The 115,343-nt window shown below is 68.9% G+C and carries 94 protein-coding genes (1 of these 94 cut by a window edge); 56 read left to right on the forward strand and 38 right to left on the reverse strand.

Annotated features, from left to right (window positions below; translation table 11 throughout):
- Window positions 1-137 precede the first annotated feature (137 nt).
- On the reverse strand, window positions 138-1,208 hold the full coding sequence (locus tag ABNF93_RS16105) for an ROK family transcriptional regulator (RefSeq protein ID WP_349328879.1): 1,071 nt from the start codon (window positions 1,206-1,208) through the stop codon (window positions 138-140).
- 184 nt (window positions 1,209-1,392) lie between these two features.
- Here ABNF93_RS16105 and ABNF93_RS16110 point away from each other — a divergent pair, with 184 nt between their 5' ends.
- Window positions 1,393-2,655 (forward strand): YbiU family protein, encoded by a 1,263-nt coding sequence (locus tag ABNF93_RS16110; RefSeq protein WP_349328880.1) that lies wholly within the window; start codon window positions 1,393-1,395, stop codon window positions 2,653-2,655.
- A gap of 61 nt (window positions 2,656-2,716) precedes the next feature.
- Here the strand turns inward: ABNF93_RS16110 and ABNF93_RS16115 are convergent, their stop codons facing one another.
- Genes ABNF93_RS16115 through ABNF93_RS16125 form a run of 3 tightly spaced genes read right to left on the reverse strand, consistent with a single transcriptional unit; the run spans window position 2,717 to window position 6,724 of the window.
- Complete coding sequence (locus ABNF93_RS16115) at window positions 2,717-4,513, reverse strand: ABC transporter ATP-binding protein (RefSeq protein WP_349328881.1); 1,797 nt, start codon at window positions 4,511-4,513, stop codon at window positions 2,717-2,719.
- Window positions 4,510-6,348, reverse strand: coding sequence for an ABC transporter ATP-binding protein (locus ABNF93_RS16120; RefSeq protein WP_349328882.1), 1,839 nt, complete (start codon window positions 6,346-6,348; stop codon window positions 4,510-4,512). Before ABNF93_RS16120 ends, ABNF93_RS16115 begins: the two co-directional genes overlap by 4 nt.
- A 1-nt stretch (window position 6,349) precedes the next feature.
- The gene (locus ABNF93_RS16125; protein WP_349328883.1) at window positions 6,350-6,724 is read right to left on the reverse strand and encodes a VOC family protein; all 375 of its coding nucleotides are present in this window, start codon (window positions 6,722-6,724) and stop codon (window positions 6,350-6,352) included.
- A gap of 69 nt (window positions 6,725-6,793) precedes the next feature.
- Between ABNF93_RS16125 and ABNF93_RS16130 the strand changes: the two genes are divergently transcribed.
- From ABNF93_RS16130 to ABNF93_RS16150, 5 genes are all read left to right on the forward strand, one after another.
- Window positions 6,794-7,972 (forward strand): ArsR/SmtB family transcription factor, encoded by a 1,179-nt coding sequence (locus tag ABNF93_RS16130; RefSeq protein ID WP_349328884.1) that lies wholly within the window; start codon window positions 6,794-6,796, stop codon window positions 7,970-7,972.
- A gap of 199 nt (window positions 7,973-8,171) precedes the next feature.
- The gene (locus ABNF93_RS16135; protein WP_349328885.1) at window positions 8,172-9,746 is read left to right on the forward strand and encodes an ABC transporter substrate-binding protein; all 1,575 of its coding nucleotides are present in this window, start codon (window positions 8,172-8,174) and stop codon (window positions 9,744-9,746) included.
- A 48-nt stretch (window positions 9,747-9,794) separates the two neighbouring features.
- Entirely contained in the window at window positions 9,795-10,781 is a 987-nt protein-coding gene (locus ABNF93_RS16140; protein ID WP_349328886.1) for a carbohydrate ABC transporter permease, read from the forward strand.
- 11 nt (window positions 10,782-10,792) lie between these two features.
- Window positions 10,793-11,689, forward strand: a complete 897-nt coding sequence (locus tag ABNF93_RS16145) for a carbohydrate ABC transporter permease (RefSeq protein WP_349328887.1) — start codon at window positions 10,793-10,795, stop codon at window positions 11,687-11,689.
- A 71-nt stretch (window positions 11,690-11,760) separates the two neighbouring features.
- Window positions 11,761-13,146 carry a sulfatase family protein gene (locus ABNF93_RS16150; protein ID WP_349328888.1) on the forward strand — a complete coding sequence of 462 codons (1,386 nt, stop codon included), beginning with the start codon at window positions 11,761-11,763 and terminating at the stop codon, window positions 13,144-13,146.
- 75 nt (window positions 13,147-13,221) lie between these two features.
- Here the strand turns inward: ABNF93_RS16150 and dgoD are convergent, their stop codons facing one another.
- Entirely contained in the window at window positions 13,222-14,370 is a 1,149-nt protein-coding gene (gene dgoD / locus ABNF93_RS16155; RefSeq protein ID WP_349328889.1) for a galactonate dehydratase, read from the reverse strand.
- Window positions 14,371-14,528: 158 nt separating this feature from the next.
- On the opposite strand from dgoD, the gene ABNF93_RS16160 reads away from it, so the two are divergent.
- Window positions 14,529-15,635 carry a glycoside hydrolase family 172 protein gene (locus ABNF93_RS16160; protein ID WP_349328890.1) on the forward strand — a complete coding sequence of 369 codons (1,107 nt, stop codon included), beginning with the start codon at window positions 14,529-14,531 and terminating at the stop codon, window positions 15,633-15,635.
- The gene (locus ABNF93_RS16165; protein WP_349328891.1) at window positions 15,632-16,618 is read left to right on the forward strand and encodes a carbon-nitrogen hydrolase family protein; all 987 of its coding nucleotides are present in this window, start codon (window positions 15,632-15,634) and stop codon (window positions 16,616-16,618) included. The genes ABNF93_RS16160 and ABNF93_RS16165 overlap by 4 nt, the downstream gene beginning before the upstream one ends.
- 13 nt (window positions 16,619-16,631) lie before the next feature.
- On the opposite strand, the gene ABNF93_RS16170 is transcribed toward ABNF93_RS16165, so the two are convergent.
- Complete coding sequence (locus ABNF93_RS16170) at window positions 16,632-17,567, reverse strand: tyrosine-type recombinase/integrase (RefSeq protein WP_349328892.1); 936 nt, start codon at window positions 17,565-17,567, stop codon at window positions 16,632-16,634.
- Between the two features lie 203 nt (window positions 17,568-17,770).
- Here ABNF93_RS16170 and ABNF93_RS16175 point away from each other — a divergent pair, with 203 nt between their 5' ends.
- Entirely contained in the window at window positions 17,771-18,976 is a 1,206-nt protein-coding gene (locus ABNF93_RS16175) for an MFS transporter (RefSeq protein ID WP_349328893.1), read from the forward strand.
- Between the two features lie 34 nt (window positions 18,977-19,010).
- Here ABNF93_RS16175 and ABNF93_RS16180 read toward each other — a convergent pair whose 3' ends face one another.
- Complete coding sequence (locus ABNF93_RS16180) at window positions 19,011-20,432, reverse strand: N,N-dimethylformamidase beta subunit family domain-containing protein (protein ID WP_349329021.1); 1,422 nt, start codon at window positions 20,430-20,432, stop codon at window positions 19,011-19,013.
- A 180-nt stretch (window positions 20,433-20,612) separates the two neighbouring features.
- Entirely contained in the window at window positions 20,613-22,598 is a 1,986-nt protein-coding gene (locus ABNF93_RS16185; protein WP_349328894.1) for an ABC transporter substrate-binding protein, read from the reverse strand.
- 283 nt (window positions 22,599-22,881) lie between these two features.
- On the opposite strand from ABNF93_RS16185, the gene ABNF93_RS16190 reads away from it, so the two are divergent.
- The gene (locus ABNF93_RS16190; RefSeq protein WP_349328895.1) at window positions 22,882-25,647 is read left to right on the forward strand and encodes a helix-turn-helix transcriptional regulator; all 2,766 of its coding nucleotides are present in this window, start codon (window positions 22,882-22,884) and stop codon (window positions 25,645-25,647) included.
- Between the two features lie 249 nt (window positions 25,648-25,896).
- On the forward strand, window positions 25,897-26,484 hold the full coding sequence (locus tag ABNF93_RS16195; protein WP_349328896.1) for a SemiSWEET family sugar transporter: 588 nt from the start codon (window positions 25,897-25,899) through the stop codon (window positions 26,482-26,484).
- A 26-nt stretch (window positions 26,485-26,510) separates the two neighbouring features.
- Here ABNF93_RS16195 and ABNF93_RS16200 read toward each other — a convergent pair whose 3' ends face one another.
- The 4 genes from ABNF93_RS16200 to ABNF93_RS16215 are packed head-to-tail and all read right to left on the reverse strand — an operon-like array spanning window position 26,511 to window position 30,262.
- Window positions 26,511-27,503, reverse strand: coding sequence for a GNAT family N-acetyltransferase (locus tag ABNF93_RS16200; protein WP_349328897.1), 993 nt, complete (start codon window positions 27,501-27,503; stop codon window positions 26,511-26,513).
- A 35-nt stretch (window positions 27,504-27,538) separates the two neighbouring features.
- Window positions 27,539-28,798, reverse strand: a complete 1,260-nt coding sequence (locus ABNF93_RS16205) for an erythromycin esterase family protein (protein WP_349328898.1) — start codon at window positions 28,796-28,798, stop codon at window positions 27,539-27,541.
- A gap of 1 nt (window position 28,799) precedes the next feature.
- Window positions 28,800-29,552 (reverse strand): hypothetical protein, encoded by a 753-nt coding sequence (locus ABNF93_RS16210; RefSeq protein WP_349328899.1) that lies wholly within the window; start codon window positions 29,550-29,552, stop codon window positions 28,800-28,802.
- Window positions 29,549-30,262 (reverse strand): ABC transporter ATP-binding protein, encoded by a 714-nt coding sequence (locus ABNF93_RS16215; protein WP_349328900.1) that lies wholly within the window; start codon window positions 30,260-30,262, stop codon window positions 29,549-29,551. The genes ABNF93_RS16210 and ABNF93_RS16215 overlap by 4 nt, the downstream gene beginning before the upstream one ends.
- A gap of 161 nt (window positions 30,263-30,423) precedes the next feature.
- On the opposite strand from ABNF93_RS16215, the gene ABNF93_RS16220 reads away from it, so the two are divergent.
- Both ABNF93_RS16220 and ABNF93_RS16225 read left to right on the forward strand, forming a co-directional pair.
- Window positions 30,424-31,578, forward strand: a complete 1,155-nt coding sequence (locus tag ABNF93_RS16220) for a sensor histidine kinase (RefSeq protein ID WP_349328901.1) — start codon at window positions 30,424-30,426, stop codon at window positions 31,576-31,578.
- A complete protein-coding gene (locus ABNF93_RS16225) occupies window positions 31,575-32,222 on the forward strand; it encodes a response regulator (protein ID WP_349328902.1) in 648 nt (215 codons plus the stop codon). The genes ABNF93_RS16220 and ABNF93_RS16225 overlap by 4 nt, the downstream gene beginning before the upstream one ends.
- Before the next feature lie 79 nt (window positions 32,223-32,301).
- Here the strand turns inward: ABNF93_RS16225 and ABNF93_RS16230 are convergent, their stop codons facing one another.
- The 3 genes from ABNF93_RS16230 to ABNF93_RS16240 all read right to left on the reverse strand — a co-directional run bounded on the left by ABNF93_RS16230 (window position 32,302) and on the right by ABNF93_RS16240 (window position 36,354).
- On the reverse strand, window positions 32,302-33,093 hold the full coding sequence (locus tag ABNF93_RS16230; RefSeq protein ID WP_349328903.1) for an HAD family hydrolase: 792 nt from the start codon (window positions 33,091-33,093) through the stop codon (window positions 32,302-32,304).
- Between the two features lie 32 nt (window positions 33,094-33,125).
- Window positions 33,126-35,552 carry a glycoside hydrolase family 65 protein gene (locus ABNF93_RS16235; RefSeq protein ID WP_349328904.1) on the reverse strand — a complete coding sequence of 809 codons (2,427 nt, stop codon included), beginning with the start codon at window positions 35,550-35,552 and terminating at the stop codon, window positions 33,126-33,128.
- Window positions 35,553-35,724: 172 nt separating this feature from the next.
- Window positions 35,725-36,354, reverse strand: coding sequence for a TetR/AcrR family transcriptional regulator (locus tag ABNF93_RS16240; RefSeq protein WP_349328905.1), 630 nt, complete (start codon window positions 36,352-36,354; stop codon window positions 35,725-35,727).
- Between the two features lie 159 nt (window positions 36,355-36,513).
- On the opposite strand from ABNF93_RS16240, the gene ABNF93_RS16245 reads away from it, so the two are divergent.
- A complete protein-coding gene (locus ABNF93_RS16245) occupies window positions 36,514-37,569 on the forward strand; it encodes a glycoside hydrolase family 113 protein (RefSeq protein ID WP_349328906.1) in 1,056 nt (351 codons plus the stop codon).
- Window positions 37,570-37,743: 174 nt separating this feature from the next.
- Here ABNF93_RS16245 and ABNF93_RS16250 read toward each other — a convergent pair whose 3' ends face one another.
- From ABNF93_RS16250 to ABNF93_RS16260, 3 genes are all read right to left on the reverse strand, one after another.
- Window positions 37,744-38,037, reverse strand: a complete 294-nt coding sequence (locus ABNF93_RS16250) for an acyl-CoA-binding protein (RefSeq protein ID WP_349328907.1) — start codon at window positions 38,035-38,037, stop codon at window positions 37,744-37,746.
- A 190-nt stretch (window positions 38,038-38,227) separates the two neighbouring features.
- Window positions 38,228-39,139 (reverse strand): aminoglycoside phosphotransferase family protein, encoded by a 912-nt coding sequence (locus ABNF93_RS16255; RefSeq protein WP_349328908.1) that lies wholly within the window; start codon window positions 39,137-39,139, stop codon window positions 38,228-38,230.
- Between the two features lie 43 nt (window positions 39,140-39,182).
- Window positions 39,183-39,830, reverse strand: coding sequence for a GNAT family N-acetyltransferase (locus ABNF93_RS16260; protein WP_349328909.1), 648 nt, complete (start codon window positions 39,828-39,830; stop codon window positions 39,183-39,185).
- A 92-nt stretch (window positions 39,831-39,922) separates the two neighbouring features.
- Here ABNF93_RS16260 and ABNF93_RS16265 point away from each other — a divergent pair, with 92 nt between their 5' ends.
- Window positions 39,923-41,995, forward strand: coding sequence for a glycosyltransferase (locus ABNF93_RS16265; RefSeq protein ID WP_349328910.1), 2,073 nt, complete (start codon window positions 39,923-39,925; stop codon window positions 41,993-41,995).
- 9 nt (window positions 41,996-42,004) lie between these two features.
- Here ABNF93_RS16265 and ABNF93_RS16270 read toward each other — a convergent pair whose 3' ends face one another.
- Together ABNF93_RS16270 and ABNF93_RS16275 are read right to left on the reverse strand one after the other, a co-directional pair.
- Window positions 42,005-42,280: a hypothetical protein gene (locus ABNF93_RS16270; protein ID WP_349328911.1), complete on the reverse strand. Its 276-nt coding sequence runs from the start codon at window positions 42,278-42,280 to the stop codon at window positions 42,005-42,007.
- 157 nt (window positions 42,281-42,437) lie between these two features.
- Window positions 42,438-43,226: an EI24 domain-containing protein gene (locus tag ABNF93_RS16275; RefSeq protein ID WP_349328912.1), complete on the reverse strand. Its 789-nt coding sequence runs from the start codon at window positions 43,224-43,226 to the stop codon at window positions 42,438-42,440.
- 142 nt (window positions 43,227-43,368) lie between these two features.
- On the opposite strand from ABNF93_RS16275, the gene ABNF93_RS16280 reads away from it, so the two are divergent.
- Both ABNF93_RS16280 and ABNF93_RS16285 read left to right on the forward strand, forming a co-directional pair.
- The gene (locus tag ABNF93_RS16280; RefSeq protein ID WP_349328913.1) at window positions 43,369-44,412 is read left to right on the forward strand and encodes an ATP-binding cassette domain-containing protein; all 1,044 of its coding nucleotides are present in this window, start codon (window positions 43,369-43,371) and stop codon (window positions 44,410-44,412) included.
- A complete protein-coding gene (locus ABNF93_RS16285) occupies window positions 44,409-45,212 on the forward strand; it encodes an ABC transporter permease (RefSeq protein ID WP_349328914.1) in 804 nt (267 codons plus the stop codon). Before ABNF93_RS16280 ends, ABNF93_RS16285 begins: the two co-directional genes overlap by 4 nt.
- Window positions 45,213-45,235: 23 nt before the next feature.
- Here the strand turns inward: ABNF93_RS16285 and ABNF93_RS16290 are convergent, their stop codons facing one another.
- Window positions 45,236-48,427: an ATP-binding protein gene (locus ABNF93_RS16290; protein ID WP_349328915.1), complete on the reverse strand. Its 3,192-nt coding sequence runs from the start codon at window positions 48,425-48,427 to the stop codon at window positions 45,236-45,238.
- A gap of 166 nt (window positions 48,428-48,593) precedes the next feature.
- On the opposite strand from ABNF93_RS16290, the gene ABNF93_RS16295 reads away from it, so the two are divergent.
- From ABNF93_RS16295 to ABNF93_RS16325, 7 genes are all read left to right on the forward strand, one after another.
- Entirely contained in the window at window positions 48,594-48,716 is a 123-nt protein-coding gene (locus tag ABNF93_RS16295) for a hypothetical protein (RefSeq protein ID WP_349328916.1), read from the forward strand.
- Window positions 48,713-48,802 carry a K(+)-transporting ATPase subunit F gene (gene kdpF, locus ABNF93_RS16300; RefSeq protein WP_349328917.1) on the forward strand — a complete coding sequence of 30 codons (90 nt, stop codon included), beginning with the start codon at window positions 48,713-48,715 and terminating at the stop codon, window positions 48,800-48,802. Before ABNF93_RS16295 ends, kdpF begins: the two co-directional genes overlap by 4 nt.
- A complete protein-coding gene (kdpA, locus tag ABNF93_RS16305; protein WP_349328918.1) occupies window positions 48,803-50,464 on the forward strand; it encodes a potassium-transporting ATPase subunit KdpA in 1,662 nt (553 codons plus the stop codon). It begins immediately after the preceding gene.
- A complete protein-coding gene (gene kdpB, locus ABNF93_RS16310; RefSeq protein WP_349328919.1) occupies window positions 50,461-52,599 on the forward strand; it encodes a potassium-transporting ATPase subunit KdpB in 2,139 nt (712 codons plus the stop codon). The genes kdpA and kdpB overlap by 4 nt, the downstream gene beginning before the upstream one ends.
- Before the next feature lie 5 nt (window positions 52,600-52,604).
- The gene (kdpC, locus tag ABNF93_RS16315) at window positions 52,605-53,201 is read left to right on the forward strand and encodes a potassium-transporting ATPase subunit KdpC (RefSeq protein ID WP_349328920.1); all 597 of its coding nucleotides are present in this window, start codon (window positions 52,605-52,607) and stop codon (window positions 53,199-53,201) included.
- A 40-nt stretch (window positions 53,202-53,241) separates the two neighbouring features.
- A complete protein-coding gene (locus tag ABNF93_RS16320; protein WP_349328921.1) occupies window positions 53,242-55,788 on the forward strand; it encodes an ATP-binding protein in 2,547 nt (848 codons plus the stop codon).
- A 77-nt stretch (window positions 55,789-55,865) separates the two neighbouring features.
- Window positions 55,866-56,540 (forward strand): response regulator, encoded by a 675-nt coding sequence (locus ABNF93_RS16325; protein ID WP_349329022.1) that lies wholly within the window; start codon window positions 55,866-55,868, stop codon window positions 56,538-56,540.
- On the opposite strand, the gene ABNF93_RS16330 is transcribed toward ABNF93_RS16325, so the two are convergent.
- The 3 genes from ABNF93_RS16330 to ABNF93_RS16340 are packed head-to-tail and all read right to left on the reverse strand — an operon-like array spanning window position 56,503 to window position 59,214.
- A complete protein-coding gene (locus tag ABNF93_RS16330; RefSeq protein WP_349328922.1) occupies window positions 56,503-57,252 on the reverse strand; it encodes a WbqC family protein in 750 nt (249 codons plus the stop codon). The two genes, ABNF93_RS16325 and ABNF93_RS16330, sit on opposite strands and share 38 nt — an antisense overlap.
- 7 nt (window positions 57,253-57,259) lie before the next feature.
- Window positions 57,260-57,928 carry a YdcF family protein gene (locus ABNF93_RS16335; RefSeq protein ID WP_349328923.1) on the reverse strand — a complete coding sequence of 223 codons (669 nt, stop codon included), beginning with the start codon at window positions 57,926-57,928 and terminating at the stop codon, window positions 57,260-57,262.
- Window positions 57,925-59,214 (reverse strand): hypothetical protein, encoded by a 1,290-nt coding sequence (locus ABNF93_RS16340; RefSeq protein ID WP_349328924.1) that lies wholly within the window; start codon window positions 59,212-59,214, stop codon window positions 57,925-57,927. The genes ABNF93_RS16335 and ABNF93_RS16340 overlap by 4 nt, the downstream gene beginning before the upstream one ends.
- A 327-nt stretch (window positions 59,215-59,541) precedes the next feature.
- Between ABNF93_RS16340 and ABNF93_RS34935 the strand changes: the two genes are divergently transcribed.
- The gene (locus ABNF93_RS34935; protein ID WP_502877588.1) at window positions 59,542-59,787 is read left to right on the forward strand and encodes a zinc finger domain-containing protein; all 246 of its coding nucleotides are present in this window, start codon (window positions 59,542-59,544) and stop codon (window positions 59,785-59,787) included.
- 90 nt (window positions 59,788-59,877) lie between these two features.
- On the opposite strand, the gene ABNF93_RS16345 is transcribed toward ABNF93_RS34935, so the two are convergent.
- Entirely contained in the window at window positions 59,878-60,522 is a 645-nt protein-coding gene (locus ABNF93_RS16345) for a ribulose-phosphate 3-epimerase (protein WP_349328925.1), read from the reverse strand.
- Window positions 60,523-60,602: 80 nt separating this feature from the next.
- On the opposite strand from ABNF93_RS16345, the gene ABNF93_RS16350 reads away from it, so the two are divergent.
- The 3 genes from ABNF93_RS16350 to ABNF93_RS16360 are packed head-to-tail and all read left to right on the forward strand — an operon-like array spanning window position 60,603 to window position 63,387.
- Window positions 60,603-61,643, forward strand: coding sequence for a Gfo/Idh/MocA family protein (locus ABNF93_RS16350; protein WP_349328926.1), 1,041 nt, complete (start codon window positions 60,603-60,605; stop codon window positions 61,641-61,643).
- The gene (locus ABNF93_RS16355) at window positions 61,640-62,551 is read left to right on the forward strand and encodes a sugar phosphate isomerase/epimerase family protein (RefSeq protein ID WP_349328927.1); all 912 of its coding nucleotides are present in this window, start codon (window positions 61,640-61,642) and stop codon (window positions 62,549-62,551) included. Before ABNF93_RS16350 ends, ABNF93_RS16355 begins: the two co-directional genes overlap by 4 nt.
- Window positions 62,548-63,387, forward strand: a complete 840-nt coding sequence (locus ABNF93_RS16360; RefSeq protein ID WP_349328928.1) for a DeoR/GlpR family DNA-binding transcription regulator — start codon at window positions 62,548-62,550, stop codon at window positions 63,385-63,387. The genes ABNF93_RS16355 and ABNF93_RS16360 overlap by 4 nt, the downstream gene beginning before the upstream one ends.
- Before the next feature lie 39 nt (window positions 63,388-63,426).
- Here ABNF93_RS16360 and ABNF93_RS16365 read toward each other — a convergent pair whose 3' ends face one another.
- Complete coding sequence (locus ABNF93_RS16365) at window positions 63,427-64,605, reverse strand: zinc-dependent alcohol dehydrogenase (RefSeq protein ID WP_349328929.1); 1,179 nt, start codon at window positions 64,603-64,605, stop codon at window positions 63,427-63,429.
- A 134-nt stretch (window positions 64,606-64,739) separates the two neighbouring features.
- Here ABNF93_RS16365 and ABNF93_RS16370 point away from each other — a divergent pair, with 134 nt between their 5' ends.
- Window positions 64,740-66,332 (forward strand): phytoene desaturase family protein, encoded by a 1,593-nt coding sequence (locus tag ABNF93_RS16370; RefSeq protein WP_349328930.1) that lies wholly within the window; start codon window positions 64,740-64,742, stop codon window positions 66,330-66,332.
- Window positions 66,333-66,360: 28 nt separating this feature from the next.
- Here ABNF93_RS16370 and ABNF93_RS16375 read toward each other — a convergent pair whose 3' ends face one another.
- Window positions 66,361-66,819 carry an SRPBCC family protein gene (locus tag ABNF93_RS16375; RefSeq protein WP_349328931.1) on the reverse strand — a complete coding sequence of 153 codons (459 nt, stop codon included), beginning with the start codon at window positions 66,817-66,819 and terminating at the stop codon, window positions 66,361-66,363.
- A 336-nt stretch (window positions 66,820-67,155) separates the two neighbouring features.
- On the opposite strand from ABNF93_RS16375, the gene ABNF93_RS16380 reads away from it, so the two are divergent.
- The gene (locus ABNF93_RS16380; RefSeq protein ID WP_349328932.1) at window positions 67,156-68,541 is read left to right on the forward strand and encodes a class I SAM-dependent methyltransferase; all 1,386 of its coding nucleotides are present in this window, start codon (window positions 67,156-67,158) and stop codon (window positions 68,539-68,541) included.
- Window positions 68,542-68,662: 121 nt separating this feature from the next.
- Here ABNF93_RS16380 and ABNF93_RS16385 read toward each other — a convergent pair whose 3' ends face one another.
- Entirely contained in the window at window positions 68,663-69,538 is an 876-nt protein-coding gene (locus tag ABNF93_RS16385; protein WP_349328933.1) for a sulfotransferase family protein, read from the reverse strand.
- Between the two features lie 254 nt (window positions 69,539-69,792).
- Between ABNF93_RS16385 and pepN the strand changes: the two genes are divergently transcribed.
- From pepN to ABNF93_RS16400, 3 genes are all read left to right on the forward strand, one after another.
- Complete coding sequence (gene pepN, locus ABNF93_RS16390; protein WP_349328934.1) at window positions 69,793-72,396, forward strand: aminopeptidase N; 2,604 nt, start codon at window positions 69,793-69,795, stop codon at window positions 72,394-72,396.
- Between the two features lie 82 nt (window positions 72,397-72,478).
- The gene (locus tag ABNF93_RS16395) at window positions 72,479-73,330 is read left to right on the forward strand and encodes an alpha/beta hydrolase-fold protein (RefSeq protein WP_349328935.1); all 852 of its coding nucleotides are present in this window, start codon (window positions 72,479-72,481) and stop codon (window positions 73,328-73,330) included.
- Window positions 73,281-74,531 carry an MFS transporter gene (locus ABNF93_RS16400; protein WP_349328936.1) on the forward strand — a complete coding sequence of 417 codons (1,251 nt, stop codon included), beginning with the start codon at window positions 73,281-73,283 and terminating at the stop codon, window positions 74,529-74,531. The genes ABNF93_RS16395 and ABNF93_RS16400 overlap by 50 nt, the downstream gene beginning before the upstream one ends.
- A 21-nt stretch (window positions 74,532-74,552) precedes the next feature.
- Here the strand turns inward: ABNF93_RS16400 and ABNF93_RS16405 are convergent, their stop codons facing one another.
- The 3 genes from ABNF93_RS16405 to hutI all read right to left on the reverse strand — a co-directional run bounded on the left by ABNF93_RS16405 (window position 74,553) and on the right by hutI (window position 77,697).
- Complete coding sequence (locus ABNF93_RS16405) at window positions 74,553-75,227, reverse strand: hypothetical protein (protein WP_349328937.1); 675 nt, start codon at window positions 75,225-75,227, stop codon at window positions 74,553-74,555.
- A gap of 166 nt (window positions 75,228-75,393) precedes the next feature.
- Window positions 75,394-76,437, reverse strand: a complete 1,044-nt coding sequence (locus ABNF93_RS16410; RefSeq protein ID WP_349328938.1) for an ArsR/SmtB family transcription factor — start codon at window positions 76,435-76,437, stop codon at window positions 75,394-75,396.
- 60 nt (window positions 76,438-76,497) lie between these two features.
- Window positions 76,498-77,697, reverse strand: a complete 1,200-nt coding sequence (hutI, locus tag ABNF93_RS16415) for an imidazolonepropionase (protein ID WP_349328939.1) — start codon at window positions 77,695-77,697, stop codon at window positions 76,498-76,500.
- A gap of 63 nt (window positions 77,698-77,760) precedes the next feature.
- On the opposite strand from hutI, the gene hutH reads away from it, so the two are divergent.
- From hutH to ABNF93_RS16430, 3 genes are all read left to right on the forward strand, one after another.
- The gene (hutH, locus tag ABNF93_RS16420) at window positions 77,761-79,323 is read left to right on the forward strand and encodes a histidine ammonia-lyase (RefSeq protein ID WP_349328940.1); all 1,563 of its coding nucleotides are present in this window, start codon (window positions 77,761-77,763) and stop codon (window positions 79,321-79,323) included.
- A gap of 126 nt (window positions 79,324-79,449) precedes the next feature.
- Window positions 79,450-81,177 carry a urocanate hydratase gene (gene hutU, locus ABNF93_RS16425; protein ID WP_349328941.1) on the forward strand — a complete coding sequence of 576 codons (1,728 nt, stop codon included), beginning with the start codon at window positions 79,450-79,452 and terminating at the stop codon, window positions 81,175-81,177.
- Complete coding sequence (locus ABNF93_RS16430) at window positions 81,174-82,412, forward strand: allantoate amidohydrolase (protein ID WP_349328942.1); 1,239 nt, start codon at window positions 81,174-81,176, stop codon at window positions 82,410-82,412. The genes hutU and ABNF93_RS16430 overlap by 4 nt, the downstream gene beginning before the upstream one ends.
- A gap of 19 nt (window positions 82,413-82,431) precedes the next feature.
- Here the strand turns inward: ABNF93_RS16430 and ABNF93_RS16435 are convergent, their stop codons facing one another.
- Window positions 82,432-83,469, reverse strand: coding sequence for a LacI family DNA-binding transcriptional regulator (locus ABNF93_RS16435; RefSeq protein WP_349328943.1), 1,038 nt, complete (start codon window positions 83,467-83,469; stop codon window positions 82,432-82,434).
- A gap of 136 nt (window positions 83,470-83,605) precedes the next feature.
- Here ABNF93_RS16435 and ABNF93_RS16440 point away from each other — a divergent pair, with 136 nt between their 5' ends.
- The 4 genes from ABNF93_RS16440 (at window position 83,606) to ABNF93_RS16455 (ending at window position 92,343) form a co-directional block, all read left to right on the forward strand.
- Entirely contained in the window at window positions 83,606-85,597 is a 1,992-nt protein-coding gene (locus tag ABNF93_RS16440) for an ABC transporter substrate-binding protein (protein ID WP_349328944.1), read from the forward strand.
- Window positions 85,598-85,604: 7 nt separating this feature from the next.
- Entirely contained in the window at window positions 85,605-87,050 is a 1,446-nt protein-coding gene (locus ABNF93_RS16445) for a sulfatase-like hydrolase/transferase (protein WP_349328945.1), read from the forward strand.
- A gap of 85 nt (window positions 87,051-87,135) precedes the next feature.
- Window positions 87,136-88,611 carry a sulfatase-like hydrolase/transferase gene (locus tag ABNF93_RS16450; protein ID WP_349328946.1) on the forward strand — a complete coding sequence of 492 codons (1,476 nt, stop codon included), beginning with the start codon at window positions 87,136-87,138 and terminating at the stop codon, window positions 88,609-88,611.
- Between the two features lie 108 nt (window positions 88,612-88,719).
- Entirely contained in the window at window positions 88,720-92,343 is a 3,624-nt protein-coding gene (locus tag ABNF93_RS16455) for an alpha-glucuronidase family glycosyl hydrolase (protein WP_349328947.1), read from the forward strand.
- A 77-nt stretch (window positions 92,344-92,420) separates the two neighbouring features.
- Here the strand turns inward: ABNF93_RS16455 and ligD are convergent, their stop codons facing one another.
- Window positions 92,421-93,377 carry a non-homologous end-joining DNA ligase gene (ligD, locus tag ABNF93_RS16460; protein WP_349328948.1) on the reverse strand — a complete coding sequence of 319 codons (957 nt, stop codon included), beginning with the start codon at window positions 93,375-93,377 and terminating at the stop codon, window positions 92,421-92,423.
- A 403-nt stretch (window positions 93,378-93,780) separates the two neighbouring features.
- On the opposite strand from ligD, the gene ABNF93_RS16465 reads away from it, so the two are divergent.
- Together ABNF93_RS16465 and ABNF93_RS16470 are read left to right on the forward strand one after the other, a co-directional pair.
- Window positions 93,781-94,518: a DUF899 domain-containing protein gene (locus tag ABNF93_RS16465; protein ID WP_349328949.1), complete on the forward strand. Its 738-nt coding sequence runs from the start codon at window positions 93,781-93,783 to the stop codon at window positions 94,516-94,518.
- 89 nt (window positions 94,519-94,607) lie between these two features.
- Entirely contained in the window at window positions 94,608-94,973 is a 366-nt protein-coding gene (locus tag ABNF93_RS16470) for a YciI family protein (RefSeq protein ID WP_349328950.1), read from the forward strand.
- A gap of 84 nt (window positions 94,974-95,057) precedes the next feature.
- Here the strand turns inward: ABNF93_RS16470 and ABNF93_RS16475 are convergent, their stop codons facing one another.
- Window positions 95,058-95,885 (reverse strand): IclR family transcriptional regulator, encoded by an 828-nt coding sequence (locus ABNF93_RS16475; RefSeq protein ID WP_349328951.1) that lies wholly within the window; start codon window positions 95,883-95,885, stop codon window positions 95,058-95,060.
- 208 nt (window positions 95,886-96,093) lie between these two features.
- Between ABNF93_RS16475 and ABNF93_RS16480 the strand changes: the two genes are divergently transcribed.
- The 4 genes from ABNF93_RS16480 to ABNF93_RS16495 all read left to right on the forward strand — a co-directional run bounded on the left by ABNF93_RS16480 (window position 96,094) and on the right by ABNF93_RS16495 (window position 101,609).
- Window positions 96,094-97,464 carry an aspartate aminotransferase family protein gene (locus tag ABNF93_RS16480; protein ID WP_349328952.1) on the forward strand — a complete coding sequence of 457 codons (1,371 nt, stop codon included), beginning with the start codon at window positions 96,094-96,096 and terminating at the stop codon, window positions 97,462-97,464.
- 105 nt (window positions 97,465-97,569) lie between these two features.
- The gene (locus ABNF93_RS16485) at window positions 97,570-98,952 is read left to right on the forward strand and encodes a hypothetical protein (RefSeq protein WP_349328953.1); all 1,383 of its coding nucleotides are present in this window, start codon (window positions 97,570-97,572) and stop codon (window positions 98,950-98,952) included.
- 102 nt (window positions 98,953-99,054) lie between these two features.
- Window positions 99,055-100,845 carry a thiamine pyrophosphate-requiring protein gene (locus ABNF93_RS16490; protein WP_349328954.1) on the forward strand — a complete coding sequence of 597 codons (1,791 nt, stop codon included), beginning with the start codon at window positions 99,055-99,057 and terminating at the stop codon, window positions 100,843-100,845.
- Between the two features lie 80 nt (window positions 100,846-100,925).
- On the forward strand, window positions 100,926-101,609 hold the full coding sequence (locus tag ABNF93_RS16495; RefSeq protein ID WP_349328955.1) for a hypothetical protein: 684 nt from the start codon (window positions 100,926-100,928) through the stop codon (window positions 101,607-101,609).
- Here ABNF93_RS16495 and ABNF93_RS16500 read toward each other — a convergent pair.
- Window positions 101,597-102,595: an NAD-dependent epimerase/dehydratase family protein gene (locus tag ABNF93_RS16500; RefSeq protein ID WP_349328956.1), complete on the reverse strand. Its 999-nt coding sequence runs from the start codon at window positions 102,593-102,595 to the stop codon at window positions 101,597-101,599. The two genes, ABNF93_RS16495 and ABNF93_RS16500, sit on opposite strands and share 13 nt — an antisense overlap.
- A gap of 47 nt (window positions 102,596-102,642) precedes the next feature.
- Entirely contained in the window at window positions 102,643-103,143 is a 501-nt protein-coding gene (locus ABNF93_RS16505; RefSeq protein WP_349328957.1) for a MarR family winged helix-turn-helix transcriptional regulator, read from the reverse strand.
- A 95-nt stretch (window positions 103,144-103,238) separates the two neighbouring features.
- On the opposite strand from ABNF93_RS16505, the gene ABNF93_RS16510 reads away from it, so the two are divergent.
- From ABNF93_RS16510 to ABNF93_RS16540, 7 genes are read left to right on the forward strand one after another with little or no spacing between them, the layout of a single operon-like run.
- Window positions 103,239-104,189, forward strand: a complete 951-nt coding sequence (locus ABNF93_RS16510) for a nitroreductase/quinone reductase family protein (protein WP_349328958.1) — start codon at window positions 103,239-103,241, stop codon at window positions 104,187-104,189.
- Between the two features lie 50 nt (window positions 104,190-104,239).
- Entirely contained in the window at window positions 104,240-105,421 is a 1,182-nt protein-coding gene (locus ABNF93_RS16515) for an NAD(P)/FAD-dependent oxidoreductase (RefSeq protein WP_349328959.1), read from the forward strand.
- Entirely contained in the window at window positions 105,418-105,681 is a 264-nt protein-coding gene (locus ABNF93_RS16520) for a (2Fe-2S)-binding protein (RefSeq protein WP_349328960.1), read from the forward strand. Before ABNF93_RS16515 ends, ABNF93_RS16520 begins: the two co-directional genes overlap by 4 nt.
- The gene (locus ABNF93_RS16525; RefSeq protein WP_349328961.1) at window positions 105,674-107,122 is read left to right on the forward strand and encodes an FAD-dependent oxidoreductase; all 1,449 of its coding nucleotides are present in this window, start codon (window positions 105,674-105,676) and stop codon (window positions 107,120-107,122) included. The genes ABNF93_RS16520 and ABNF93_RS16525 overlap by 8 nt, the downstream gene beginning before the upstream one ends.
- An 18-nt stretch (window positions 107,123-107,140) precedes the next feature.
- Complete coding sequence (locus ABNF93_RS16530) at window positions 107,141-108,067, forward strand: dihydrodipicolinate synthase family protein (RefSeq protein WP_349328962.1); 927 nt, start codon at window positions 107,141-107,143, stop codon at window positions 108,065-108,067.
- Window positions 108,064-109,065, forward strand: a complete 1,002-nt coding sequence (locus tag ABNF93_RS16535; protein WP_349328963.1) for a proline racemase family protein — start codon at window positions 108,064-108,066, stop codon at window positions 109,063-109,065. The genes ABNF93_RS16530 and ABNF93_RS16535 overlap by 4 nt, the downstream gene beginning before the upstream one ends.
- Window positions 109,066-109,103: 38 nt before the next feature.
- A complete protein-coding gene (locus ABNF93_RS16540) occupies window positions 109,104-109,805 on the forward strand; it encodes a GntR family transcriptional regulator (protein WP_349328964.1) in 702 nt (233 codons plus the stop codon).
- 22 nt (window positions 109,806-109,827) lie between these two features.
- Here ABNF93_RS16540 and ABNF93_RS16545 read toward each other — a convergent pair whose 3' ends face one another.
- Entirely contained in the window at window positions 109,828-111,243 is a 1,416-nt protein-coding gene (locus ABNF93_RS16545) for an extracellular solute-binding protein (protein WP_349328965.1), read from the reverse strand.
- A gap of 222 nt (window positions 111,244-111,465) precedes the next feature.
- Between ABNF93_RS16545 and ABNF93_RS16550 the strand changes: the two genes are divergently transcribed.
- The 3 genes from ABNF93_RS16550 to ABNF93_RS16560 all read left to right on the forward strand — a co-directional run bounded on the left by ABNF93_RS16550 (window position 111,466) and on the right by ABNF93_RS16560 (window position 114,943).
- Window positions 111,466-113,022, forward strand: a complete 1,557-nt coding sequence (locus tag ABNF93_RS16550) for an HNH endonuclease signature motif containing protein (RefSeq protein ID WP_349328966.1) — start codon at window positions 111,466-111,468, stop codon at window positions 113,020-113,022.
- A gap of 211 nt (window positions 113,023-113,233) precedes the next feature.
- Complete coding sequence (locus ABNF93_RS16555) at window positions 113,234-114,025, forward strand: phytanoyl-CoA dioxygenase family protein (RefSeq protein ID WP_349328967.1); 792 nt, start codon at window positions 113,234-113,236, stop codon at window positions 114,023-114,025.
- Between the two features lie 87 nt (window positions 114,026-114,112).
- Window positions 114,113-114,943 carry a PP2C family protein-serine/threonine phosphatase gene (locus ABNF93_RS16560; RefSeq protein ID WP_349328968.1) on the forward strand — a complete coding sequence of 277 codons (831 nt, stop codon included), beginning with the start codon at window positions 114,113-114,115 and terminating at the stop codon, window positions 114,941-114,943.
- Between the two features lie 20 nt (window positions 114,944-114,963).
- Here ABNF93_RS16560 and ABNF93_RS16565 read toward each other — a convergent pair whose 3' ends face one another.
- Window positions 114,964-115,343: the 3' portion of a metal-dependent hydrolase family protein gene (locus tag ABNF93_RS16565; protein WP_349328969.1), read on the reverse strand. The gene runs 874 nt beyond the window's last position; 380 of the gene's 1,254 nt are visible here — the last part of the coding sequence; the start codon falls outside the window, past its right edge — the gene reads right to left on this strand; its stop codon occupies window positions 114,964-114,966.

The raw sequence follows: 115,343 nt of genomic DNA on the forward strand, positions 1-115,343 counted from the left end.
CGAACTCCTTATATGCAAGTAATATCTGCCCAGTTCGAGCCGTCGTCACAACGGGACCTACGGACCCCGCCACAGCTGGCGCTCATCTCCCCTCTACGACCGAGCCGGCTGACGCGCCGACCCTTGCCCGCGTGCTCTCAGGCGTTCTGGAACAGCAGTTCTCGGGCGTGGTCGAGCGCGCGGTGGACGGCACCGGCAAGCGGGGCCTGGCCGGCCACCGCAGGACGTTCGATACGTACCGGCGTCGGCGTGTAACCGGCGACGGCTGCGCGGACGGGCCCGATCAGGCCGGGATGGCTGCCGATCGGTCCGCCGAGGAGGACGAGCTCCGGATTGACCACCGCACAGATGACCGCGACGACCCGGGCAACCGCATCGTGTACCCGACCCGCATCCTTGGTGCCGGCGTCGAGGGTGGCCAGAATCCGGTCGACGTCGAGCGTTGTTGCCGGACGTTGCGTGAAGCCGAGCCGGTCGAACACACCGACGAGGGTCTGCCCGGACGGGCTGATGTCGGGCAGGTAGCCGATCTCACCGGCGAGACCGTTCGCGCCGCGGACCAGGTTGTCGCCGACGTACAGGCTCATGCCGAGACCGGCCCCGAGATAGACGTACGCAACACTCTCGGCCGCACCGGCGTCGCCGTCCCGACGCTCGGCCAGGACCGCCAGGTTGACGTCGTTGTCGACAAGGAGGGGCGCGTCCGTCAGCTTGTCGAACACCTGACGCGGGTCGAGCAGGCCTTCCGGGAACGGCGACCCCGAGAGGGCGATGATCTCGTGATTCGCGGGGTCGACCGGATTGGCGACGGACATGGCGATCGCGCGGAGCGGCCCGGGTGTGGCAAGAGCGTCCTTGGTGGCCTTGCGGAGGCGCCGGACGAGGCCGCGGACGTCACCGCCCGGCACCGGGGGGTAACTGCGGTCGGCGATCGTGCCTCCCGCAAGGTCCGCGCACCGGGCCAGGACGCCTTCCTGGCTGACCTGCAGGCCGAGAACCCATCCTGCGGTAGGCGACAGCTCGTAATAGGTCGCGACCCGGCCCGGCCGGCCGGTCTGCACGCCGGTCTCCTCCAGGAGATCCGCTGCCTCCAGACGGCGTACGGACTCAGAGATCGTCGGCTTCGAGATGCCGGTGAGCCGGGAAAGCTCGACGCGGGTGACCCGTCCGCCGGTGAACACGTGGTCCATGACAGTGCGGTCTGTCACCTGGCGCAGCATCGCCAGGCGGGGCAGATCGCGCTCTCCTCGCCGCCCTGGCGTCGGTGGGCTCGTCATCTCACCTCTTGCGGGAGCCGATCCGTCACGGTTAACCTCAGCAGAGTTAGTAAACCAACCTTACCAACCTCACCAACTCGGCAAGACCAACTCGGCAAGGAGGTGGGAGCCGACCATGACCACCACGAAGACGACCCCCGGGACCACGCACGTGCCGGCCGACATACCTGCCGCGATCGCGCGTACGAAAGCGGACCTGCGGCGCAGGATCGGCGACTACGCAAGGGTTTTCCGCGAGGTCGAGGACGCCATGCGGACGGAGGTGGCAGCCGTGGCCGCCGCGCGCGATGTCGGCGAGGAGGTGTGGCCGGTCGTTCAATTCGCCGACATCGCCCACCAGTCCGTCCCCGCCGACACCATCACAGCCGTACGCAGACGAGGCTGCGCGGTGGTGCGCGGGACGTTCGAACGGGAGCGTGCCGAGGCGTGGGACCAGCAGCTGGTCGACTACGTCGAGGCCAACAACTTCGCCGAGACCTACCGCTGGATCGACGACGGCGTGTTCGGCGGCCTGGCCGCGGGAGTGCCGCCGATCTTTCCGATCTACTGGTCCAGGCCGCAGATGGAGGCGCGCGAGGACCCGCACATGGTCGCCACCCGGAGTTTCCTCAACGGCTTCTGGAAGCACGAGTCCGAAGGACGCGTGTGGTTCGATCCCCACCTGGACACGGCCTACCCCGACCGGGTGCGTCGCCGACCACCCGGCACCACGTCCGATGGGCTCTCACCCCACACCGACTCCGGTTCCGTCGAACGCTGGTTGCTCCCCGCCTACCAGAACGTCTTCCGGCACGTCTTCGACGGCGACTGGCGCTCCTATGATCCCTGGGACGGCGCCTATCGCACCGAGGTGAACGAGTTTCCCTCCACCGTCATGTGCTCGGCCTTCCGTACCTTCCAGGGTTGGACCGCCCTGGCCGACATGGAGCCCAGCGAAGGCGTGCTGCACGTCGTTCCGATCCCCCACGCGATGGTCTACCTCCTCCTCCGCGCGCTCCAGGACGACATCGCCGACGACGACCTCTGCGGCGCTGTCAACGGGCAGGCACTGCCGATCACCGAGCAGTACCACGCGGTTCTCCTGCCAGCCTTGACGCCCATCCCGGCCGTGCGGCCGGGCGACACCGTCTGGTGGCACGGTGACATGATCCACGCCGTCGGTCCCGTCCAGGACCAGAAGGGGTGGGGAAACGTCATGTACGTCCCCGCCTCGCCGTGGTGCCGGAAGAACCTGGAGTACGCCACCCGGTGCGGCCAGGACTTCCTTGCCGGTAAGAGTCCGTCCGACTTCGCCGCCGAGGACTACGAGGTCAGCTGGACCGGACGTCCGACTGTCGACGACCTGAGCGCTGTGGGGCGCAGGCAGCTCGGCCTCTGACCGACAACGCCGGACGCACCTCTCGGTCGGGCGAAGGGTCGTGCGGGCGTTGGCGCAAGCGTCAGCGGTACGCCTTGGCCTGGATGCCGTAGAGCTCGGCGTACGTACCGCCAGCGGCCATCAGGTCCTCGTGAGATCCGACCTCGACGAGTCGGGATCCCTGCAGGACAAGGATGAGGTCGGCCATCCGTACGGTCGAGAACCGGTGCGAGACCAGGATCGTGATCCGGCCGGCGCCAGCTCCGCCGCGCGCCTGCTGGGAGAAGCTCTCGAAGAGCGCGTGCTCGGTCTCCGCGTCGAGCGCGGCCGTGGGCTCGTCGAGCACCTGGAGCAGGGTGCCGTCCCGCATGAAGCCGCGCGCCAGCGCGACCTTCTGCCACTGCCCGAACGAAAGGTCGACGCCGTCGTCCCAGGTGGGTCCGAGCTGGGTGTCGAGACCGTCCCGTAGGCGGGCAACGACGTCGTCCGCTCCGGCACGGTGTACGGCGTCCTTCACCGCCGGACGGTCGTCCACGCGGGGGAGATCACCCACACCGATCGAGTGGCTGGCAGGAAACTCGAAGGTGAAGAAGTCCTGGTAGGCGCCGGCCATCCGCGCTCGCCATTCCGAGGCGGGCAGCCGCGCCAGGTCGACACCGTCGACGGTGATACGACCGCTCGCGGGTTCGTAGAACCGCGACAGTAGCTTCATCAGCGTCGACTTGCCCGCTCCGTTGTCGCCCACGACAGCGATCACCGAACCCGCCGGCAACGTGACGCTGACGTCCTCCAACGCCCACCGGTCCGTGCCGGGATAGCGGAAAGACACGTGGTCGAGGACGATGCCGTCGGAAAGCCGATCCGGTACCACGCCGTCCGCGGTGTCGCGATGCTCGTTCGCATAGGACTCGAGCCAGACCAGTCGCTGCGACGCGTCCAGCCACATGCGTACGAAGTCGGCTTGGCCGGCCGTCATCGCGACGTACTGGGAGAGCCGGCTCCCCGCGGTCACCACCAGCAGGACCTCCCCGGCGGTTCCGGACAGGACGGTCGCGGTCGCCACCACGGCACCGACGAGCGCGGCGGCGAAGAGGCACCAACTGGCGGCCTGCCACCACGCGGTGTGCCAACGGGTGCGGGCAAGCGGGGCGTACCACGACTCCCACGCCTCGCGACGCCGGCGCACCAGGTCGGGGCCGATCCGGGATAGGCGGACCTCCTTGCCTGGCGCCTGGGTCGTGCCGAGTGTGAAGAGATGCCGGTGCCGGCGTTCGTACGGCGCCACGTCTTCGTACACCCGCTGGGACACCGCGGATCGGCGGGCGGACACCCACACCGTCGGGAGGGCGAACGCCAGCAGCACCACCATGGCCGGATGGACCGACATCACCAGGCCCAGCGTGATCGCGAGGCGTAAGGCGGCACCGAGCATGCTGAACAGCGCGAGGAACATGTGGTCGAGCTGCCAGGCCTGCTCCTTCAACACCGAGAGCCGGTCGAGATAGTCCGGCCGCTCCTGGTGCTCGATGGTCGGGACCTGCGCCTGCAGCTTCGCGACGTGGCCCTCGAGTGTCGCGCCGACCCTCATCCGGAACGTCCGTTGGATGCGGCCCGCCAGCGTCTGCAACGCCCACGACCCGACGCCCGATGCGGCCAAGCCGACGCAGCCGGCAAGGATCTTGCCCTGGCTACCCTGCGAGAATCCATCGGCGAGCAACAGCAGCCAGACCGCGAACAGGCTGTCCGGTACCGCTTCCAGCAGCGCCATCCCGAACGACAGTGCGATCAGCTTCGGTTCGGCTTCGTACGCCAGACGCATCGAACGCCACAGCGTCGGCAGCGTGCGCGGGAGCGCCTGCGGCTCGGTGGTGGCGGTCACGCGTCCTCCCCCTCGGCGAAGCGGGCCGCCTGCAGGTCGAACATCGTCCGGTACCGCCCGCCGGCGGCCATCAGCTCCTCATGTGAGCCCAACTCGACGACGCGACCGCCTTCGAGCACGCAGATGCGGTCGGCGTGGCGCACGGTCGAGAACCGGTGGGAGACGAGGATCGTCGTCAGTCCTCGGGTGGCCACCAGGATGCGGTCGAAGACCTCCGCCTCACCGCGTACGTCGAGCTGCGCGGTCGGCTCGTCCAGGATCACCACCTGGGCTCCCTGCGCCACGGCGGCGAGCGCGCGGGCGAGTGCGACCCGCTGCCACTGACCGCCGGAGAGGTCGGTGCCTTCGGCGAACTGCTTCGACAGGACGGTGTCGAGCTCGGCCAGGTCCGCCGCGCCAGCCTGCGCCAAGGCCGTGCGTACGACCTCATCCGGGGCGCCAGATGGTGCGACGTTCTCGCGCAGCGTGAGCTGGTAGCGCACGAAGTCCTGGAACGCCGCGGCGATCTGGGCCCGCCACGAGTCGGGCGCGAACGTCCGCAGGTCGATGCCGTCGGCGCTCACCGTTCCTGACGTCGGGTCGTAGAGGCGGGCGAGCAACTTCACGAGCGTGGTCTTGCCCGCACCGTTCTGGCCGACGATCGCGAGCGACGTCCCGGCCTCGATCGTCAGGTCGAGACCGTCGAGGATCGGCCGGGAGTCCGCCCGGTAGGCGAACGACACGTCGTCGAACCGGATCTGTCGGGCCGGCAGCCCTTGTGCGGAAGCGGTTCCGGCCGGCAGGTCGCCAACCTCACGCATGGCCGGCTCCAGCCCGGCGACGACCGGCACCGGGCGTGACCCGTCCGCGAGCCACCAGTCGAACTCCAGCGTGGCCAGGGCGCTGACCCCGATCGCCGTTCCCGCGTACGCAATAAGCCGCGACAGGCTGAGGTCACCGCTCGACGCGGCCCGCGCCAGCGCCCACGCGACGATGCCGTTGCCGATCATGAGAACGAGCAGTGTGAGGCTGACCGAACGCTCCTTGAGGCGCGTGGCCTGCAGCGAGATCTCGAGCAGTGCCTTGCGCCGGTCGGTGAACCGGGTCGCCGTCCATTCGGCCAGCCCGAACAGCCTTATTTCCTTGGCCGCCGGGGAGTCCACCGCCATCCGGTACGCGTAGTCGGCGTGCCGCTGGTGCTCCCTCACCTCGTCGGAGCGCCAGTCGTTCCACGCCAAACTGTCGCGCAGCAGGATGTGCGGTGAAAGCCAGACGACGAGCAAAACCAGGCCGGCCCACCAGCGGAACCCACACAGGACGAGCGCCGAGACGATGCCGGCGCCGAAGCTGACGAATCCTGACCCGATGTAACCCATGCAGACGCGCAGCGCGGGCGAGGTGATTCCCAGGTCGAAGTCACGGGCGAGGCTGAAGTCACTCGCCAGGTCGGGGTCCTCCAGGTGCGCGATGCCGACCGGACTCACCGCCGCGGTCGCCAGGCGGTCCTGGAGTGCGGCGGCGGTCCGGTCCCCCAGGTTGGTCGCGAGTTCGGTGTGCAACGGACCGAGAACCTGCAGCAGCGCGAAGAGCGCGCCCACCGCCGCCAGCGGCAGCCCCAGTGAGCTGCTTCCCTCGATCGATCGGGCGCCGGCGACCGATCCGACCAGCCAGCCGATGGAGACCGCCAGCGCCGGGGGCAGTGCCGCGCGGACGACGATCAGCGCCCACCACGCGGCGGCCAGCCGGCGGTCCGCCTGCCAGATGGCGCGGAAGAGCAGCTGACACTCGGCCGAGTCACGGAGCCGAGCCCACCACGAGGCCGGGACCGCGCCGGTCGGCTGAGCCGCGACCGCCACCTCAGGAACCCGACGGTGGCAGCGGCGCGCTCAGCGTCAGGCCGTAACCGTCGGGGTCGAGAACCCCGGCCTCCCGGACGCCCCACGGCTGGTCGTTCGGCTCGGTGCTGATCCGGTACCCGGCCGACCTCAGACGCTCGACGATGCCGTCCACGTCGTCGACAGCGAAGTAGCCAAGGTAGTGCGGCGGCGACAGGTCGTGGCGCTGGTGCAGGAGCAGCCACGCACCCTCGGGATCGCCCTTGGTGGGCAGGTGCAGGGCGATGTCGCCTTCGGAGGACTGCCGCTTCAGCCCGAGCGCGTCTTCGTAGAACTGCGCCGATCTCTCCAGGTCGGCGCAGAAGATCACCAGTCCGTCGAACGCCAGAGTGCCCACTGCGGCCTCCTTTCGCCGTACGCCGACGCCACCGTGGCGTGCGAGTTGCGCAATGCGCATAATAGGCACATGAGCGGACCGGTGCCAGACCTCGCCGATGCGCGGCCAGCTCCACTACTGCGGGTCGCGGAACCGACCCTCGCCGCGACCATGCCGACCGCGATGCTGCTGGTCGACTACGCGCTGGCCTGGAAAGCCATGCCCACGCCGGAGTTGCAGGCCCTGGCGGAGCAGGTGCCGGCCGACACCGTCGAGGAGAGCTGGCCGGTCCGGGCGGCGCTGGCGCACGGCGCCGTCCTGCGCGCGGTTCTCCTCCACCACCTTCCTGCCGAGCACGCCGGGCACACAGACTGGCCGTCGCTGCGACGCTGGATCGCCGATTGGCCGGACGAGTTCGTGCTCGGCCTGATCGACTGGGGCGTGGACTCGGTGATGCACTACGGCAAACCACCGCGCGATCCGGCGCCGACGGCGGCGAGAATCACCTTCCTGTCTGCGCCCTCGCCGGCGATGCGCCGGGACGCTGCCGAGGTCCTTCGCGCGTGGAATGTTCCGAACGCCGCCGAGCGAGCGAACGAGTTGCTCGACGCCACGACGTTTCGATCTGCTCTGCTCAACCTGCTCGACGTCATCTGGGACGGCTGGCTCGACCGGGTCTGGCGCGAGTCACTCGACGCCATGCGTACGGCGGTCGCGTCGACACCCTCCCCGCCGCCGGGCTGCGGCGGCGCGCAGTGGATCAGCATGGTCACCGGACTGCGGCCCGACGAGCAGTACGCCGCCGCCGCCGAGGCCGCGACCGAGCTGGTCGTGATGCCCTCACCCGGCCTGGGCCGGAGCCTGTCGCTCTTCGCCGACCAGACCACGTGGGTGCTCTTCACCCCACACCGCGAACCGCCCTGGTCGGCGACCACCACATCGTCGGGTCGATCCGCTGGTACGACCGTGCGTACGAACGGAGGCGAACGGACCGGCATCTCCGTCGGCCGGCTGGCCGCGTTGGCGCCGACCATGCATGCACTCGGCGACCGGACCCGGCTGGCCATCACCCTGCACCTGCTCGACAACGGGCCACTCACCATGCAGCAGCTCGCCGACACGCTGGAGGTGCACCAGAGCACGATCTCGCGACAGGTCACCGCACTGCGGCGGGCCGGAATGGTCACCGTCCAGGACGACCGGCGCATCGCCGTCGACCGCGACGCGATCCGCCAAACGTGCCAGACCCTGCTCACGGCCCTGGACTGAGCGGCCGGGCGCCTGTCCAGGTGTGGTCACGCGACGGCCCGGCGATGGTCCGGTCGAGGCCTTGACAGGTCCCACGGATCGGAGCAACCTACCCAGCGAAACGTGAAGTTAATCGTATAACCATGCGATGTCAGACTCGCCGGATATCTCGATCGTTCCAGCCGCCGGGCACGGTGGCTCGTAGGACCAGGAGTGGGCGATGGGCAGGAACGGACTACCGATCGGTGGCAGACTCTCGCGGCGGGACGTGCTCGTCGCCCTGGGTGGTGCAGGCCTGGGAATCGGCCTGATGGGGTGCGAGGTCGTCACCGATCCGAATGCCGGCGGCGGCCCGCAACGCAAGAAGCCGGCGCGAAGGTACAACATCCCCGACAGCGGTGCGAAGCTGCCGACCGGCGAGGTCACGTTCCAGTGGATGGACAGCGGTGACCTGAAGGCGATGTTCGAAGAGCCGCTGTTCCGGGCGTACGAGAAGAAGCACACCAACATCACGATCGACTACCAGGACTCACCCTGGGAGCGGATCAACGAGGTGGTGCCACTCGGCGTCCGCAACGGCACCGCACCCGACGTGTTCGCGCAGCCGAACAACGTTCCCGTGCAGGTGATGGTGAACGAAGGATGGGTCGCCCCCATCGACGACCTCATCCCGGACTTCGAGACCTGGAAGAAGGGATTCCCGGACAACGCCTTCATCTCGGGCGTGCACATCTTCAACGACCGCACCTACGCCTGGCCGGTAACCTCGAGCAAGCGCTGGGGACACCTGCTGATGTACGACCGGGAGTATCTCGACCAGGCCGGCTACGACCCGGAGAGCCAGCCACTCAGCTGGGACGACTTCCGCGCGGCGGCGAAGAAGGTCACCCAGCAGGGCGGAGGCGACTACTACGGTCTGATGCTCGCCGGTACGGCGATCAGCGGTGTCGCGACCCGCCTGGCCGAGTTGGCCGGGCTCCGCGGCGATGCGGGTTCGGGGATCGACTGGAAGACCGGCGAGTTCACCTTCACGGCACCGGAGTTGCTCGACGCCTTCGAACTCCTCTTGGCGATCAAGTCCGACGGCAGCATCTTCCCCGGCTTCCTCAGCCTGGCCGACGCCGACTCACGCGCGCGGATGCCCCAGCGGGTCGCGGGCATGATCTTCGACGGTCCGTGGGACATCCCGGAGTGGCCGGCGATCAACCCTGACTACGACTTCGGTGTCGCGATGCCGCCGAGCCCCACCGCGGGCGAGTGGGCGCCGGCGTCGTATCAGGAGGTCGGCTCCAACCAGGCGTTCGTGTTCGCCGACGGCAAGCACAAGGAGATCGCGGGCGACCTGTTCTCCTACATGGGCAGCCTCGAGGGTCAGACGAACATCGTCACCGCGTCCGAGGGCAACCTGAGCTCGTTGATGCCGGAGGCCAACGAGCGGGCCCGGCAGACCAACCTGCTCACCGGCCGCGCCAAGGCAGGTTGGGATGTCGCCAACCGGCTGCTCCACGCCGCCCCGATGGTGGCGGTACGCAACCCCGACACCGTCCAGGTGATCCTGGAACAGAAGCCGGTGCAACCAGCGTTGGTCGACATCGCCCAGGGCATCTTCAGCGGCCAGGTCGATGACGTCAAGGCGGCCTTGCGCGACCTGTACGACCGCAGCAACCAGGCACTCGACGACGCGATCGAGGCCGCGCAGGCCAAGGGTGCGGAAGTCTCCCGCGACGACTGGGTGTTCCCCAACTGGGACCCCACGAAGGACTACACCCCCGAGATGTACGACGAGTTGGCGTGAGCGACGTGCGGCGTGCGCGACCCGCCAGCTCCTGCCCGGAGGTCAGCGATGGCGGTCACACGCGACACCCGTGAGCTCGCCCGCGCGGGACGCGGCAGCTCGAGCGGGACCTGGCAGCAGATCCTCAAGTCCCGTTGGTGTTATCTGTTCATGGTCCCGTCGCTGGTGCTGGCGGGGATGTTCACGTTCTATCCGATGGTGATGTCGTGGTACTTCTCGTTCCTGAACTGGACCGGGTTCACCGCGGACAAGACCTTCGTCGGACTCGACAACTACCGCGAACTGGTCGACGACCCGCTGTTCTGGGACGCGTTCGGCCGTTCGTTCCTCTTCGTCCTGGTCGCGGTTCCGGTCCGGCTGGTGTTGTCGCTTCTCGTCGCCATCCTGCTCAACAACCAGATGCTCAGGCTCGCTCCGGTCTTTCGTACGTTCTTCTTCCTGCCCGTCATCACCACGGCAGCGATCGTCGGCATCGTGATGACGTTCGTGCTGAGCCCCTTCCAGGGTCCGATGAACCAGGCGCTGACCGGACTCGGGATCGTGCCAGCACCCGTCGACTTCCTCGGCAACCCCGACACCGCGTTGTGGTCGGTCATGGCCGTGGAGGTCTGGAAGAACTTCGGTATCACGATGATCTACTGGCTGGCCGCGCTGCAGACCGTGCCGAAGATCTACTACGAGGCGGCGAAGGTCGACGGTGCCAGCAGGTTCCAACTGGTGCGTTACATCACCGTTCCGGTGCTGCTGCCCTTCGCCGCGATCATCACCCTGCTCACCGCCAACGCCACGTTGCATGTCTTCGCGATCGTGCAGGCGATGACCAAGGGCGGGCCGTACTTCTCGACGCAGGTGATCGAGGTCTACATCTACCAGACCGCCTTCGCCGCCGACCAGGCCGGCGGCGTGCCCCGGTTGGGTTACGCCTCAGCAGCCGGCTGTCTCTTCGGCGTCGTCGTCATGCTGATCGCAATCCTCCAGGTCTACGTCGCCCGCAGGGCCGCGCAGGCCAGATCCCAACTGGTGGGCGGCGGGTGAGAGGAGGACACATGGTGACCCTCGACAGCCAGGCCGGCCAGCGTGCGCCGACCACGCCGCGCCCGAGGCGGACCCGCGGGCGCATGACCACCTGGCTTCGCACGACCCTCATCTCCGCGGTGCTGTTCGCGGTCTGCTTCGTCTGGATCTATCCGTTCCTGTGGATGGTTTCCTCGTCGATCAAGACCAACGCCGAGATCTTCGCCGGACTGAGCCTGTTTCCCAAGGCGATCCGGCTCGACAACTATGTCCGTGCGTGGAATGACGCCCACATCGGGGACTACTTCTTCAACACGGTCTTCGTGACGGTCATGTCCATCATCATCTCCGTGCTTGCCGTCTCGATGATGGGCTATGTGCTGGGGCGCTACCGCTTTCCTGGCAAGAAAGTCGTCATCGGCCTGCTCGCGGCCGCCATCTTCCTGCCAGAGGGTTACACGATCATTCCGGTCTTCGACCTGATCAACAAACTAGGTTTGCAGGACTCGCTCTGGGGCATCACGCTGGCCGAAGCGGGCGGGGCACACGTGGTCGCGACGCTGCTCTTCGCCGGCTTCTTCAGTCAGCTGCCGAAAGAGCTCGAGGAGGCCGCGATGATGGACGGCGCCGGTTTCTTCCGGATCTTCTGGCAGGTCTACCTTCCACTGGCCAAGCCGGTGGTCGCGACCGCGGTCATCCTGCAGTTCATGCACTCGTGGAACGACTTCCTGCTCCCCCTGGTGCTCACCCTCAACCAGCCGGAGCTGCGTACCTTGTCGGTGGGAATCTACTCCTTCCAGGGTGAGTACTTCACCGACTGGAGCGGCATGGCCGCCGCCGCCACGATCAGCCTGCTGCCTATCATCGTGCTGTTCCTCTTCCTGCAGCGCTACTTCGTCGAGGGCGTCGCGGGAGCCGTCAAACAGTGAGCCCATCCCACAGTGAGCTCATCCCACAGTGGGCCCATCCCACAGTGGGCACAGCGGAGGTGCCTGACCACATGACGGGAACGAACGTGCTCATCCTCAAGGACGACGAGCACGGTCCCAGAATCGCTTCCACCGCGGGGCATCCGTTCGTCCAGACGCCGAACCTGGACCGGTTGGCGGCGCGTGGGGTGGTCTTCGAGAACGCCTACTGCCCGTCTCCGCTGTGCTGTCCGTCGCGGTCGTCGTTCATCTCGGGTCGGCCGGTGCACGAGATCCAGGCCTACAACAACTCGATGGTCATCGACCGACCCAACTACCCGTCCTACGGGCGGCTGCTCGACGAAGCCGGCGTGCACACCGTCCACGCCGGCAAGGTCGACGCCTACCGCCCGCCGCACGAGCTCGGGTTCAGCGAGATGCTCGGCGCCGACTACCGTGCCGACGGCGACGGTGAGATCAGCCGCGAACCCCTTGCCCTGCGGGGCGATGCACGCCAGCGCGCGCGTGGCGTCGGCGTCGTCGACGACCCGTTCCGCGCCGACAACCGACGGATGGCAGACGCGCTCGACTTCCTCGACCGGTCCACCGACCTCGGCAAGCCGTGGACGATGGAGGTCAACCTGATCGCGCCGCACTTCCCGCACCGCGTCACCCAGGAGCTGTGGGATCTCTACGCTGGTCATGACGACCTGCCGGAGTACGACGTGACGGCCACGCCCGCCCAGCATCCGTACGCCGAAGACCTGCGGAAGCACTTCGGCACGGACGTGTTCACCGAGGAGGCGACGCGGGCGCACCGCCGCGCCTACTACGGACGGGTCACCTGGGTCGACCGGCAGCTGGGGATTCTCCTCGACACACTCGAACGCACCGGCCAGCTCGACCGCACCGTCGTGGCGTTCACCTCCGACCACGGCGAGATGCTCGGGTTGTTCGGCATGTGGTGGAAGTGCAGCATGTACGACGACTCAGTACGCGTGCCACTGGTCGTCGCCGGACCCGGTTTCCCGTCGGGCGTACGCGTGCGCACTCCCGTGTCCCAGCTGGACCTCAACGCCGCCGCCTTCGCCGCGGTCGGGGCATCGCGACCGCCGGACCTCTCGGGAACCCCCTTGCAGCAGGTGCATCCGGACGATCCGGACCGGGCGGTCTTCGCCGAGTACCACGGGCACGGCACCCGGGGCAGCTCCTTCATGATCCGTCAGGGGCGTTGGAAGTTCCTCCACAACGCCAGGGCACCGCACCAGTTGTTCGACCTCGACGACGATCCGTTCGAGTTGCGGAACCTCGCCACGGACGCGCCGGATGTGGTGCGTACGTTGACCGAACGCCTGCGCGAGGAGTTCTGCGACCCGGATCTCGAGCAGGATCGGGCGGAGGCGTTCATCCAGCGTCAGCTCGCGGCGTTGGGAAGCAGCGGTTCCACCCCGCGTAGCCGGGTTCCCACCGGATCCTGATCGCCGCCCGACCCAGCGCTCGGCCAACGAGACCCAGCGCTCAGCCAACGAGACCCAGAGCGCGGCAAACGAGACTCAGAGCTCGGCGAACGAACCGTCCGGGTGGCGCCAGGGAGTGATCCGGTACCTGTGGCCCTCCCTGTCCGCGCGGCGCACGGCTTCCTCGTCCACCTCGATGCCCAGTCCAGGAGCGGTCGGCCTGGGGATGTGCCCGTCGACCAGCCGGAAGACCTCGCAGTCGACGAAGTCCGCCAGGAGTTCACTTCCGCCGTCGTGTTCGATCCCGAGGGCCTGCTCCTGGATCAGGAAGTTCGGCGTCGCGAAGTCGACCTGGAGTGAGGACGCCAGGGCGATCGGTCCGAGCGGACAGTGCGGGGCAAGGGTGGCGCCGAAGATCTCCGCGAGACTGGCGATGCGGCGTACCTCCGAGATGCCGCCCGCGTGCGAGAGATCGGGCTGCACCACGGTGATGCCGGCCTCGAGCACCGGCAGGAACTCCGCGCGGGAAAACAGCCGTTCGCCGGTCGCGAGGGGAATGACCGTGCCCGCCACGATCCGTGGCAACACCTGACCGTGCTCGGGCAGCACCGGTTCCTCGACGAACAACGGGTCGTAGGGCTCCAGACGGGTGAGGACCCTGCGCGCCATTGCCGGGGAGAACCGGCCGTGGAAGTCGACAGCCAGGTCGCGGTCGTCCCCGAGCGCCTCGCGAACCGCCGCGACCCGCGCCACGATGAGACGGGTCTGGCGCGGGGTGTCCACCGCACCGAGAGTGTGTGGTGCGCCGAGCATCTTGACGGCCGTGAGGCCCGCCTCGGCAGCGGCCGCTGCACGTTCGGCGATCGCTTCGGGGTCTGCACCGGCGATCCAGCCGTACACGCGTACGCGGTCGCGGACCGGCCCACCGAGCAGCTCGTGCACCGGCGCGCCACGCACCTTGCCGGCGATGTCCCACAGCGCCTGATCGACACCCGCGAGCGCACTCGACAGGACCGGGCCACCGCGATAGAAGCCACCTTTCGACAACACCTGCCAGTGGTCTTCCGTACGTAGCGGATCGGCACCGACCAGGAGTTCCGCCAGCTGGTGCACGGCCGTGCGTACGGTCTCGGCCCGACCTTCGAGGACGGGCTCGCCCCATCCGACGACGCCGTCGTCGGTCTCCACCCGCAGGAACAACCAGCGCGGAGGTACGAGGAACGTCTCGACCCTGGTGATCTTCATGAGGGGTGAACCGCCTTGTCTGAGGGGGGTTTCGGATGGACCCGGTGAGGACCTGGAACTCGACACTACGGCGACAAGACTCGCGCGGAACCGCAGCAGGATCTCGCGTAGCGTTCATCTGCGGGAAGTCTCGGCCACGAAGGGACATGGAACCGTCCATGCTGTACGAACTGAAGGATCTGCGGAGCCGGGCGGCGACGGCGGAGAACCGGACCGCCGCTCCGGGCGCCGGCGGCCAGGCGGGCGGCGGGCGGAAGGGGTCACCCTGCCTGTCCCCGCTGGCGCGGGGAGCGACGGCGACCCTGCTCGACCACACCGGGCCGGGCGTCGTCCGCCACATCTGGTGCACGATCCCACCCGGCAACGTCGACCACCTGCGCAACACCATCCTGCGGATGTACTGGGACGGGCAGGCACACCCCAGTGTCGAGGTGCCGCTCGGCGACTTCTTCGGGGTGGCACACGGCCGGCAGGTCGAAATGGGTTCGACCCTGCTGTCCATGCAGGGCGGCAAGGGCTTCAACTGCTGGATCCCGATGCCGTTCCGCGAGCACGCGCGCATCACGGTGGAGAACGAGTCCGGCTCCGACGTCCCGATGTTCTTCTACCAGGTCGACTTCACCGTCGGCGACGACCTGGACGAGACCGCGGGGGCGTTCCACGCGCAGTTCAGGCGGAGCAACCCGTGCCCGCTGCACCAGGACTTCGTGATCCTCGACGGCGTGGAGGGGCGCGGCGTCTACCTCGGCACGGTTCTCGGCGTCCGCAGCATCTACCGGGACTGCTGGTGGGGCGAGGGCGAGGTGAAGTTCTTCCTCGACGACGACCGCGAGCACCCCACGATCTGCGGCACCGGCGCCGAGGACTACATGGGCTCGGCGTGGGGCCTCGGGAGGGTCTCCACGCCGTACCAAGGTGCACCCCTGGTCGACGGCGACACCGGTCTCTACTCGATCTACCGCCTGCACGTCGCCGACCCGATCCACTTCCGGCAGCGCCTCGCGGTGACGATCCAACAGATCGGGTACGGAGACTACGAGAAGGCAAGGGAACACTTCGGGGACGACTTCACCGGCTACCGGGCGGCGGGGGCGCCCGACGGTGACCCGCGCGGCATGTTCGACCTCTCCGACGACTACTGCAGCGTGGCGTACTGGTACCAGTCCCTTCCCTCCCGGCCGTTCCCGACCCTGCCCGACCGAGCGGCACGACTGGCGGACCTCGCACCGGTAGGCGCCGACGCGCCGGCACGGTCCGACGCGTGAGCGCCGGGCGCCGGTCGACGGCGGGCGACCTTCCGCGCAAGGTGGTCGTCGGGACGACCGTCTTCGGAGCGGCGGCCCCCTATCCCGGCCTCGCAGGCCGGGCGGAGGAGCTTGCGGCGCTGGTGGACGAGATGGCCGCCCGCGCGATTGAGGCGTGGCCGGAACGCGGCCTCGACCTCGCCGTCCTCCCGGAGGCCGTCCTCACACCGAACGCCGACCAGGCGTCGGACCGGTCCGTCCGGCTCGACGATCCCGCCGTCGACCGGTTCCGCGGCCTCGCCCGTCGGCACCAGACCTACCTCCTGCTCCCGCTGGACCTGGCCGAGGACGGCCCGGCCGGTCCGTCGTACGCCAATGCCGCCGTGCTCCTCGACCGGCGCGGCGAGGTCGCGGGGATCTACCGGAAGGCGCATCCAGTCAGTGTCGTCGGCTGTCCCGACGACGAGGGCGGAGTGACACCTGGCGCCGACTTCCCGGTCTTCGCGTGCGACTTCGGGGTACTGGGCGTCCAGATCTGCTGGGACGTGGTCTACGACGACGGCTGGGCCGCACTCGGCGCCGCAGGGGCGGAGATCGTCGCGTTCCCCAGCGCCTCACCCGCCACGGTCCGCGCGGCCGCGCACGCGGCTCGGCACCGGTACTTCGTGGTGTCGAGCACCCCACGCGACAACGCCACGGTGTACGAACCGACCGGTCTCGTCGCCGCCCGGATCCACGACCACGGCACCGTGCTGGTCCACCGGCTCGACCTCAGCCACGCCGTCCTCGGCTGGTCGCCCGCCCTGCGAGAGGGCAACGCACTCCGGGAGAGGTTCGGCGACCGGGTGGGGTTCCACTACGACGAGCGCGAGGACATCGGCCTGTTCTGGTCCGAGGACGACACCACGACCGTCGAGTCGATGGTCGCCACGATCGGCGCGGAACAGATCGACGCACAGATCGCCCGCAATCTCCGCCTGCGGGCCGCGCCTCCTGAGGTGTAGAGGCGGGTAGCGCTCAGTGCCCGGCAAGGAGCAGGCCGATGGCGTGCTCCCGACCCGCGGCGTCGGGTGGGGTGTAGCGACGCGTCGTGTCGAGCCGCTTGTGGCCCATCAACTCGGCGACGGCGACGAGCGAGGCGCCGCCGCGGAGCAGCCGGGCCCCGAACGTGTGCCGGAGGACGTGTGGCGTGACCGGTGGCGCGTCGGCGTCCCCGGCGATGCCCGCTTCGCGGCCGAGGCGTAGGACCAGGTCGTCGACGGATCGGGAGGTCAACCGACCGCCGCGGCGGTTGAGGAAGAACGCCTGGAGGTGGTCGGCACCTCGCCACGTACGCCGTTCGCGGATCCATCCCCGCAGCACTTCGACCGGCTCGGCCCGCAGCGGGACCTCGCGAAGGCTGCTACCAGCGGAACTGCGCACGACGAGGCGGGACTTCTGCCGGCCGACCACCACGTCGGGAAGGTCGAGCGAGACGAGTTCGGCCACGCGTACGCCGGTGTAGAAGAGGGCGTACGCGATGGCCCGGTCGCGCACCGACTCCCGCTCGGCAACGGCGTCGAGGAACCTGCGCTGCTGGTCCTCGTCCAGGATGCGTGGTGCGGGATCCGGCAGCTCCTCCCGCACGACCTCCGCCGGGCCGAGCCCCAGGTGGCTGTAGAAGTGGTCCACCGCTGTCAACATCGCATTGACAGTGGAGGGGCGAGCGCGGCGTTCGCCCGTCACCCAGGCGCGGTACTCCCGCACGGCGCGGTCGCGGGCCTGCCGGTCGGCCAAGGGGTCGCCGCCGCCGAGATCGGAACCACCGACGTCGCCGCCGGACAGCCAGGACAGGTAGCCCGCGACCCGGGACCGGTAGGCCCGGCGGGACTGGTCGGCGAGACCGGTGGCCGTGAGGTGCGCGTCGTAGGACTCGAGAGCGGCGTGCGCCTGGTCCGCGCTGATCAGCGCCACCTGCGATCGACCACCTCTCGCCCTCGAGCTCCGCTGGCGATTCTAGCCTCCCGGAGGCTTCCGATATCAGAAGTCAGCAGGTAGGTTACTTCCGATATTCCGCAGTATCGGCCGAGCAGCGTCGGCCAAACAGTGTCGGCCAAGCAAGGCAAGTGGCGAGCCGACACAAGGGCCACGACAGAACGGCTACCGGGAGGCAGGGGATGGGATCGACGCGGGGGCTCGGGAAGCAGTTCGGCCGGCTGTGGTCCGCGTCGACGCTGTCGCAGTTCGGAGGTGGGATCCACGGTGCGGCCCTCCCACTTCTGGCGGCCTCACTCACCTCGAGCCCCGCCATGGTCGCGGCCGCGGCGGCGGCCGTGGAGCTGCCCTGGTTGGTGTTCGGCCTGCCTGCCGGCGCCATCGTCGACCGCGTCGACTCCCGGCGCCTCGCGGCCTGGGCCGGCGTCGCGAACGCCCTGCTGGTGGCGATCCTTGCCGCCATGGTCGCCCTGGACCGGGCCAGCCTGCCGCTCCTGTTGTCGATCGCCTTCGCCTGCGGCACGTGCGGGACGCTGGGCAGCACCGCCGTGACGACGATGACGCCGAAGCTCGTCGATCATCAACAGCTGGACCGGGCCAACTCCCGACTTGTCACAGCGGGCTCCGCCGGGTCGGAGCTGATCGGACCGCCGCTCGGCGGCTACCTGTTCGGGCTGGTCGCGGCGATCCCGTTCGCGGTCAACGCCGGCACCGCGGCGCTTGCGGCGGCCCTCGTCTTCTCCCTGCCGAGCGTGTTCCGCGACGCCACCGTGGAATCCGTCGGCGCTCGCCCGCGACGGCTCTGGCGCGACATCACCGACGGCGCACGCTGGCTGGCACGCCACCGGAGGCTGCGAGCCGTCACGGTCCTCAGCGTCGTCTTCCTACTCACCGACAGCGCGTGGTTCGCCCTGATGGTCTTGTACGTACGAGACATCCTGCACCTGCCCGCGAGCGCGTACGGTGTCCTTCTCGGCATCGGCGCCATCGGCGGACTGGCCGGCGGATTCAGCGCGGCGCGGATCTCCCGCACCGTCGGCTCGACCGGTGTGTTGCTCGCCAGCCTGCTCCTGTCGGCCGCGGCCGCGCAGGCCGTCCTCGGGCTCACCTCGCACACCATCCTCACCGTGCTGATGCTGGCCGTGAGCAGCTTCGCGTTCGGCGTCTGGAACGTCGTCACGACCACGCTGCGACAGAAACTGAGCCCCTCCGACCTCCTCGGCCGGGTCACCAGCGCGAACCAGACGGCCATCCTCAGCGCCTCGCCACTCGGCGCTCTTCTTGGTGGCCTCGCCGCGAACGCGCTGGGACTCCGCGCGCCCTTCCTGCTCGGCGTACCGCTCCTCGTTCTCGGCGCGGCCTACGGCTACGTCGCCCTGCGCCGGTGAGGCGTTCAGCCCGGGACCACGATGACCGGGCCCCTCAGCGCGGAATCTCGGCCTGGATCATCCGGCCGAGGACGTTCCTGGTGATCCGCCGGACCCGGTCGTCACCGTCGCCGAAGTCGAGGTACGGCGGATTCATGGCCGCCGGAGGGGCCGAGAGCAGCTTGCACCACCAGCACGTCGCGGCGTTGAACACGTAGTTGCCCTTCGCCGCGGTGTAGAGAGTCGCGGCATAACGGCGATCGCTCGGCTCCCCGACGTCGCTCGTCACCTGGCCCTCGGCGAGGACCACAATCGAGTCGTGTCCCGTGGCGACCGGATGACCGTGGTACTCCCATCCCACGAGGTGGGGAATGCTGTCGCCGTGCTTCATCCCCGTGCCGTCGAACACCCAGTGGTCCGGGGCGACACAGGTCCAGTCGGCCAGCCCGACACCGCGCGACGTCGACCCCATCAGCTCGGCCTCGTCGAATCCGCGGTCGACCAACGTCATTCCACGAGGGGAACGGCCATCGGCACCGGGCAGCAGCTCGATCCGACCTGAGACCGAGTTACCGGACAGGAACGCAAGACCGACACCGGCGTCCCTCGCCGCGGTGACGTTGCCGAACATCTCCCGCGTCCAGTACTCGTCGTGTCCCACCGAGAGGAACGCCTTGCTCCGCAGCAGTCCCGCGCCGTCCTCGTGGGTGTCGAGGTTGGAGACGTAGGTGAGGTCGTAGCCTTCCTTCTCCAGCCAGTACGCCAGTGGGAACTCCGTCATCAAGAACTCCCCCGACCCGTTGGTCAACGGTTCGAAACCGGCCGGGATGCCGTTCCAGTACACCGCGTACGGCCGAAAGAAGCCGGCGTCATACGCCTCCTCGCTCCCGGGGTCCCACGGGCTGGTCGGCGTGTCGTACAACGATCGCCACTGCGGCCAACGGTTGTAGGCGGTCCAGGTGAAGTCGGAGACCTGGAACATCACGTCCGCCGGACGGTCGTCACGCACGACGAAGATGATGTACGCCTCGGACTCGGAGTTTCGCCAGGTGCGCAACTTGCCGAGGTAGACACCACTCACCCAGTCGTGCGGAATCTCCAGGCGGACGGTCTCCTCCCACCGGCACTCGACGAGGTGGTTCGGGCCGTCGGCGGGCGTGGGCTGCGGTGTGGCGATGCGGTGCCCGAGGTCGAGCGGGCTCAACCTCCTGACGAGCCGCCCACCCGTGCCGCCGTAGTAACCCATGCGGAAGATGTCGAGCTGGAAACGGTCCTCCGGCTCGGCACTCACGTGGATCGTCAACGTCTGCCCCGGTCGGACGCTGGGGCGCGAGACGTACCCCTGGATTCCGGTCCGGACACGCCAGCCGGCAGCGTACGGTTCGTCGGCGTCGCGGGTGACCTTCGTGAGAATCCAGTCGGTCGTGCCAGGCTTGGCGTTCTCGGCCCGGATGACGTCTGACGGGGTGGCTTCCACAGACAACGCCTACTCCCCGTCGAGATGACTAAGTGCAAGGGGGCGCCGGTGAAGCGAGCGGCTCATCCGCGCCCGGATGGCAAGGCCGAGGAGGAAGGCGCACTGGGTTTGTGCGCCGATCGACGAGAACGCCGCCAGCCGGGATGCGGGGAGCTGCGAGTCAGGCGACTCCCCTTGGACTTAGTCATCTAGGTACCACTGCTCCATGCTGTAGGTCACGATGATGCCGTACACGTCCCTTTTCACGCCTGTCGCGACGTTCTTGACCCGCTTGGTGAAGAACGTCGGCCAGTCCGCCTGCTCGAACGGGTTCAGCATCCACACGTTGTCGCGAATGCTCTTGATGATCCCGTCGATCGCCGCATCACTCTCCGGCGAGCCCAGCCGGGCCGACGTGAACTCGGTGTGCATCTCGAACAACTCGCGCACCTCGGCAGGAGGCTCCTCGCCCTCCTCACCCTTGGTGGCGTGCCACAGCTGCCACTGCGGACCCCAGTTGTTGAACGGGAGGTAGTCGTCCATCCCGGCCGACCGCCAGATCGGATGGTGCACCCAGATGGCCGTGGCCTTGAGCTCGTTGAGCTCCTGCCGCTCACCGAGCACCGTGGCGTCGATCTTGCGGAGCGTGGTGTAGACCCCGACCTCCTTCCAGTACTCGGCCACGAGTTCGGCCAGCGGGATGTGGTTCTCCGACAAGTCCGCCACCTCGAACGGGATGCGGAACCGCTCGCCGTCCGGCCCCAGGCGCCAACCCTCGCTGTCCTTCTGGTCCAACCCCATCTCGTCGAGCAGCCGATTCGCCTCGGCCGGGTTGAACTCTCCGGAGTTGGTCTCCTCCGGAAGCTTGGCGAACTCGCCCAGGTAGAAGTTCTCGATCAGCTCCTCGCGGTTCATGGCAAGGCTCAGCGCACGCCGGAAGCGCACGTCACCGGTGACCTGTCGCCACACCTTGTCGGTGTGGGTGAGGTTCAGGAAGATCGTCGTCGGGATGACGTGCTGGTTGGGGATGAGGATGTTGATGTCGCCGCTGTCGGCCTTGTCGGCGAACAGCTCGAGCTTGCGGAAGGTCGCCCGCTCACCGAGGTAGTCGAACTCGCCGAAGAGGGCGCGCGAGGTCAGAGTTTCCTTGTTCTGTACGACCTGCGAGCGGATGCCGTCCATGTACGGCAGCTGGTTGCCCTCGGCGTCGACCTTGAAGTAGTACGGGTTGCGCTCGTAGTTGAAGGTTCCGCCGTTGACCTCCTTGAGCACCCACGGCAGCAGTGTCGGGTGCCCAAGGCCCTGCTCGGTCGTGGCGTTCCACAGCCAGCTGGTCAGCTGCTTGGCGTTGAACAGGTTGAACCATTCACCCTCTGGAAGTGAGGCGTCCTTCACCAGGGCGGCCAGCTTCGCCTTCGACGCGTACTTCACATGGAACTGTTCGAGATAGTGCCGCGGCTTGATGATGTCGCCGTACCCTCGCCAGCCGAAGATCGCCAACTGCATGGGGAAGGTGCCATAGCTCTTGTCGAACGTGAGGCTGAACGTCCAGTCGTCGATCACCTCGAGCTTCGCCGGCGCGGCGTCCGCACGCTTACCCGCCTGCAGGTAGTCGGGGAAGATCGGCGTGATGTCCTCGTTGTGGAGCACGTCCTCGAAGGCAAACCGCACGTCGTCCATGGTGACCGGCTCACCGTCGGACCAGCGCAACCCCTGCCGCAGGTGGAAGGTGTAGACCGAGTCGTCGGTGTTGGCCTCCCATTCCTCGACGACGTTCCCGTGGATCCCCGGCTTCTCGTCGAAGTCCAGACCGCTGGGCGCCCAGATCAGCGGCTCGTTGATCCCGATGAAGATGATCGGATCGCCCGCCGGCGACTCCTGGGCCAGCTGGAAGGTCCCGCCGAACTTCCCGGGCCGCATCCGCGTGAACTTGTCGTCCACCAGGATGCCGGGATTCACGACGTACGGCTTCTTCGGCAGCCGCTCCTTCAGCGCGGGCAACTCACCCGACTTCACCTGCTGGGCCAGGATCGGGGACTCGCGGAACTCACCGGGCATCTTCCGGCTCGGCGCGGCGTCCGACGGTGCCCGGTTGGAGCCGTCTCCTGAGCAGGCGGTCGCGACCGCGCCCGTTGACATCAGTGCGAGGCCGAGCAGATTGCGACGAGTGAACGCGTTCTGGAACACGGTGCCTCCTCAGGGCATGAGTCCACCAGTTCGTGCGCGGTACGACACTGCCTGGGGAGCCGCCTGTCAAGGACAGTTCAGCCGGGGACCCCGAGATCCTGCTTCTCCAGTCCAAATCGGCCAACTCGGCCGATACATCACCGCGACAGGAGTCACGCACGGCGCACACATTTTGGGGCGCGTGCAACGCTGGTGGCAGGTGGTACGCCACGCTCCACGATCGGCCTTCGACCCACCTGCGATCCGACTCCGGCCCAGCTTCGATCCGTACGGGGGACTACTCATGATCCGAACCCTTCTGCGAGGACGTTCAGCAGAAGTGGGCACGGCTCACCAGGTACTCGCCGACGCCGCCGCAGCGCGACAGTGCGCGGTCGTCGTCGTCAGTGGCGAGCCGGGCATGGGCAAGACCGCCCTGCTGGAGTCGATGGTGGCCCAGGCTGAACGCGCCGGATATGTGGTGGGGGCGGGGAAGGCCGAGGAACTGGACCAGATCTCGCCGATGGCGCCCTTGCTGCTCGCGCTGCGGTCCAGCCGCCCGCCGCTGCTCTCGGCGGACGACTTCGCCGCCCTTGGGCCCCTGTTCGACCAGCAGCTGTGGCTGGTGGATCGGCTCGCGGCGACCCTCGAGGACCGTTCCCAGGACGCTCCGCTCCTCGTCGCGGTCGACGATGTGCAGTGGGCGGATCCGTTGACGCTCTTCGCCCTGCGGCTCCTTCCGCGCCGCGTGGCCACCTCGCCGATCGTCTGGCTCCTCACGGTTCGTCCGGACAGTCCGGGAGTGAGCGACCTGGCCGCGGCAGTGGGCCGCGACGTGCCCGTACGCCACATCGAGCTCGGACCGCTGTCCCGCGAGGCGATGCTGGCTCTCGCCGAGGACCGGCTCGACCGGCACCCTGGGCCGCGGCTGACGCGCCTGCTCGAGGGAGCCGGCGGCAATCCCTTCCTGGCCGTGGAGCTGGTCGAAGGCCTGGTGAACGAGGCCCTGGTCGATGGCGAGGATCTCGCGCCCACCGGTCAGAAGGTGCCGACCCGCCTCCGTCACGCGCTGCGGGGACGAATGCACGGATCGCGTACGGGCGCATGGGAGCTGCTCCGTGTGGGCTCGGTCCTTGGCGACACGTTCAACGTCGAGGATGCCGCGGCACTGCTCCGCGAGCCGACCACCACGCTCCTGCCCAAGCTCGAGGATTCGGTACGAGACGGACTCCTGCTCGACGACGGACACCAGGTGGCGTTCCGCCACGACCTGATCCGCGAGGCGGCCTATGAGGATCTGGCGCCGTCGGCACGCCGTGTCCTTCACCGGTCGGCGGCCGAGCACCTGCTGGCGACCGGACGCTCCGCCGTCGAGGCCGCGCACCATCTCATGGTGGGCGCAACGGCGGGAGATCGGCAGGCGGCCGGGGTGCTCAGGCATGCCGCGGCCGACGTCGTGCCGCGGACGCCCACGACCGCCGTCAACCTGATCACCCGTGCGTACAAACTCCTCAATCCGCGGGATCCGCTGAAGCTGGAGGTGGGCCAGGATGTCGTGGACGTCTTCGTCCACGCGCGGCGGGTGCAGGATGCGATCTCCGCCGCCGACGAGCTGCTCCGCTCCGCCCCGGACAACGAGACGGCCGCACGTATCCAGTCCCAACTCGCCCGGCCGCTGTGGGATCTCGGCGTCGACGAGGAACTTCTCGCCCGCGTCGACGCGGCACTTCGCCTCGACGGGGTGTCGGCGCCGGTGCACGCGCTGCTGCTGGCCCAGCGCGCCCTCGCACTGGCGCGCGGCGACGATCCCGAGGGTGCCAGGGAAGCCGGCAGCGCCGCCCTCATGGAAGCCGAACAGCTCGGGCACCGCGACGCTCGGGCGACCGCCCTGCGCGCGCTCGGACATGCCGCGACCACCGATGGACGGTTCGCCGCGGCGCTGGACCACTTTCAGCAGGTTCGGGCGTTACTCGGCGGTCTTCCCCAGGCAGGGGAGCTGGTGGCGCTGGGACACCTCGACCGGTACGAAGAAGCGCGCTGGGGCCTCGCCGACGCGCGTCGCCAGGCCGAGGAGCACGGCGGGGCCTGGGAGGTGCCGGCCTTCGGCTGGTGGCAGGCCGCACTCGACCTCGCGGCCGGGCGGCTGGACGAGGCCGAAGCCGGAGCGCTCACCATCGTGGGACTGGCCGAGGACCTGCAGGAGTACAGCTATCGCGTACAGGCGTACTCCCTGCTCGCCCGCATCGCCCTGCTGCGTGGCGATCTTCGTCAGGCCGACCGCCATCTGCACGAGGTCAGACGGTGGCGGAGGTCGGAGGTCCGGTTGGGTTCGGCGCAGGGCGCACTTGCCGAGGCGCTCTATCTCGACGCCTCGGGAAACCCGGCGGGTGCAGCACATCTGCTCGCCGATGCGGCGGACTCGCCGGCGGCACTGACCCGTCACACCTACAGCGGGTATCACGCGGAACTGCCCATCATCGTCCGGATCGCGAGGAACGCCGACGATCCCGATCTTGCCCGGCGGGCCGCTCGGTTGGCCGAGCTGTACGCCGAGCGCAACCCGGGGGTGCCCACCATCCAGGGCGCCGCGGCGCACGCGCGGGGTCTGGTCGCCGACGACGTGGAGCTCCTCGACCGGGCCGCCACGCTTCTGCGCGACAGCCCGCGTCCCCTGAGTCGCGCCATGGCCGTGGAGGACCACGGCCGGGTCCTGCTCGCGCACGGTCACCGAGACGCTGCGGTCGAGCAACTCGATCTCGCCTGGGACACCTTCGTCGGTCTCGGCGCCACCGGTGAGGCCCGCCGGGTGCAGCGCCGCCTTCAGACCGCGGGCGTACGGCGGCGGCGTTGGCTCACCACGGCGTCACGGCCGCGCTCGGGGTGGCCGGCGCTGACCGAGACCGAACGCCGGGTCGCCCAGCTCATCGCCGAGGGGCGTACGAACCGTGCGGTGGCACAGGCGCTCTTCCTCTCGCCGAACACCGTCGGCACGCACCTGCGTTCGATCTTCGGCAAGCTCCGGGTCAACTCGCGGGTGCAGCTGACCAGGGTGGTCCTGGAACACGCGTAAAGGCTGAATCGCCACAAGGGCGCCGCCTCGCCGCCGTCCCGACGTGAACGACTCACCTGTTCAGGTGAGGTCGCTGCACGTTGCCGGTGCTCCGCTGTGCGTACGCCCTCCTGCATCTGGTGCGAATCTGCGATCTGCCGAAGCGCCTTCGGGCTGAACTCTTGTGAATGCGGCGCGAATGTCCGCACCGACCGAAGGACCTAAGTCACAAGCCCGGGGCCCCCCTCCACGACCACGAAGGCAACGCTCATGATCGTTGGTGTCCTGACCGCCGTCGCGACGTCCGTCGGACTGGCTCAGGCGCTCGCCCTCCTCGACCAGACCCGCAAGCTGCGGCGCGCGGGTTCCGCGCGCGAGGTCTCCGTCACCTTCCTGGCGGCATCCCTGACCGGCAGCGTGATCTGGTTGGCCTACGGCCTGCTCCGGATCGATCCTGCGCTGTTGATCGTCAACTCCGCGGGGCTCTTCGGGGCGAGTGCGACACTCGTGACCGCACTGCGCTTGCGTCGCCGTCACCCGGCCGCAGGGGTCGAGGCGCGTCCGCAGGCCGGTCTGGCCATGGAACCGGCATCCGCCATGGCATCGGCGGCCGGCAGGGAATCGGCGACCGGCAGGGAATCGGCGACCGGCAGGGAATCGGCGACCAGCAGGGAATCGGCGACCAGCAGGGAACCTGAGCCGCGCCCGCAGCCCGACGGCGTGGCACCGCCAACCCGGCTGGGTCCCACGCGGCGAGTGGGATCCGCGTGCCCTCCCACGCCGGCGGCCCCTCGCGTCGAGCACATCCGGCTCTCACCTGCGGTGGGGCGGCATCGCGATCTGGCCATGCTGAACTGATCCGACGGTCACCGAGCGCCCCGTGATCATGAAGGTTCTTGGGGCGTATACGCCGATCTTCCTTCATGATCATGGAACAGGTAGGGCACCTGGAGCCATCCGCCGACGTCGACGCGGCCGGCGCGCGCGGCGGCTTGCCGGGCGCCGCGATTGTCGGCGTGGATCCTGCCGATCAGGACGCGGGTCTCGTCCGGCACGGCACGGGCGAGCAACGTGGCGAGGTGTGCTCCGTAGCCGCGCCCGCGGAACCTCGTGGCGAGGACGAGCTCCTTGACGACGTACGCCGGCATGCCGAGCGTTTCTCCCTCGGTGCTCACCGCGACGTAGCCGGCCCACTCACCCCCGACCGTGACGTCGAACAACGTGCCGGCCGCGAAGTACTCCTCGAGATCGTCGCGGTCCGAGAGCACCGCCTGGTGCGCATGCGCGTGGTGCTCGGAATCCACGTCGTCGTACGCCACCCGGGCCTCGTCGTAGTACGCCAGGGACGAGGCCGGTGCGAGGGCCAGCTCGTCTGGTACCACCTGGCCGGTCCCGACGCGGAGGTCCCGCACCGGCGCGGCGACAGACCGCCGGTCCCGCGCAGTTCCCGGGAAGTAGTCGACCGGCTCGGCACTCCACAGCCGCAGATAGCGCGGTCGCAGCGGCGCGAAGGGCTGCGCGCATGCCCGGGCCAACGCCGGCAGGTCATCGGCCCTGAACGGTCGACTCGTCACCGTCGCGTCCACGAACGGCCTGGTCGGGTCTCCGCCCTCGTACCTCATGCTCGCCATCGCGAAGAGATCCTCGCCAGCGCCCACCCACCGGTTGAGGAGTGTCTCGGCAGGTTGACCGGGCGCGAACCGCAGCGTCCTCGACGCCGCGAGCTCCAGGTCCGTTGCCAGGGCCACGTCGTCGAACCGCTGCGCGGTCAGCAGCTCCATCCGCACGCCGTCATCGACCCACAAGCGGGTCAACGGGTGTTGGGCGGTCAGGAAGTAGCCGGCCAACTCCCGCGCCGTCGGCACGCGTGGACGCATAGGCCGAACGTTAACCCGACCAGGGGCCGAGGCGGTCACAACGGTGCGACCGGGCCGGCGTGTGGCACGTACACCAGGGCGTCGTACGCATGGGCAGGCACCATCGTCACTGTGTAAGCCCAGCTCAGATGCCGATAGATCGGCCGGAAGCTGTCGCCGACGCTCCCCATCCGGGTCTTGGAGCCAAGCAGCTCACGGTTGCCGGCCCGTGACGAGGCTCGCGCCACGTCGACATATCCCCACCGCTCGTCGCCGAACAGCTTCGCCAGCGGCGTGTCATGGCTCACCGTGAACCGCCGACGTTCGCCGGAACCCTCGTCCCTGCTGACGAACGTGCTCGTGCCGAACTCGGTGCCGATGGAGAAGTAGTCCTCACCGTACGCGCGGGCCAGCCGCTCCCCCATCGACGCGAACCCGAACGCCGCGCCGGTCTTGTCGATGTGGCCGTTGTGGCCGGCGACGACGACCTTCCTCCGTCCGTGAGCGTTCTCGAGGTCGGCCATCCAGCTGACGTTCTCGGCCATCCAGGCGTCCCGCTTGCGCGCGTAGTCGTTTCCTGACGTCTGCAACTCGGCCCCACGCCAGATCGTCTCGGCGTGGTGCACGGCGAGCGCGAAGGACTCCGGTGAGCTTGCGTTCACATACGCCTGCCGGTTCGCCCTCATCCGGACGACGAGCCGCTCGGCCGCGTCCGCGGCGGCGGCGACTTTCTCCTTGTCCTGTTCGGATCTGGTGGCGTCGGAGAGGTCGGCCAGTGACTCCGCTACCGGGCGGACCTGATCGGGGTCCACGGTCGCGAGATAACGCAGGAGGCGGGCCTTGTTGTGGTCATAGCGCTGCATGTCGAAGCCGTAGAGGCGCACCTTGTCACCGGCAGCCACACTCGCGTTGTGATCATGGATCCACGCGAGCAGGTCCGCGGTCTCGCGCGTCCGGTAGATGTCGAAGCCGAGGGCCTCGGCCGCGGCCACGGCACTGCCCCGGCCCGTCAGAACGTAGTCGTTGGCGACGGCCGTACCGCCGAAGTCAGCCTCCAGGGTGACGGTACGGAAGCCGTGGTCCCGCACCAGCCTGGCGATGATCACCTTGCGAATCCGCACGAACTCCCGGTTGCCGTGCGTCGCCTCACCGATGCCCACGACCCGGTTGTCGGCGGCGCTGTCGAGCGATGCCTGCTCGAGCGGGACCACCGCCTCTGAGGTCACCCGGGACATGTCCACGCCGCAACCTGTCGTGATCAGGGCCAGACCCACAACAACCCCGCCGAGAATCGTGCGGACGAACGACGTTCGCACGTCAGCTCACCTCCCTGCGAACCGTGCGTACGACACCGATGGCCGTCGGAACGGCGATCCAGCAGAGCATCGACGTCGCCAGGCGGGCGGCGTCATCACCAGTCATGTCGCCGGACATCAGGGAGGCGGCATTGGTGTTCAGGTCAAGCCATCCGGCCAGAGCTTCGCCGGCGGCGCCGAGCCTGCTGACGACGGACCACAGGACCGTGGTCGACAGGCAGATCACGATCGCGGCAGGTGCGTTCAGGAGCAGCATGCCCAAGGCGAGGCCCATCGCGACCACGAGCACGTTCGACGCGGTCCAGGCAAGCAGGGCGCCCGGCGCGACCTCCCAGGTCGCGGGAACGTCCTGAACCCTCCCGATGACGGCCGTCACGGGTACGGCGACCAGCATCGCGAACGCCGAGGCGGCGACGGCCAGGATCAACGGTGGCAGGCATTTCGCTGCCAGGACCCGCGCACGTCGAGGTTCGAGCGCGAACGTGGTCAGGGTGGTGCCGTGGCTCCATTCGTTCGTCACGGTGAGGATTCCGAGGACGGGGAGCAGGGTGCCGAACCCGATCCCGGCCGTGCCGACCAGGGTGTGCCAGTGCGGGCCGGTGACGAGGCCGCGCCCGACGATGGCTCCGAGGGACACGAGGATCAGGATCCCCGTCATGACCATGCCGGCGCGGGTGTCGAAGAGCTTGCGGGTCTCGACCGACAGCAGGCGAGGGAACGGGATCGGTCTTCCTTTCGGGTGGGCGCGGTTCATGCGGCACTCCGATCGGCGTTCGCGGTGAGTTCGAGAAAGGTGTCTTCGAGGCTCCGGCCCCGACTGAGTTCGTCGACGGCGCCCTCCGCGAGGACGCGGCCGCGGCCGATCATCACGATCCGGTCGGCGACCTGCTCCACCTCGTGCAGCAGGTGCGAGCTGAGCAGCACCGAGCACCCGGAGTCGGCGAGGTGCCGGAGCAACCCGCGCATCCACTGGATTCCCTGCGGGTCAAGGCCGTTGGCCGGCTCGTCCAGTACGAGCACCTTGGGGTGGCCGAGGAGGGCGTGGCCGATGCCCAGGCGCTGTCGCATTCCGAGCGAGTAGCCACCGACCCGTCGGCCGGCCTCTCGGCTGGTCAGCCCCACCAGGTCGACGATCTCGTCGACCCGCGACCTCGGCAGGTCGAGCAGCATCGCCCCCAGGGTCAGGACCTCCCGCCCGGTGCGGCCCGGATGCTGGGCGCTCGCGTCGAGCAGTGTGCCGACCTCGGCCCCCGGGCAGTCCAGGTCCGCGTACGCCCTGCCGAGCACCGTGGCCGAGCCCGACGTCGGGCGGGAGAGGCCGACCAGGATGCGCATGGCCGTGGACTTTCCGGCACCGTTGGGGCCGAGAAACCCCGTGATGCTTCCTGGTTCGACGGTGAAGGACACGTCGTCGAGCGCCTTCACCTCGGTGTAGATCTTGCTGATTCGCCTGAGTTCGATCACAGACCCAAGTCCACCTGCTGCCAGGCCGCCGAGCATCGAACCCAGGGCGAGAACTCCGAGACGCGGGGACAGGTCCGCCGCCCGCGATCGAGACCTGCGGCCACCCCGATATCGACCCAGGTCGCTAAGAGATCGTCTCGATGAGACCTAGGCTGAGGGCCGTGGACGACCGGACGGAGAACCAGCCGGCCCCGGACAAGCAGGGCGTCGCGCTGCGCTACCTGTGCGCCGGCCTGCCGATGCTCTTCTTCGGCGCCGTCCTCGTCCACGTCGTGTCCGAGGACCATGCCCGGCTCTGGTCGGCGCTGGCCGACGTCGGGCTCGGCCTCGTCGGTCTGGTCCTGATGCGGTGGCGGCGCCGCTGGCCGTGGCAGACCGCCCTGGCGACCGCCCTGCTGACCGCGTTCTCCACCACGGCGACCGGCCCCGCCTATGTCGCGTACGTATCCCTGTGTACGCATCGCCGCTGGCGCCAGTTCGTCCCCGTCGCGGTCGTGAGCTGGCTCTGCCTGGCGACACAGGCCAGCTGGAATGGCTTCACCCAGGCCACCGTCGTCTCCCTCGTGACCGGGACCACCGTTCTCGGAGGGCTGACCGTCTTCGGGCTGTACCTACGAGGGCGCCGCGACCTGGCCGCGTCCGAGCGGGCCGCGGCGCTGGCGGCCGAACGCGAACAACAGCAGCAGATCGAGCGTGTCAAGTTGGCCGAGCGCGCCAGGATCGCCCAGGAGATGCACGACGTCCTGGCCCACCGGATCTCGCTGCTGTCGATGCTCGCGGGTGGGCTGGCGTACCGGACGGACCTCTCGGCGGAGGAGACCCGTGCGGCCGCGCTGGCGATCCAGGAGAACGCGCACCAGTCCCTGAACGAACTCCGCGGTGTGCTCGGCACCCTCCGCTCCGACGGCGGCCTCGAAGCTCCGCAGCCCACCCTCGCCCAGGTGGACGCGTTGTTCGACGAGGTACGCGCTGCCGGCCAGCAGGTCGAGGTCGACGACACCATCACCGACCGGGACCTGTTGCCGACACACACCGGTCGCCATGCGTACCGGATCGTGCAGGAGGCTCTGACCAACGCCCGCAAGCACGCGCCGGGCAGTCGGGTGCGGGCCGAACTCGGCGGCCGGCCGGGCGAGGGACTGTGCATCCGGGTGAGCAACCCGACCACGTTCGGGACGCCCGCGGGTCCCGGAGGGAGACTGGGTCTGGTCGGCCTGGCCGAACGAACCCGGATGGCCGGCGGCACACTCGACCACGCCCTCGCCGACGGACGCTTCGTCCTCGACGCCCGACTCCCATGGGAGGCCGCGCGATGACCCGGTTGGTGATCGTGGACGACGACCCGATGGTACGAACCGGGCTGCGCCTCATCCTCGGTGGCGAGGCCGACCTGGAGATCGTCGGCGAGGCGGAGGACGGCCGGAAGGCCATGGACGTGATCGGTGATCTCCGGCCGGACGTCGTGTTGATGGACATCCGGATGCCCCACCAGGACGGGCTCACCACCACCGAACTGCTGCTGGCGCAGCCGGAACCGCCGCGGATCCTCGTCCTCACGACGTTCGACGCCGACGACATGGTGCTCAGGGCTCTGCGGCTCGGCGCCGACGGTTTCCTGTTGAAGGACACGCCACCGCCGAAGATGATCGAGGCGATCCGTACCGTGGCGAAGGGCGAGCCGGTCCTATCGCCGAGCGTCACCCACCAGGTGATCGCGGCGGCCACCGGTCGGCACGAACCGCGTCGCCCGGAGGCGGAGCGTGAGCTGGCAACCCTCACCGAGCGCGAACGGGAAATCGCCATCGAGGTGGCCCGAGGGACGTCCAACGCCGAGATCGCCGACCGGCTCTACGTGAGCGTCGCGACCGTGAAGGCGAACATCACCCGGATCTTCGCCAAGCTGGGCACGGACAACCGGGTCCATGTCGCGATGAAGGTACGCGACGCCGGTCTCCTCTGACCGACGCGGCGCGGGCGCGGTCACCGTCCTGAGTCGTCTGCGACAATCCACCGCGCCCGGACTCCGAGGACACGAATCCCTAGCCGCGGCGCACTTCCAGGCGCCCCTGGGCCAGTGCGGTGACATCGACCTCGTCGAGTGAGGTCACCACGAGGTCGGCGTGGGCCTTCTCCAGCAGTGCGGCGTCGTCGGCGCGGGCGATCCCGACCGCGGCCATCCCGCCGGCCTTCGCGGCCTCGACCCCCGCCGCGGCATCCTCCATCACGACCGCGTTCTCCGGTGCCACGCCGAGTTCGTGGGCCGCGGCGAGGAACATCTCCGGGTGCGGCTTGCCGTGCGTGAAGTCACGACCCGACACGTTGGCGTCGAAGTAGTCCAGCAGGGTGAGGCCAGGGTGGACCGACGGCGAGGAGATGCCCTGCTCAGCAGCGAAGGTGTCCAGCCGGATCTGCCTGAGGAAAAGGTTGGCGTTCTTCGAAGAAGAGGCGGCCACGGTGCCGATGCCCGCGTCCTTCACCGCGATGATGTAACGCAGAGCGTCCGGGTAGGCGTGGAAGTCGCCGGCGTCGATGAGCCGGATCAGCGTGTCCTGCTTGCGTTGTGCGTACTCCTCGACGCGTTTTCCCTCCTCGTCCGGCACGTGGAAGTAGGTGAGTGCCGCGTGCGCACCGGCCATGCGGGGCTTGCCCGACAACTCCTGCTGGTAGACCTGGGAGGTGAACGCGTCCGGCGACCAGGTGGTCTGGTCGCGGATGTCGCGCCACTCCGAGTCCATCAGCTCGCGCAGCGACTCACGCCACGACTTCTCGTGCGGCGAGTCGACAAGAACGCCGTCGACGTCGAAAATTCCGCCCTCGAAGCGTTTCGCCATGTCTGCTTCCCCCTTTGGCCCTGCTGCGGTCCTCAGACGTCGTGCACGAGATCGTTGTCGGTGGAGAGCACGAACGTGCGCTGGTCCCCGGGACAGAGCTCGTGGATCACGTCACCGACGCCGACCCTGATCGGCCTGCTCACACCCTCGGAATGGACCGACAGCGTGAGGTGACCCTCGGCGAACTCCACCCTGAGCGGGGTCCCCCGGAACTGCATCGAGAACCGCAACCGTTCCAGCTGCCGAGGAAGCCGTGGAGCGAAGTACAGGACGCCGTTGCGGATCTGGGTCCCCGCGTACCCCCGCTGGACGAGGTCGAGCGTGCCGGACATGACACCCATGTGGATGCCCTCCTGGGTCGTACCACCCTGGACATCGCAGACGTCACTTTCCAGCGCCACCCGGAACCGCTCCCACGAACTCACCGGGTCGTACTCGGCCAGGACACCCGCGTGCGTGACATAACTGAGCGTGGAACCGTGCGACGTGCGCTGGTCGTAGTAGACGATGTTCCGGTGCGCGGTCTCCTCGGCGTACGGATATCCGAGTCGGTCGAAGATCGCCTTCAACTCCTCAGCGGAGAAGAGGAAGAACAGCATCACCGTGTCAGCCTGCTTCGCGACCTTGTAGCGGTTCGGGTCATCACCCTCGGCACGCAGGATCCGGTCCATCCGTTGGATGTTGGTGTACTTCGCGCGATAGGCGTCCCAGTCGAGTTCCTCCAGGTGCTCATATCCTTCGAACTGGCTGATGATCCCGTCATCGTGGAACGGAACGAACATCCGCCGACTCATGTCCTCCCACCTGCTGAGCTCCTCGTCACGAAGCCCGAGGCGTCCACGGAGCGCGTCGACCCGACTCGCGGGAAGGAGAGAGAGCACCTCCTGGGCCAGTCGGCACAGCCACGCCACCATCACGTTGGTGTAGGCGTTGTTGCGCAGACCTCCTTCGTGGGCACCGGGATACTTCTCGTGGAACTCGTCAGGGCCCATCACGCCGTGGATCTCATAGCGTCCACGTTCGGGGTTGAACTGCGCCATCGAAGCCCAGAACCGCGCGATCTCCAGCATCATCTCCGCGCCGTAGTCGCCGAGGAACGCCCGATCGCCCGTGGCCAGGAAGTAGTGCCAGATGTTGTAGAAGATCGCGGCGTTGACGTGGCGTTGGTTGTGGCTGAGGTCTGGTTCCCATCGTCCCGACAGCGGATTGAGGTGGATTCGCTGGGTCTCCTCCTTGCCGTCGCTCCCGCTCTGCCACGGATACATCGCGCCGCGCAGACCGGACTCACGCGCGGCGGCCTGCGCCTCGCCCAGGCGCCGGTAGCGGTACATCAGCAGTGACCGGGTGACCTCGGGCATCCGGTAGTTCAGGAACGGATAGACATACAGCTCGTCCCAGAACACATGTCCGCGGTACGCCTCGCCGTTGAGCCCACGGGCCGGCACGCCGGTGTCCAGGTCGGCGGTGTGATGGGAGCAGACCTGGAAGACATGCCCGATGTGCAGCCGCAGCAGGAACTGCACCCGATCGTCGCCCGGCACGTCGAGGTCGCAGGCACACCACAGCTCGGTCACCGCCGAGGTGTGGCGTTCCAACGCCTCGCCGAAGTCCTTGTAGCGCCGGGCCGAGGTTCCCGCGCGTTCGAGCGTGTCACTGGTCGCGGGGTCGCGGGAGTTGAAGAAGGTCACCATCTTCTCGAGCCGCGTCGGCGAACCCTGGTGGACATCGAAGCCCAGCACCTGCTGGATGTAGTCCTCCATCTGGTAGAGGCTCCGCTCGACGCTGATCGGCTCGCCGCTGTCGTCGAAGACCCGTGTCCGCGCGCCCTCACTGACGTACAGGTTCGACTGGCGCGTCTGGACCTTCAGCGCGATCACCTCAGGCCCGAACGTACGTGGCGACACGGGGTCGAGGTGGCGGCCCTCGAGTTGTTGGTAGCGGGCCACACCATGGTTGGTCACGCGTCCGTCGAGGGCCGAGACGACCTCGACCCGCCCGGACCAGTTCTCCGGCGTGAGCGTCCACTCGATGCCCGCGTGGTGAACGTCGGCCATGCTGACGAACCGCCGGCTGCGCAGGCTCGTCACCCGGCCGTCATGGTCGCGGAACCGCAACTCACGGACGACCATGGTGTGGCGAATGTCGAGTTCGTGCCGATAGTTGATCAGCTCGACGTCGGCCAGCCTGATGGCCTCGCCGCCCTCGATGCGCAGCTTGAGCACCAGCCAGTTGGGCAGATTCACCAGGTCCTCGTTGAGAACCGGCAACCCACCCATGATTGTCGTTTCGCGGTTGTAACCACCATGGGCGTACGTAGCGGGGTAGTGCACGCCGTCGGCGTCCTCCCACTCGGCGGCACCGCGCGTACACAGGTAGCCGTTGCCGGTGGAGGTCAACGCCTCCCGCAAACCTTCTCCGGGAGGATCGAATCCGTCGTAGGTCAGCGAAAAGCCCTTCACCAAAGCCCCCTCGCGCCGATACTGCACTCGGCCCTGCCGCGGATTTCCCCAACCTGAGAATGAGGCGAAAAGTTCTGGAATCCCCGCAGTGTGACCGTTCCGGCGCCGTCGAATTCAGGCTACCTCGCGTGCGTCACGTCCCCTGGGGCCGCAATTCCTGGGGTCACGATGATCACTCTGGCGCCGATGCGCGCCCGCGCCCGCGGACCAGGGGCAGATATACCTCGTCGACGATCTCGACCAGCACGTCGTCGGGGACCGTGGTGACTCCACGGGTGACGAACTCGTTGCGCAGCAGCACGACCGCCACGGTGGCCACTCGCGGATGGAGGACCTCCGGGGCGGCCTCACCTCGAGCCACGGCCCGTCCCAGCACGGTCAGCCAGATGGCGCTGCCGCCGTCGCTGAACCGGTCCTGCAACTCCCTGCGCACGGCCGGGTCGTCGCCGACGTGGGACAGGAGGCCACGAAGGATCTCACCCAGAGGCGAGGACCAGTGCCGGTTTGCTCCCCGCATCAACTCCAGCACGTCGGCGCGCAGCTCGCCGGTGTCGGGAAGCTCCAGTCTGTCGATCGCCAGATGCCGGTACGCCGCGACGCCGAGCGCGGCACGGTTGGGCCAGCGGCGGTAGATCGCGTTCTTGTTGGTGCCGGCCCTCTTGGCGACCCGATCCATGGTCAGGCCGACATATCCGGCCTCGGCGAGCTCCTGCGCCGCGGCGTGGAGGATCGCCGCCTCGAGGGCTGTTCCCCGCCGCCTCGACGGCGTGGCGCCCGCCCTCGCCGACGGGTCATCGGCCATCGACACCTCCACCTTCCGGCACGAGACGTACCCTACGCCTCCTTGGTCTAGTACGCTGACCGGATCTCCCTTAAGGTACTTGCAGTACCCTATAGTGAGGACAGGTCGCCGGGAGATCCCAGGGCGCCGATCCCGATCCCTGCAGTGAGAGGCATCCAGATGCGAGCCAACGGCATCAGCTACGACACCGGCTTCCTCAACTCCGGAGTGAGCTCCCGCGAACCGTTCGACGTCGACGTGGTGAAGCGCGAGCTGCGCGTCATCCGCGACGACCTGCACTGCAACGCGGTCCGCGTCATCGGCGGCGATCCAGACCGGCTGGACATCGCTGCCACGATTGCCGCCGAGCTCGGCCTGGAGATCTGGTACTCACCGTTCACGTGCGACCTGACCACCGACGAGATGCTCGCCCTGCTCGCGGACTGCGCTGACCGTGCCGAGCGGTTGCGCCGTGCCGGAGCCGAGGTCGTGTTCGTCACCGGCGCGGAACTGAGCCTGCTGAACAAGGGTTTTCTGCCCGGCGAGACGCTCGCCGAGCGCATGGAGCTACTGGCTGCGCCCCATCGCCTGCGCGAGGTACTGCCGGACGTTCCCGTACGCATCAACGAATTCCTCGCCGCGGCCGTCGCGGTGGTCCGCGAGAGCTTCGGCGGCAGGGTCAGCTACGCCGCCATCCCGTTCGAGAACGTCGACTGGACGCCGTTCGACATCATCTCCGTCGACGCCTACCGATCGGTCGAGGTCGCCGCCAGCTACCGCGAGGGCATCCGTGCCCTTGTCGCGCGGGGAAAGCCCGTCGCGATCACCGAGTTCGGTTGCGCGACGTATCGCGGTGCCGCGGACATGGGCGCCCGTGGCGGCGAGATCATCGAGTGGGACAAGGAGACCGTCACGCCGGTCCGGCTTACCGGCGACCACCTTCGCGACGAAACCGAACAGGCCACCTACCTGCGCGAACTGCTGGACATCTTCGATGCCGAGGGGGTCGACGCGGCATTCGTCTACACGTTCGCCGGCTACCAGCTTCCGCACCGCCCCGACGCAGACCCCGCCGACGACCTGGACAGGGCGTCGTACGGCATCGTCAAAGTCTTCCAGGACCGCACCGGCGACACCTACCCCGGCATGCCGTGGGAACCCAAGGCCGCGTTCGCCGCGCTCGCCGACTACTACCGCGGCAGGCCGGCGGGGCCCGCGACCGGTCAGGTCAGATAGGTCGTTCCCTTGACGCTCTCGTCGATGTGGGCGAGTTCTCTGGTGTGCATCGGCAGGTAGTGCTCGGCAAAGAGTCTGCCCACGAGTTCGCCGCGGCTGGAAACGTTGACTTCGCCGTGCCGGGTGAAGCAGTCGCAGCTCGCCCACGTGTGCGAGACCGTTGGGACCCGAGACCTACCGTGGCAGGTCGGCGGCGAGAGCGATGTACGCACGTTTGGCCGACGCTGCCGACATACCGCGCACGGCGTCCCACGCGTCGAACTTCGCGCGGCCCACGGGGTTGGTGAACCCCGGCCGCTTCCCCGTGACCTCGCCGACGGTCGCCTGCTTGTACAACGCGTAGAGCCGCAGCTTCACGTCGTTCCCCGGGTCGGTGTCCTGGGCCCGGACAGCCGCCACCGCGGCATCGAAGTCCGCGTCGAGGTCGGCCTGGAGATCGGCGTCGCGGTCGCTGTCGAGGTCACTCATGGTCCACCTTCCGTCAGCGCGGTTCTCGCGGCTCCGTTCGGTCTATCCGTTCGCGCGGGCGAGCGCAACGACCGCGGTCCTGCCGTCGGCGAGTCGTCACTGGTGGTGCATCGACCGGACGTACGCACAGACCGCCGCCACCACACCCTCGAGGGCCTCGAGCAGAAGTTCCGCGGCCAGTACGCCTGAGTCAACCGGTGCGATCGTGGTCGGCCAGGATCGCGTCGATCACGCGCCGGTTGCCCGCGGCCGCCCGTTCGTCGGTGTCGATGTCGTTGACGAGGGTGATGAGCGCCTTCCACAACGCCCACCCCCGCGCCCGCGCCCACGTCGCGTGATCCTGACCCAGCGTGCGCCGGAACGCCTCCCTGCTCTGTCCCGAGAACATCGTCCACGCGATGACCAGGTCGCAGGCGGGATCGCCGACGCCGGAGGTGCCGAAGTCGAGGACGGCCGTGAGCTTTCCGTCCCTGACCAGGAGGTTGCCGCTCGCGATGTCGCCGTGGAACCACACCGGCGGGCCGTCCCAGGTGGTTTCGAGTGCGGCGTCCCACACGGCCGCCGCCTGGTCGGTGTCGATGCGGCCCTTCAGCGCGGTGAGCGAGCGGCGGGTCTCCTCGTCGTAGTGAGCCGGCGGCGCACCACGGTAGAAGCTGTGCGCGCCCGCCAGCGGCCCGCCCGTCGCGTCGATGCGTTGCAGCGCAAGGATGAACTCGGCGACGGAGGTCGCGAACGTCGCCATGTCCTCGATCCGGCCGGGGCTCGCGGTCTCGCCGTCCATCCAACGCCGGATCGACCAGCTGAACGGGTATCCCTCGCCCGGAGCTCCCTTCGCCACCGGCACCGGGATGGGCACGGGCAACGCCGGCGCGAGGATCGGCAGCCAGCGATCTTCCTTGTCGACGGCCGGAGTGTAGGCCTCGGCGGTGGGGAGCCGCACGGTCAGCTCGTCACCGAGCCGGTAGGTGCGGTTGTCCCACCCGTCGATCTCGACCGGCGTCACGGGAAGATCGCCCCACTGCGGGAACTGGGACGCGATCAGTCGCTTCACCAGGGTGGCATCGATTCCGGCCCGGCCGTCGGTGTGCGTGCTCTCGACCACGTTCGAAAGTATGGCCGACCGGTCCCCGCCTGTGGCAAAGCGTTTAGGCCCTGCCTCCCAGGTGGCGCCCAACGGGGCGCGCGCCGGCCGATCCGGCTGGCGCAAGGTCGTCCAACCGGCACCGGAAGACCGGGACCCGCTCGCCCGGAGCTACCTGTGCGAAGCCTCGGCGGACGAACAACCGCGTCACCCCGCCGTACTCGGCCTGACCGCGCGCCTTCCACCACTGCGGTGGGCCGTAGAGGACCGTCGCGCCGCGTTGTGCGGCGTACGCCTTCGCCTGCTCGACCAACGCGTCGGCGACTCCCGATCCCCTCGCCTCCGGGACGACCTCGACGCACGGGATGGCCCACGCCGTGGGTTCGACGAGATCCACATAGGGCGGAAAGCTGTACGGCGTGAAGTCGCCGCACGGCCCCAGCGCGCACCAACCCTGAGGCTCACCGCCGACCAGGCAGACCAGGCCCGGCATGGCCTCGGAAGCGACGAGCTCACGCATCGACGCCCGGTTCGAGGGATCCCAGGGCCGGAAGTCACCGCGAGGCAGCCGGGGCCACATGCACCAGCACGAGCTTTCGGGACGGGCATCCTGATGCGGGGAGTCGCCCCGACCGAATCGCGGATCCGTGAACAGTGTCTCGAGGTCCGCCCATCGATCGGCGGTGACGGGAACCACGTCGAGCCGGGACATGGCAGGAACGATAGACGCCGCACCCCGATCGGAGGAGTCGATATGTGTCAGACCGGGTAGGAGACCGCAACCGGGCTGAACGGGGGGTACGAATGAGCCAGCCGACGGGCCAAGACCCGATGATCAAAGTCAGTGTGGTCGTTCCGGTCTACAACGCCGGCCGCTATCTCGAGGAGTGCGCCACGTCGCTGCTCGCCCAGAGCCTGTCCAGCGACGAGTACGAGATCATCTTCGTCGACGACGGCTCCACCGACGACTCACCAGCGGCAGTGGACAAGCTCGCGGCCGAGTATCCACACGTCCGCGTCCACCACCAGGCCAACTCCGGATGGCCCGGCAAGCCGCGCAACGTCGGCGTCGCCATGGCACGCGGTGCGTACGTGCAGTTCGTCGACCAGGACGACCAGCTCGGGCCGGAGGCCCTGGAGCGCATGTACGCCATGGGCTCCCGTAACGGCTCCGACATCGTGCTGGGCAAGGTGGGCGGAACGATGGGCGGGCCGAGCAGCATGTTCCGGGAGAACGTGGAACGTTGCACGATCGCGGACACCGCACTGATCGAGAGCGTGAGCCCGCACAAGATGTTCCGGCGGGCGTTCCTGCTCGACCACGACATCCGGTTTCCCGAAGGGAAGCGTCGCCTGGAAGATCAGCTCTTCATGGTCCAGGCGTACCTCGAGGCGAGAACGGTCTCCATCGTCGGCGACTACGTGTGTTACTACTGGAACCGCCGCGACGACGGCAAGAACAGCAGCGGCACCGCGTCCACGATGCGGGGCTACTACAACAATCTCCGGGAGGTCCTCGACGCGATCGAGGCCGGCACCGAGCCGGGCGAACTCCGCAACCGGCTGATGCGGCGGTTCTTCCGCGTCGAGATGATGCGGCGCCTCGGCGAACCCCGACTGCTGCGCTACTCCGACGGCTACCGCAACCTGGGCTACCGGGTCGTACGCGAGCTCGCCGTGGAGCGGTTCTCCTCCGGCGGCGCGGGCTTCGCGACCGGCGACGTCGTGGCGGGGCTCTCGCCGATGATGCGGCTGCGGGCGATGTTGCTGGAGCGGGAACGCCTCGACGGTCTGATGGAGCTGGCGCGGCGATGTGGGCAGGTCCGCGCGGCCTGCACGGTGGACGACGTGCGGTGGGAGGGCGCCCGCCTGTGCCTGGACCTCCGTACCAGCCTCGTCCACGCCGACGGCAGCCCGGTCGTGGTCCTCGGGAACGACGGGGGGTACGCGCTCGACCCGACGCTCGCGGCCGGCCTTCCCACGATCGACGCGTGGGACGTCGGCGATCCCTGTGAGCATGCCAAGGCCGAGATCCGCGTACGCCACCGCGACACCGGCACCTGGTGGTTCGCGCCGGCGACCCTGCGGCCGTCCCTGGTCCCGGTGGGCTCCGGCCCGGAGGCACGGTTCCAGGTGGTTGTGGCGGGTACGGCGTCCATCGATCCGCACACGCTGGCAGGTGGCGCACCGTGCGAGCCGGGTCGGTACGACGTGGTGGTCTCGCTCCAGGTGCTCGGCCTCGGTCGGCCAGCGCGGGTGATCATCGAGGCTGGGCAGCGGTGGAGCGATGTGCTCATCCCAGGCGTGGTCGGTGATCCGGCGCGCATCGTGGTGCCCCAGCGGGCGGTGCCCAACGGAGCGCTGATTGTCGATGTGGACGAACGACAACCGAGCCTGGCTCCCGCCCTCGCCGCCCGAGGCGTCGGGCCGCTCGACGTACGCGACGGCGACCTGCACGTGGCGCTGCCGATGCATACAGCGAAGTTCACGGGGACCCGCGATGTCGAGGTCGTCCTCGGCCGGGAGGGCTCGAGTCGTGCACTGCCGGCCCGGCTGCAACCACCCCACCTGGCGTCCCTCGTCTTCGACAACGTGACGACACTGCCATCGGGTCGGCATCCCCTCAGCGTGCGGGTCGACTCCTCCGGGCGCCAGCCGCCGGTACGGATCGGCACGGTCGTGGTGGAACAGGGCCGGATCGTCGACGTGCTCAGCACCAGCTACCGCACGATCCCGCACCGCGCGGCGGCCCGGGTGGTGGGGAGCCCGTGGCTGCAACGCCAGGCCCGGCGCGCCATCGCGGTCATGCCGGCGTCGGAGAAGACGCGGGACCTCGCTCGCCGGCTCGGCGCCGCCGCCTCACGGAAACTGCAGTGATCCCTGCCGTCACAGGGCATCGCGCGGGAGATCGGGCTCCTCCTGGGCGAGTCGTTCGTCGAGCGCCTCGTTGCGGCCCTCCTCGGTGAGGGCACCGTGGCGGCTCGCGTGGCCAGGTGCGTCCGGCGGATCGCTCTCCATCTCGCCCCCGGGCCGCAGCCCGTCCGTCGTCACGGCGTCGTACTCCGACGGAACCTCGGCCTCGCCAGCCAGCTCCTCCTCGATGTCGGACGTCAGGACCTCTTCGTCGAGGGGCATGTCGTCGACTTCGGACGGTTCGTCCATCTGGCTCATCATCGCTCCCAACCGCGTGCACGCATCGCGGCGAGTCGTTCCCGATCGCGATCCCACCAGGGTCCTGATCACCCCTGTCCCGGGCCCGATTACCCCCATCCACGCCGTTGAACCGCCCCGCGGTTCAAGGCCGACAACGCGGCGAGCTTCAGGGGCGCTCGATGGGTTCGCCGAGCGACCGGCGGGCGAGCAGCGTGGCGCCGGCGATCGCGGCGGGGGTGAACAGGACGGCGCCGAAGGGGATGAGGAACGAGACGAACACCGCGACGCCGAACCCCAGGGCGACCGGGCGGACGGCCCGCAGCGCCCGGCGCCGGTCGCGCAGGCCCAGTCCACGCCGGTAGAACGCCGAACCGACCAGCTCCAGCGCCAACACCCACCCACCCACCACCGCACCGATCGCCGGTACGACGGTCTGCCCGACCACTGGTAGGAACCCGCCCACGAACAGCGGCAGGCCGATGAGCAGGGAGACCGCGACCAACCGGCCCGAGTCGGCGATGCTCCGCCGCAGTGACCGCGCCCAGGACACCTCGACCGCGTTCGGGGTGCCGCCGTACCACTCCTCCACCCGTTCGGAGATCCGTTCGTAGAACGGGTCTCCGATGGCGAGTGTCACCGCGGTGAAGGTGAGGACGCCCAGGAGTCCGGCGAGTCCCAGCACCGCGAGGGCGGCAGACATCCGGATCGCGCCGCGTGCCCAGCCCGCCCAGTCCTCCGCGAACGGAGTGAGGGTGGTCGCGAGGTCGGGGACGACGAACGCCAGAGCGAGGAACCCCGCCAAGAACAGCGCACCCGTGATGAACGCCGGGATGATGCCGAGCAGGACCAGGCCGGGGTTTCTGGCGTACATCCGAACTCCGCGGAACAGCAGGCCAACCCCGGTGAAGAACTGCCCGACGAAACCGGTGACCGGTACGACCGCGGGTGTCCTCACGACCCGCCACCCTAGATGACCATCTGGTGCGGCCCTCCAGCCGCGGGCCGGCCACGCCCGTATCGCCACATGCTCAGCGTCGTCCTGGCCGGTGAAACCGGCGTGAAACCGCCGTGATCCGCCCCGGCCGCACGCTCATCCCATGACAACGACCCCTCTCGAGCCGGCGATCGCGGCATCGGGGCTGCGCAAGTCCTACGGCGACCACGTGGTGCTGGACGGCATCGACCTGAGCGTCGCCGAGGGAACGATCTTCTCGCTGCTCGGCCCCAACGGCGCGGGCAAGACCACCACCGTCCAGATCCTGTCCACCTTGATCACCGCCGACGGTGGCACGGCCCGGATCGCCGGCCACGACCTGTCGACGGATCCCGACGGCGTCCGCGCCGCGATCGGGGTGACCGGCCAGTTCTCCGCCGTCGACGGACTTCTCACCGGCCGGGAGAACCTCCTCCTGATGGCCGACCTGCACCACCTGGCCAGACGCGAAGGTGGCCGGCGCGCTTCCGAACTCCTCGAGCGGTTCGATCTCGTCGACGCGGCCAGGAAACCGGCCTCGACCTACTCCGGCGGCATGCGGCGCCGGCTCGACCTGGCGATGACTCTGGTCGGCAGCCCGCGGATCATCTTCCTGGACGAGCCGACCGCCGGCCTCGATCCGCGCAGCCGGCGGGCGATGTGGCAGGTCATCCGCGAGCTGGTGGCCGGCGGCGTCACGATCTTCCTGACCACGCAGTACCTCGAGGAGGCGGACGAGCTCGCCGACCGGATCGCCCTCCTCGATCACGGCAGGCTGGTCGCCGAGGGCACGGCAGCCGAGCTCAAGAAACTCGTACCCGGCGGACACATCCGCCTGCGGTTCGCCCACGCGACCGCGCTGGAGGCGGCCGCGGGCGCCATCGGCGAGGTCGTACGCGATGACGACGCGCTCACCCTGCAGGTCCCGAGCGACGGCGGTGTCCGGTCTCTGCGGGCCCTGCTCGACCGGCTCGACGCCGCATCGGTCGAGGTCGACGAACTGTCGGTCCACACCCCGGATCTGGACGACGTGTTCCTCGCCCTCACCGGCCGTACCGACCCATCAGCCGACCCATCAGCCGACACAGGAACCGACACAGGAACCGACCCAGGAACCGACGCGGCAGCCGGCACAGCATCCGATCCAGCAAAGGAATCCGTGCGATGAGCTCCCTCTCTCATTCGGTCAGCGACTCGACCACGATGCTGCGCCGCAACCTGCTGCACATGGTGCGGTATCCCTCGGTGACCCTGCTGGTTGCCGGGATGCCGATCATCTTCCTGCTGCTGTTCGTCTACGTCTTCGGCGGGACGTTGGGAGCCGGGCTCGGCAGTGTTGCCGGGGGAGGGTCGGGCGGTCGCGCGGAATACGTCGAGTACGTCGTTCCCGGCATCCTCATGATGGGCATCGCCGGTTCCGCCCAGGGGACGGCGATCTCGATCGCCATGGACATGACGGAGGGCATCATCGCCCGGTTCCGCACCATGGCCATCGCCAGGGCGTCGGTGATGACCGGCCATGTCATCGGCAGCGTGCTCCAGACGTTGCTCGGCCTCGTCGCGGTCGTCGGTGTCGCCCTGCTCGTCGGGTTCCGGCCCACCACCGGCCCGGCCGAGTGGCTCGCCCTTCTCGGCGTCCTCACGTTGATCGCGCTGGCTCTCACCTGGCTGTCGACGGCTCTGGGCATGGTCACGAAGACCGTCGAGGCCGCGAGCAACCTGCCGATGCCGCTGATCCTGTTGCCCTTCCTCGGCAGTGGGTTCGTCCCGACCGACTCGATGCCGAGTGGACTGCGCTGGTTCGCCGAGTACCAGCCGTTCACGCCGTTCATCGAGACGATCCGCTCCCTGCTTTTGGGAACCCCGATCGGCAGCAGCGCCGTCCAGACCGTCGCCTGGTGCGTGGGCATCTCGCTACTCGGATACCTCTGGGCGCTGAAGCTGTACAACCGCGACCCGGCCCACTGATCCGCCTGCCGGATGCGCGCCGCTCAGAGGTGGTCGCGGGCCCGCAGCACCTCCACAGCCGCGGCCCGCAAACCTTCGCGATCCAGGTCGGCGTACGCCGACGCGGTGTCGGCGTACGCCGACCCGTCGGCCTGCTCGGCGAGCGCGCGGATCCGTGCCGACGACATCGTGGGGGCGAAGCCGCGCAGGAACCGGAAGCGCTCCGCCAACGCGATCAGCCGAACGCCGGATATCGTCGCGAGGTCGTTGCCGGTACGCCGGCCACGGTCGAAGTCCACCATGGCCAGGGCCACCAGCAGAGCACCGATGATCGGCAGCTCGACCAGGAACGGCGACGGGTTGGACGACGGATGGACGAGCGCCCCCGGCGGCACCTGCGAGAGTTCCTCGGCGAGGTCCTTCACCAGGTCCAGCCGACCGTGCTGACCATGGGCGACGACGGTGACGGACTTGGCCTCCAGGGTCCACGGGTCCATGCCGCCCGTCACGACCCAGACCATCGGGTCCTGACCGAGGACCAGCCGCTCGACCGTTCGCCGCCACATCCGCAGGCCAGCCTCGACCTCGCCTCGCGCGAGCAGGATCTCGGCGCGCACCGCGTGGCCGTACGTGAGCGTCTCCAGAGGCGCGTCGACCCACTGCGGCGTCGTCTCCAGCCAGTGCTCCGCCTCGTCGAGGTCACCGAGCTGCAGGGCGGCGAGCGCCATCCACCACCGCATCCCCACGACGTCCGGCCACAGCCCGATGCGTTCGGCGACGGGCATGGCCGTCCTGAGGTGGAGCTGGACCTCGGCGGCCTGCTCGGCCTGGAGACACAGCTCGCTGACCCGGGCATGGGCAAGCCCCCACAGCCACGGGCTGTTCTCCCGGTCGAACGCCTCGACCATGCGTCTGGCCGTGGTCAGGGCCTTGTCCGGGTCGTCCATGTTCTCCCAGACGTACGTGGCGACGGCGTTGGCGACACCGGCGACGTAAGGCTCGGCACTGTCACACAACGCGTGCAGGTCCGACGGATCCTCGATGCTGTTCAGTACGACCGCGACGGCCCTGACCAGGCTGTCCGGTGGCGCCGGAGGCAGCCGACGCGCGGCGACCAACGAGCGCACCGGGCGTGGCCCTTCGACGAGGAAGGTGTAGGCACAGCACAGCGTCAGGGCGGTCCGCGTGACCTCGACGAGGTCAGGCCCCGGGCGGTAGTGCGACAGGTCCCACGCGGTCTCTTCGGCAAGCGTCCTCAACCGCTTGTAGTTGGCCTCGATCGTCCACAGTCCGCCCAGAACGGCCGCAGTCGCCGCGATCGTCGCGCGATCCCGCAGGGCGACGGCGTGCCGCAGTGCCTGCACGAGGTTGTCCTGCTCGGTCCGGACCCGCTCGAGGGCGGTGAACACGTCCGCCCCGAAGACCGAGTCGTGCTGGCTGATGCCGAAACGGCGCGCCCACGCGAGGAACCCGTCGACCGCCCGGTCCGTTTCGCCGGCCGACTCCCGCTCCGCCGCACTGAACTCACGCATGGTCTCCAGCATCGAGAAGCGGGTTCCCGCGGAGGTGTCCGTCACCTTGAGCAGCGACTGGTCGACCAGGTGCTCCACCACCTGCAGGACGTCGCCGTCGCCCTCGGACCCAGCCAGGACGTGGCGGGCGGCGTCCGCGGTGAACCCGTTCGGGAAGACCGACAACGCGCGCATCGCTGCCCGCCCTGAGGGGCCGAGGAGGTCCCAGCTCCAGTCGACGACGGCCCGCAGGGTGTGATGCCGCGCCGGGGCGTCCCGGCTGCCGCCCCGCAGCAGGCCGAACCGGTCCTTCAGGCCGACGGCGATCTCGGCGACCGTCATGACGCGTACGCGTGCCGCGGCCAACTCCGCCGCTAGGGGCAGCCCGTCGAGACGGCGACACAGCTCCTCCACCGCCTCGGCCGGCAGGTCGACGCCGGGACGCGCCGCCCTCGCGCGGTGCTCGAAGAGCTCGACGGTCGCCGAGAGGTCCAGCTCCGGCAGCAGGTACACCGACTCCGACGACAGGCCGAGCGGGGCGCGGCTGGTCGTGAGCACGCGCAGGTCCCGGGTCCTCGACACCAACGCCTCGACCAGCCGGGCGACACCGCCGATGACGTGTTCGCAGTTGTCCAGCACCAGGAGCGCGGGATCGGGCCCAAGGGCCTCGACGATCCCGGTGACCACGTCCTGCGCCCGGGACAGGTGGCTGATCGTCGTACGCCGCGACTCCCCGACCCCCAGCGCCGACGCCACCTCGCCGGCCACGTCGGCGGCGGCGGTGAGCCCGGCGAGCGCGACGGCATGCACGACCCGCTGCTCCGCCTCGCGGCCCACGACGTAGGCGAGCCGGGTCTTCCCCAGTCCCCCAGGACCGACGATCGACGTCACCCTAGACGTGCGTACCAGCTTGGCCACCTCGGCGACGTCGGCGGCGCGGCCCAGCAGCGGGTTGGGTTCGTGCGGGACGCCGTGCCGGACCAGGGGTGCCTCGCCCCGGAGGAGCTGCTGGTGCTCGGCCCGCAGCGCGGGCCCCGGATCGGTGCCGAGGTCGTCGCGGAGGGCCCGCCGGTACGCCTCGTACCGGTCCAGCGCGGCGGAGGTGCCCGCGACCGCCGCCTCGCAGCGGATCAGCTCCAGCAGGATCTCCTCGTCCCGCGGCCGGTCCCGGGCCAGGTCGGCGAGGTGCTCGAGCGCCTCGGCGCGTCGGCCCAGGCGCGCCAGGGCGAGGGCGCGGATGCGTACGAGCGTCCGATAGGTCACGGCCCGCTCCACGCGGAGGGCGGCCACCGGGTCATCGAGGCCGGGGGCGTCGACACCGTGGTTCCCGGACGGCGGGGATTTCCACTGCGCCAGGCCTTCCTCGGCATGCGCGAGTGCCGCCTCGTGGTGGCCGGCCCGCGCCTGCTGAGCGCCCGCCGAGGCACAGAGCAGCACCACGGTGGCGTCGATCTGGTCCTCGCCCAGCGCGAGGCGGTATCCCGTCGGCGTACGGGCGACAACCTCCGGACCCAGCAGTGCCCGGGCGCGGGAAACCAGGATCTGGACCGCTTTGGCCGGGTTCGCGGGCCGTTCGTGGGGCCAGAGTCCCTCCACGAGCCGGGTGGTACCGCAACCCGTCCGAAGATCGCCCGCGAGGAGTGCGAGAAGGCCACACAGTCTTGGGCCACTGACCTCCTGATCGCGGAAGGCCACCCGCGACAACAGGACCAGCTCGACACTCACCGGACCAGGGTAAGGGTCATTGCGGTCACGCTCGTTCGTACCGGCAAGCCCCACGATCGTCCCGCGCGCGCTCTGAGCTCACGGCCGAGTGTCATGAGGGCGTCAAAGGCGGCGGCGATCGCGCTAAGGGATCGCTAACGCCGGCCTCGGCTGCCCCTCGCCGTCCTTGACTGGGTACTGGCTCCATTCGTCGGGAAGGAAGCTCATGGCTGATGTGGTCTTCATCGTGGTGACGATCGTCGCGTTCGGTGCGGTCGCCGCGGTTCTGCGCGGGGTGACCCGGTTGTGAGTGCCGAGAACGTCGCCGGTCTGATCATCGCCGCCGGCCTGGTCATCTACCTCGTCATCGCACTCATCCGTCCGGAAAGGTTCTAGATGAGCCCGGGTCTCACCGCGGTCGTGCTGGTCGCGGTCCTGATCGTCTCGCTCGCCGTGGTGCACCGCCCGCTGGGTGACTACATGGCGCGCGTCTACACCAGCGACCGGCACCTTGGCCTCGAGCGCGGACTGTACCGCCTGCTCCGGGTCAACCCGGACGCCGAACAGCGCTGGAGCGTCTACGCCGCGAGTGTGCTGGCGTTCTCCTTCGTCTCGGTGTTGTTCCTGTACGCGATGCAACGACTGCAGGCGTGGCTGCCGTTGTCGATGGGCATGGCGCCGGTGCCACCCGACGGCGCGTTCAACACGGCGGTGTCGTTCGTCACCAACACCAACTGGCAGTGGTACTCGGGCGAGTCGACGATGAGCCACCTCACGCAGCTGGCGGGGCTCACCGTGCAGAACTTCGTGTCGTCCGCCGTTGGCATGGCGGTGGCGATCGCACTTGTCCGCGGACTCATCCGGCGGAGCACCGGCGACCTGGGAAACTTCTGGGTCGACCTGGTGCGAGGCACGCTCCGGATCCTGCTCCCACTCGCCTTCGTCGCGGCGATCATCTTCCTCGCGAACGGCGTCATCCAGAACTTCTCCGAGCCGACGACGGTTCAGACCCTCGCCGGCGGCACCCAGCACCTGCCGGGCGGAGGCATCGCCTCACAGGAGGCGATCAAGGACCTCGGCACCAATGGCGGTGGGCCGTTCAACGCCAATTCCTCGCACCCGTTCGAGAACCCCAACGGGTTCACCAACATGTTCACCATCTTTCTCCTGCTGGTGATCCCGTTCTCGATGCCCGCGACCTACGGCCGAATGGTCGGCAATGTGAGGCAGGGGTACGCCGTCCTGGCGGCGATGGGTCTGATCTGGATCGCCTCGGTGGTGGCGATCTACGCAGCCGATTTCGCTCACCAGGGTGCAGCGTTCCAGCTCGCGGGCGGTGCGATGGAGGGCAAGGAGGCCCGCTTCGGGGTGTCGTCGTCACCGGTGTTCGCGATCTCGACCACGCTCACGTCGACGGGCTCGGTCGACTCGATGCACGATTCGTACACCGCGTTGGGGGGAGGCGTCACGATCCTTGCGATGCTGCTCGGCGAGGTCGCACCCGGCGGTGTCGGCGCCGGCCTCTACGGAATGCTCGTGCTCGCCGTACTCGCGGTCTTCATCGCGGGGCTGATGGTCGGTCGTACGCCGGAATTCCTCGGCAAGAAGATCGGCGCCCGGGAAATGAAGCTCGTCGCCCTCGCCATCCTCACCATGCCACTCCTGGTGCTCGCTGGCACCGGCGTGGCCCTGGCGCTCGACGCGGGTCGCTCCTCGATCCTCAATCCCGGAGCGCACGGCCTGTCCGAGGTGTTGTACGCCTTCGCCTCCGCCAGCAACAACAACGGGTCGGCATTCGCCGGACTCTCGGCAGGAACGCCGTTCTACAACACAGCTCTCGGCCTGTGCATGCTGTTCGGCCGGTTCGTCCCGATCGTGCTGGTCCTGGCACTCGCTGGCTCCCTCGCCAGTCAAAAGGCGGTACCGGAGACGGCGGGAACCCTGCGGACACAGTCGCCGCTGTTCGTCGGCCTGCTCACCGGCGTCACGCTGCTCGTCGCCGGGTTGACCTTCTTCCCCGCCCTCGCCCTCGGTCCGCTCGCGGAAGGCCTGTCATGAACGCACCCCCGTCCACCCACGTCGCCGCGAGTGGGCACCTGCGTCCGGAGCGGCTCGCGCCGGCGGTCCAGCCGCACCGCGTCGCCGGCGGGGCGTTCGCCCCCGCGCAACTGCTGCGGTCGTTGCCGGATGCGTTCGGCAAACTCGATCCGCGGCTCATGGTGAGGTCGCCGGTGATGTTCGTCGTCGAGGTCGGGGCAGCCTTCACCACCGTGCTGACGATCCTCGATCCGACCTTGTTCGGCTGGCTGATCGTCGGCTGGCTCTGGCTCACCGTACTGTTCGCCAACCTCGCCGAGGCGGTGGCGGAAGGGCGTGGCAAGGCCCAGGCCGACACCTTGCGGCGGGCCAAGACAGAGACCCTTGCCCGCAAGCTCAGTGCCGACGGCGACGGAGCCGAGAAGCGGGTACCGGCGACGTCGCTGCACGTCGGGGACTTCGTGGTGTGCGAAGCCGGCGACGTCATTCCCGGCGACGGCGAGGTCATCGACGGCATCGCCAGCGTCGACGAGTCGGCGATCACCGGCGAGTCGGCTCCGGTCATCCGGGAGTCCGGCGGCGACCGTTCCGCCGTGACAGGGGGTACGAAAGTCCTGTCCGACCGGATCGTCGTCCGCATCACCAGCGAACCAGGCGAGACGTTCCTCGACCGGATGATCGCGCTCGTCGAGGGTGCGGACCGGCAGAAGACGCCGAACGAGATCGCGCTGACCATCCTGCTGGCCAGCCTCACGGTCATCTTCCTGCTCGCCGTCGTCGCGCTGCAGCCGATGGCCACCTACTCCGGCCAACAGCAGTCGATCCTCGTCCTGGTGGCGCTGCTGGTCTGTCTGATCCCGACCACGATCGGCGCGCTGCTGTCGGCCATCGGCATTGCCGGCATGGACCGGCTGGTGCAACGTAACGTGCTCGCGATGTCGGGGCGGGCCGTCGAGGCGGCCGGTGACGTGTCGACGTTGCTGCTGGACAAGACGGGCACGATCACCCTCGGTGCCCGGCAGGCCGTCGACTTCCTTCCCGTGGGTGGGACCAGTCCAGAGCAGGTGGCGGTCGGAGCGCAGCTGGCTAGCCTCGCCGACGAGACACCGGAAGGGCGTTCGATCGTCGTCCTGGCCAAGGAGAAGTTCGGTCTGCGCGGCCGGGAGCTGGCAGGTGCGACCGTCATCCCGTTCACGGCCGAGTCCCGGATGAGTGGCGTCGACCAACCAGACGGGCACCAGATCCGCAAGGGGGCGGCGAGCGCCGTGCTGCGGTGGGTGCAGGCCGACCGCGGGCAGGTGCCTCAGGAGACGGGGACCGTCGTCGACGAGATCGCCAGCGTGGGTGGTACGCCGCTCGTCGTCGCCGAACGCCGTAGCGGAGATGGGGACGGCACGTCCCGGGTCCTCGGCATCATCCACCTCAAGGACATCGTCAAGGAGGGCTTGCGGGAGCGCTTCGACGACCTGCGGGCGCTCGGCATCCGTACCGTCATGATCACCGGCGACAACCCCCTCACCGCAAAGGCGATCGCCGACGAGTCCGGCGTCGACGACTTCCTCGCCGAAGCGGGGCCCGAGGACAAACTGGCCCTCATCCACCGTGAGCAGCAGGGCGGCAAGCTGGTGGCGATGACCGGAGACGGTACGAACGACGCTCCGGCGCTCGCGGCTGCCGACGTCGGCGTCGCCATGAACACGGGCACCTCGGCGGCCAAGGAAGCCGGCAACATGATCGACCTCGACTCCAACCCGACGAAGCTCATCGAGATCGTGGAGATCGGCAAGCAGCTGCTGATCACGCGGGGTGCGTTGACGACCTTCTCGATCGCCAACGACATCGCGAAGTACTTCGCGATCATCCCTGCCATGTTCGCCGTCGTCTATCCGGGCCTGGACGCGCTCAACATCATGCGGCTCGAGACACCAGAGTCGGCGATCCTGTCCGCGGTGATCTTCAACGCATTGATCATCATCGCGTTGATCCCACTCGCGCTGCGCGGCGTGCGCTACCGGCCCACGTCGGCATCGTCCATGCTGCGGCGCAACCTCGCGGTCTACGGCCTCGGCGGCATCCTCGTTCCCTTTGCCGGCATCAAACTCATCGATCTCGTCGTCTCACTCATTCCGGGCACTCTCATTTCGGGAAGGGGGTGACCTTCGTGGTAGCGACCCTGCGACAACTCGGTGCGGCGTTCCGCACGCTGCTCGCCATGACCGTGATCGTCGGCCTGCTCTATCCGCTCGCGGTGTGGGCGGTCGGTCAGGTCGCGTTCCGGGACCAGGCCGCCGGTTCACTGATGGAACGGGACGGCCAGATCATCGGCTCCAGGCTGATCGGGCAGAGCTTCGACGGCCGGGAGTGGTTTCACCCGCGGCCATCCGCGGCCGGCGAGGACGGATACGACGGACTCGCCAGCTCGGGCAGCAACCTCGGCCCGAACAACCCCGAACTCGTCACGCTCGTCAAGCTCCGCAGAGCCCAGGTGGCGAAGGAGAACGGCGTCCCGCCATCTGCGGTGCCACCCGACGCCGTCACCGCGAGTGCGAGCGGGCTCGATCCACACATTTCGCCCGCGTACGCCGAAATCCAGGTGAAGCGGGTTGCCCGCGAACGGGACCTCAGCACCGCCAGCGTCCGTTCTCTGGTAGCCCGCCACACCGACGGACGCAGCCTCGGCATTCTCGGCGAACCCGGCGTCAACGTCGTCGAGTTGAACCTCGCCCTCGCGCAGCGCGCCGGTACGGGCGGGGACTGAGCCGGACCTCCGGCACCGGCAGGGGCGGACAATGACAGGTATGGCGCGTGGAAGGCTCCGGGTCTACCTCGGTGCGGCACCGGGTGTCGGCAAGACCTACTCCATGCTCGGTGAGGCACACCGGCGGGCCGACCGAGGCACCGACGTGGTGATCGGCTACGTCGAGTGCCACGGCCGCGTCCTCACCGAACAGATGACCAAAGGCCTCGAACTGGTGCCCCGCCGCCACCTCACCTACCGCGGCAGGATCTTCACCGAGATGGACGTGGACGCGATCATCCGGCGCCACCCCGAACAGGTGCTCGTCGACGAGATCGCGCACACCAACATCCCGGGATCCCGCAACGCCAAACGCTGGCAGGACGTCGAGGAGATCCTCGACGCCGGCATCGACGTCATCACCACGGTCAACATCCAGCACCTGGAATCGCTCAACGACGTTGTTGAGTCGATCACCGGCATCCGGCAGCAGGAGACCATCCCCGACGAGGTTGTCCGCAGGGCCGACCAGATCGAGCTGGAGGACATGTCGCCTGAGGCGCTGCGCCGCCGACTTGCCCACGGCAACGTCTACCCGCCGGAGAAGATCGACGCCGCCCTCGGCAACTACTTCCGTACCGGCAATCTCACCGCCCTGCGCGAGCTCGCCCTCCTGTGGCTCGCCGACCGGGTAGACGAGGGCCTTGTGAAGTACCGCGCCGACCATCACATCGAGCAACCATGGCCGGCCCGGGAGCGGGTCGTGGTCGCCGTCACCGGCGGACCCGAGGGCGAGACCGTCATCCGCCGGGCCGCCCGGATCGCTGCCCGCGGCGCCGGGGGCGAACTCCTCGCCGTCCACGTCGCACGCAGCGATGGGCTCGCCGACGCCTCACCCAGTGCTCTCGGCCGGCTGCGTACCCTCGTCGAAAGCCTGGGCGGCACCTACCACCAGGTCGTCGGTGACGATGTTGCCAGCGCTCTGCTCGACTTCGCGACCGGAGTCAACGCCACCCAGCTGGTGCTGGGCAGCAGCCGTCGCAACCGCTTCCAGCACCTGCTCCAACCCGATGTCGCGTCGCTGGTCACCCCCCGCTCGGGTGACATCGACGTCCACCTGGTGACCCACGAACACGTCGGTAAAGGCCGACTGGTGCCCCCGCGAAGGGAGCTCAGCCGGCGCCGACTGGTAGGTAGCTGGCTGCTCGCGGTCTTCGGTCCTCCTTTGCTCACCGCCGGACTCGCGGCCACCAGGGACGCGCACGACCTTGCCACCGAGATGCTGCTGTTCCTCACCCTCGCCGTGGGTGTCGCACTGATCGGCGGTGTTCTTCCTTCGCTGGTCGCGGCGGTGGTCGGCGCGCTGCTGTTGAACTTCTACTTCACCGAGCCGTACCACACGCTCATCATCAGCAGGCCGGAGCACCTGCTCGCCGTTCTGATCTTCCCGCTGGTTGCCGGCGCGGTGGCCTCGGTCGTGGGCCTCGCCGCGCGGCGGACGTCCGAGGCGGCACGCGCCAACGCGGAGGCGGCCACCCTGTCCACGCTGGCGGGCAACGTCCTGCGTGGTGAAGGCGCCCTCGAAGCACTGCTCGAGCAGGCTCGGGAATCCTTCGGCATGACCTCGGCGGCACTGCTGGAACGCTCGTCAGGCGACGGCGACGGCTGGACCTGCCTGGGAAGCGTCGGTGCCGACCCGGCGAGCAGCCCGGCCGAGTCCGACGCCGACGCCGCCCTCACCGACTCCCTCGTCCTCACCGTGCGTGGGCGGGCGCTCCCGGCCGCCGACCGGCGGGTGCTCGGGGCCTTCGCGGACCACCTGGCCGTCGTTCTCGAACGTAGCCGGTTGGCTGAGGAGGCCGGCCGCGCCCGAAAGCTCGCGGAGGCCAACCGGATCCGTACCGCCCTCCTCGCCGCGGTCTCCCACGACCTGCGCACACCGCTGACCGGCGTGAAGGCGGCGGTGAGCAGCCTCCGGCAGACCGACGTCGAACTGTCCGGGGACGACCGGGCCGAACTCCTCGCCGGCATCGAAGACTCCGCCGACCGGCTCAACCGGCTGGTCTCCAACCTGCTCGACATGAGCCGGGTGCAGGCTGAGGCGGTGCGCCCGCTGCTGCGCGAGGTCAGGGTCGACGAAGTGGTCCCGGCCGCCCTCATCGGCGTACCGCCAGACTCCGTCAAGGTGACGCTCCCCGAGGACCTCCCCACGGTCCGGGTCGACACCGGTCTCATCGAGCGCGCGATCGCCAACATCGTCGAGAACGCCGTACGACACAACCCGGCGGGTACGCCCGTGCTGCTCACCGCCAGCGTCCTCCGCGACCGGGTGGAGATCCGGGTCGTCGACCGCGGCCCAGGCGTATCTGACGCGGAGAAGGACCGCATCTTCGAGCCGTTCCAGCGGCTGGGCGACGCACCCTCCGGCACCGGTGTCGGGCTCGGCCTGGCCGTGGCGCGCGGCTTCGCCGAAGCCGTCGGCGGCTCACTCGACGCCGAGGACACGCCAGGAGGCGGCCTCACCCTGGTCCTGACCCTCCCCGCCCCTGGGCGCAGCCCCGACACCCTCATCGACGAACCAGCCGAGGCAACGGAAGTGATCACGTGAGCGAGCGGAGCGAGCGAACCGACGAGCACGGCGCGCGAGTTCGCAGCGAAGCAAGAGCCCGCGTGAGCGACCACGCCATCCGCGTGCTCGTCGTCGAGGACGATCCGCACCTCGCCCGCGCTCTCGCCATCAACCTCCGCGCCCGTGACTACGAGGTCGACCTGGCCCCTGACGGCCGGACCGCCCTCGACGTCGCCGCGCGCCAGCATCCGGACGTCGTCGTCCTCGACCTCGGACTGCCGGACATGGACGGTGTTGAGGTGATCGGCGGGTTGCGCGGCTGGGCGCGGGTGCCGATCCTCGTGCTGTCCGCCCGACACTCCTCCACCGAGAAGGTGAACGCGCTCGACGCCGGCGCCGACGACTACGTCACCAAGCCGTTCGGCATGGACGAGCTCCTGGCCCGGCTACGGGCGGCGGTACGCCGGAGCCTGCCCGGCGAGGACGCCGAGCCGGTCATCACGACGGCCGCCTTCACCGTCGACCTCGCCGCCAAGCGGGTCAGCCGGGAAGGATCCGACGTACGCCTCACCCCCACCGAGTGGCACCTGCTGGAGGCACTCGTTCGGGCACCCAACCGGCTGATCGGCCAGCGCCAGCTCCTGCAGGAGGTGTGGGGTCCCGGATACACCACCGAGACCAACTATCTCCGGGTCTACATGGCGCAGCTGCGTCGCAAGCTCGAACCCGATCCCGCCCACCCGAAGTACCTCATCACCGAGCCGGGGATGGGCTACCGCTTCGAGCCGTAGCGGTTTCCAGCGCGGCTTTGACTCGGCCGATCCCATGGGTGGCGATGGCGGCGACGCTCGTCAGTCGGCGAGCGTCGACCCATATCGAGTGAGGTTCCGCCGCCGGCAGCTGCCAGTAGGCGACGTGGATTCCTCGCTGGTGGAAGGGCCACTCGTCCAAGTACCGAGCCCCACCTGTTCCACACAGGTAGGTCGCCTGCCCCACTGCGTGGGTGAGGTCAGCGAGTCTGGCAGACCGTTCTTGGCTGACGTCGAAGGTGCTGCTGGATACGGCGGTGCCGGGCCAGTCGAGAAGGTTGAGCACTGCTGTTGTGGACGCGAGAGCGATGTCGGCCAGCCGGTCGGTCGAGCCGACGAGGTCGGTGAGCTGGTGAACGACATCGCGGACTCTCGACCAGTGTCGGGCGCGACCGTAGTGCTGGGTGAGCATGCCTTCGAGGCGTCGTCGAGCTGTCCTCGGATCAGCAAGCGTGACGCGGTCGATGGGTGTGGACCTCCCGTCCGGCAGGTGCACCGGCAGCGACAGCCACTGATGAGTTTCCGGGGCACCCGGCGTGCCTACGCGACATCGATGCTGGTAGTCCCGGCGGACGAACTGGACGTTGTCGAGGACCACCCACCGGTCGGACGCGTACAGCTTCGCGAGCGTGGAGAGCCTGGGAAACAGGTTCGGTTGGTGGACCGCACAGGCGTGCGGTGGCTTGCCGGCCATGACCCCGTCAAACCGCGGCCAGCCGGGTCGTGTACCCGGCGGCCACCAGCCGGTCGTACGCATTCAGCACGTGGTCGGGGACGTGCTGCGGGATGGCGAAGCCCTTCTTCGGGTATTCGATGACCCGCTGCAAGTCGCCGACGATCATGTCGAGCGCCAGCGGAGGATCCCCGATGCGCTCGGCGTACGCGTCGAACTCCAGCGGCTCCGAGGCGCAAATGACGTCGACGTCCGGCCACATCTTCCGGCAGGTGGCGAAGGCACGTCGTTCCATGTATGCCATGGAGATCAGCATGACGTTGGCTGTTTCGATCCCGGCGTCGGCGAGGAGCTGCCGGGACAAAGTGATGTTCTCCCCGGTGTTCGTGGCCGCGGGTTCGACTAGCACAGCATCAGCGGGCACGCCCAGCTCGATCGCCCGCTCGCAATTGTGCAGCGCCTCGCCGCGGGGGAACCATGCGCGGGTGTCGGGGCTGTTTGCGCCTGTGAACAGCAGCAGTGGGTACAGGCGGCGGCGGAACAACTCGGCTGCGAACGACGCGATTCCGGGGTCTGGGCCGCCCAAGCAGATACCCACCGAGCATGGCCGAAGCTGGTGGCGCATCTGGTGGAAGTCCCAGATGAGGGCGGCATCCTTGCCGTCCTCATCGGTCATCGGTCGACGTCTCTTACTCACTGCAGCCTCCTGCCTGGCCGTTCGGGAATCCGTTGGATCCGCTCAATCCACTGGAGCTGGTGCGCCAGTCCGTAACGGGTGGCTTGGTTGCGCGCACGCGACAGGACCGCGAGTCCCTCGGTGCAGGTGCCCGGATCCGAGACAAGGACATGCCCGTGCGCGGTATCTAGCCGCACCTGCTCCAACGGCGAGTCGGCACGCCGGTAGGACAGGGCGACGTCGATGGATCGGGTAGCGCCCGCGAGGTCGGCGGCAGCCAGGTGGGCAAGGGCCCTTTTCTGGTGTGCGACACCCCAGTCGTCTGCCTCCCCCTGCTCTTCGAACATGCGGCTCGCGTGATCGATCTCAGCGACGGCTGAAGCGATGTCGCCAGCCTTGGTGAGAGCGGTACCGATCCACAGGCGCGCCTGTGCACGTTCGTAGTCGCGAAGTCTTTGATCCTCGGCGAGGCTCTGATACATCCGAGCCGACGCATGCAGGTCACCAGACATCTCGACCGTGATGGCCCGTGCCAGGTCCACCTGAGCGACGCGGCGCTGATTGTCGAGTTGGGCGAACAGGTCCGACGCCCGGTCATAGGCGTGTCGCGCCGACAACGGCCCGAAGAGACGTCCCTGGTAGCGGCGCATGTCGCCAAGGAGCATCAGCGATCGGCCGCGCAGATGGCGGCCGCGCTCGTCGAGGTCGGTCAGCGGATATCGATTGAGCCACCGCTCAAGCAGGAGCTGCGTGGTACGAAAGGCGTCGCCGTTCAGGTACACCACCGCCCGGTCGAGGTCGTCGGACCACGACTCATAGTCTGGCGGCGCGAGCACCGGCGGGTGGTCGGTCTCGCCCGGGTCCGCCGGACAGTAACGAATCAGGGCTTCGACCAGCAGCGGATCGAGTACCGCTCGTTCGAGGTGTCGTTGCACAGTGTCAGGTTCCCGCGCGTAGCCACGTCCGGTATACGCACGGTCGGCCAACCGGCGGCGGTCGTTCAGCGGCGGTGGTGTGCTGCCACTGTCGACGTGGAACAGCAGCCGAGCGGCGACCCGCATCGCCGGTGTCGGGAGTGCAGCGAGTACGTCATCGAACGCTCGCCGATTGTGGGCAAGCAGCGTCACTGAGTCCATGGGACTGACGCGCCCGGTCCCGAACGTCGCGTTCAGTTCGGGGTAGCGGTGGGGCCGCAGGGTGAGGTCGGCCAGTCCGGCCTGACGAAGCCGGCGCAGCTCAGTTCCCAGCGCCCGCGACACCTCAATGGCGTCCGGGGGATCCGCACTATTTCCGTCTTTCGTCAGCACCTGCTCCGCGAATCCTGAGTGTGATGGTAGCCATCAGTCGTTACGGCACATCTGCGGACCAGGGTAGGCCGACCGTGCTTGCGGCGGCGGTCATGCGCCGAGAGACACGGCGTTCCTGGCGGGTTAACCGCCCGCCTTTGCGTCGCCGTACGACTGTGAATGATCCGGATAAGTGGCAGGCAGGTCAAGCCAACCAAGCAACTGAGGAGATGCGCCGCAATGGACGAGCGATCCAACGGAGATGAGGGCAGTGAAAGCAGTGTGGAAGACCGCAGAATTCGTCATCTTCGCAATGCTCGGTGTCATCTGGACGGTGGTGGTAGGACGATGAGTCGCGAATCACCAAACCTCAAGCCAGGACTCGTGGCCTGGGTGTGGGATAGCAGCGTCCTCAAGGACCGTGGTTATACGCAGTCAGACTTGACGACTCTCGCACGAGTTCTGCTGAGACCCTGCCCACGGTGTCACGCCAAGCCCGGAGACTGGTGCACCAGCACGGGTAGCGGCCGTCCCATCGAAAGCCTCGACCATCAGCACGTCTCGCGGCGGATGCCTGGTCGAGCAACACAGTGACACGCGATCCAAACCGTAGGACCAAACGAAGCTTCGTAAGCAGTCGAGCAAATCGGTTCGCGAGGTTGCTCGACTAGATCGGCGAGAGCGCTACGTCAGCGCCTTGATCTCGGCCACGGCCTTGCGGGGGTCCTGGGCATCGAAGACGAGTGACCCGGGCACGACGCCGTCGGCGCCTGCCGCGGCGAGGGCCGGCACCGTATGACGACGTATGCCGCCGTCCACGACGAGGAGCGGCCGGTCACCCGTGCTCCCGCGCGCCTCGGCGAGCGAGGCGACCCGGCCGGCGGTCGCCGGATCGAGTCCGACGCCCCTGACGCCGATCGCGGTCCCGAGCACGAGGACCCGGGAGACGGCCGGGAAGTGGGCGACCGCCTGGTCGATCCCCTGGTGGGTCTCCAGGCCGAGGGAGGGCTGGCACCCGAGGTCCCGGATCCGTTCGAGTGTCGCGTCGATGTCGATCCCAGGACCCATGTGCACGGTGATCATGTCTGCTCCGGCGTCGGCGAACCGGTCCGCCCAGTACGCGGGGTCGGTCACCATCAGGTGGACGTCGAGCAGCGCGGTGGTACGCCGGCGGAGGGCGGCGACGAGATCGGGCCCGAAGAGCAACTCGCGCGTGCGGTGCCCGTCGAAGACGTCGATGTGGAAGCCGTCCACGACGTCGGCCAGCGCCTCGACCGCGTCGCCGAGGGCGAGCAGGTCCGCCGACCACAGTGAGACGTACGCCCGCATGGGTGATCCCTCCGGTTGGCCACAGGTTTAGGTTCGTTTAGACTCGGTTTACGAGCCAAAACGAGCGGAAACGAATCTACATGAAGATCGACAGCGTCCGACTGGGCGTCATCGGGTGCGGGCGAATCGCCCAGGTCGCCCACCTCCCCGCGGTCGCCAAGGCCGACGGAGTGCAACTGGTCGCGGTCAGCGACCCGAGCGAGACGCTCGCGCACGGCGTCGCCGCCCGCTACGGCGTGACCGGCTGCACCGACACCGGCGAACTGCTGGGGCATCGGCTCGACGCGGTGCTCATCGCCGCACCCGACCGGCTGCACCTTCCGCTGGGCGTCCGGGCGCTGGAGGCGGGCAGGCACGTCCTCGTCGAGAAGCCCGCCGCCGACACCGCAACCCATGCCGCCGAGTTGCAGGCCCGCGCCGAGTCCGCGGACCGCAAGCTCCAGGTCGGCTCCATGCGACGCCACGATCCCGGCATGGCGTACGCCAAAGCCGCGATGGCCGAGCTCGGCACCATCCTCACCGCCACCAGCTGGTACCGCATTCCCGCAACCCTCCGCCGGCCCACCGAAGCGGCGTTGTTCCCGGCGCTGGTGGTCGACGAGGACGTCCGTGCCCGGGAGGCCGGCTTCAAGGCGGATCGGGACCGCTACCTGCTCCTCACCCATGGCGCGCACGTCTTCGACACGCTCCGGCTCCTCGTGGGCGAGCTCACGAACGTTCGTGCCCAGCTGGCCCACCATGGCCGCGACTACAGCTGGCATGGGACGTCCCGGCTCGCAGGCGGAGGCCTCGTCACGTTCGAGATCTCCGCCGACGTCCGCGGGGAGTACGCCGAGGGCATCGAGATCTACGGCGAACACGGCCACCTGAGCATCCGTTCGGACTTCCCGTTCTTCCGCCATGCCAGCCGCGTCCGCGTCCATCTGGACCGCACGCGCGAGACACGCACACCGGAGTTCGGTGCAAGTGACCCGTACCAGCGGCAGGTCGAGGCGTTCGCCCGTGCGATCGTGACGGACGCCCCGACCGACCCGTCGGGAGTCGACGGTGTGGCGGCGCTCCGGCTGATCGAGGCAGTGGCGACCAGCGCGGCAGCCGACGGCAAGGAGGTCGAGCCGTGAGCGGGACGCCGAAGCGGGCACCCGTCAACGCCGCACCCGGTCCACGGGTGGAAACCGACGTCGGCATCTTCGCGCGGACGTTCCGCCGGTCGAGCGCCGACGCGGTCGCCCACGCGGTCGCCGACGCGGGGTTCGGGCTCGTCCAGCTCAACCTCAACGCGTTCGGGCTGGCGACCATCCCCGCGACACACGACGTCGAACGGATCGACTACGCGGGGATCCGGGCGAGTTTCGCGCGACGACAGGTGCGCATCTGGGGCGTCTCCGCGACCTACAACTGCGTGCATCCCGACAGAGACCGCCGCAGTCGCGAGACGGCCGAGGCCGACGCGTTCATCCGGCACGCGGGCCAGCTCGGCGCCGACGTGGTGACGTTGTGCTCCGGCACTCGCGACCCCGACGACATCTGGCGGCGGCATCCCGGCAACGACGACGAGTCGGCCTGGCATGACCTCCGCACCACCCTCGACCGGTTGCTGGCGGCCGCCGCGGCGGCGGGTGTGCGGCTCGGCATCGAACCCGAACCCGGCAACGTGGTCAGCGATGCCGTCCGCGCGCGCCGGCTGCTCGACGAGCTGGGTCCGGACGCCGACCTGATCAGCATCGTCCTCGACCCCGCCAACCTGCTCACTCCCGTGACCGCAGCGGGGCAGGACCGGATTCTCTCGGAGGCGTTCGACCTCCTCGGCTCATCGGTCGGGTGTCTGCACGCGAAGGATGTGCTGCCCGCCTCGGGTCACGCAGCCGCCGGCACCGGGCTGCTCGACTACGACCTGGTTCTCAGCCTGCACGCCGCGCTCCCTCGAGTCGTCCCGCTGATCATCCAGGACGCCACCGAGGACGACGTGCCGCGCGTCCGAGGTTTCCTCCTAGACCGCCTGCACCGGCATTCGCGGAGGGTCCCGTGACGGCGGCGAAGCACGAGGGACGAGCCTTCACCGAGGAACGCAGGGCACGGATCCTGGACATTCTCGACGCGCGCGGTCGAGTGCGCGTGGCCGAGCTCGCCGACCTGCTCGCGGTAGCCGAACCGACCGTACGCAAGGACATCACCGACCTCGACCGGCAGGGTCTGCTTCGGCGTACGCATGGCGGCGCGCTCGCCCTGCGACCGGCGTACGAACCTGCTCTGGCCACCCGGGTCGAGCGAAACGTCGCCGCCAAACAGGCGATCGCGCGCGCCTGCCTGACCATGATCGACGACGGTGACGCAGTGTTTCTCGACAGCGGCAGCACGATCCTCGCCCTTGCCGAAGAACTCCGGCTGGCCGTCGCCAGTGGTCATCCCTCCCGTGCCGGCGGACATCCCTCCCACGTCAACGTCCTCACCAACGCGCTCGGTGTCGCACAGGTGCTGGCCGACGTACCCACCGTGCGACACACCGTCGTCGGTGGGCAGTTCCGCACGTTGGGCGGATGCTTCGTCGGTCCGCTGGCGCTCGAGTCCATCCAGCAGTTCACCGTCAACACCGCCTTTCTCGGTGTCACCGGACTGTCGACCTCGGGTTTCACCGTGGCGGACGTCGCCGACGCCCAGCTGAAGAACGCCGCCATGGAGCGGGCGCGCAAGGTCGTGGTCGCCATGGACCAGCAGAAGGTCGGCGCCCACGATTTCCGGAAGGTCTGCGACCTCGACCGGATCGACACCCTCGTCACCGACACCGACGACCGGCACCTGCGTCAATGGTGCGCGGATGCCGGCGTCGACCTGGTGATCGCCGCGGCGGTGAGCCGGCGCGCCTGACCTCCTCGCAGGGATCAGCTGGGAATGTGGCACGTGCGGTCAGGGACGGATCAGGACCTTCACGGTTCCGTTCTTCTTCTGGAACATCTCGTACGCACCCGGGGCCTCGGAAAGCGGTACGTGATGGGTGGCGAACTCGTCCACGCCGAGCGGGTCCTCGTCGGTCAGGAGCGGCAGGATGTCATCGACCCATCGCCGGACGTTCGCCTGCCCCATCCGAAGCTGGATCTGCTTGTCGAAGAGGGTCAGCATCGGCAGCGGGTCGGCCATCCCGCCGTAGACCCCGCTGACGGAGATGGTGCCGCCGCGCCGGACGATGTCGATCGCCAGATAGAACGCATGCAGCCGGTCGACCCCCGCCTTCGCCATCACCTTCTCCGCCACCGCATCCGGGAGCAGGCCGACGAGTTGGTGGGCCACCTTCGCCGCCGGTGTGCCGTGCGCCTCCATGCCGACCGCGTCGATCACGGCGTCGGTACCGCGTCCTTCGGTCATGTCCCGGATCACGTCGGGCAGGTCGCGGGTGTGCTCGCGCAGGTCCAGCACCTCGGCGCCACGCCCGCGTACCCGCGCGAGCCGTTCGGGTACGAGGTCGACGCCGATCACGCGATATCCGCGGTGGAGGGCGACCCGGCTGGCCATGTCGCCGATCGGTCCGAGTCCGAGGACGGTGACACTGCCACCGTCCGGGACACCGGCGTACTCGACCGCCTGCCATGCCGTGGGAAGGACGTCCGACAGATAGACGAACCGGTCGTCGGCCGGCCCCTCCGGCACCTTGATCGGGCCGAACTGTGCCTGCGGCACCCGCAGGAACTCCGCCTGCCCGCCAGGAACCTGGCCGTAGAGTTTCGTGTATCCGAACAGCGCGGCCCCCATGCCCTGCTCGCGGACCTGCGTGGTCTCGCACTGCGTGAAGAGCCCCTGCCGGCACATGAAGCAGGCACCGCAGGAGATCTGGAACGGCACCACCACCCGATCCCCGGGCGCGATGTTCTCCACGCCGGAGCCGACTTCCATGACGATGCCCATCGGCTCGTGGCCGAGGACGTCACCCACACTCAGAAACGGCCCCATCACCTCGTAGAGGTGCAGATCGGACCCGCAGATCCCGCTCGAGGTGATGCGGATGATCGCGTCGTTCGGTTCCTGGATCGCGGGATCGGGAACCTCGTCGACGCGGACATCACGCCTGCCGTGCCAGGTCAGTGCCTTCATGGCTGAACACTTGCCCGACACAACGGATGGTTACGCACGTCGAGCGGTTGGCGGGGCGACCGTTTCCGCGCGCCCAGCCGGGGCAGCACTGACGGCGTACGGATTGGTCGATCCCGTGCCGGAAGGGCGCCCTGATGCCTGTCGAAGTCGTCGACGCGGTGGTGGTCGGCGCCGGCCCGAACGGGCTCGTCGCCGCCAACGTGCTGGTCGATGCCGGCTGGGATGTCGTCGTGCTGGAGGCGACCGACAAAGCCGGCGGGGGCGTCCGTAGCGCCGAGCTCACCGCGCCCGGGTTCGTCAACGACGTGTGCAGCGCGTTCTATCCGCTGAGCGTGGCGTCGCCGCACATCACGTCGCTGGAGCTGGGGAGGTACGGCCTGACCTGGCGGCACGCTCCGGCCGTCCTCGCCCACATCCTGCCCGACGGTCGCTGCGCGGTGATGTCGCGGGACGTCGCCGCCACGGCCGCGTCCGTCGCGGAGTTCGCGGCCACGGACGGCGCGGCCTGGGAGCGGGAGTTCGCCCACTGGATGCGGATCCGCGACGACCTGGTGCAGACGCTGCTACGACCCTTCCCGCCGGTACGCCCGGCCGCCCGGCTGCTGCGTACGCTCGGCGCCGCCGATGCCCTGCGGCTGGCCCGGCTCGGCATCATGCCGGCGCGGCGGCACGTGCAGGAGTGCTTCGAGGGCGAAGGCGCACAGCTGTTGATGGCCGGGTGCGCTCTCCACACCGACCTCGGACCCGACCACGCCGGCAGTGCGGTGTTCGGCTGGTTGCTGGCGATGCTCGGGCAGGACGTCGGGTTTCCGGTTCCCGAGGGCGGCGCCAGTCGGATCACCGAGGCACTCGTCCGCCGGTTCACCGAACGGGGTGGCAGGGTGGATCGCGGCCGGGCCGTCCACGACGTGCTCGTCGCTGGTGGCCGGGCGCTCGGGGTCCGTGACGCCGGCGGCGGGCTGGTCCGGGCCCGGCGGGCGGTGCTCGCCGACGTACCCGCACCGACGCTCTACCGCTCCCTCGTGGGCGCCGGCCACCTGCCCGCCCGACTGGTCGACGACCTGGACCGGTTCGAGTGGGACTACGCCACGATCAAGATCGACTGGGCACTCTCCGGTCCGATCCCGTGGACGGCCCGTGCGGCGGCGGGCGCCGGGACAGTGCACCTCGGAGCCGACCTGGACGGCCTCGTCGGTTTCGGTTCGGACCTGTCCCGCCGGCGGATACCCGAGCAGCCGTTCATCCTGCTCGGGCAGATGACCACGGCCGACCCGACCCGATCGCCAGCCGGAACCGAGACGGTGTGGGCGTACACCCATGTCCCTCGTGGCGGGCGGTGGGACGCGGGCCGGCTGGTCCAGTTCGCCGAACGCATCGAAGGGGTCATCGACCGGCACGCGCCCGGCTTCTCCGGGCGGATCCTCGAGCGGTACGTCGCCGGGCCGGAACAGCTCGTGGCGCACAACCCGAGCCTCGTCGGCGGCGCGATCAACGCGGGGACGTCGGCGCTGCACCAGCAGCTGGTGTTCAGGCCCGTGCCGGGTCTCGCCCGGACCGACACACCGATCGACCGGCTCTACCTCGCGAGCGCGTCCGCGCACCCGGGCGGAGCCGTCCATGGCGCGGCAGGTGCGAACGCCGCCCGCGCCGCGCTGGTCCGGTCCGGTATCGCCGGTGGTGTGTACGCGGCGACGATCCGCGCCGGTCACCGCCTCATCTACGACTGACGTACGTACGGCAGGCGACCGGACGGACCTACGACGGACGGGAGGGCTGCGGGCTACGCCCTTCGGCGAGGTCGACGAGCCGGTTCAGGCTCTCGTTGTTCCGGGGCCGGAACAACGTGGCCTGGGCGGCCTTCGGGAGCGACCTGAACGGCCCGTCCGCGATCTCCTCACCCAACGTGATCTCGCAGCCTCCGCCGTTTCGCGGGTCGAGACGCACGCGGACCCGCGCTGCACCGACTGGCCATATCCGGGCATGCACCTCGAGCAGGGAGTTGGCCTCCATGGCGAGGACCTCGGTCGCGTCCTGGATCACCAGGGGCCACGGTCCGACGTTGTGGTGGATCTGGCTGCCGACGGCCGGCCAGTCCGGGTCCACCTTCCGGATGTGGGACGCACCCACCACCCAACTTGCGTACGACCAACCGTCCGCCAGCACCGCGAACACCCGTTCTGGCGACAACGACACTGTCCGGTTGACCTCAATCATGTCCACCCTCGCGGTGGTCGGAGCCGGCGATCTCGGCCGGAGTCGGGCAGCACTGCACAGGCGACCTCCTCATGCGGGTACGAGCGCTCATGCGGGTACGAGCGCCCTTGCCCGCTGAGCCTGTCCACAAACGCTGTCGCCGCAGACCCGCCATGCCATGACCGACGCGGCCGGACCCACCCCACGGCGGGGGTTGTTCCGACGGCGGTTCGAAGGGCCTCGCCAACCCGGATCAACACGGGCATACCGCAGCTGATTGGCCGCAGGGTAACGCCAATCTGACCGGTTCATGTAGACCCTGTGACGTGCCGGAACCGTGCTGTATCGTGTCCGGCCATGCGTCTGCTGGTGGGTCCCACATGTGCAGGAAAGTCCACGCTCATCGATCGCTGGAGCGAGTTCTTCCCGGGAAGTGATCCCGGCAAGGTCCACTTCGCCTTCGAGATCGGCGACCAGTCCGCAATACCGACCGGTGTCGATGACGTCGTGCACTACAACCTCCTTCGGGGCTACCGGCGTAAGGCACCGAAGGCGATCGGGACAAGTGTGAGTCCGCTGCTGCCCGAGTTCCTCGACGCCGCGGACGAGATCATCGTCGTGGGTGCCCCGCTGTCGGTGCTGGTGAAGCGCGGCGCGGGGCGGACGAACATCGAGCCCAACCACGAACAGCACGCGCACCGGCAGTTCAACAAGGAGTTCTGGGGCGGCGTACTCATGTCGCGCCATCTGGCGCAGGTCTTCGAGCACCTCGCCCTCGACCTGGACCGCTTGGGCAAACCCTGCCGCTACCTGTGCTCCAACGGTGACCTGCATGAGGACTTCCGGGAGTTGTCGCGCTGGGACTTTCCCCGGCTGGCTCTCGATGACGCGGAGGAGATGTGCAGGCGCGGGCATCCCGAGCCCGTCCTCGAGGTGAGCGAAACCTCTTACCAGGCTGACTATCGCGAAGGCTCCGCCAGGTCAGCACGCTCGGCAACCATGGCGCGGGCACTGCGGATGCCGGTGGACGGCAAGCGCGTGCTGGACATCGGATGCGCCGAGGGTGCCGCCGCGTTGAGCGCTCACCGGATGGGGGCGAAGGTCACGGCGATCGAGCCGTGGGGGCGCAGGTTCGAGCAGGCGAAGGCGATCGCGAAGGCATTGGACAGCAAGATCGACCTGCGCAACGTCACCCTGGACGGCCTTTCCGAGCCACCGAACTCCTTCCACGTCGTCCTTGCCCTCAACGTCATTCACCACCAACCGGATCCGTTCGCGTTCGTCCAGCGCGTGGCCGACCTCGCGTCGTCCCACCTGGTGCTGGAATATCCGGGCATCAACGACCGCAGGTTCAGGTCGACGTTCGACCACGAGGGTGACCTGCCGGAGGAGCTTCCGCTGATCGGCGTGAGCACCGTGAAGCAGGACCAGACCTTCGTCTTCAACCCGGCCAGTCTTGAGAGGTACCTGCTCGACACCCTGGCCATCTTCGGCAAGCACGAACTCATTCCTTCGCCGAAACCGAACCGGTGGATCTCTGTCTTCTCGCAGAAGAGGCCTTCGGCACGAGGGAAGGCGGGACAGGACTCACGCCCGGACTCGGAGTCCGCAACGCGCGCCGATGAGGTCATCCAACTCAAGAATGCCCTGCGCAAGATGCAGCGGAGCCGGTCGTGGCGCCTGACCGCCCCACTGCGCCAGGCCAAGACCGGCCTGCGCCGAGTCAAGCGCCGGTTGGGGTGAGCCCTGCCGTCACGGCAGATAGAACCTACCGTGACGGTAGCTATGCCCAACCGTCACGGCAGATAGAACCCCACGGTGACGGTAGCTAGGCTCCACCGTCACGGCAGGACAGGCTCCCGCGTCAGGTCATGTAACCCCATGAGCGGGCGTACGGTCTGACTTCTTCGGGAACTTCCTCGGGGTCGGGGAGCGGACGCCCTTCCTGGATCCGGCCGCTGCGAATCTTGCTGCTCCAGTCGCCGATGAACGGCCGGAACTTGCCATGCTTGCTCTGGCCGTAGTCCAGCATGCGGGCATCCCACCGGATACCCAGGAACCGGCAGATCTCCTTCGTCACGCGCGCAGGGTCGTCGGTCAGGTCCTCGTACCGGACGACGAGCCCGGGTAGGGCCTGCTTCGCGGCCTCCACGCCCTTGAGGTAGGTCAGCGCCTCGTTGATCGTCGGCTCCAGCTCGCGGTCTGGCCTGGTCTCCATCAGTGACGCGACGATCGAGGCCGGATGGCGTAGCAGGAAGATGAAACGGGCGTTCGGCCAGCAGGTGGCCAACCGTTCGTACACGTTGGCGTTGCCGGGAGTCTTGTCCACGAAGATCCGCTTGCCACTGCGGGACAACTCGTGGTGCAGAACGCGATCCCAGAGCAGGTGCTCCAGCTCGTCCTTGTCGATGCCGAGTTCCTTGAAGGCGATCTCGGCGTAGCGCTTCTCGAACTCCACCCGCAGGCAGCGAAGGTGGAGTTCGTGCGGGGCGCAGATGTCCGGGTGGGTGTTGAGAATCACCCGCAGCAGCGTCGAGCCGGACCGGACCGACGAGATCACGAACACCGGCGAGGGAACGAGCCGGCTCTCCGCCGGTGCCTTTGCGATCGGCTTGGGTGACCGCTGCCTCCACCGGGAGGACGCTCGGACCAACCTGCGGGCCCGCTTGGCCGTGTTGTACAGCCGTGGATGGCGCGCAAGCCGCGCCTTGAGCTCGCCCCGTAACTGCGGCGACGTCATGTGGTTTGCCTCGGCTTCCGCGTCTGTTCACCAACCTGACGGTCAAGGGATGGTAACGGTGATCACTGAAAAAGCCGAACCACGTAAGCGAGACGGCCAGATGCGGAACGTCCACATCGACTGGTGGTCACCGCATGACTACCCGGAGCGGGCCCTCGCCGGTCCGATGTGATCTCGGCGGCTGACGGCTCACCTCTTCTCTGCGGCAGCGTGCCCCTCGCGCGTACGCGGAAGGGTTTGACACGATGGCGACCATGCCCACGTCGTTGACCCTCGCCGAGGCCCAGCGGCGTGCCCGGCTCGTGAACGTGCATGCGTACTCCGTCGATCTCGACTTCACCCGTGGCGAGGAGGTGTTCGGCTCCTCGACGGTGATCCGGTTCGGGTGTACCGAACCTGGTGCCGCGACCTTCGCCGAACTCCGGCCGGTCACGTTGCACAAGGCGGTGCTCAACGGTCGCGGACTGGATCCCGGCTCGCTGCGCGACGGCAGGCTGCCCCTCACCGACCTCGCGGGCAACAACGAGCTTCGCGTCGAGGCGGACATGCGCTACACCCGCACCGGCGAAGGCATGCACCGCTTCACCGATCCCGCCGACGGCGAGGTCTACGTCTACACGCAGTGCGCACCCGACGAGGCGCCGGGGGTCTTCGGTTGCTTCGACCAGCCCGACCTCAAGGCGTCCTTCGGCATCGCCGTCACCGCACCAACGCACTGGACCGTGCTGAGCAACGGCGTGGCTGAGTCCAGCGCCAACGGGCGTTGGAGTTTCGCGACGACCCCGCCGATCAGCACCTATCTGGCCGTCGTGGTCGGCGGTGCGCTGCACTCGGTGCGTACGGAACACGTCGGTATCCCGCTCGGCCTGCACTGCCGGAAGTCGCTCGCACCTTCTCTCACAGCGGATTCCGAGGAGATCTTCGACATCACGAGGCGCAGCTTCGACCGGTACCACGAAACGTTCGCAGAGCGGTACGCCTTCGGCAAGTACGACCAGGCGTTCGTGCCCGAGCTCAACTGGGGTGCCGTCGAGAACCCTGCGTGTGTGACGTTCAGCGAGAACCACGTGTTCCGCGGCGCCGTCACCGATACCGAACGCCAGACCCGCGCCATCGTGATCGCGCACGAGCTGGCGCACATGTGGTTCGGCAACCTGGTCACGATGCGGTGGTGGGACGACCTGTGGCTCAACGAGTCGTTCGCCGAGTACATGGGCTACCAGGTGGTCACCGACACCGGTCTCATGCCCCATGCCTGGACCAGTTTCGCCGTTTCCCGCAAGCCCTGGGGATCCGACGCCGACCAGCGTGCCTCCACCCATCCCGTCGCGGCACAGCGCATCGACAACGTGGCCGACGCACTGGTGAACTTCGACGGCATCTCCTACGCCAAGGGCGCCTCCGCCTTACGGCAGCTGGTCGCCTGGGTCGGCGAGGAGGCCTTCCTCGCCGGCGTCAACGCACACTTCGCACGTCACCGCTTCGGCAACGCCGGGCTCGCCGACCTGGTTGACGCGCTCGCCCGGTCCAGTGGGCGTGACGTGCACGGGTGGACAGAGCGGTGGTTGCGGACGAGCGGCGTCGACACGATCCGCGCGGAGCTGACCGACCGGAACGGCACGGTGACCTCCGCCGACCTCATCCACACCGGAAGTGGTGGCGGCAAGGAGGGCTTACGCCCGCACCGGATCGTGGTCGGCGTGTACGACCTGGGAGAGGACCACGCCGGTGTGCGCCGGCTGGTGCGGCGCGAACGGTTCGAGGCGGACCTTGCCGCCGACCCGGTGCCGGAGCAGCGTGGCCAGGATGCGCTCCGGTCCGCCCTGACGCCGCTCGTGGGTGCGCGGCGTCCCGACCTGCTGGTCCTCAACGACGGCGATCGCAGCTACACGAAGGTACGCCTGGACCCTCGATCCTGGGCGACGGTCACGGAAGCGCTGTCCACCGTCGACGATGCGCTGACCCGGGCCCTGCTGTGGTCCATCGCCCGAGACATGGTGCGCGACGCAGAACTCCCGCCCGCCGAGTACATCAACCTCGTCGAAGCCCACCTCCCCGCCGAGCCCGTCGTCGCCATCGTCGAGGCCGTGCTGGCCTTCGCCCGGCACGAGGTCGCTGACCGTTACCTGGCACCGGACGGCCGCGCCGCCGCGCTGGGCACGCTGGCCGGCGCCTGCCGCGCCATTCTCCGGCGTACGACTCTCCGGCCTACGACTGGGAACGACGAGTACGACGCCGGCGTAGGACTGGCCGCCCTCCGCGGGCTCATCGAGTCGGAGGAGACCGGCGGCGGTCTGGACGAACTCCAAGGCTGGCTCGCGAACGAACGGATCCCCGGTGGTCCCGCCCTGGATCCCGAGCTGCGCTGGCTGCTGCTGCGGCAGCTCTGCATCGCCGGTGCGGCCGGTGAGCCCGAGATCGCGGCGGAGCTGGAACGAGATCCCAGCGGTGTCGGCCAGCAGCGGGCGACCACCTGCCGCGCGGCTCTTCCGGACGGTGCGGCGAAGGAGCGCGCGTGGCGGCAGCTGTTCGCCGACGGCGAGCTGTCCAAGCAGCTCCTCGACGCCACGGCGTCCGGCTTCTGGCAACCGAGCCAGCCGTCGTGGACGGCGGGCTTTGTCGAGCGGTACTTCGCCGAAATCCCGAAAGCCGGGCGCCTCGGCCAGGCGGTGGCCGCCGCGCTCGGCCACACGCTGTTTCCGGCCCACGCCGCGACGCCTGCGACCGTACGCCTCGCCGAGGAGTGCCTGGCCCGTGACGACCTCACGCCCACGCTGCGGCGATTCCTCGGTGACCGGCTCGACGATCTGCGCCGCGCCGTCCGGGTCCGCGCCGACAACGCACCGGAGGCCAGCTGATGTCCCTCGCCGGTCGGGTGGAGCAACCCGTCCTTGACAGCCGCGTGCTCGCCTCGAATCTCCCTTCGGCGGCTCGCAGTATGTGAACTCCTCGGCTCTTGGCGACTACGAGACCTACCTCTGTGACGAGATCATCTCCTACGTCGACAGCCACTACCGAACGCTCGCCGACGTCGCACATCGCGGTATCACCGGCAAGAGCAGTGGCGGCTACGGCGCGATGGTCCAGTCGATGCGCCATCCCGAACTCTTCGGCGCGGCGGCCTCGCACAGCGGCGACATCTACTTCGAGTTCGGCTATCTCCCCGATCTCGCCAAGCTGCACGCGAACCTGCAACGTTTCGGCGGCCTCGACGGCTACATCGAGAAGATTCCGGAGATCAAACCGAAGACACATGATCCGTTCTTCTCCGTACTCGGCATGCTCTGCTATGGCGCGGCCTTCGCGCCGAACCCCGAAGCCCACCGTGGTTTCGACCTGCCGATCGACCTGGAGACCGGTGCGCTACGCCACGACGTCTGGAAGCACTGGCTGGCGTGGGATCCGGTCCGGCTCATCGACCGGCCCGAGTACCAGCGGGCGTGGCGCGGGCTTCGCCACCTCTACCTCGACGTCGGGTTGTGGGACGAGCTGAACTTCCAGATCGGTACGCGGGTAATGGCGGGAAAGCTTGCCGAGCTGGGAATCCCGGCCGAAGTGGAGTACTTCGACGACGGCCCACATGGACGTGTCCTACCGCTACGACATCTCCCTCCCACGCCTGGAGGCGGCCCTCCGCGCCTAGTCCGCTGCCTTCGACGGATAACCGCCTTACGCCCAGCGGTCCTCTGCTGTCAGCGGATCCGATGGACAGTGTGTCCGCCGGTCGTCAACCCTTGCCTCCATGTCACAGGGCGAGGGCCGACGTCACGGCTCCCTTCTTCGCCACCATGACTTTCGGCTCGCCTGGTGCGCCCATGCCGTGAGCCTGACCGGCACGGCTGTGACAAGAGTGGCGCTCCCACTGGTCGCGATCGACACCCTGGCCGCCTCGCCGTTCGAGGTCGGGGTGTTGGCAGCGATGACCTGGCTGCCGCAACTTCTCCTCTGCCTACCGGCAGGCGTGTGGGTTGACCGTGTGCGCCGGCGACCGACGATGGTGGTCGCCGATCTGGGACAGGCGCTCCTCGTGTCGCTGGTACCGCTGGCCGCGTGGGCTGGGCTGCTCCAGTTGTGGTTGTTGTATGCCGTCGCGGCGACGACCGGTGCGCTGTCGATGCTGTTCGGACTGGGCTGGGCCGCCTACCTTCCGGCTTTGATCGGCCGCGACCGACTGGTAGAAGGCAACAGCACGCTCGAGGCGACGCGCACCGTTGTCGGTATCGGCGGTCCTGGGCTGGGCGGCCTCCTCGTCCAGGCGATGACCGCGCCGTTGGCGCTTATCGCCGATGCCGCCAGCTTCGTCCTTTCCGCGCTCGGGCTCGCCCGGATCCGGGTCACTGAGCCCGAACCTCTCCCACCGGACCGCGCGGCGCTCGCCCAGCTTGGTCAAGGATTCCGCTTCCTTGTGGCACGTCCGATCGCCGGCGTCTTCGTGGTGTTCTTCACACTCGCTGCGGTGGTGGTCACGGCCCAGCAGGCCCTGCTGGTGATCTTTCTCGTTCGTTCCGTCGGGTTGTCGCCGATCTCCATCGGTACCTTGCTGGCGCTAAGCGGAGTCGGGGGGTTCGTCGGCGCTCTGCTCACTCCCCGCCTCTCCACGCTCCTCGGCACCGGGCGCGCGATCTGGCTGGCGATCGGGATCACGTTTCCGTTCGGTCTGCTCATCCCGCTGACCCGACCCGGGCTCGGCCTCGCGAGCTACGTCATTGGCGCCGGTGTCCTCGCGGCCGGAATCGCCGCTACCAACATCATCGCTTTCAGCTTCCTGTTGACCATCACTCCCAGCGACCTCCTCGGCCGGGTGGCATCGGTCGCACGTGTGCTCCAGAACGCGGGTCACGTGCTCGGCGGTCTTGCTGGCGGTGCCCTCGGCGGCTGGCTCGGCGTACGACACGGCTTATGGGTGGTCATGGTCGCACTTGTCGCGGTGGCGGCGTTCGTCACCGCTTCGCCGTTACGGCGTATCCGCGACCTCCCGACCTACCCGGAATGACCTGAGCCCGCGCTCATCTCCTCAGTCGTCGGCGTACTCGAAGAAGAGTCCGTGCTCGCCCTGCGCCACTTCCACCCGGTGGTGGTCGCCCCGGTCCGTCGTCGAGTAGCAGTAGAAGCCGGTACGTCCCATCGGCACCAGCTTCTTCTCCGGGATGCCGTCGTCGCAGCGCAGGTCGGTGGCGCCGGTCGGACTCGCGTCGCGCCAGAAACCGGCGAATGCCCCCTCCCGGGTCAGGATCGCTTTCTCGCTCCTCGCGTCCCACTGGAAAACTGCCATGCCGAGGCCCGTGGTGACGTCGGTGATGGAGACCGTGTACGGAACGTCGATCCCGTCATAGGTGACGGTGCAGCCAAAGTCCTGTGCGCTGTCCGGTACCTCGGCGAGCTCGCACTCGACGCTTGTCTGCCGGGTGACGCCGGCTCCCTCGATCACCTTCCGCTGCAGGTCGTACGCAATCTCGGCCATGCCGCCGTTCTCGGGCTCCGGAACAGCCGGAGACGGTTCCGCCGTACCGGTGGCGGGTTTCGACACTGCCACTCCCTGGTTGGCCCACGGGTCGCGGATCTCGAACCAGTAGAAGGCGGCCGCGGCCAGTACGACGAACACGACCAAACCGAGGCAGCCCTCGGCCGACGGCGCGCCAGTTGACCTGACCTTCGGCACGCGGCTGGCACCAGGCGTCGGACTGGACACGCACTTCACCCCCGTGGGAACCCCCGGCGTCGGCTGCCGGGGCCGGATCACCCGTGACAGGCAGCAATGCTCGACAGGTGGGTGAGGCAGTTCAAGCCACTTCGACCACGGTCGAAATGGCCATCCCGGCGCCCGCGCGGCGAGGACGGCCCTGAAATCAGCGCTCTCAGGGACCGCGACGTCCGAGCAGGTGTGCGCCCAACGGGGTGAGGGTGTGAACGACGGTGTTGACGACCCGGCGGCTGGCGATGAGGCCGGCTTCGCGGAGTACGGCAGTGTGGTGGCTGATCGTTGCCGGTGACACGCCCACGTGCGAGGCAAGGCGCTTCGTGGGGCGTCCGTCCCCGATGGCGAGCAGCACCGCCGCGCGGGTCGCGCCGAGCAGGTTCTCCAGTGCCTCTTGGCTCCACCCCGCCGGCCGAGTGAGTGCCCCGGCCTGCGTGGGCACGACCGCGGGCGCCAGGGCCGTCCCGTACGCCGCGGCCGGGTAGACGAGGACCGGCTGCATGTCCGAGTCGACCAGCGCAACCGGGAAGCGGTCGCAGAAGTACGACGGGATCAGGACCAGGCCGCGGCCGTCGAGCCGTACGGTGAGCTCGCGGGGATAGGCCGCCAGAAGCGTGGGTTCCTGCCAGCGGGCAAGGGGCCAGAGGCTGGCCAGCAACCCGTTGACGCCGCCGTCGGCCAGGCTCTGCGTGCGCACCGCACGGTCGGCGTCGATGCAGACCGAGAGCGGTTCCATCGACGGCGCGAGCGCGACGTCGTAGTAGGACCGCAGCGCACGCCCCAGCGAGTGGCGCATGGCGCGGTCTCCGGCAGCGAGTTTCTTCGCCCAGCCAGGCACGGCGGTCCGGGACGCCATGATGGCGAACTGCTCCGCCATCGTGGCTGACGGCGTGCTCACCACCGCATCGATTCCGGCGTCCACACCTTCCGCGGCCTCACCGGGGGTGAGAAAGTCCGGGAAGTACGTCGCCACAGGGGCGAGCGGGAACAGCAACCTTCTCACCTCGGCGGCGATCCCGCGCTCACCCACCTGCCGGGCGACCTGGGCCCGCCACCTCTGGTGCCGAGCCGGGGATCTGCGGCTCTGCAGCACGTGCAGGCTGAGGACCAGTTCCCACAGGGGATCCGGCGCTGACGCGACCCGGGTGCGAGCGACGTCGGCAGCCGTGAAGTGGATCTTCAGCACATCCACATGGTGACTCACGGCAGGCACTTTGTGGACATATCGTCGCCCGCCGGCCCGAACGGTGGGACAGCGGCCGGCTCACCTGGGTGGCGCCACCCGCTCACCTCTCACCCACACCGACGACACCAGTGGGACGCCTGGACGGTAGGCGAGGTAGTCGTAGGTCGGCGCCTCGAGCACCACCAGATCCGCCGGCCGGCCGGGCGTGAGCGCACCGACATCCGTACGCCGCAGTGCCCTCGCCCCACCCGCGGTCGCCGCCCACAACGCCTCGGCCGGGGTCATCCGCATCTCGCGTACGGCGAGGGCGAGACAGAACGCCATGCTCGAGGTGTACGACGAACCCGGATTGCAGTCGGTCGCCAGGGCGAGGACCACACCCGCGTCGAGGAGTCGGCGCGCGTCCGGATACGGCGTACGGGTGGAGAACTCCACGCCTGGAAGGAGAGTCGCCACGGTGCCCGAGTCGGCGAGAGCCGCGACGTCCGCGTGGGACAGGTGGGTGCAGTGGTCGACCGAGGCGGCACCGACCTCGCAGCCCAACGCGACTCCGCCGCCGGGACCCAACTGGTTGGCGTGCAGCCTCGGCATCAGACCGCGCGCCATGCCCGCCCGCAGAACCTCGCGGGCCTGGTCGACATCGAATGCGCCTCGCTCGCAGAACACGTCGATCCACCGGGCGTGTGGCGCGCACGCCTCCAGCATGGCGCCGGTGACGAGATCGACGTACGCATCCGGCCGGCCGGCGAACTCCGGCGGCACCACATGCGCGCCCAGGAACGTCGTCTCCGCCGTCAAGCGGCGCGCCAACCGCAGGGCACGGGCCTCGTCCTCGACGGTCAGCCCGTAGCCGGACTTCACCTCGACCGTCGTCGTGCCCTGCGTACGCATCTCCATGATCAACCGGGACGCGTTGCTGGCAAGGTCATCGTCGCTCGCGGCTCGCGTCGCCGCGACCGTCGACTGGATTCCGCCTGCCGTATAAGGGCGACCGGCCATCCGCGCCGCGAACTCTCCCACCCGGCCGCCGGCGAACATCAGGTGGGCGTGGCTGTCCACGAAGCCGGGAATGAGGCACCGGCCGTCGAGGTCGATCCGTACGTCGCTCACCGGCGCGGAGGCCGATGGGCCGACCCAGACCACCCGCCCACCTGCCATGACGAGCGCCGCATCGGGCAGCGCACCGAGTGCCGTCCCGTCGCCCATGGCCGGATCCATGGTGACGAGCAGCCCGATCCCGTCCAGCAGGGTCGACGTCGCCGCCGGCTCGGACACCATACGAGCCAGGTTAACGAGCGAGTGCGACGCGGCAGGTCCGCGACCACGGGAATACTGAGCACCATGACCGCCGCCCCGGTGACCGTCGTTCCCGTCAGCCCATCGCCGCTCACCGAGGCCGAGGTGGTGGCGGTCGCCCGTTCCGACGCCCGCGTGGAGTTGACCCGCGAGGCGTGGGCGGCGATCGCGGCCGGGCGGGCCGTGGTCGACGACCTGGCCACCTCCGACCGCCCTGCGTACGGCATCTCGACGGGTTTCGGTGCGCTCGCGACCCGCCACATCCCGCCTGACCGGCGGGCGCACCTGCAGCGCAGCCTGATCCGTTCGCACGCGGCGGGCACCGGCGCGGAGGTCGAACGCGAGGTCGTGCGGGCGATGATGCTGCTCCGCCTGCGGACGCTGGCCACGGGCCACACCGGCGTCCGCCCGGCGACCGCCAACACCCTGGCGGCCGTGCTGAACGCGGGGATCACGCCGGTGGTCCCGGAGTACGGCAGCCTCGGGTGCTCCGGCGACCTCGCCCCGCTCGCCCACGTCGCGCTCGCGCTCACCGGCGAGGGAGACGTGCGGACGAACGACGGTACCCAGCAACCGGCCGCCGAGGCACTCGCCGCTGCCGGCATCGAGCCGGTCGTCCTGGCCGAGAAGGAGGGTCTCGCCCTCATCAACGGCACCGACGGCATGCTCGGCATGCTGCTGCTGGCCTGCCACGACCTGGAGCGGCTCCTCGCAAGCGTCGATGTCGCGGCGGCCATGAGTGTGGAGGCGCTTCTCGGGACCGACCGGGTGCTCGCCGCCGACCTGCAGGAACTCCGTCCGCACCCCGGCCAGGCGGCGGCCGCGCGCCACATGCGGGACCTCCTCGCCGGGTCGGCGATCGTCGCGAGCCATGCCGGACCCGCCGACACCCGAGTGCAGGACGCGTACTCGCTGCGCTGCGCGCCCCAGGTCAACGGCGCCGCCCGCGACACGCTCACCCACGCCCGGACGGTGGCGGGCTACGAACTCGCCGCGGCCATCGACAACCCCGTCGTCCTGACCGACGGGGATGGTCGAGGCGGGCAGGTGCAGTCCAACGGCAACTTCCATGGCGCGCCGCTTGCGTACGTCCTCGACTTCCTCGCCATCGCGGTGGCCGACGTGGCGAGCATGTCCGAACGACGGACCGACCGGTTCCTCGACGTCGCCCGCAACCATGGGCTGCCGGCGTTCCTCGCGGACGATCCGGGGGTCGACTCGGGGCACATGCTGGCGCAGTACTCGGCGGCGGGGATCGTGAGCGAGCTGAAGCGGTTGGCGGTACCGGCGAGCGTCGACTCGATCCCGAGCTCGGCGATGCAGGAGGACCACGTGTCGATGGGCTGGTCGGCGGCACGGAAGCTGCGGCGGGCGCTCGACGGGTTGACCCGGGTGGTGGCGATCGAGCTGCTCACCGCGGCCCGTGGACTCGATCTCCGGGCGCCACTGCGCCCCGCGGCCGCGACCGATGCCGTACGCCGAGCACTGCGCGAGCGGGTGCCCGGCCCCGGTCCTGACCGCCAGCTGTCGGTCGAGATCGAGGTCGCGGTGGATTTCGTCCGTTCCGGAGCCGTTCTCGCCGCCGCGGACTCGGTCGCCCCTGGATGAGGGCGCCCCTGCGCCAAAACAGAAGCTCGGCCCAAAGGTGTCCGACCCCGTGAGCGGGTAGACCGAAAGAACGGAAGACCGGTGGGGCGATAACCCTGAGACGGACATACGAGGGCGGTGGGACGCATGCACGAGACGTCGACGAGCGTGCCGAGGACGGTGACCGCGCCACGCGGCGCGACCCTGCACGCCCGCGGCTGGCCGCAGGAAGCCGCCCTGCGGATGCTGCAGAACAACCTCGACCCCGAGGTCGCCGAGCATCCCGACGAACTGGTCGTCTACGGCGGCACCGGCAAGGCGGCCCGCGACTGGGCCAGCTTCGACGCCATGGTCCGCGCCCTGGAGTGGCTCACCGACGACGAGACCCTGCTGGTGCAGTCGGGCAAGCCGGTCGGCATCCTCCGTACGCACGAATGGGCCCCGCGGGTCCTGCTCGCGAACTCGAACCTGGTGCCCGACTGGGCGAACTGGGAGGAGTTTCGCCGGCTGGAGGCCGCGGGCCTCACGATGTACGGCCAGATGACCGCTGGTTCGTGGATCTACATCGGCACCCAGGGCATCCTGCAGGGCACGTACGAAACGTTCTCGGCGGTGGGTGCCAGGCTGGCCGAGAAGGGGGTCGGACACGGCGTCGACGCGCTGGCCGGGCCCCTCGCAGGCACGCTGACCCTCACCGCCGGGCTTGGCGGCATGGGCGGAGCGCAGCCGCTTGCCGTCACCTTGAACGGTGGAGCCGTCATCTGCGTCGAGTGCGACCCGTCGCGAATCCAGCGCCGCCTGGACCACCGCTACCTCGACGTCCAGGCCGACTCGCTCGACCATGCGCTGCAGCTGGCCGAGGAGGCGACCCGGATCCGCAAGCCGCTCTCCATCGGAGTCCTCGGCAACGCCGCCGAGATGGTGCCGGCGATGCTCGAGATGGGTGCGCCGGTCGACGTCGTGACCGACCAGACATCCGCGCATGACCCGCTGGCGTACCTCCCGCTGGGTGTCGCCTTCGAGGACTGGGCAGACGTACGCCAGAAGGATCCCGCCGGCCTGGTCGAGCGCGCCCGCGAGTCCATGGCCCGCCATGTCGACGCGATGGTCGGCTTCCTCGACGGGGGCGCGGAGGTGTTCGAGTACGGCAACTCGATCCGGGACGAAGCCCGCAAGGGCGGGAGTACGCGGGCGTTCGAGTTCCCGGGCTTCGTTCCTGCCTACATCCGGCCGCTCTTCTGCGAGGGCAAGGGCCCGTTCCGCTGGGTGGCGCTCTCCGGCGACCCGGCCGACATCGCCAGGACCGATGCCGCGGTGCTCGAGATGTTCCCGCACGACGCCGCACTGGACCGCTGGCTGGCACACGCGAGGCTACGAGTGAAGTTCCAGGGCCTGCCGGCGCGGATCTGCTGGCTGGGGTACGGCCAGCGCGACCAGGCGGGCGTGCGGTTCAACGAGATGGTGGCCTCGGGCGAGCTCAAGGCGCCCATCGTCATCGGCCGCGACCATCTGGACTGCGGTTCCGTCGCCTCGCCGTACCGCGAAACTGAAGGCATGCTCGACGGCTCCGACGCGATCGCGGACTGGCCGTTGCTCAACGCGATGACGAACGTCGCGTCCGGTGCGTCCTGGGTGTCGATCCACCACGGCGGCGGGGTCGGCATCGGGCGGTCGATCCACGCCGGCCAGGTGTGCGTCGCCGACGGAACCGCGCTCGCGGGAAAGAAGATCGAGCGGGTCCTCACCAACGATCCGGCGACCGGGGTGCTCCGCCACGTCGACGCCGGATACCCCGAAGCCGAACGGGTCGCCGAGGCGCGAGGACTGCCGATCCCGACCCGCGACCACGGGCGGACCGAGGATGACGCGCTGTGAGGTCGACGTCGTTCGAGGCGATGTGGAAAGACCTGGCCGCGCTCGGCCGCGACCCCCGCACGGGCGGATATCGCCGGTACGCCTGGACTCCCGCCCTCCGCGCCTGCGAATCCTGGTTCACCGACGAGGCCGGGAGGCGTGGCTTGACACTCGAGGCCGACGGCAACGGCAACGCCGTCGCCTGGTGGCGCCCAGGCCCGCTGCGGCTGGAAGGCGGCGTGATCACCGGCAGCCACCTCGACTCCGTACCCGATGGCGGTGCGTACGACGGACCCCTCGGTGTGGTTTCCGCGCTCGCCGCGGTGGATGTGCTGTGCGAGCGCGGTGTCCGGCCTTCGCGGCCGCTCGGCATCGCCGTCTTCATCGAGGAGGAGGGTGCGCGTTTCGGCCTGTCCTGCCTGGGCTCCCGGCTCATGACCGGAGCACTCGCAGCCGACCAGGCGAACCTGCTGCGCGACGCCGACGGCACCCAGCTCCCCGAGGCGGTCGCGGCCATGGGCCTCGAACCCCGGTTCGGACCGTCACTCGACCTGCTGTGCGATCCGGTGGCGTTCGTCGAGCTGCACATCGAACAGGGTCGCGCCCTGGCCGACGTCGACGCCCCAGTCGGCCTCGCCACCGGGATCTGGCCACACGGTCGATGGCGGTTCACCTTCACCGGCGAGGCCAACCATGCTGGTACGACCCGGATGGCGGACCGGCGCGACCCGATGCTGACCTACGCCATGACCGCCCTCGCCGCCAACAAGCGCGCCCGGCTCGCCGAAACTGGGACCGGTGAAGGTTCCGGCGCGAGGGCGACCTTCGGCAGGGTCGAGGTCGCGCCGAACGGCGTCAACGCCATCGCCGGGACAGTCACCGCCTGGCTCGACGCCCGCGCCGCCGACGAGACCGCTCTCCAGTCACTCGTCGACGACATCATGCGACAGGCTCACGACCGGGCAGCGCGGGACGGCACCACGCTCGCCGTGGTTGCCGAGTCCGTCACGCCGGCTGTGGCCTTCGACGAGAGACTGCGTGCGCGGCTCGTCCGACGGCTCGGCGACCTGCCCATGCTGCCGACCCAGGCCGGCCACGACGCCGGCATCCTCGCCACAGCGGGCGTTCCCGCCGCGATGCTCTTCGTACGCAATCCGACGGGTGTGTCGCACTCTCCCACGGAGTACGCCGACCCGGCCGACTGCCTCGCCGGCGTCCACGCGTTGGCCGACGCCCTCGAGGAGCTCCTCACCTGATGCGTCGCGGCGGTCACCCTCAACCAGCAGGCCCGGCCGTGCTCTCCCGCACCTTCAGTGCGAACTCCACGTGGACCTCGCGAGGTGGCGGCGGCGTGCGGTTGCTCACCCGCTGTTCCAGCAGATCGACGGCGATCTCCGCGATGGCGCGCTTGTCCGGCGAGATCGTGGTCAGCGAGGGGGTGGAGATCCGTCCGTACGGAATGTCGTCGTGTCCCACGATTGCGATGTCGTGGGGTACGCGAAGCCCGCGCCGGTGGATGGTCCGCAACGCGCCCAGCGCCAGGAGGTCGGTGAAACAGAAGACCGCGTCGGGCGGATCACCGAGGTCGAGCAACTCCTCCATGGCGGCCGCTCCCGCCTCGCCGACGTAACGCGTCGTCTGTCGGATGAGGTCCGGCTCGACCGGCAACCCTGCCTCGGTCAACGCCTGCTGGTAACCCTCCAGCCGCTGCCTGGATGCGCCGCGTGCCCCGCTGCCCTTGGCACCGATCGCGGCCACGCGCCGGCGACCGAGATCGAGCAGGTGCGTGGTCGCCGTTCGCGCCGCCGCCACGTTGTCGATCGACACGTGGTCGAACATCCCGTCGTAGATGACCTCACCCAGCAGCACCATCGGAGTCGCGTCGGTCCGCCGGCGCAGCGCAGCCGCGCTGGTCCGGCTCGGGCTGAAGAGCAGTCCGTCGATACGCCGGGACAGGTCGCCGTCGAGGATCCGCTGCTCGTCCGTCCGGTCGCTCATGGTCTGCTCGATCAGCACCACCCACGACCGGCGCTGTGCCACGTCGACGACGTGCCGGGCGAGCTCGCTGAAGTACGGCATGTCGAGCTGCGAGATCACCAGCGCGATGATGCCTGTCCGGCCCTGGGCGAGGTTGCGGGCAGACAGGTTGGGACGGTAGCCGAGCTCACTGATCGCCTCGAGGACCCGCGACCGGGTGTGTTCGGCCACGAACGGGAACTCGTTGATGACGTTGGAGACCGTCTTCTTCGACACCCCGGCTCGCGCGGCGACGTCGGCGAGCCGAGGCCTGCCCGCCGCCCGGTTCACGTCCATCCGTCCCACCGCCTCTCTGTCCCGTCCACCGGTCGGGTCCACGTCCATCGGCCGGTCGTGTCCAATCTTGGCAGACGACGTCTTTACACCGGTGTTTACACCGGTGTAAAACTGGTGCGACATCGAGGAGGTCGCCATGACGAATCCACCAGATGTCCAGCCCGGTCACCGCCCGGGGGTAACCAGGCGACGTCTCCTGGCAACCGCCGGGATGGGTCTGGCGGCGTCTTCGTTGCCCGGGTGCGACCTGTTGAGCACCGATCCGGGCGGCAGGTCGCCCCGGGGCACCGCCCGGGGCAAGGGCAAGGAAGCACCTGAGCTCGCCGCGCAGGTCAAGCAGGGCCGCCTTCCCGCGGTCAAGGAGCGCCTGCCGGCCACCCCGATGGTCATCACACCGCTCGAGGAGACGGGCAGGTACGGCGGACAGCTCAACCTGCTCGGCCTAGCTGAGACCGTCGATGTCAACACGACGCTCGGCTATGAGAACCTCGTGCGCTGGAAGCCCGGCGTCGACACCGACCTCACCGCGGACCAGGTGATCCCCAACGTGGCGGAGAAGGTCGAGGCCAGCGCCGACGGTGCGGAGTACACCTTCACGCTCCGCAGGGGCATGCGATGGTCCGACGGCAGGCCGTTCGGCGCCGACGACATCCTCTTCTGGTACGAAGCTGTCGCGTCGAACCGCGAGCTGACGCCCATCCCGATCGACTGGCTGGTCATCGACGGCGAACCGTTCACCGTCGAGAAGGTCGACGACCACACCGTGGTGTTCCGCTTCCCCCAGCCCAACGGGCTGTTCATGGTCAACCTCGCGACCCAGCGTGGGACGGTCATCACCGACTTCCCGGCCCACTACATGAAGCAGTTCCACCCCGACCATGTGGCCGACATCGACGACGTGGTGAAGGGATCTGACAGCGACACCTGGATCGACCTCTTCCTGTCCAAGGCCAACCGGGCGGAGAATCCCGAGCGGCCAGTCATCGACGCCTGGCGGCTCACCTCCGCGATCAGCGACTCGGGGCGTCCGGTCGCGGAGCGGAATCCGTACTACTGGAAGGTCGACCAGGACGGACGCCAGCTGCCCTATCTCGACAGCGTCGCGTTCGACCTGGTGCAGGACCCGGAGACCGCCGTCCTCAAGGCGACCAACGGTGACTTCCATCTCGTCGACGTCGGCATCAACCAGATCCGCAACAAGCCGGTGTTCGCCCGCAGCCGGGACAAGGCGGGCTACGACTTCTTCGAGACGATTCCGCAACAGATGAACCAGATGATCCTCATGGTGAACCTCACCCACAAGGATCCGGCGTTGCGGGAGATCTTCGCCAACAGGGACTTCCGGATCGGGCTCTCTCACGCGATCAACCGCCAGGAGATCATCAACGCGGTGTTCCAGCGCCAGGGTGAGCCGTGGCAGGCGGCGCCGCGACCGGAGTCGCCGTACTACAACGAGAAACTCGCCAAGCAGTACACCGAGTACGACCTCGATGTCGCGAACGACTTCCTCGACAAGGTGCTGCCCGACAAGGACACGGGCGGCATCCGGCTCCGCCCGGACGGCGAGAAACTCTTCTTCCAGGTCGAGGTCACGACCAGCTTCCCCGACCTGATCGACGCCCTTGAACTCGTGCGCGCACACTGGCGCAAGGTCGGCATCGACATGAGAGTCAAGAGCGAGGACCAGTCCCTCTTCTTCGAACGCATGGAAGCCAACGCCCATGACGCCTGTGTCTGGATCGGCGGCGGCGGACTTGGCGCCACGATGGATCCCTTCTACTACATGCCGTACAACTTCAACACCCGCTACGCGATGTCGTGGTACTACTGGTACTTCGACCCCGACGACAAGCGCGCGGAGGAGCCGCCTCCCGAGACCAGGCGGCAGATCGCGATGTACCGGGAGATGCTGAGCACCGGCGACCAGCAGCGTCAGCATGACCTGATGACGCAGATCATGGACATCGCCGTCGAGCAGTTCTACTGCATGGGGATCGCGCTGCGGAAACGCGAGTACGGCATCGTCGCGAACGACCTGCGAAACACCGCGAAGGTGGCGGTCACCGGCTGGCTGCACGCCAACCTGATGCCGGAGAATCCGCAGACCTACTACTTCGCCGAGCAGTGAGGGCGCTATGACGCCGCAGCCACCGAACATCCTTCTCCTGTGCACCGACCAGCAACGCTTCGACGCGCTTCGGGCGTACGGGAACGACCAGATCGACACGCCGAACCTCGACCGGCTGGCCGCTGCGGGGGTGCTGTTCGAGAACTGCTACGTACAGAACCCGGTGTGCGGGCCGTCGCGCGCAAGCCTGATGACGGGACGCTATGTGCACGCGCACGGCCTGTGGGCCAACGGTGTGGCGCCCCCGGAGCACGAACGGATGTTCACCAACGACCTCGCCGACGCCGGCTACGACTGCGGGCTCGTCGGGAAGTTCCACCTCGCGGCGTGTGCGGGCGGGCGGACGGAGCCGCGGCGGGACGACGGCTTCCGGGTGTTCCGCTGGGCGCACGATCCCTACCCCGGTTCGTCGGAGAACGCCTACCACCGCTGGCTGCGGGCGTTCCGTCCCGATCTGTATGACGCGGCCGTCGATCCCGGGTCGCCGGTCACGTTCGACACGATGCCCACCGAGGCGCACTACAGCCACTGGATCGGCGACGAGACGATCTCCTTCCTGCGCTCGGATCGCCTGCGGGACAGGCCGTTCTGCTTCGTCGCGAACTTCTTCGATCCGCACCACGGCTTCGGCGCGCCGAAGGAGTACACCGACCGCTACGACCCGCAGGCGTTGTCGCGCCCGGTCACCACACCCGACGAACTCGCCGGCAAGCCGCCGATCTTCACCGAGGCGTCGGCGAAGTCCTACGGCGGCCACGCGAAGGGCTATGTCGAGTACACCGAGGACGAACTCCAGGAGACCAAGGCCGCCTACTACGCGATGGTGAGCCTCGTCGACGCCGAGGTGGGCCGGATCCTCGCCACGCTTGACGAAGAGGGACTCGCGGAGAACACGCTCGTCATCTTCACCAGTGACCATGGCGAGATGCTCGGCGACCACCAGCTGATGCTCAAAGGGCCGATGATGTACGACTGTGCGGTCCGGGTCCCGCTGCTGATGCGCTGGACCGGCGTGCTTCCAGCAGGCGTACGTCGGAGCGAGCTGGTGCAGTGGATCGACCTCGGCGCGACGGTGCTCGACGCGGCCGGACTCCCGCCCCTTCCACGAGGGCAGGGCGCGAGCCTGCTGGATCTGGCGCGCGGCGGGAAGGACGCGTGGCAACGCGACTGGGCGCTGAGTGAGTACCGCGACAGCGGCCATCCGTACGATCCGGCGGTCCACACGACGATGCTGCGGCACGACCGCTGGAAGCTCGTCGTCCACCATGGCGAGCCCGCCACCGCCCGTGCCCGCACGGGTGAACTCTACGATCTCGTCGCCGATCCGCACGAACTCACCAACCTGTGGGACGACCCGGAACGCGCGCCCGTACGCCTTGCCCTGCAGGAGAAACTGCTCGACGTGCTCGTGGCGACCGAGGATCGAAGCCAACCGCGCGAGGCGTACTGGTGAGGGTCCGGAGATCGAGACGCCCGAGACCGGGAGGCCGGGGACCGGCAGCGCCGATGACGAGCGTTCGGACGACGAGGAGTCGCACATGAGGACGGCCGCAACGCCGAACATCCTGCTGGTGATGACCGACCAGCACCGCGCAGACTTCACGCGAGGTGCGGGTTTCGCTCTCGACACCATGCCCTTCCTCGATGCCCTCGCCGCCTCCGGCACACGCCTCCGCAACGCCTACACCACCGCTCCGGCGTGCGTACCGGCGCGGACCAGCCTGCTCACCGGGCGCTTTCCGTCCGCCCACCGGGTACGCCAGAACTCCGCGGCGCGCGAGGTGGTCCGTGGCGCCGATCTGCTCGACGTGCTCGACGATGCGGACTACTCGCTGCACTTCGCCGGCAAGACGCATATGTACCGCGCGAAGGAGGACTTCGACTCCTTCGCGGGCCCGTACTGGCACGAACGTGGGCCGGACGAGACCGACGCGCAGCGGGACTTCTCGACATGGCTGCGGTCGATCGACCACGGGCCGAGCCTGGAACCCACGCCGTTTCCGCTCGAGTGCCAGTATCCGTACCGCATCGTCTCCGATGCCATCGCGGGCCTGAAGAAGCGCGACCCGGATCGTCCGTTCTTCAGTTGGGTGTCGTTTCCCGAACCCCACAACCCCTATCAGGCGCCCGAACCGTACTTCTCGCTGTTCGACGAGGCCGACGTGCCGGATCGTGCGTGCGGCCCCGAGGCGGCCGAGGCGAAGGGCGGTACGTACCGCTGGCTGCGGGAACTCCTGGAGGAGAAGCGGCCCGGCTACGACCGACTCTGGCGCCGTTATCGCGCGACCTACTGCGGCATGTTGCGGCTCATCGACGACCAGATCCGCCGCCTGGTGGACTTCCTCGACGACGAAGGGCTCGCCCACAACACCCTGGTCGTGTTCGTCGCCGACCACGGCGACTACGTGGGTGACTACGGCCTGCAGCGCAAGGGCGCCGGCATGCCGGATGTGCTGATGCGGATCCCGTTCGTCGTGGCCGGTCCGGGCATCGTCACGCGCGACAACGCCACCGATCAGGTATCCCTTGCCGACCTGTTTCCCACGCTGTGCGAGGCGATCGGGCGGGACATCCCCTTTGGCGTGCAGGGGCGGAGCCTGTGGCCGATGCTGACCGGTGGCGACTATCCGGCCGAGGAGTTCGCGAGCGTCTATGCCGAACGCGGATTCGGTGGCCTGCCGTACGACGCGGACGCGCGGCCACCGTTGCATTTCGCGTACGAGGGAACGATGTACGACGAGCTCAACAGCGTCACGCAGAGCGGCACGACCCGGATGCTGCGGCAGGGGCGTTGGAAGCTGCTCTACGACGTGACGGGCCGTGGGGAGCTGTACGACCTGGCCGAGGACCCGGCCGAACTGCACAACCGGTGGGCCGATCCGGCCGTTCGCGACGTCCGCGCCGATCTCACCGAGCGGCTGCTGTGGTGGTCGACCCGGGTGGTCGACGACCTGCCGCGCGCCGCGTACGAACCCCTCCGCACCGCCCACAACTACGCCACCCGTTGGCCATGACGGCCACTTACATCGAGGCGCCTTGACGTCGGCGCGCGGTCTTCCTAGCCTCAGAAACCGATTTCTCAGTCGTGGGAGAACCCGCAGCGTCGAGCCGGAGGGCGTCACATGGGTCCCGAGTTCACGCGCCGCAGCGTGCTGGCCGGCAGCGCTGCTTTGTTGGGCGCCGGCCTGCTGGCGGACCCGACCCAGGCGTTCGCCGCCCTCGCGGCCGGCGACGAGGACGGCCACGAGCTGTGGCTGCGCTATCGGCTGGTCAGTTCTTCCACGCTGCTGAACGCGTACCGGCGAACGCTGACGCACGTCGTCAGTGCCGGTGATGGGGCCGTTCTGCGTTCCGCGGTTGATGAACTGCGGCGCGGTGTGTCGGGCTTGACCGGGCGGGAGGTGCCGGAGGAGGACGAACCCGTTCGCGACGGCGCGGTGATCGTGGGTACGCCGGAGTCCTCCGCTCTCGTCGCGCAGCACGTCGACGCCGCTGAGCTGGCCGGGTTGGGCCCGGAAGGCTACGTACTCCGACGACGCCAGGTGAACGGACTCGACGCGATTCTCGTGGCGAGCAACGGCGACCGTGGCGTGCTCTACGGCGCGTTCCACCTGCTGCGGCTCGTTCAGACCCAGCAGCGCCTCGACGCCCTCGACATCGGCGAGCGGCCGGTCAACCAACTCCGCCTGGCCAACCACTGGGACAACCTCGACCGCAGCGTCGAACGCGGATACGCCGGACCTTCGATCTTCCACTGGGACGAGCTGCCGACCGTCCTGCCGCACTACGTCGACTACGCCCGCGCGCTCGCGTCGGTCGGCATGAACGGCACGGTGGTCAACAACGTCAACGCCAACCCGGAGTTTCTCTCCACCGAGATGCTGGAGAAGCTGACCGGGCTGGCCGCGGTGCTGCGGGCGTGGGGAGTCACCCTCTACCTCTCGGCGAACTTCGCCAGCCCGATCGTGCTGGGCGGGCTTTCGACGGCGGACCCGTTCGACGCGGACGTGCAGGCATGGTGGCGGGACAAGGCCCGCGAAGTCTACGACCTGATCCCCGACCTGGGCGGCTTCCTCGTCAAGGCCGACTCCGAGGGACAACCCGGCCCGCTCACCTACGGACGTACGCACGCCGACGGCGCCAACCTGCTGGCCGACGCGGTGCGGCCGTACGGCGGAATCGTCATGTGGCGGGCGTTCGTCCACGACTTCAACCCGCAGACGTGGGCCCACAAGTCGTACGAGACATTTACGCCGCTCGATGGAGAGTTCGCCGAGAACGTCGTTCTGCAGATCAAGAACGGGCCGATCGACTTCCAGGTCCGCGAGCCGGTGCATCCGTTGTTCGGCGCGCTGCCGCGCACGAACTCGATGCTCGAGTTGCAGATCACCCAGGAGTACACCGGTCAGTCCACCCATCTGTGTTACCTGGTGCCGATGTGGAAGGAGGTCTACGACTTCGACACCCACGCGACTGGCGACGGTCCGCTTGTCGCGGACATCATCGACGGGTCGGCGTACGGCTATGCACACAGCGGTGTCGCGGGCGTGATGAACGTCGGCTCCGACACCAACTGGACCGGCCACCACCTCGCCGCGGCCAACACGCACGGGTTCGGCCGCCTCGCGTGGAATCCCGGACTCGCGCCTGCCGAGATCGCCGACGAGTGGGTACGCATGACCTTCGGCCTGGATCGCGACCTCGTTCATGTCCTCACCCAGACGTTGCTGCGGTCATGGGAGATCTACGAGGCGTACACCTCGCCGTTGGGTGTCGGCTTCCTGATCGGCGGCGACCACTTCACTCCCGACCCGTGGGGCAACGTCCCGTGGCACCAGGCCGATGCCGAGGGAACCGGGTTCGACCGTACGGTGGCCACCGGCATCGGCTACACCGGCCTCTACCATCCTCCGGTGGCACGGATGTACGAGTCGCTGGCCACGTGTCCCGACGAGCTGCTCCTATTCATGCATCACGTGCCGTACGGCCATCGCCTGCACTCCGGCAAGACCGTCATCCAGCACATCTACGACAGCCACTTCGACGGGCTGGACCAGGCGAGGCGGCTGCGTCAGCTGTGGAACGCAGTGGGGAGCCGGGTCGACGCCCGGCGCTATGCGGAGACGCTGGAGCGGTTCGACGGCCAGGTCGAGCAGGCCGTCTTGTGGCGGGATTCGGTCGTCGGCCTCTACTTCGAACAGGGCAAGGTCCTCGACGAGAAACGGGAATGGGTGCAGGTGCGGCCCGCCGAGACGACGGTGCTGCTCGGCGGCTGGCCGAACGTCCTGAAGCTCCGGGTCGGCAACGCCTCGGCGAAGCAGCGCGAGGTGACGGTGGGTGTCGCGGCGGCGCCCGGGTGGAGCAGCGGCACCGACACCGCGGCGCTGGCGTCGCGTGAGTTCGGCGTACTCGCGGTTCCAATCACGCCGCCGATCGCGCCCCAGATCGGCATGGTGCAGGCAGTTGTCGATGCGGGCGGCCTTCCGGTTCTCGGGCCGTCGACGCCGGTGATCACCGCTCCAGCCGGGCCGCACTGCGTACTCGCCCTCGACGCGGGATCCGTCTCCAGCCCGCTCCTTCCCGGCTATCGGCGGCTGTCGCCTTCCTCCGGGTGGGACGCGGCGGTCGGGTACGGCTGGGTGGGGGCGGCACCCCAGTCGCGGGACCGCGGCGGACCTGACACGCTGCGGCGGGACTTCGTCAACGACACGACCGCTCGGACGCTGCGTATCGCCTTACCAGCAGGCGTTCTCGATGCCTACGTCCTTGTCGGCGATGCGGGTGCCGGCTCCTGGCCCACGTTCGTTCGGGCCGACGGCGAGCTCATGGCCGAGAGCGTGTTCCTGGAGAACAACTCCTACGTCTGGCTGCGTTTCAGCCTGGACGGAGGAGCGGACGGGCGGGAGGTCGACCTGGAGTTTTCCGGCGCTCCTGACCAGCACTGGCATCTCAATGCGCTCGTCCTGCGTGATCCCGCCGCTTCGCCGCCGCGCGCCGGCGTGGGAGCTGTGGAGGCGACCTCGCCGATGTTCGGCGGCCAGGACTCCGCGGTGACGGTGGATGTGGTGAACCTGACCGACGCCGACATTGCGTTCGCCGCCCGCGTGGAAGTCCCTGAGGGCTGGTCGGCACAGGACGCGGTGGCCACCGTTCCGGCGGGCGCTGGCAGCGCCCTCGAGGTGACCGTCGTCGCTGCGGGGACGCCGGTGTTTGCGACCCTGCGGGTCGGGGTGACGGCCGATGGCGAGCCGGTCGGGGACGATCGGCTTGTCGACGTACTCGCGGTTCCATCTGGCGACGCCGCTCTTCTTGCCATCGACGCCGGGCCCGCGTCGGCGCCTCTGCTGGCGGGCTATCGACGGCTCTCACCGGACGACGAGTGGGATGGTGCCGCAGGTTATGGCTGGGTCGGTGCCGCGCCGCAGTCGCGGGACCGTGCCGTGCTCGATCCACTCCGCCGGGATTTCGTCAACGACGTGAACCCCCGGGTGCTCCGGCTTTCGGTACCAACAGGCGAGTGCGACGTCTTCCTGCTCGTGGGCGACGGGACGCAGCCATCGCAGCCGACGTACGTCCGATCCGGGGGTGCGCTGGTGGGTGAGAGCGCGCCGCTGGGCGTGGGTGAATTCGCGTGGGTACGGTTCACGCTCGACGGCGGGCCATCTGGACGCGAGGTGGATCTGGAGCTGTCCGGTGTGCCAGCTGAACACTGGCGCCTCAACTCGCTGGTGATGATGAGCCGGTGAGTCGTTCGTCGTCTGTGACGACGGCAATGCGGCCTTGCCCGTAAGGCATCCTGGTACGACCCGCACGAGGCTGCGCGCTACCGGCCCTCGCGGCGGGCGCGGGCCCGGCGCTTGCCCTCATGCATCGCTTGGACGCGGGCGACGGGGATCGCACGCCCCTCCTCGACCAGTTCGGTGCTCAGGCGCTGTGGCTCGGGCATGTGGGCGGCCCACGGGTCGTCGTCGCCGAGCAACCCCGGGGCCGTACGCAGGGTGAAGTCGCCCGGCGTGATCCGGTCGAGGTCGTCCCAACCCACCGGGAACGAGACCGGGACGCCCGGCCGAAGGCGCGGACTGTACGCCGCCACCACCGTGGCCCCACCGGCCCGGGTCGAGTCGAGGAACACCTTGCCGCCACGATCCTCCCGGATGAACGCCGTCGTGGCGAGTGCCGGGTCGAGTCGTTCGGCCCGGACCGCGATGGCCCGCGTGGCAGCGGCCGCCTCCTCGGTGCTCACCTGCTCGTCCAGCGGTACGAAGACGTGCAGCCCCTTCGCCCCGCTGGTCTTCACCGCGCCCACCAGGTCGAGGTCGGCCAGCGCTTGGCGGACCAGGCGCGCCGCGCCGACGACCGGTGCGAACGCGTCACCGTCCGGCGGGTCGAGGTCGAGGACGAGATGGGTCGGGTGGTGCAGCCCTTCGGCAAGGGCCAGGGTCGGGTGGTATTCGACCGCCCGCTGATTGGCGAACCACAGCAGCGTGCGCCGGTCGTTGCACAGTGCGTACGCCACCTCGCGTTGGGACGATTCCGCCCACAACTTGACCGTGCGTACCCACGACGGCGTGTACTTCGGGACGTTCTTCTGCATGAACGGCGCCTGACCACGCAGGATGCGCACCACGGACAGCGGCCGGTCGGTCAGCACCCGGACGAGGCGGTCGCCGATGGTGTCCAGATAGTCCACCAAGTCCCGCTTCGTCGCGTTGTCGCCAGCGAGCAACGGCTGGTCGAGGTTGGTCAGCGAAACCCCGTCGCGCTCCTCACCGCCGCTCATCGCCGATCACCTTCCCAGTTTCTCTGCCCGCCAGCGATGAGTTCGGCCGGCTCGAATAGTCACCACTCACGTGCGGCGCCTTAACTGCCTGGAACGAGGAGACCACATGACGGACGCACAAAGCCAGCCGAAGGCCGACACACTGAGCGGCCCTCCGCCGGATGACACCGAGGGTTGGTGATCCCCATGTGCCCACTGTGTATCGCGACCATCGGAGCCCTGGCCTCCGGCGCGGCGGTCTTCGTCAAGAAGGTCCGCGCCAGAACGGACATCGCACCAACCGGAGAGGACCCGTCGGCGGGAAATTCCTCGCCGGGGCCTGTCGATTGTGGTCCGGGCCGTTCGTCATGGTCCTGACGAGGCCGGACCGGCCTCGAACGATCGATCACCCGGAGGTAGGAGAATGAGTCTTCCCGAGGTTGTGTCCCGCGAGGAGTGGTTGGCCGCACGCAGGCACCTGCTGGTGCGGGAGAAGGAGTCGACCCGCGAACGCGATGCGCTGAACGCCGACCGACGGCGGCTGCCGATGGTGCGGATCGACAAGGAGTACGTCTTCGAGGGCGAGACCGGCAAAGCCAGCCTGGCGGAGCTGTTCGAGGACAACAGGCAGCTCATCATCTACCACGCGATGTTCGACCCGTCGTGGGAGAAGGCCTGCCCCGGCTGCACCGCGACCATGGACGAGTCCACCGACGGCCTGCTCGCGCACCTGAAGACACGCGACACCGCGTACGTGCGGGTTTCCCGTGCTCCCTATGGGAAGATCGCGGCGTTCCGGGCGGAGCGTGGGTGGACCTTCCCCTGGTATTCGTCGTACGGCAGTGACTTCAACTACGACTTCCACGTCACCCTCGACGCGGCGGTGACGCCGATCGAGTACAACTACCGGAGCCAGGCCGAACTCGCCGCGATCGACCCGGACTGGGCCGCGGAACGTTCGACCGAGATGCCCGGCTTCAGCTGCTTTCTGCGGGATGGCGACGCCATCTTCCACACGTACTCCACCTATGCGCGTGGCACCGAGGTGGCCAACGACACCTACGCACTGCTCGACCTGACCGCGCTGGGCCGCCAGGAAGACTGGGAGGAGCCAGCGGGTCGCGCCGAGAACGCGCGTAAGGCCGACCCCACGTTTTCGTGACCGGGCGGTGCGGCTCTGCTTGACCGCGGCGGGCCGTGGCGGACGCGCTGCGACCCGGGTCGCTTGATCGCGACAGAAGAGGAGGAACGATGAAGTACCTGCTGTTGATCTGCAGCGAAACCGACCCGGCGGAGCTGGCCGAGAACGCTCCCGACGTCCAGGTCCGGGACGGCCAGTCGGTCGACGTCGGCGCCGGCCGCTGGGTCGAGGAGATGGACGGCCGGGGAGTCCGGCTGTTCGGCAGCCGGGTCCGGCCGCCTGCAGAGGCCACGACCGTGCGCGTGCGCGACGGTGCCGTGCTGACCACCGACGGGCCGTACGCCGAGACCAAGGAATGGATGGCCGGCTTCGACGTCATCGAGTGCGCCAACCTGGACGAGGCGATCGAGGTCGCCGCCAAGCACCCCGCGGCCCGGACCTCCATGATCGAGGTGCGCCAGTTCTGGACCGAGTGAAACGCCCAAGTCCGGTGGAGCGGAGCAGTTCCGAGCGGCCCACCGCCGCCATGGTCTCCGTTCTGGGCGACTACGTGGCTGGCTTCACGACACCTGTCCGCTGAAGCCCAGTTGGGCGGAAACGCGGTCGGCGGCCGCGCGGGTCGCCTGACCCACCTCGCGCATGCGTACGGCGGTGAAACCCGCCTTCATTCCGGTCACGCTGATCCCCGCCACGCATGCGCCTGAATCATCACGGACGCCGCTGCCCACACAGAAGATGCCTTCGGCGTCCTCCTCGTCGTCGACGGCGTACCCGAGTCGGCGGATCTCCTTCAGCTGCGCCAGCAGCGCCTCGCGGTCGGTGAGAGTGTGCGGAGTACGCCGGGGCAGTCCGCCCGCCGCGACGATGCGTTCGACCTCGGCGTCGGGGAGGTACGCCAGCATCGCCTTGCCGATCCCGGTGCAATGCATCATCTCCCGTGCCCCCATGCGGAGATCGATGTGCACGTGGGCGGGTACGACGACGCGGTCGACGGAGACGGCGGAGTCGTTCTGGAGCACGGCGAGCCGGGCGGACAACCCCACGGTCTGCGTGAGCTCCCGCAGGACCGGCCGGGCAAGGTCGATGAGCGACAGTTGCTCGCGGGCGCGTTCGCCGAGCCGGGACAGGCCCATGCCGAGTCGGTAACGCCGGCTCTGACCTTCGCCATGGTCGGCCACGAGGCCGTGGGAGCGGAGGGTATGGAGGACGGAGAAGACGATGCTCTTCGACAGTCCGCACGCCTGGGCGATCTCGGTGACGCTCATCCCGTCGCTGGTGCCGTGCTCGGCGAGGACCTCGAGGACACCGATCGCACGCACGACGCTGCGCACCGTGTAGCGGTCGCCGTCGGCGCGCTGGGGCTGGGCATCGCGCTGCGCTCGTGCCACCTCGGCGCCCCTCTTCCCTGAGTGATTGCGTACGACAGGTGATTCCGTACGACGACTCCTGAGTGATTCCGCCACGGCGATACGGGTCCGCCGGAGCCATTGACGGGCCCTCCGGAACGAGCATAGCCTGTTTTCCGAACGCCGTTCTGTTCTACCGAACGCAGACGCGCGGAGCGCGAGCGCAGCCCGAACGCAGGAGGTGGCCCGGATGGCCGGGACCGCGGAGCCCGAGCGTCAGTCCGCACGGGTCGCCGACCGCGCGCGTGCCGTGATCCCGGGCGGCGTCAACAGCGGCCAGCGGTGCGTGCCCGGCCTCGAGAACCTCGTGGTCGCCTCCACGTCGGGCGCGACGTTCACCGACACGACCGGGCGTACCTTCGTCGACTACCACGCGGCCTTCGGCCCACCGCTGCTCGGCCACAATGATCCGGACGTCAACGCCGCGGTCACCTCCGCTCTTGGGCGCCTCGACCTGTGCGGCGTCGGCGTCACGGCCCAGGAGGTCGAGCTGGCCGAGACGGTGGCCGGTCTCGTTCCCTCGGTGGAGAAGCTGCTCCTCACGTCGACCGGCAGCGAGGCGACCTTCCACGCCCTGCGACTCTCGCGAGCGGTGACCGGACGCCGTTACGTCGTGAAGTTCCAGGGCTGCTACCACGGTTGGCACGACGCGGTCAGCCTCAACGTCATCTCGAGCGCCGATGCCGTGGGCCACAAGGACCCGATCTCGGCCGGCATCCTGCCCGAGGTGATCGAGGCCACGCTGGTAGCTGAGTTCAACGACGTCGACGGGCTGACCACGCTGTTCGACGCGCTCGGCCCGGACATCGCGGCAGTGATCCTCGAACCGATCCCGCACAATGTCGGTGCGCTCCTGCCGGACCAGGCGTTCCTGCGGGCCTGCCGCGACCTGACCAGCCGGCACGGCTCCGTGCTCGTCTTCGACGAGGTCATCACCGGCTTCCGGCACCACCTCGGCGGCTACCAGGCGATCTCCGGGGTCACACCCGACCTCACCACGTTGGGCAAGTCCATGGCCAACGGCCTTCCCGTGGCCGCCCTCGGTGGGCGGGCGGACCTCATGGACCAGCTCAGCTCACGTCCTGGTGCGCCGGTCTTCGCGGCTGGTACGTACAACGGACATCCGGCGATGGTCGCGGCAGCGGCGGCGACGATCGCGAAGCTGCAGGACGAGCCCGTCCTCGCCCACGTCCACGCCCTCGGCGACCAGGTGCGCGCGGGGCTTCGCGAGGTCTGCGCCGATCTCGACATACCCGCAGTGGTCACCGGTTACGGCTCGGTCTTCCTCACGTACTTCATGGACACGCCACCCCGGACCTACCGCGATCTCCTTGCCAACGACACCGAGCTGTTCATCGGTTACCGGAACCACCTGCGCGACCATCTCATCTTCGAACTCCCGTTGAACCTCAAACGCAACCACCTGTCGTACGCCCACACCGAAAGCCACGTGGACCAGCTGATCGACGCCACCCGGCAGGCGTTGACGAAGGCCCTCACCAACCGACCGGCCGTGAGTGCGTCCGCCAGCACCATGGGCGGCATCGGTTCCACGCCGTGATGCTGGAGCCTTCCAAGGAGGCCAGCAGCTTCCCGAGGCGAGGACCTACGCCTGGAGACCGATCCGAACGCGCGAAGTGACCGACAGGTGGGAGCAGGAGCACCGATGAGCGACGACACGTGGGCACCACCCGGCTGGCAGGGAGAGGTCGGCGTCGGCCGGCGCGACATCACTCCGCCCGCCGGCATCCGGGCGAAGAACTGGGGCGCCGCACTGACCGACGTCTCCACCGGCGCGCACCGCCCGCTCACCTTGACCGCCGTCGCCCTGCGGGCCGGCCCCGACGCCGAGCCGGTCGTGCTGATCACGGCCGACCTGTCGGTGTGGCGGCGCGCCGAGGACGAGTGGTTCGTTCGCGGCGCGGTCCTGCAAGCCCATGGGCTGGACGCCACCAGGGTGATGCTGCACCTGGTCCACACCCACGCCAGTCCATCGATTCACGCATCCGAGGTGGACCAACCAGGCGGTGCCGGCGTACCCGCCTATCTGGCCACGCTCCGCGATGCCGCGGTGGCGGCCACCGGCGAAGCGCTCGCCACCTGTGTTCCCGCCAGCATGACGGTCGCGACCGGACGCAGCAGCGTCGCCGCCATCCGCGACCTTCCCGCCGGCGACCGGTACGTCGTCGGGTTCAACCCGCAGGCGAGGGCCGACGACACCCTCATGGTCGCCCGGATCGCGGCGGCCGGCGACGGCCGGGTACTGGCGACCATCGTCAACTACGCCTGCCATCCCACGACCCTCGCGTGGGAGAACACCCTGGTCTCCGCCGACTATGTGGGCGGCCTGCGCGCGATCGTCGAGGCCGGTACGGAGGGTGCGCCGTGCGTCTTCCTGCAGGGTGCGTCCGGTGACCTCGCCCCTCGCGAGCAGTACACCGGCGACACGAGCGTGGCGGACCGGCACGGGTTCGCGCTCGGCCACGCCGCCCTCGGCGCGCTGCAGACGTTGCCGCCACCTGCGCACGGGCTGGCGCTGGAGCGGATCGTCGAGTCCGGCGCGCCGCTCGCGGTCTGGCGGCCGCGCGCAGCCACCTGGTCGAGGGACATCGTCGCCGACCGGACCGAGCTGTCGGTCCCCGTCAAACCCCTTCCTACGTTCGAAGAACTCGAACGCCGGTGGGCCGGCATCGACGCCCACGCCCGGGCCGAACGTATCCACCGCGCGATGGACCAGCGGGACAACCTCCCCACCGGTACGACGACCACCCAGCCGGTCTGGACGTGGCGGCTCGGCGACGTCGTGATGGTCGCGCAGCCGGGCGAGGCGTACTCCGTTTTCCAGCGCACGTTGCGGGACCAGGTGCCCGAGGCGGCGGTCTTCGTCCTCAACCTCACCAACGGCCACAGCCTCGGTTACCTGCCGCCGCTGGATGCGTACGACCACGACATCTACCAGGTGTGGCAGACCGCCTACGGCGCCGGCACCCTGGAGCAGGTGACGAGCCACGCGCTGTCCCGCGCGAAGGGGTTGCTCTCGACCAGGTGACGGGCCGCGCGTGGACGCCGACCGCCGGACAAGTGCAGGTGTCGGACCTTCGTGCGCGGGTAACTCTGCGGTTGCAGGCGTCGGAACGAAAAGGGAGGGACAGTGGCCGAGACAGTCGGCGACTTCGTCCTCGGACGGCTCCGCGACTGGGGTGTCGAGCACGTGTTCGCCTACCCGGGCGACGGCATCAACGGCCTGGTCGCAGCGTTCGGTGAGGCGGACAACCAGCCACGCTTCATCCAGTCCCGCCACGAGGAGATGTCAGCTTTCCAGGCAGTCGGCTACGCGAAGTTCTCCGGCAGGGTCGGTGTCTGCATGGCAACCAGTGGGCCGGGAGCGATCCACCTGCTCAACGGTCTCTACGACGCCAAGCTCGACCATGTGCCGGTCGTCGCCATCGTCGGGCAGACCGCGCGCAGTGCGATGGGCGGAAGCTACCAGCAGGAGGTCGACCTGCAGGCGTTGTTCAAGGACGTCGCCAGTGACTACCTGGTCGAGGTCAACGTCGCCGAGCAGTTGCCCAACGCGCTCGACCGCGCGATCCGGACCGCCGAGGCCCGAAGGGCTCCGACCGCGCTGATCATCCCGAACGACCTGCAGGAGGAGGAGTACTCCGCGCCCCAGCACGCGTTCAAGCACGTGCCGTCGAGTCCACCTGGGCCGGTCGACTCGCTGGTGACGCCACCGGACCGCGAGGTCGCCCGCGCCGCGGAGGTCCTCAACGCGGGTTCGAAGGTCGCCATGCTGATCGGCCAGGGCGCCCGTGGCGCCGTCGAGGAGGTCATGCGGGTCGCCGACATCACCGGTGCGGGAGTCGCGAAAGCCCTTCTGGGCAAGGACGTCCTGCCTGACGACCTGCCGTACGTGACGGGAGCCATCGGCCTGCTCGGCACCCGGCCGAGCTACGAACTCATGCGCGACTGCGACACGCTGCTGATCGTCGGCTCCAGCTTCCCGTACTCACAGTTCCTGCCGGAGTTCGGCACGGCACGTGCGGTCCAGGTCGACCTCGACCCCAGCCTGATCGGGATGCGGTATCCGACCGAGGTGAACCTGGTCGGCGACGCCCATGCCGCGCTCGCCGCACTGATCCCCCGGCTGGAACGCAAGACCGACCGGTCCTGGCGGGAAGCGGTCGAGCGTAACGTGACCTCCTGGTGGGAGACCGTCGAGAAGCAGGCCATGCTCGACGCGCGCCCGGTGAACCCGATGCGGATCGTCTGGGAGCTGTCGCAGCGGATCCCCGACAACGCGATCGTCACCGCCGACTCCGGGTCGGCCGCCAACTGGTACGCCCGCGACCTGAAGATGCGTGGCCGGATGCGCGGGTCCCTGTCCGGCACCCTGGCCTCGATGGGTCCCGGGGTGCCGTACGCGATCGGAGCGAAGTTCGCCTGCCCCGACCGGCCGGTCGTCGCCCTGGTCGGTGACGGCGCGATGCAGATGAACGGCCTCGCCGAGCTGATCACCCTGGCGAAGTACTACGAACTCTGGGCCGACCCGCGCTGCGTCATCTGCGTCTTGCACAACAACGACCTCAACCAGGTCACCTGGGAGCTACGGGCCATGGGCGGCGCGCCGAAGTTCGAGGAGTCGCAGACGATTCCCGACATCTCCTACGCCGACATCGCCCGCGGCTTCGGACTGGAGGCGGTGACCGTCGACTCACCGGACGACCTCGGCGCGGCATGGGAACGCTGCCTGCAGGCGGACCGGCCCGCCCTCCTGGACGTCCACTGTGATCCCGAGGTGCCGCCCATCCCGCCGCACGCGACCTGGGACCAGATCAAGGCCACCACCCAGTCGGTGTTGAAGGGCGACCCGGCGGCCTGGCACCTGATCGTGCAGGGAGCGAAGACGAAGCTCCAGGAGCTCACACCGGGCGGGCCATGAATCCCGAGCACCGTCCTGTGTCAGAACACCGGGTCGAAAACGCGTCGCGCGTCCTGGCGCCGGCGATCTAGCCTGCGCAGGTGACCGACCCGGACATGGCCGTGTTCGCCGGCGTGCGTTGGGCGGACCTGAACCATCGCGACACTCGCGTACGGCTGGAGGCGCACGGCTGGACGCCGTGTGGAGAGGGCGACTGGGCGCTCGCGTTCCGTTCGCCCGGTGGCGGGCTGGCGGCACGGGTCAGTGCGTTCGAACCGTCGTACGCCTGGTTCGTCGAGCTCTGCCGGCGGATGGAGGGAAATCCGTACTTCCCCCGGATCGATCTCGTCTCCGAGCTCGAAGGCGGCGGCCACCTCGCGATCCTCGAGTTCCTCACCCAGGTCAGCGCGGATGAGGAGGCCGCGTTCCTCGCGCGCTGGAAGAGCGACGCCGACCCAGACCCTGACCTGCGGGCCGCCCGGGCAGCCACGGAAGCGCTGAACAAGCACTGCCAGGAGAACGTGCGGTTCTGGATGGGCATCGACATCGGCGACCACGTGATGCGCGCCGCCGACGGTCACCTCAAGTTGATCGACCTCCTGGGGGTGGGGGGTGGGCCGATGCTCGACCAGATGGAGGCGGACATGGGCGAGTTCCTCCGCGTCATCCCGCGAGAACGGTGCAGGTACATGCTCGAGATCCCGCACTTCTCCCGCGACTACGCCGCCGATGACCGGGCGCGGGTCGAAGCCGCCTTCGCGCGCGTCGACGTTCAGCGTCCGTAAATGGCGAGGAGGTCGAGCAGCTCGCGCTCGCGGTCCGGGGCCAGGCCGGCGGAGCGGGTACGGTCCAGGCCCTGCGTACGCTCCCAGGCGAGCAGGTCGGTGAGGAGTTCCGCGCGGGGGCGATGCCGCAGGCCGGCCGCCACCGCAGCGGACCCGTCGCGGGCCGCGAATCCCTCCCAGCCCGGCTCCCGGATCCACATCGGCAGCGACACCGACCCGCTCCACTCCTGCACGCCGTGCTCGGCGAGCCACGCCGGCTCGGCGGGAACGACCTTGCCGGTGTGCCCGCCGACCGCGCGGCACAGCTCGATCCATTCGTCGAACGGCACCGTCGGTCCGACCGCGTTGAACAGCCCGGCGGTCCCGGCGGACGCAGCACCCAGCAGCCAGTCGACGAGGTCCCGAACGTCGACCACCTGCGTCGGCGCGTCCGGCGTGGCCGGCACCAGCAGCGGGGTGTGGGGATCGCGTGCGCTCCGCGCCACCCAGTAGCCGGAGCGGTCGGTGTGGTCTCCCGGGCCGCCGATCAGTCCGGCTCGGGCGATCAGCAGCCGGTCGTCGAGGGCGTTGGCCGACGCCTGCTCGCAGGCCGCCTTCGCCTCGCCGTAGAGCGCGCGGTCGACCTCGTCCCGGTCGGTCGGGGCGAGAGTCTCCTCGCTCTCGTCGGCGCCGCGCGTCGCGTGGGAGGCGTAGACGTTGCCCGACGAGACGTAGGTCCAGTGCCGCGCCCGGTCCGCGAGTGCCGTCAGCGCGCTGCGGACCATGCCCGGCTGCCACGACACCTCCACGACGGCGTCCCAGTCACGGCCGGCCACGGCGTCGTAGGCCTCTGGATGCCGCCGGTCGGCGGCCACCAGCTCCGCGCCCGCGGCAACCTCACCACTCGTTCCGCGCGCCAGACAGGTCACGGAGTGTCCCTGGTCGAGTGCCTGTCGCGCGACTTGCCGGCCGAGCCATGCGGTGCCGCCGAGGATCAGGATCTGCATGGCGTCCAGCCAATCCTGGTGGACGGCAGCCTGCCTAGTGGATTCGCTCAGAGCGGATCACCGGGGCCGTCCTGGCCGTCGGCGATGCCCTCTTCGTACGCCCGCAGCGTGTGGACGAACAGCCGGCGCTCGGCGGGGCTGAGTGGCTCGAGGGCGTTTCGCCAGGCGGTCGCGCCACGGGCGAGCCAGCCGTCGATCGCCGGTCGGTGCGCGTCGGCGATGCTCACGATCCGGCGCCGCCGGTCGTCGTCGTCCTCGCGCCGTTCGAGGATCCCCTGGCGGCTCAGCTCACCGACCATGAGGCTCACCGTCGCCGGCGCGACCTCCAGCCTGGTGGCGAGGTCGTTGACGGTCATGGGCCCGTCGAAGAGCAGGTAGGACAACAACGACAGATGGCGTGGCGCCAGGGAGAACCCCCGCAGCTCGTCGGGGATCCGAGCGCGCTTCGCCCGCCCGACGATCCGCGGCAGGAGCAGGATCAGCGCGCGGACAGCGTCGTCGACACCCAGCCCTGGGTCGGCAGCGACTCTCCGTTTCCGGGTTGACACCCCACCAGCCTCCATTTACCTTCGTCCTCAGAGTAGTTTTGCTATCAAAGCCAATTGACTCTGTGTCGACAGCAATCCTGACGAGGAGTATCCCAGTGCCCGACGACCGACCTCCAGCACACGACTCCCTCCAGCAGCAGGTGATCGACGAGTTCCGCGCCCGAGGAGGAGTAGTGGGCGGCCGCTTCGAAGGCACCCCACTCCTCCTGCTCACAACGGGGGGTGCGCGGACGGGCAGGCCACACACCACGCCGGCCACCTATGCCCGCGACGGCGACCGGCTCGTGATCTTCGCCTCCAACGCGGGCGGGCCGAGGAACCCCGACTGGTACCACAACCTGCTCGCCGACCCGAATGTCGTCGTCGAGATCGGCGAGCAGGGCGAGGTACGCACCCACCTGGTCCTGGCGGAGCCGCTCCACGGCGAGGAACGCGACCGGCTCTACGCGCTGCAGGCACAACGGGTCCCCGCGTACGCCGAGTACCAGGCGATGACCTCGCGCAGGATCCCCGTCGTCGCCCTCCGCCCGGTGGACCTGACTGGCGGCGCGGACCGCGTGACGGCGATCGGCGCGCAGCTGACCCAGGTCCACCAGGAGCTACGACGTGCACTCGACGACCTCCGCTCCCGAGCGGACGACCTGGTGGCCGGCCGCCAGGCACCGGCCGACGGGGCGCACGACGGGGCGAACAACGGGGCGCACGACGGGCACAGCCTGGACGGCGTGCTGCTGGAGCACTGCCTGAGCTTCTGCGCCGCCCTCCACATGCACCACCTCCGCGAGGACGGCGGGTTCACCGCCTTCGAGACGGAAGTGCCCGGCGTCGCGCCCCTGGTCGAACGGCTGCGCCGGGAGCATCGGGTAGTGGGGCATACCCTGACGCGGCTGCGGGAGCTGGTGGCACGGCTTGGTTCCACTCCGGGCGCGGCGGACGCCGTCACCATGCGGGCCGAGCTGGAGCAGCTCGCCGTGAACCTGGAGGAACACTTCCGCTACGAGGAGGAGAGCCTGATCCCGGCGCTGGCGGCGGCCGCGCAGGCGTAGGCAGCAGTCGGCTCGGCAGGAGATCGCACGGTATGTGACATAGTACTGCCGTGCCTGCCGGGTTCCCGCGTACGCCCGTCGACGTGGTCGTCGTCGGGGCCGGCGTGGTCGGTGCGGCCTGTGCCTACTACTCCGCGCGGGCAGGGCTCGCCGTCGCGGTGGTCGATGCCGCCGGGATCGCAGGGGGTACGACGGGCGCCGGTGAAGGCAACCTGCTCGTCTCGGACAAGGAACCCGGTCCGGAGCTCGCGCTGGCCCTGCGCTCGCTCGCGTTGTGGCGCGAGCTGGACGACGACCTCGGGTGCGACACCGGGTTCGAGTACGAACGCAAGGGCGGCGTCGTCGTCGCGGAGTCCGCCGAGGCCCACGCCAGGCTGGAGGCGTTCGCGGCCGGCCAGCGCGCCGCCGGCATCACCGCCGAACCTGTGCGCGACGCCGAACTCGCCGACCTCGAACCTCGGCTCGCGCCAGGCCTGCCGGGCGGCATCCACTACCCGCAGGACGCGCAGGTCCAGCCGATGCTCGCGGCGGCGGCGCTGCTGCGCGCGGCCCGGGCGCACGGCGCCACGGTCCACCCGCACACCCGGGTCACCGCCCTGGAGCGGGACCGGCACGGGCGGGTGACCGGGGTCGTCACGACCGGCGGCACCGTGGCCGCCGGAGCCGTCGTCAATGCCGCCGGCACCTGGGGCGGCGAGGTCGCCGTGCTGGCGGGTGTCGAGGTGCCGATCCTGCCCCGGCGTGGGTTCATCCTCGTCACCGAGCCGCTGCCGCCGATGGTGCGGCACAAGGTCTACAGCGCGGAGTACGTCGCGAACGTCGCGAGCAGCTCCCCCGACCTCGAGACGTCGGCCGTCGTCGAGGGCACGGCCTCGGGCACGATCCTCATCGGCGCAAGCCGCGAGCGGGTGGGCTTCGACCGCACCCTGTCGCTGCGCGTCCTGCAGCGGCTCGCGGCCCAGGCGGTGCGGTTGTTCCCGTTCCTGGCCGGGGTGTCCGCGATCCGTGCGTACCGTGGATTCCGTCCGTACGCGCCGGACCACCTGCCGGTGATCGGCCACGATCCCCGCGCGCCCGGGCTGTTGCACGCGTGTGGGCACGAAGGTGCGGGCGTCGGCCTCGCTCCGGTCACGGGGTCCGTCGTAGCCGCGCTTCTCACCGGCCAGGACCCAGGTCTTGATGTGCGGCCCTTTCGGCCGGAGCGGTTCGACTCGACGGCGGTGCCGGCATGAGCCCAGAGCCGGCCGCGATCGTCGTCGACGGGCGGCGGGTCGCTGTACGTCCGGGGCAGTCCGTCGCGGGCGCCCTGCTCGCCGCCGGGATCCGATCCTGGCGTACGACGAGAACCGGCAAGCAGCGTGGGTTGTTCTGCGGCATCGGCGTCTGCTTCGACTGTCTCGTGACCGTCAACGGCCGCGGGTCGGTGCGCGCCTGCGTGGCCGAGGCCCGGCCTGGCGACGTGGTGAGCACCGGGTCGGAGCCAGATGACTGAGGAGGCGCACGACGTCGCGGTCGTCGGTGCGGGTCCGGCCGGGCTCACCGCGGCGACGACCATGGCCGGCCACGGCCTCCGGGTTGTCCTGCTGGATGCGGGCGGGCGCCCGGGCGGGCAGTTCTTCCGGCACCGCGACGACGCGGCCGCCGACGCCCACGGTCCCGGCTTCCGCGCGCTCCGCTCCACTCTCGCCGCAGAGGTGGCCGCCGGCCGGCTCACCTACCGACCACGACACCAGGTCTGGACGGTCGAACGCGCGGCCCGCCGGTTCACCGTTCACGCCCTCGACGAGTCCGGCGACGGTGAACCACGGCCGTGCCGGGCGGAGGCCGACACCCTCGTCGTGGCGACGGGTGCGTACGACCGGCAGCTTCCGTTCCCTGGTTGGGATCTGCCCGGCGTCGTGGCGGCGGGTGGGGCGCAGGCGCTCCTGAAGGGCAGCGGCGTCCTCGTCGGTAAACGGGTGGTGGTCGCCGGGAGCGGTCCGTTCCTGCTGCCCGTCGCGGCCGGGCTCGCGGAGGGTGGTGCACGGGTCGTCGGGGTGTACGAAGCGAGCCGGATGCGCGGCTATCTCGAGCATGTGCGCGCGGTCGCGAGGCACCCGGCGCGGCTCGCCGAAGCCGCGTCGTACGCCGCGAGACTCGCCCGGCACCGGGTGCCCTACCGCACCGGCCACGCGGTCGTCGCGGCGTACGGCGACGCCTCCCTCACCGGTGTCACTGTCGCTCGGCTCGACGCGCAGCGCCGGCCGATCCGCGGCACGGAGTCGGCGGTCCCCGGCGACGCTCTGGCGGTCGGGTTCGGGTTCACCCCGCACGTCGACCTGCTCGTCGAGCTTGGCTGCGAGCTGTCCGGCGACCACGCAGGAGGGTCACCTGTCGTGGCGGTGGACCTCGACCAACGGACCACGGTCGAGGGCGCCTACTCCGCCGGGGAGACGACCGGCATCGGTGGAGCGGCACTGGCACAGGTCGAGGGCGAGTTGGCCGGCCTGGCCGTCGCCGCCGCGCACGGGATCGCGGTGGACGAGCGCCAGGTGCGGCGGCTCCGGACCCGCAGGGCCGGGCTGCGGGCCTTCGCTGCCGTCCTCGACCAGGTCCACGCGCCACCGGACGGCTGGACTGCCGGACTCCCCGACGACACGCTTGTCTGCCGCTGCGAGGAGGTCACCGCCGGTACGGTCCGCCGGGCAGTCCGCGAACTCGGCGCGACGGACCCGCGGTCGGTGAAGCTCCTCACCCGTACCGGCATGGGGTGGTGTCAGGGCCGGATCTGCACCGCCGCCACCGTGGAGTTGACGGCCGCGCTGACGAGCCGGCCGGTGGCCGTCGAGGACACGATCGCTCTGGCACGCCGCCCCTTCGCGCACCCCGTCCCGCTCGGCGTCCTCGCCGACCTCGACGTCCCCGACCCCGAGCCCCGGTCCGAGCAGACGTAGCGGAGAAGGAGAACGATGATGACGACGACGACCCGCAAGCCCTGGCACGGTGTGATGGTCGCGACCGCACTGCCGTACCACGACGACCTCACCGTCGACCATGACAGGTTCGCCGATCATGTGCGGTGGCTCGTCGACCACGGCTGCGCCGGCGTGATGCCCAACGGCTCGCTCGGCGAGTACCAGTCGTTGACCGACGACGAGCGCTCCCGCGTCCTGCGTACCGCCCTTGCCGCCGTTCCCGACCATGGTTCCGTCGTGCCTGGCGTCTCGGCCTACAGCGCCCTCACCGCTCGCCACTGGGCCGAGGACGCGGCCGAGGCAGGCGCGGAGGCCGTGCTGCTCCTCCCCCCGAACGCCTACCGCGCCGACGACCGCATCGTCCTCGCGCACTACGCCGAGGTCGCGAAGGCGGGCCTGCCGATCGTCGCGTACAACAATCCCCACGACACCCGCGTCGACCTCACTCCGGAACTGCTCGCGCGGCTGCACGGCGAGGGGTTGATCGCGGCGGTGAAGGAGTTCAGCGGCGACGTCCGGCGGATCTACCAGATCCGCGAGCTGGCGCCCGACCTCGACGTCCTCATCGGCGCGGACGACGTGGCGCTGGAGCTGGGAGTCGCCGGTGCGCTCGGGTGGGTGGCGGGTTATCCGAACGCGTTGCCCGAGGTGTGCGTGCGGCTCTATGACGCGGCTGTCGCCGGCGACCTCACCACGGCACTTCCGCTCTACCGGCTGCTGCATCCCTTGCTGCGTTGGGATTCCAAGACCCAGTTCGTGCAGGCGATCAAGGCCTCGATGGACATCGCCGGACGTCACGGCGGACCCTGCCGCCCGCCCCGGTTGCCGCTGACCCCCGAGCAGGACGCGGCCGTACGCAAGGCAACCGAGACCGTGCTCGCCACCCTCGATGCCGACCACGCCGTGGAGGTGCCGGGGCGATGAGGACGCGAAACGTCTTCCACGCCGTCGATTCCCACACCGAGGGCATGCCCACCCGCGTCATCACCGGCGGCGTCGGCGTGATTCCGGGCGCGACGATGGCCGAACGCCGGCAGCACTTCGTTGCTCATCTCGACCATCTGCGTACCCTCCTGATGTACGAACCGCGCGGCCACAGCGCCATGAGCGGGGCGATCCTGCAACCGCCGACGAGGCCGGACGCCGACTACGGCGTTCTCTTCATCGAGGTCTCCGGCTGCCTTCCCATGTGCGGGCACGGGACGATGGGCGTCGCCACGGTGTTGGTCGAGACCGGCATGGTCACCGTGACCGAACCGGTGACACAGGTGCGCCTTGACACCCCGGCCGGACTCGTCGTCGCCGACGTCGAGGTTTCCGACGGGGTGGCGCGACGGGTGACGCTGCAGAATGTTCCGGCATACGTCCATGCCCTCGACCAGACGGTCGCCGTGCGGGGCGTCGGTGACGTCCGTTACGACCTCGCGTACGGCGGGAACTTCTATGCCATCGTGCCGATCGAGTCCGTCGGCCTGCCGTTCGACCGCGCGGAGAAGCAAGCGATCCTTGAGACCGGTCTCGCGATCATGGCGGCCATCAACGACACCGCACCGCCGCGACATGTCGAGGATCCGGGAATTCATGGCTGCCACCATGTCTATTTCGCCGCGCCGGGTTCCGATGGGAAGCGCTCCCGGCATGCGATGGCGATCCACCCGGGGTGGTTCGATCGCTCGCCCTGTGGCACGGGGACGTGTGCGCGGATGGCCCAACTGCATGCCCGGGGTGCCCTGGAGGTGGACAGGGACTTCGTCAACGAGTCGTTCATCGGGACGACCTTCGTCGGGCGGCTGATCGGCGAGACGACGGTCGGCGGCCGCCCGGCCGTCATCCCGACGGTGAGCGGACGGGCCTGGCTCACCGGCACCGCGCAGTACTTCCTCGACCCCGAAGACCCCTTCCCCCAAGGGTTCCTCCTGTGAGCGGGGCGAGCGCAGGCGTGAGCAGAGTGGAGCCCGAGGTGAGCGCAGTGGTGAAGTCGGCGGATGTCGACGGGCTCGACCTTCCGCCCCTGCGAGGCTACCGGTCGCTGCGGGAGGAGGTGGCGAATGCGTTGCGGGCCGCACTCGTCGCCGGTCAGATGCGTCCTGGCACGGTCTATTCGGCACCGGCGCTCGCGGCGCGATTCGACGTCTCCGCCACCCCCGTCCGCGAAGCGATGCTCGACCTCGCCAAGGAAGGTCTCGTGGAAGTCGTTCGCAACAAGGGCTTCCGCGTCACCGTCCTCTCCGACGCCGACCTGGACGAGATCACCGAGCTGCGCGAGCTGATCGAGGTCCCGACCGTGGTGAAACTTGTGCCGAACGTGAACTCCGATGCGTTCGTACGCCTCCGGCCGATCGCCCAGCAGATCGTCGACGCCGCTCGCGAGGGCGATGTGATCGGCTATGTCGAGGCGGACCGGAGATTCCACCTCGACCTGCTCGCCCTTGCCGGCAACACCCGCCTCGTCGAAACCGTCAGCGACCTGCGGAAGCGGTCCCGGCTCTACGGCCTCACCCAGCTCGAGGCGGACCGGCTGGTGGCGTCAGCGGAGGAGCATCTGAAGTTGCTCGACCTGCTCGATGCCGGAGACGCGGAAGCGGTGGAGACCTTGATGCGACAGCACCTCAGCCATGTCCGCGGCAGCTGGGCTGGCCGACCGGAATCCGTTCGTACGTGAGGCCTTGCGCCACACCGACGCCTCACAGGCTGGATGGTGTCGGGTACCACCCCTGCAGGAGTGGCTCCATCTTGTCCTGCAGCGCGTCCAGAACCTGCCGGGCCGGGAGCTTGCCGGTCTCGATCTGTTGGATCGCGGGCGTGAGAACCTCGTTGATGGCGGGAATGTTGCGCAGAAGTTGGCTGTAGTCACGGACCGAGTTGTTGATCCGGTAGTCCACCGCCGCGGTCTTGTACTCCGGAGGATGCGCGGGATTCTTGATCCAGCTGTCGATACTCGCGGCGTCGTCGTAGTACTTCGTCTCGACCGGCATCCACAAGCCCTGCTGGAAGAGATCGCTGTTCTCACCGTCGACACTGAAGACGTACAGCTCGATCGCCTCCTCGGGATGTCTGGTGTTGGCCGACAGGACGCGACAGCTGGCGGCCTGCATCGTGATCGGTTCCTGGTAGGACGGAAGAACACCGATGCCGAAGTCCACGTCGCTCTGCGCCATGTCGAGCAGGACCCATTGGCCGTCGATAGCCATGGCGACCCGCTTGGTCTGCAACTGCACGGTCGTGGTCGGTGCATTCGTTCCTTCACCACCGCCGAGCTGCGCCGGGCTCGGTGCGACGCGGTGCTCATGGATGAGGTCCTGCAGATTCTGGAAGACCTCGACACATTCAGGACTGTTGAGCGTGTACTTCTTCCCCGTCTCGTCGACAATGTCACCGCCGTTGCTGCGGACCAGCGGATACCACGTCCACTGGGACGACAATGGCGCGGAGACACCGAACTGCCGCACCCTGCCGCGGTCGAACCCGGACTCGCTGGGACGCTTTCCGGCCTGGTCGAAGGTCAGCCTGTCGGCGGTCTCCACCAACGTGTCCCACGTCCATGCACGCCCGGCCTCGGCCGGCGGTAGGTCCAGATCAGCCTCGGAGATGATCTCCTTGTTGTACCAGAGCAGGGTGATCTCGCTCGCGGCCGGCGTACCGCAGGTTTCCTTGTCGCCGTACCAGAAGAAGTTCTCTGGCGCCCGTCCGGAGAGTTGCGGGTACTTCTTGATGTACTTGTAGATGTTCTTGACCTTGCCCTGCTCGGCGAGCCGGTACGCCGTCGGTGCGTCCATGTAGGCCACGTCGGGCAGTCGGTTGGCCGCGACCAGTGTGTTGACCTTGGTGAGGTAGTCGCCGGGCACGTGCACCGCCTGGACCTGGCTGCCCGCGTGCTTCGCCTCGAACTCCTGCAGCATCTTCTCGATGGCGGTCTTCTCGAACGACGAGCCCCAGTACATGAACTCCAGTGCGACATCGGACGTCGCGCCCTGGTTGCTGCCGTTTCCGCTGCAGGCCGCGATGCCCGGCAGCAACCCCGCTGCAGCCGCCATTCCTCCGAACCGCAGAATGTCTCGACGGCTGTGCCCGACATCATTTCCGGTGGTGACAGGTCTCATCCGAGTCTCCTGAGTACGAAGGGATCGGTCACATCCTCCACCGGCCGCCACCTGCCGGACAGATCCAATTCGGCGCAGGTGGTTTCTTTCGGCAGAAGGAAGATCCGTGCGCCAGAGTCGTCGCTTGCCACGAGGGCGTGAGCCGACGCGCGGCACCGAAACTCCTTGCTGGCAAGCATTTCCTAATTGATCTTACCGGCACTATTGGGTAGAATCGCAGGTATGTTCGACCACGGGGGTGTGGACTTCTCGGTGCTGGCGTCGGCTGCGCCGGGCCCTGAGCTTGCCGCGGTGTTGGCGCGGGTTGACATGGCTTCGGTGAATGGTCATGTCCGTGTCGTGGTGATGGCCGCGTGGGAGCGGCAGGTGTCGTGGTCGAACGCGCAGCTGCATGAGGCGATGGCATATGTGGCGCGGTCACCGGCGTGTGAGCCGGATTCGCCACCTGAGTTGGTGAAATCGTTTGGTGAGTTCGCGTCTGCGGAGGTGGGTGCGGCGTTGTGTCTGTCGCCGGGGTCTGCTGACCGGGAGTTGTCGTTCGCGTACGAACTCACTGAGCGGCTGCCCGCCACTCGCGCCGCGCTTGCCGCGGGCACGGTCAATCTGGGGAAGGCGCGGGCGATCGTCGAGGAGACGTGTTGTCTGGCGCCTGAGCTGGCGCGGGAGGCGGAAGAGTTCATCCTCGCTGCCGACGCTGGGTCGGGGATGGGTCTGACTCGGGCGCAGTTGGTGCGCAGGTTGCGGCGGAAGGTGCTCGAGCTCGATCCCGAGGGTGCTGAAGAACGTCGTAGGGAAGCGCAGCAGGGCAGACGGGTCGGGTTCGGCGCGAACCCCGACGGCACCGGCAGTATCACGGGTCAGGATCTGCCGCTGGCGGGGACCGCGGCGGCGAGGGTGTTCATCAAGACCCACGCCAGACGGATCAAACGTGCCGGAGACGTCAGGACGTTGGCGCAGATCGAGGCGGACGTGTTCCTCGACCTGCTCCGCGGCCGAGGACCCACCACCAACCCCGACCCGGCACCGGCGAACCGTGAACCCGCGACAGCCGCCGCCCCTGGTCCGGCGTCTGCCGGCGACCGTGGTCCAGCGACCGACAAAGCCGACTCTGGTTGGTCGCCCGCCGACCGTGATCCTGCGTCTGCCAACGCTGGCCCGGCGCCCGGCAACCCCGACCCCGCAGCCGACCCCGCGTCCGACCGCGCGTTCGGCGACGTGGGTGTCGGTGACGTGGATGCCTGGGATGCTCCGGGTGATGGTGGTGCGTGTGTCGAGATCGGTGATGAGCAGTTGGTGGCGAAGGTGGAGTTGGTCGCCGACCTGGAGACCTGGCTCCGCCTCGGCGAGAAGGCAGGCGAACTCGCCGGACTCGGCGCGATCACCCCGGCGGTGATCGACGACATCAAGACCGCCGCGGCCGGCGGGTTCGAGTACTGCCGCACCGTCACTCTCGACGGCAAAGTCGTCTACCACCAGGCCTCCAGCCGACGCTACAAACCCACCACCACCCAACGCCGCCTGATCCAGGCCACCCACCGCACCTGCAGCCAACCCGGCTGCTCCAGACCCGCAACCGCCTGCGACCTCGACCACACCATCGAACACCGCCTCGACGGACCCAGCTGCCTGTGCAACATGGCCCCACTCTGCCGACGACACCACCGCGCCAAACACGAAGCCGGCTGGTGGTGGACCCAGAACCAACCCGGCCACCTCACCACCCAAAGCCCCCTCGGCCACACCTACACCGTCCGACCCGAACCCCCACCCGGTGCCTGAAGGCCGTTCAGGAACAGTGCTTCCGAAATCCCGTTGCTGCCAGGCCGTGAGAAGTCGTACGGTTTTGCACCAACGAACGTGACGTGCCTTCGGGAACTCGGCATCACACCCGATGTCACGTCTCCTACCGGACTCATCCGAGTCGGGTGGAGGCGTGGCTCGGGTTTCGTACTTCCGGGCCATTCCTCCCCCGCTCACCAAAGGAGGAGAAGTGAAGCTCACTCAAGATCAGGTCGACGAGTTCGACCGTTGGGGACTGCTGCGGCTACCAGACGCGATCCCCCACGATGACGCCACCAGCATGGGCGATCTCGTCTGGCGACAGCTGTCCACCGAGCATGGAATCGAGCGCGACCGGCCCGACACCTGGACGGTCGAACGTCCACTGGGCTTCAAGCCACTCGCCCAGTCCGAGACCTTCCGCCGCACTGGTGCCGCCCCGATCGCTGGCGCCGCGGACGCGTTGATGGGGAAAGGCTCCTGGGAGCCGGCAAAGCATTGGCGACCGTTCGTGACCTTCGCCGTACCGGGGACGACGTGGGACGTTCCTCTGTCCGGATGGCACTACGACTGCCCCTTCGACCGCGAACGCATCGACGGAGTTCCCGCCATCCACGTCTTCGCATTCATGGCGCCCCTGCGGCCGAAGGGTGGCGGCACGTTGGTCCTCGCGGGATCCCACCATCTCGTTCGGAAGTACACCGCAGCCCACCCGGGCGGCGGCAAGGTCCACTCGCGGACCATGAAGGACACGCTCGGCGCCGTCCATCCTTGGCTCGACGAGTTGTGGCACAAGAAGACCGAGGCCGACCGGAGGCGCACGTTCCTCCACGACGGCGCGGTCGTCGACGGCATCCCACTCCGGGTCGTCGAACTGACCGGGGAGCCCGGGGAGGCGTACCTTATGAATTCTCTGCTGCTCCACGCACCCGCACCGAACGTCCTGCCCACACCGCGGATGATGCTCATCCAGATGATCGGCCGCACGGAGGCGTCTGGCTGACGGGCCGCCCGCGACGCGTGCGGACGCTTCCACCTCCACGGTTGCCCGTGGCACGATGCTGGGACGCCCACACCGGGAGGTCGCGAGATGCGTTTCACGTACGCCGCCGAGAGTCACGTCGGCCATGTTCGTGACACCAACGAGGACTCGGGGTTCGCCGGACCGCACCTGCTCCTCGTCGCTGACGGCGTGGGCGGTGCCCCCGCGGGTGAGGTGGCGTCGGCGAGCGTGGCGTTCGTGATGAGCGCGATCTCCCTGACGCCGAGAGGATCGCTGCGGGCGGCGCCGTCGGACCTGCTCGCTGTGCTCCGCGAGTCGGTCCAGTACGCCTTCCGGCAGCTGCGCGAGGGGGTGGCGACAGATCCGGAACGTGCCGGCATGGCGACCACCCTCACCGCAATCCTCACCGATGGCGAACGGTTCGGCCTGGCCCACATCGGAAACTCCCGGGCGTACCTCCTGCGTCGCGGGCAGCTCAGCCAGCTCACCACCGATCACACCTTCGTGCAGTTCCTCGTCGACGAAGGACGGATCACGCCGGAGCAGGTACGCGACCACCCCTTCCAGTCGGTCATCACGCGATCCGTCAGCTCCACGGACGAGCACGAGCCGGATCTCGCCCTTCTCGACCTCCAGGCGGGCGATCGCGTCCTGCTGTGCAGTGACGGACTCACCGACCTCGTTTCCGACAACGACATCGGCTCCTGTCTCACGAGCACACCACGCACGGGCGCGGTGCAAGGTCTCATCCGGTCCGCACTCGAGGCCGGCGGACGCGACAACGTCACCTGCGTGGTGGGCGACGTCGACTCCCGCCCACTCCTGCCGTGGACCCGGCGCTGCTACTACTGCCGGATGGTGGGAGCCCTGCCCCAGTTGGGAAATCTCATCGACCCGGCGGTCCCGCGCGCCGCGTGAACATCAACCCGTCAAATGCGTCAGAGTGTGCGCTTGTGAATGGCGCCGGCCTGGACGATCACAGGCAGCTTCTCGAGGTCCTGCAGGACGGTGATGTCCGCGAGCGGGTCACCGTCGACGACGAGGAGATCAGCCCGCTTGCCCGGCTCGATGGTGCCCACCTCGGCGGAGATGCCCAGCAGCTCGGCGTTGGTCCGTGTGGTCGCCACCAACGTCTCCGCGGCACCGAGCACCTTGGCCTTGATCGCCAGCTCCCGCGTCTTGTGCACCGCGAGCGGCCCCAGCAGATCCGAGCCGGACGCGATCCGCACGCCGGCGTCGCGGGCGCGCACCAGGCCGTCGAGCCCTGCCCCCAGCACGTCGTCGAGCTTGGCGAGCTTCTCCGGCGCGAAACCGAGCG

It is taken from the genome of Actinopolymorpha sp. B9G3, assembly GCF_040120725.1.
In the GTDB taxonomy this organism is placed as follows: Bacteria; Actinomycetota; Actinomycetes; order Propionibacteriales; family Actinopolymorphaceae; genus Thermasporomyces.

What these genes read in the sequence shown, in the direction of transcription:
- hutH (WP_349328940.1), top strand. Translation starts at nt 77,761, where the DNA reads ATGACCGCCGCCCCGGTGACCGTCGTTCCCGTCAGCCCATCGCCGCTC.
- ABNF93_RS16470 (WP_349328950.1), top strand. Translation starts at nt 94,608, where the DNA reads ATGAAGTACCTGCTGTTGATCTGCAGCGAAACCGACCCGGCGGAGCTG.
- ABNF93_RS16525 (WP_349328961.1), top strand. Translation starts at nt 105,674, where the DNA reads ATGACTGAGGAGGCGCACGACGTCGCGGTCGTCGGTGCGGGTCCGGCC.
- ABNF93_RS16150 (WP_349328888.1), top strand. Translation starts at nt 11,761, where the DNA reads ATGACGGGAACGAACGTGCTCATCCTCAAGGACGACGAGCACGGTCCC.
- ABNF93_RS16535 (WP_349328963.1), top strand. Translation starts at nt 108,064, where the DNA reads ATGAGGACGCGAAACGTCTTCCACGCCGTCGATTCCCACACCGAGGGC.
- ABNF93_RS16320 (WP_349328921.1), top strand. Translation starts at nt 53,242, where the DNA reads ATGGCGCGTGGAAGGCTCCGGGTCTACCTCGGTGCGGCACCGGGTGTC.
- ABNF93_RS16130 (WP_349328884.1), top strand. Translation starts at nt 6,794, where the DNA reads ATGAGCGGACCGGTGCCAGACCTCGCCGATGCGCGGCCAGCTCCACTA.
- ABNF93_RS16245 (WP_349328906.1), top strand. Translation starts at nt 36,514, where the DNA reads ATGCGAGCCAACGGCATCAGCTACGACACCGGCTTCCTCAACTCCGGA.
- ABNF93_RS16190 (WP_349328895.1), top strand. Translation starts at nt 22,882, where the DNA reads ATGATCCGAACCCTTCTGCGAGGACGTTCAGCAGAAGTGGGCACGGCT.
- ABNF93_RS16450 (WP_349328946.1), top strand. Translation starts at nt 87,136, where the DNA reads ATGAGGACGGCCGCAACGCCGAACATCCTGCTGGTGATGACCGACCAG.
- ABNF93_RS16550 (WP_349328966.1), top strand. Translation starts at nt 111,466, where the DNA reads ATGTTCGACCACGGGGGTGTGGACTTCTCGGTGCTGGCGTCGGCTGCG.
- ABNF93_RS16465 (WP_349328949.1), top strand. Translation starts at nt 93,781, where the DNA reads ATGAGTCTTCCCGAGGTTGTGTCCCGCGAGGAGTGGTTGGCCGCACGC.
- ABNF93_RS16520 (WP_349328960.1), top strand. Translation starts at nt 105,418, where the DNA reads ATGAGCCCAGAGCCGGCCGCGATCGTCGTCGACGGGCGGCGGGTCGCT.
- ABNF93_RS16145 (WP_349328887.1), top strand. Translation starts at nt 10,793, where the DNA reads ATGGTGACCCTCGACAGCCAGGCCGGCCAGCGTGCGCCGACCACGCCG.
- ABNF93_RS16545 (WP_349328965.1), bottom strand. Translation starts at nt 111,243, where the DNA reads ATGAGACCTGTCACCACCGGAAATGATGTCGGGCACAGCCGTCGAGAC.
- ABNF93_RS16110 (WP_349328880.1), top strand. Translation starts at nt 1,393, where the DNA reads ATGACCACCACGAAGACGACCCCCGGGACCACGCACGTGCCGGCCGAC.
- ABNF93_RS16485 (WP_349328953.1), top strand. Translation starts at nt 97,570, where the DNA reads ATGAGCGACGACACGTGGGCACCACCCGGCTGGCAGGGAGAGGTCGGC.
- ligD (WP_349328948.1), bottom strand. Translation starts at nt 93,377, where the DNA reads ATGAGCGGCGGTGAGGAGCGCGACGGGGTTTCGCTGACCAACCTCGAC.
- kdpA (WP_349328918.1), top strand. Translation starts at nt 48,803, where the DNA reads ATGAGCCCGGGTCTCACCGCGGTCGTGCTGGTCGCGGTCCTGATCGTC.
- hutI (WP_349328939.1), bottom strand. Translation starts at nt 77,697, where the DNA reads ATGGTGTCCGAGCCGGCGGCGACGTCGACCCTGCTGGACGGGATCGGG.
- ABNF93_RS16265 (WP_349328910.1), top strand. Translation starts at nt 39,923, where the DNA reads ATGAGCCAGCCGACGGGCCAAGACCCGATGATCAAAGTCAGTGTGGTC.
- ABNF93_RS16385 (WP_349328933.1), bottom strand. Translation starts at nt 69,538, where the DNA reads ATGACGTCGCCGCAGTTACGGGGCGAGCTCAAGGCGCGGCTTGCGCGC.
- ABNF93_RS16135 (WP_349328885.1), top strand. Translation starts at nt 8,172, where the DNA reads ATGGGCAGGAACGGACTACCGATCGGTGGCAGACTCTCGCGGCGGGAC.
- ABNF93_RS16380 (WP_349328932.1), top strand. Translation starts at nt 67,156, where the DNA reads ATGCGTCTGCTGGTGGGTCCCACATGTGCAGGAAAGTCCACGCTCATC.
- ABNF93_RS16500 (WP_349328956.1), bottom strand. Translation starts at nt 102,595, where the DNA reads ATGCAGATCCTGATCCTCGGCGGCACCGCATGGCTCGGCCGGCAAGTC.
- ABNF93_RS16260 (WP_349328909.1), bottom strand. Translation starts at nt 39,830, where the DNA reads ATGTCCCGGCTCGACGTGGTTCCCGTCACCGCCGATCGATGGGCGGAC.
- ABNF93_RS16480 (WP_349328952.1), top strand. Translation starts at nt 96,094, where the DNA reads ATGGCCGGGACCGCGGAGCCCGAGCGTCAGTCCGCACGGGTCGCCGAC.
- ABNF93_RS16330 (WP_349328922.1), bottom strand. Translation starts at nt 57,252, where the DNA reads ATGGCCGGCAAGCCACCGCACGCCTGTGCGGTCCACCAACCGAACCTG.
- ABNF93_RS16270 (WP_349328911.1), bottom strand. Translation starts at nt 42,280, where the DNA reads ATGGACGAACCGTCCGAAGTCGACGACATGCCCCTCGACGAAGAGGTC.
- ABNF93_RS16435 (WP_349328943.1), bottom strand. Translation starts at nt 83,469, where the DNA reads ATGGACGTGAACCGGGCGGCGGGCAGGCCTCGGCTCGCCGACGTCGCC.
- ABNF93_RS16195 (WP_349328896.1), top strand. Translation starts at nt 25,897, where the DNA reads ATGATCGTTGGTGTCCTGACCGCCGTCGCGACGTCCGTCGGACTGGCT.
- ABNF93_RS16285 (WP_349328914.1), top strand. Translation starts at nt 44,409, where the DNA reads ATGAGCTCCCTCTCTCATTCGGTCAGCGACTCGACCACGATGCTGCGC.
- ABNF93_RS16240 (WP_349328905.1), bottom strand. Translation starts at nt 36,354, where the DNA reads ATGGCCGATGACCCGTCGGCGAGGGCGGGCGCCACGCCGTCGAGGCGG.
- ABNF93_RS16280 (WP_349328913.1), top strand. Translation starts at nt 43,369, where the DNA reads ATGACAACGACCCCTCTCGAGCCGGCGATCGCGGCATCGGGGCTGCGC.
- ABNF93_RS16400 (WP_349328936.1), top strand. Translation starts at nt 73,281, where the DNA reads ATGTCACAGGGCGAGGGCCGACGTCACGGCTCCCTTCTTCGCCACCAT.
- ABNF93_RS16370 (WP_349328930.1), top strand. Translation starts at nt 64,740, where the DNA reads ATGCCTGTCGAAGTCGTCGACGCGGTGGTGGTCGGCGCCGGCCCGAAC.
- ABNF93_RS16440 (WP_349328944.1), top strand. Translation starts at nt 83,606, where the DNA reads ATGACGAATCCACCAGATGTCCAGCCCGGTCACCGCCCGGGGGTAACC.
- ABNF93_RS16345 (WP_349328925.1), bottom strand. Translation starts at nt 60,522, where the DNA reads ATGCGGGCGTACGTCTCACTGTGGTCGGCGGACCTGCTCGCCCTCGGC.
- ABNF93_RS16350 (WP_349328926.1), top strand. Translation starts at nt 60,603, where the DNA reads ATGAAGATCGACAGCGTCCGACTGGGCGTCATCGGGTGCGGGCGAATC.
- ABNF93_RS16200 (WP_349328897.1), bottom strand. Translation starts at nt 27,503, where the DNA reads ATGCGTCCACGCGTGCCGACGGCGCGGGAGTTGGCCGGCTACTTCCTG.
- ABNF93_RS16375 (WP_349328931.1), bottom strand. Translation starts at nt 66,819, where the DNA reads ATGATTGAGGTCAACCGGACAGTGTCGTTGTCGCCAGAACGGGTGTTC.
- ABNF93_RS16175 (WP_349328893.1), top strand. Translation starts at nt 17,771, where the DNA reads ATGGGATCGACGCGGGGGCTCGGGAAGCAGTTCGGCCGGCTGTGGTCC.
- ABNF93_RS16140 (WP_349328886.1), top strand. Translation starts at nt 9,795, where the DNA reads ATGGCGGTCACACGCGACACCCGTGAGCTCGCCCGCGCGGGACGCGGC.
- ABNF93_RS16210 (WP_349328899.1), bottom strand. Translation starts at nt 29,552, where the DNA reads ATGAACCGCGCCCACCCGAAAGGAAGACCGATCCCGTTCCCTCGCCTG.
- ABNF93_RS16225 (WP_349328902.1), top strand. Translation starts at nt 31,575, where the DNA reads ATGACCCGGTTGGTGATCGTGGACGACGACCCGATGGTACGAACCGGG.
- pepN (WP_349328934.1), top strand. Translation starts at nt 69,793, where the DNA reads ATGCCCACGTCGTTGACCCTCGCCGAGGCCCAGCGGCGTGCCCGGCTC.
- ABNF93_RS16365 (WP_349328929.1), bottom strand. Translation starts at nt 64,605, where the DNA reads ATGAAGGCACTGACCTGGCACGGCAGGCGTGATGTCCGCGTCGACGAG.
- ABNF93_RS16530 (WP_349328962.1), top strand. Translation starts at nt 107,141, where the DNA reads ATGACGACGACGACCCGCAAGCCCTGGCACGGTGTGATGGTCGCGACC.
- ABNF93_RS16560 (WP_349328968.1), top strand. Translation starts at nt 114,113, where the DNA reads ATGCGTTTCACGTACGCCGCCGAGAGTCACGTCGGCCATGTTCGTGAC.
- kdpB (WP_349328919.1), top strand. Translation starts at nt 50,461, where the DNA reads ATGAACGCACCCCCGTCCACCCACGTCGCCGCGAGTGGGCACCTGCGT.
- ABNF93_RS34935 (WP_502877588.1), top strand. Translation starts at nt 59,542, where the DNA reads ATGAGTCGCGAATCACCAAACCTCAAGCCAGGACTCGTGGCCTGGGTG.
- dgoD (WP_349328889.1), bottom strand. Translation starts at nt 14,370, where the DNA reads ATGAAGATCACCAGGGTCGAGACGTTCCTCGTACCTCCGCGCTGGTTG.
- ABNF93_RS16160 (WP_349328890.1), top strand. Translation starts at nt 14,529, where the DNA reads ATGCTGTACGAACTGAAGGATCTGCGGAGCCGGGCGGCGACGGCGGAG.
- hutU (WP_349328941.1), top strand. Translation starts at nt 79,450, where the DNA reads ATGCACGAGACGTCGACGAGCGTGCCGAGGACGGTGACCGCGCCACGC.
- ABNF93_RS16455 (WP_349328947.1), top strand. Translation starts at nt 88,720, where the DNA reads ATGGGTCCCGAGTTCACGCGCCGCAGCGTGCTGGCCGGCAGCGCTGCT.
- ABNF93_RS16230 (WP_349328903.1), bottom strand. Translation starts at nt 33,093, where the DNA reads ATGGCGAAACGCTTCGAGGGCGGAATTTTCGACGTCGACGGCGTTCTT.
- ABNF93_RS16445 (WP_349328945.1), top strand. Translation starts at nt 85,605, where the DNA reads ATGACGCCGCAGCCACCGAACATCCTTCTCCTGTGCACCGACCAGCAA.
- ABNF93_RS16250 (WP_349328907.1), bottom strand. Translation starts at nt 38,037, where the DNA reads ATGAGTGACCTCGACAGCGACCGCGACGCCGATCTCCAGGCCGACCTC.